The organism is Catenulispora sp. GP43 (assembly GCF_041260665.1).
GTDB lineage: Bacteria > Actinomycetota > Actinomycetes > Streptomycetales > Catenulisporaceae > Catenulispora.
Genome location: NZ_JBGCCT010000023.1, coordinates 1 through 115,343 on the forward strand (window position 1 = coordinate 1; position 115,343 = coordinate 115,343).

91 protein-coding genes and 1 pseudogene (1 of these 92 running past the window's edge) are annotated in these 115,343 nt (G+C 70.0%); 41 read left to right on the forward strand and 51 right to left on the reverse strand.

The genetic code is table 11. From position 1 onward, the window contains the following. Positions 1-149: 149 nt before the first annotated feature. Entirely contained in the window at positions 150-1,994 is a 1,845-nt protein-coding gene (locus ABH926_RS36140) for a phospholipase C (RefSeq protein WP_370370452.1), read from the reverse strand. Positions 1,995-2,144: 150 nt separating this feature from the next. Then, positions 2,145-4,499 (reverse strand): Helicase associated domain protein, encoded by a 2,355-nt coding sequence (locus tag ABH926_RS36145; protein ID WP_370370453.1) that lies wholly within the window; start codon positions 4,497-4,499, stop codon positions 2,145-2,147. Positions 4,500-4,634: 135 nt separating this feature from the next. On the opposite strand from ABH926_RS36145, the pseudogene ABH926_RS36150 reads away from it, so the two are divergent. After that, positions 4,635-4,942, forward strand: a pseudogene (locus ABH926_RS36150) (leucine zipper domain-containing protein); the annotation flags it as partial. A 277-nt stretch (positions 4,943-5,219) separates the two neighbouring features. Here the strand turns inward: ABH926_RS36150 and ABH926_RS36155 are convergent. Beyond that, positions 5,220-5,984 carry a hypothetical protein gene (locus ABH926_RS36155; protein ID WP_370370454.1) on the reverse strand — a complete coding sequence of 255 codons (765 nt, stop codon included), beginning with the start codon at positions 5,982-5,984 and terminating at the stop codon, positions 5,220-5,222. A gap of 499 nt (positions 5,985-6,483) precedes the next feature. Here ABH926_RS36155 and ABH926_RS36160 point away from each other — a divergent pair, with 499 nt between their 5' ends. The 5 genes from ABH926_RS36160 to ABH926_RS36180 all read left to right on the forward strand — a co-directional run bounded on the left by ABH926_RS36160 (position 6,484) and on the right by ABH926_RS36180 (position 13,848). Next, the gene (locus ABH926_RS36160; RefSeq protein ID WP_370370455.1) at positions 6,484-7,182 is read left to right on the forward strand and encodes a hypothetical protein; all 699 of its coding nucleotides are present in this window, start codon (positions 6,484-6,486) and stop codon (positions 7,180-7,182) included. Positions 7,183-7,645: 463 nt separating this feature from the next. Next, positions 7,646-8,908: a glycosyltransferase family 2 protein gene (locus ABH926_RS36165; protein ID WP_370370456.1), complete on the forward strand. Its 1,263-nt coding sequence runs from the start codon at positions 7,646-7,648 to the stop codon at positions 8,906-8,908. Next, a complete protein-coding gene (locus ABH926_RS36170; protein WP_370370457.1) occupies positions 8,905-11,115 on the forward strand; it encodes a right-handed parallel beta-helix repeat-containing protein in 2,211 nt (736 codons plus the stop codon). The genes ABH926_RS36165 and ABH926_RS36170 overlap by 4 nt, the downstream gene beginning before the upstream one ends. Then, entirely contained in the window at positions 11,112-12,398 is a 1,287-nt protein-coding gene (locus ABH926_RS36175; protein WP_370370458.1) for a right-handed parallel beta-helix repeat-containing protein, read from the forward strand. The genes ABH926_RS36170 and ABH926_RS36175 overlap by 4 nt, the downstream gene beginning before the upstream one ends. Positions 12,399-12,501: 103 nt before the next feature. After that, on the forward strand, positions 12,502-13,848 hold the full coding sequence (locus tag ABH926_RS36180; RefSeq protein WP_370370459.1) for a UDP-glucose/GDP-mannose dehydrogenase family protein: 1,347 nt from the start codon (positions 12,502-12,504) through the stop codon (positions 13,846-13,848). A 446-nt stretch (positions 13,849-14,294) separates the two neighbouring features. On the opposite strand, the gene ABH926_RS36185 is transcribed toward ABH926_RS36180, so the two are convergent. Both ABH926_RS36185 and ABH926_RS36190 read right to left on the reverse strand, forming a co-directional pair. Continuing rightward, positions 14,295-15,260 (reverse strand): LuxR C-terminal-related transcriptional regulator, encoded by a 966-nt coding sequence (locus ABH926_RS36185; RefSeq protein WP_370370460.1) that lies wholly within the window; start codon positions 15,258-15,260, stop codon positions 14,295-14,297. A 187-nt stretch (positions 15,261-15,447) separates the two neighbouring features. Beyond that, entirely contained in the window at positions 15,448-17,181 is a 1,734-nt protein-coding gene (locus ABH926_RS36190; protein WP_370370461.1) for an Ig domain-containing protein, read from the reverse strand. A 1,128-nt stretch (positions 17,182-18,309) separates the two neighbouring features. Here ABH926_RS36190 and ABH926_RS36195 point away from each other — a divergent pair. After that, a complete protein-coding gene (locus tag ABH926_RS36195) occupies positions 18,310-18,486 on the forward strand; it encodes a hypothetical protein (protein ID WP_370370462.1) in 177 nt (58 codons plus the stop codon). Positions 18,487-18,577: 91 nt separating this feature from the next. On the opposite strand, the gene ABH926_RS36200 is transcribed toward ABH926_RS36195, so the two are convergent. After that, positions 18,578-19,873, reverse strand: coding sequence for a M23 family metallopeptidase (locus ABH926_RS36200; RefSeq protein ID WP_370370463.1), 1,296 nt, complete (start codon positions 19,871-19,873; stop codon positions 18,578-18,580). Between the two features lie 1,038 nt (positions 19,874-20,911). Between ABH926_RS36200 and ABH926_RS36205 the strand changes: the two genes are divergently transcribed. Continuing rightward, on the forward strand, positions 20,912-21,331 hold the full coding sequence (locus tag ABH926_RS36205; protein WP_370370464.1) for a hypothetical protein: 420 nt from the start codon (positions 20,912-20,914) through the stop codon (positions 21,329-21,331). Between the two features lie 522 nt (positions 21,332-21,853). Here ABH926_RS36205 and ABH926_RS36210 read toward each other — a convergent pair. Next, positions 21,854-22,507 carry a polysaccharide lyase family 7 protein gene (locus ABH926_RS36210; RefSeq protein WP_370370465.1) on the reverse strand — a complete coding sequence of 218 codons (654 nt, stop codon included), beginning with the start codon at positions 22,505-22,507 and terminating at the stop codon, positions 21,854-21,856. A 226-nt stretch (positions 22,508-22,733) separates the two neighbouring features. Between ABH926_RS36210 and ABH926_RS36215 the strand changes: the two genes are divergently transcribed. Beyond that, complete coding sequence (locus tag ABH926_RS36215) at positions 22,734-24,383, forward strand: glycoside hydrolase family 28 protein (protein WP_370370466.1); 1,650 nt, start codon at positions 22,734-22,736, stop codon at positions 24,381-24,383. Between the two features lie 13 nt (positions 24,384-24,396). After that, a complete protein-coding gene (locus ABH926_RS36220; RefSeq protein WP_370370467.1) occupies positions 24,397-26,628 on the forward strand; it encodes a PQQ-dependent sugar dehydrogenase in 2,232 nt (743 codons plus the stop codon). A gap of 120 nt (positions 26,629-26,748) precedes the next feature. Here the strand turns inward: ABH926_RS36220 and ABH926_RS36225 are convergent, their stop codons facing one another. After that, on the reverse strand, positions 26,749-28,044 hold the full coding sequence (locus tag ABH926_RS36225) for a PP2C family protein-serine/threonine phosphatase (RefSeq protein ID WP_370370468.1): 1,296 nt from the start codon (positions 28,042-28,044) through the stop codon (positions 26,749-26,751). A gap of 259 nt (positions 28,045-28,303) precedes the next feature. Here ABH926_RS36225 and ABH926_RS36230 point away from each other — a divergent pair, with 259 nt between their 5' ends. Next, positions 28,304-29,530: a PP2C family protein-serine/threonine phosphatase gene (locus ABH926_RS36230; protein WP_370370469.1), complete on the forward strand. Its 1,227-nt coding sequence runs from the start codon at positions 28,304-28,306 to the stop codon at positions 29,528-29,530. Positions 29,531-29,599: 69 nt separating this feature from the next. Here the strand turns inward: ABH926_RS36230 and ABH926_RS36235 are convergent, their stop codons facing one another. Beyond that, positions 29,600-31,816 carry an ATP-dependent RecD-like DNA helicase gene (locus ABH926_RS36235; protein ID WP_370370470.1) on the reverse strand — a complete coding sequence of 739 codons (2,217 nt, stop codon included), beginning with the start codon at positions 31,814-31,816 and terminating at the stop codon, positions 29,600-29,602. 225 nt (positions 31,817-32,041) lie between these two features. Here ABH926_RS36235 and ABH926_RS36240 point away from each other — a divergent pair, with 225 nt between their 5' ends. Together ABH926_RS36240 and ABH926_RS36245 are read left to right on the forward strand one after the other, a co-directional pair. Beyond that, positions 32,042-34,978 carry a DEAD/DEAH box helicase gene (locus tag ABH926_RS36240; protein WP_370370607.1) on the forward strand — a complete coding sequence of 979 codons (2,937 nt, stop codon included), beginning with the start codon at positions 32,042-32,044 and terminating at the stop codon, positions 34,976-34,978. Positions 34,979-35,122: 144 nt separating this feature from the next. After that, positions 35,123-36,373: an SWIM zinc finger family protein gene (locus ABH926_RS36245; protein ID WP_370370471.1), complete on the forward strand. Its 1,251-nt coding sequence runs from the start codon at positions 35,123-35,125 to the stop codon at positions 36,371-36,373. Between the two features lie 80 nt (positions 36,374-36,453). On the opposite strand, the gene ABH926_RS36250 is transcribed toward ABH926_RS36245, so the two are convergent. Beyond that, positions 36,454-37,200 carry an STAS domain-containing protein gene (locus ABH926_RS36250; RefSeq protein WP_370370608.1) on the reverse strand — a complete coding sequence of 249 codons (747 nt, stop codon included), beginning with the start codon at positions 37,198-37,200 and terminating at the stop codon, positions 36,454-36,456. 126 nt (positions 37,201-37,326) lie between these two features. On the opposite strand from ABH926_RS36250, the gene ABH926_RS36255 reads away from it, so the two are divergent. From ABH926_RS36255 to ABH926_RS36275, 5 genes are all read left to right on the forward strand, one after another. Beyond that, on the forward strand, positions 37,327-37,527 hold the full coding sequence (locus ABH926_RS36255) for a hypothetical protein (protein WP_370370472.1): 201 nt from the start codon (positions 37,327-37,329) through the stop codon (positions 37,525-37,527). Between the two features lie 541 nt (positions 37,528-38,068). After that, the gene (locus ABH926_RS36260) at positions 38,069-38,947 is read left to right on the forward strand and encodes a universal stress protein (protein ID WP_370370473.1); all 879 of its coding nucleotides are present in this window, start codon (positions 38,069-38,071) and stop codon (positions 38,945-38,947) included. A 495-nt stretch (positions 38,948-39,442) separates the two neighbouring features. Beyond that, positions 39,443-40,159: a pyridoxamine 5'-phosphate oxidase family protein gene (locus ABH926_RS36265; RefSeq protein ID WP_370370474.1), complete on the forward strand. Its 717-nt coding sequence runs from the start codon at positions 39,443-39,445 to the stop codon at positions 40,157-40,159. Positions 40,160-40,164: 5 nt separating this feature from the next. Continuing rightward, positions 40,165-40,806, forward strand: coding sequence for an SRPBCC family protein (locus ABH926_RS36270; RefSeq protein ID WP_370370475.1), 642 nt, complete (start codon positions 40,165-40,167; stop codon positions 40,804-40,806). Positions 40,807-40,999: 193 nt separating this feature from the next. Continuing rightward, positions 41,000-41,278 carry a hypothetical protein gene (locus ABH926_RS36275; RefSeq protein WP_370370476.1) on the forward strand — a complete coding sequence of 93 codons (279 nt, stop codon included), beginning with the start codon at positions 41,000-41,002 and terminating at the stop codon, positions 41,276-41,278. Between the two features lie 584 nt (positions 41,279-41,862). On the opposite strand, the gene ABH926_RS36280 is transcribed toward ABH926_RS36275, so the two are convergent. From ABH926_RS36280 to ABH926_RS36290, 3 genes are all read right to left on the reverse strand, one after another. Next, the gene (locus tag ABH926_RS36280) at positions 41,863-44,103 is read right to left on the reverse strand and encodes an FtsX-like permease family protein (RefSeq protein WP_370370477.1); all 2,241 of its coding nucleotides are present in this window, start codon (positions 44,101-44,103) and stop codon (positions 41,863-41,865) included. Next, positions 44,100-44,960, reverse strand: coding sequence for an ABC transporter ATP-binding protein (locus ABH926_RS36285; RefSeq protein ID WP_370370478.1), 861 nt, complete (start codon positions 44,958-44,960; stop codon positions 44,100-44,102). The genes ABH926_RS36280 and ABH926_RS36285 overlap by 4 nt, the downstream gene beginning before the upstream one ends. A gap of 199 nt (positions 44,961-45,159) precedes the next feature. After that, a complete protein-coding gene (locus ABH926_RS36290; protein WP_370370479.1) occupies positions 45,160-46,266 on the reverse strand; it encodes a DegT/DnrJ/EryC1/StrS family aminotransferase in 1,107 nt (368 codons plus the stop codon). Between the two features lie 239 nt (positions 46,267-46,505). On the opposite strand from ABH926_RS36290, the gene ABH926_RS36295 reads away from it, so the two are divergent. The 9 genes from ABH926_RS36295 to ABH926_RS36335 all read left to right on the forward strand — a co-directional run bounded on the left by ABH926_RS36295 (position 46,506) and on the right by ABH926_RS36335 (position 57,742). After that, positions 46,506-47,711 carry a radical SAM/SPASM domain-containing protein gene (locus tag ABH926_RS36295; RefSeq protein WP_370370480.1) on the forward strand — a complete coding sequence of 402 codons (1,206 nt, stop codon included), beginning with the start codon at positions 46,506-46,508 and terminating at the stop codon, positions 47,709-47,711. Continuing rightward, positions 47,695-49,872 (forward strand): DegT/DnrJ/EryC1/StrS family aminotransferase, encoded by a 2,178-nt coding sequence (locus ABH926_RS36300; protein WP_370370481.1) that lies wholly within the window; start codon positions 47,695-47,697, stop codon positions 49,870-49,872. The genes ABH926_RS36295 and ABH926_RS36300 overlap by 17 nt, the downstream gene beginning before the upstream one ends. Then, complete coding sequence (locus ABH926_RS36305) at positions 49,869-51,110, forward strand: aldehyde dehydrogenase family protein (RefSeq protein ID WP_370370482.1); 1,242 nt, start codon at positions 49,869-49,871, stop codon at positions 51,108-51,110. Before ABH926_RS36300 ends, ABH926_RS36305 begins: the two co-directional genes overlap by 4 nt. Beyond that, positions 51,107-52,237, forward strand: a complete 1,131-nt coding sequence (locus ABH926_RS36310) for a hypothetical protein (RefSeq protein ID WP_370370483.1) — start codon at positions 51,107-51,109, stop codon at positions 52,235-52,237. Before ABH926_RS36305 ends, ABH926_RS36310 begins: the two co-directional genes overlap by 4 nt. A gap of 85 nt (positions 52,238-52,322) precedes the next feature. Then, positions 52,323-53,111, forward strand: coding sequence for a phytanoyl-CoA dioxygenase family protein (locus ABH926_RS36315; RefSeq protein ID WP_370370484.1), 789 nt, complete (start codon positions 52,323-52,325; stop codon positions 53,109-53,111). A gap of 113 nt (positions 53,112-53,224) precedes the next feature. Continuing rightward, a complete protein-coding gene (locus tag ABH926_RS36320; RefSeq protein ID WP_370370609.1) occupies positions 53,225-54,463 on the forward strand; it encodes a galactosyltransferase-related protein in 1,239 nt (412 codons plus the stop codon). A gap of 5 nt (positions 54,464-54,468) precedes the next feature. Continuing rightward, the gene (locus ABH926_RS36325; protein WP_370370485.1) at positions 54,469-55,983 is read left to right on the forward strand and encodes an MFS transporter; all 1,515 of its coding nucleotides are present in this window, start codon (positions 54,469-54,471) and stop codon (positions 55,981-55,983) included. Beyond that, complete coding sequence (locus ABH926_RS36330) at positions 55,980-56,969, forward strand: zinc-binding dehydrogenase (protein WP_370370486.1); 990 nt, start codon at positions 55,980-55,982, stop codon at positions 56,967-56,969. Before ABH926_RS36325 ends, ABH926_RS36330 begins: the two co-directional genes overlap by 4 nt. Further along, complete coding sequence (locus ABH926_RS36335) at positions 56,966-57,742, forward strand: PIG-L family deacetylase (RefSeq protein ID WP_370370487.1); 777 nt, start codon at positions 56,966-56,968, stop codon at positions 57,740-57,742. Before ABH926_RS36330 ends, ABH926_RS36335 begins: the two co-directional genes overlap by 4 nt. A gap of 67 nt (positions 57,743-57,809) precedes the next feature. On the opposite strand, the gene ABH926_RS36340 is transcribed toward ABH926_RS36335, so the two are convergent. Next, positions 57,810-58,769: an aldo/keto reductase gene (locus tag ABH926_RS36340; RefSeq protein WP_370370488.1), complete on the reverse strand. Its 960-nt coding sequence runs from the start codon at positions 58,767-58,769 to the stop codon at positions 57,810-57,812. A gap of 476 nt (positions 58,770-59,245) precedes the next feature. Between ABH926_RS36340 and ABH926_RS36345 the strand changes: the two genes are divergently transcribed. Further along, positions 59,246-60,964, forward strand: coding sequence for a cell wall-binding repeat-containing protein (locus ABH926_RS36345; protein WP_370370489.1), 1,719 nt, complete (start codon positions 59,246-59,248; stop codon positions 60,962-60,964). Between the two features lie 94 nt (positions 60,965-61,058). Here ABH926_RS36345 and ABH926_RS36350 read toward each other — a convergent pair whose 3' ends face one another. Together ABH926_RS36350 and ABH926_RS36355 are read right to left on the reverse strand one after the other, a co-directional pair. Then, on the reverse strand, positions 61,059-61,295 hold the full coding sequence (locus ABH926_RS36350) for a hypothetical protein (RefSeq protein WP_370370490.1): 237 nt from the start codon (positions 61,293-61,295) through the stop codon (positions 61,059-61,061). Between the two features lie 81 nt (positions 61,296-61,376). Further along, the gene (locus ABH926_RS36355) at positions 61,377-61,886 is read right to left on the reverse strand and encodes an Ig-like domain-containing protein (RefSeq protein ID WP_370370491.1); all 510 of its coding nucleotides are present in this window, start codon (positions 61,884-61,886) and stop codon (positions 61,377-61,379) included. Positions 61,887-62,260: 374 nt separating this feature from the next. Here ABH926_RS36355 and ABH926_RS36360 point away from each other — a divergent pair, with 374 nt between their 5' ends. Beyond that, entirely contained in the window at positions 62,261-63,025 is a 765-nt protein-coding gene (locus tag ABH926_RS36360) for a hypothetical protein (protein WP_370370492.1), read from the forward strand. Here the strand turns inward: ABH926_RS36360 and ABH926_RS36365 are convergent. The 3 genes from ABH926_RS36365 to ABH926_RS36375 all read right to left on the reverse strand — a co-directional run bounded on the left by ABH926_RS36365 (position 62,969) and on the right by ABH926_RS36375 (position 64,486). Continuing rightward, a complete protein-coding gene (locus ABH926_RS36365; RefSeq protein ID WP_370370610.1) occupies positions 62,969-63,691 on the reverse strand; it encodes a carbonic anhydrase in 723 nt (240 codons plus the stop codon). The genes ABH926_RS36360 and ABH926_RS36365 overlap by 57 nt on opposite strands. A gap of 26 nt (positions 63,692-63,717) precedes the next feature. Beyond that, positions 63,718-63,912, reverse strand: a complete 195-nt coding sequence (locus ABH926_RS36370; protein WP_370370493.1) for a hypothetical protein — start codon at positions 63,910-63,912, stop codon at positions 63,718-63,720. Positions 63,913-63,997: 85 nt separating this feature from the next. Next, positions 63,998-64,486, reverse strand: a complete 489-nt coding sequence (locus tag ABH926_RS36375; protein ID WP_370370494.1) for an ROK family protein — start codon at positions 64,484-64,486, stop codon at positions 63,998-64,000. 66 nt (positions 64,487-64,552) lie between these two features. Between ABH926_RS36375 and ABH926_RS36380 the strand changes: the two genes are divergently transcribed. Next, positions 64,553-65,527: a discoidin domain-containing protein gene (locus tag ABH926_RS36380; RefSeq protein ID WP_370370495.1), complete on the forward strand. Its 975-nt coding sequence runs from the start codon at positions 64,553-64,555 to the stop codon at positions 65,525-65,527. A 99-nt stretch (positions 65,528-65,626) separates the two neighbouring features. Here the strand turns inward: ABH926_RS36380 and ABH926_RS36385 are convergent, their stop codons facing one another. From ABH926_RS36385 to ABH926_RS36495, 23 genes are all read right to left on the reverse strand, one after another. Next, on the reverse strand, positions 65,627-67,609 hold the full coding sequence (locus ABH926_RS36385; RefSeq protein WP_370370496.1) for a cell wall-binding repeat-containing protein: 1,983 nt from the start codon (positions 67,607-67,609) through the stop codon (positions 65,627-65,629). Between the two features lie 491 nt (positions 67,610-68,100). Further along, the gene (locus ABH926_RS36390) at positions 68,101-68,400 is read right to left on the reverse strand and encodes a hypothetical protein (RefSeq protein WP_370370497.1); all 300 of its coding nucleotides are present in this window, start codon (positions 68,398-68,400) and stop codon (positions 68,101-68,103) included. Positions 68,401-68,582: 182 nt separating this feature from the next. Then, positions 68,583-69,329: a hypothetical protein gene (locus ABH926_RS36395; protein ID WP_370370498.1), complete on the reverse strand. Its 747-nt coding sequence runs from the start codon at positions 69,327-69,329 to the stop codon at positions 68,583-68,585. 70 nt (positions 69,330-69,399) lie between these two features. Beyond that, positions 69,400-70,203, reverse strand: a complete 804-nt coding sequence (locus ABH926_RS36400; protein WP_370370499.1) for a hypothetical protein — start codon at positions 70,201-70,203, stop codon at positions 69,400-69,402. A gap of 299 nt (positions 70,204-70,502) precedes the next feature. Further along, positions 70,503-71,294, reverse strand: coding sequence for a peptidoglycan-binding protein (locus ABH926_RS36405; RefSeq protein ID WP_370370500.1), 792 nt, complete (start codon positions 71,292-71,294; stop codon positions 70,503-70,505). A gap of 46 nt (positions 71,295-71,340) precedes the next feature. Next, entirely contained in the window at positions 71,341-72,198 is an 858-nt protein-coding gene (locus tag ABH926_RS36410) for an NlpC/P60 family protein (RefSeq protein ID WP_370370501.1), read from the reverse strand. 276 nt (positions 72,199-72,474) lie between these two features. Next, positions 72,475-74,232 (reverse strand): ricin-type beta-trefoil lectin domain protein, encoded by a 1,758-nt coding sequence (locus ABH926_RS36415; RefSeq protein ID WP_370370502.1) that lies wholly within the window; start codon positions 74,230-74,232, stop codon positions 72,475-72,477. A gap of 117 nt (positions 74,233-74,349) precedes the next feature. Next, positions 74,350-74,940: a DUF6817 domain-containing protein gene (locus ABH926_RS36420; protein ID WP_370370503.1), complete on the reverse strand. Its 591-nt coding sequence runs from the start codon at positions 74,938-74,940 to the stop codon at positions 74,350-74,352. A 135-nt stretch (positions 74,941-75,075) separates the two neighbouring features. Further along, a complete protein-coding gene (gene fxsT / locus ABH926_RS36425; RefSeq protein ID WP_370370504.1) occupies positions 75,076-78,108 on the reverse strand; it encodes an FxSxx-COOH system tetratricopeptide repeat protein in 3,033 nt (1,010 codons plus the stop codon). 127 nt (positions 78,109-78,235) lie between these two features. Then, complete coding sequence (locus ABH926_RS36430) at positions 78,236-79,402, reverse strand: FxsB family cyclophane-forming radical SAM/SPASM peptide maturase (RefSeq protein WP_370370505.1); 1,167 nt, start codon at positions 79,400-79,402, stop codon at positions 78,236-78,238. Next, positions 79,399-79,746 (reverse strand): hypothetical protein, encoded by a 348-nt coding sequence (locus ABH926_RS36435; protein ID WP_370370506.1) that lies wholly within the window; start codon positions 79,744-79,746, stop codon positions 79,399-79,401. Before ABH926_RS36435 ends, ABH926_RS36430 begins: the two co-directional genes overlap by 4 nt. A 155-nt stretch (positions 79,747-79,901) precedes the next feature. Next, positions 79,902-82,358 (reverse strand): SAV_2336 N-terminal domain-related protein, encoded by a 2,457-nt coding sequence (locus tag ABH926_RS36440; protein ID WP_370370507.1) that lies wholly within the window; start codon positions 82,356-82,358, stop codon positions 79,902-79,904. Between the two features lie 8 nt (positions 82,359-82,366). After that, complete coding sequence (locus ABH926_RS36445) at positions 82,367-83,365, reverse strand: AAA family ATPase (RefSeq protein WP_370370508.1); 999 nt, start codon at positions 83,363-83,365, stop codon at positions 82,367-82,369. A 1-nt stretch (position 83,366) separates the two neighbouring features. After that, the gene (locus tag ABH926_RS36450) at positions 83,367-85,415 is read right to left on the reverse strand and encodes a trypsin-like peptidase domain-containing protein (RefSeq protein WP_370370509.1); all 2,049 of its coding nucleotides are present in this window, start codon (positions 85,413-85,415) and stop codon (positions 83,367-83,369) included. Continuing rightward, positions 85,415-85,984 (reverse strand): CU044_2847 family protein, encoded by a 570-nt coding sequence (locus ABH926_RS36455; RefSeq protein ID WP_370370510.1) that lies wholly within the window; start codon positions 85,982-85,984, stop codon positions 85,415-85,417. The genes ABH926_RS36450 and ABH926_RS36455 overlap by 1 nt, the downstream gene beginning before the upstream one ends. 172 nt (positions 85,985-86,156) lie before the next feature. Then, the gene (locus ABH926_RS36460) at positions 86,157-87,797 is read right to left on the reverse strand and encodes a cellulose binding domain-containing protein (protein ID WP_370370511.1); all 1,641 of its coding nucleotides are present in this window, start codon (positions 87,795-87,797) and stop codon (positions 86,157-86,159) included. Further along, positions 87,791-88,867 carry a 3D domain-containing protein gene (locus ABH926_RS36465; protein WP_370370512.1) on the reverse strand — a complete coding sequence of 359 codons (1,077 nt, stop codon included), beginning with the start codon at positions 88,865-88,867 and terminating at the stop codon, positions 87,791-87,793. The genes ABH926_RS36460 and ABH926_RS36465 overlap by 7 nt, the downstream gene beginning before the upstream one ends. Before the next feature lie 175 nt (positions 88,868-89,042). Next, positions 89,043-89,711: a hypothetical protein gene (locus tag ABH926_RS36470; protein ID WP_370370513.1), complete on the reverse strand. Its 669-nt coding sequence runs from the start codon at positions 89,709-89,711 to the stop codon at positions 89,043-89,045. After that, positions 89,695-90,207: an RNA polymerase sigma factor gene (locus tag ABH926_RS36475; RefSeq protein WP_370370514.1), complete on the reverse strand. Its 513-nt coding sequence runs from the start codon at positions 90,205-90,207 to the stop codon at positions 89,695-89,697. Before ABH926_RS36475 ends, ABH926_RS36470 begins: the two co-directional genes overlap by 17 nt. Before the next feature lie 58 nt (positions 90,208-90,265). Beyond that, the gene (locus ABH926_RS36480; protein WP_370370611.1) at positions 90,266-90,907 is read right to left on the reverse strand and encodes a class F sortase; all 642 of its coding nucleotides are present in this window, start codon (positions 90,905-90,907) and stop codon (positions 90,266-90,268) included. 50 nt (positions 90,908-90,957) lie between these two features. Continuing rightward, complete coding sequence (locus tag ABH926_RS36485) at positions 90,958-91,365, reverse strand: sortase-dependent protein (protein ID WP_370370515.1); 408 nt, start codon at positions 91,363-91,365, stop codon at positions 90,958-90,960. Between the two features lie 207 nt (positions 91,366-91,572). Next, the gene (locus tag ABH926_RS36490) at positions 91,573-92,085 is read right to left on the reverse strand and encodes a pyridoxamine 5'-phosphate oxidase family protein (RefSeq protein WP_370370516.1); all 513 of its coding nucleotides are present in this window, start codon (positions 92,083-92,085) and stop codon (positions 91,573-91,575) included. Positions 92,086-92,169: 84 nt separating this feature from the next. Next, the gene (locus ABH926_RS36495; RefSeq protein ID WP_370370517.1) at positions 92,170-93,042 is read right to left on the reverse strand and encodes an alpha/beta fold hydrolase; all 873 of its coding nucleotides are present in this window, start codon (positions 93,040-93,042) and stop codon (positions 92,170-92,172) included. Positions 93,043-93,234: 192 nt separating this feature from the next. Between ABH926_RS36495 and ABH926_RS36500 the strand changes: the two genes are divergently transcribed. The 6 genes from ABH926_RS36500 (at position 93,235) to ABH926_RS36525 (ending at position 98,382) form a co-directional block, all read left to right on the forward strand. Continuing rightward, on the forward strand, positions 93,235-93,477 hold the full coding sequence (locus ABH926_RS36500; protein ID WP_370370518.1) for a hypothetical protein: 243 nt from the start codon (positions 93,235-93,237) through the stop codon (positions 93,475-93,477). A gap of 13 nt (positions 93,478-93,490) precedes the next feature. Next, the gene (locus tag ABH926_RS36505; protein WP_370370519.1) at positions 93,491-94,216 is read left to right on the forward strand and encodes a molybdopterin-dependent oxidoreductase; all 726 of its coding nucleotides are present in this window, start codon (positions 93,491-93,493) and stop codon (positions 94,214-94,216) included. Further along, positions 94,164-94,832, forward strand: coding sequence for a cytochrome b/b6 domain-containing protein (locus ABH926_RS36510; protein ID WP_370370520.1), 669 nt, complete (start codon positions 94,164-94,166; stop codon positions 94,830-94,832). Before ABH926_RS36505 ends, ABH926_RS36510 begins: the two co-directional genes overlap by 53 nt. Before the next feature lie 107 nt (positions 94,833-94,939). Next, on the forward strand, positions 94,940-96,790 hold the full coding sequence (locus ABH926_RS36515) for a serine/threonine-protein kinase (RefSeq protein ID WP_370370521.1): 1,851 nt from the start codon (positions 94,940-94,942) through the stop codon (positions 96,788-96,790). A gap of 156 nt (positions 96,791-96,946) precedes the next feature. Beyond that, complete coding sequence (locus ABH926_RS36520) at positions 96,947-97,750, forward strand: class I SAM-dependent methyltransferase (RefSeq protein ID WP_370370522.1); 804 nt, start codon at positions 96,947-96,949, stop codon at positions 97,748-97,750. A gap of 89 nt (positions 97,751-97,839) precedes the next feature. Then, entirely contained in the window at positions 97,840-98,382 is a 543-nt protein-coding gene (locus ABH926_RS36525; RefSeq protein ID WP_370370523.1) for a Rieske (2Fe-2S) protein, read from the forward strand. 54 nt (positions 98,383-98,436) lie between these two features. Here ABH926_RS36525 and ABH926_RS36530 read toward each other — a convergent pair whose 3' ends face one another. From ABH926_RS36530 to ABH926_RS36540, 3 genes are all read right to left on the reverse strand, one after another. Next, positions 98,437-99,477: a hypothetical protein gene (locus ABH926_RS36530; protein ID WP_370370524.1), complete on the reverse strand. Its 1,041-nt coding sequence runs from the start codon at positions 99,475-99,477 to the stop codon at positions 98,437-98,439. After that, positions 99,474-100,025 (reverse strand): SigE family RNA polymerase sigma factor, encoded by a 552-nt coding sequence (locus ABH926_RS36535; protein ID WP_370370525.1) that lies wholly within the window; start codon positions 100,023-100,025, stop codon positions 99,474-99,476. Before ABH926_RS36535 ends, ABH926_RS36530 begins: the two co-directional genes overlap by 4 nt. Before the next feature lie 204 nt (positions 100,026-100,229). Then, entirely contained in the window at positions 100,230-101,480 is a 1,251-nt protein-coding gene (locus ABH926_RS36540) for a peptidase S8 (RefSeq protein WP_370370526.1), read from the reverse strand. Positions 101,481-101,814: 334 nt separating this feature from the next. On the opposite strand from ABH926_RS36540, the gene ABH926_RS36545 reads away from it, so the two are divergent. Then, positions 101,815-103,599, forward strand: a complete 1,785-nt coding sequence (locus tag ABH926_RS36545) for a putative Ig domain-containing protein (RefSeq protein ID WP_370370527.1) — start codon at positions 101,815-101,817, stop codon at positions 103,597-103,599. Between the two features lie 41 nt (positions 103,600-103,640). Here ABH926_RS36545 and ABH926_RS36550 read toward each other — a convergent pair whose 3' ends face one another. Continuing rightward, the gene (locus ABH926_RS36550; RefSeq protein ID WP_370370528.1) at positions 103,641-104,642 is read right to left on the reverse strand and encodes a hypothetical protein; all 1,002 of its coding nucleotides are present in this window, start codon (positions 104,640-104,642) and stop codon (positions 103,641-103,643) included. A 23-nt stretch (positions 104,643-104,665) separates the two neighbouring features. Further along, positions 104,666-106,855 (reverse strand): DEAD/DEAH box helicase, encoded by a 2,190-nt coding sequence (locus tag ABH926_RS36555; protein WP_370370529.1) that lies wholly within the window; start codon positions 106,853-106,855, stop codon positions 104,666-104,668. A gap of 103 nt (positions 106,856-106,958) precedes the next feature. Here ABH926_RS36555 and ABH926_RS36560 point away from each other — a divergent pair, with 103 nt between their 5' ends. Beyond that, positions 106,959-107,492 carry a DinB family protein gene (locus ABH926_RS36560; protein ID WP_370370530.1) on the forward strand — a complete coding sequence of 178 codons (534 nt, stop codon included), beginning with the start codon at positions 106,959-106,961 and terminating at the stop codon, positions 107,490-107,492. Positions 107,493-107,539: 47 nt separating this feature from the next. Here the strand turns inward: ABH926_RS36560 and ABH926_RS36565 are convergent, their stop codons facing one another. Together ABH926_RS36565 and ABH926_RS36570 are read right to left on the reverse strand one after the other, a co-directional pair. Continuing rightward, positions 107,540-109,438: a hypothetical protein gene (locus ABH926_RS36565; protein ID WP_370370531.1), complete on the reverse strand. Its 1,899-nt coding sequence runs from the start codon at positions 109,436-109,438 to the stop codon at positions 107,540-107,542. Positions 109,439-109,528: 90 nt separating this feature from the next. Then, positions 109,529-110,419 (reverse strand): helix-turn-helix transcriptional regulator, encoded by an 891-nt coding sequence (locus ABH926_RS36570; RefSeq protein ID WP_370370532.1) that lies wholly within the window; start codon positions 110,417-110,419, stop codon positions 109,529-109,531. 241 nt (positions 110,420-110,660) lie between these two features. Here ABH926_RS36570 and ABH926_RS36575 point away from each other — a divergent pair, with 241 nt between their 5' ends. Then, positions 110,661-112,046 carry an MFS transporter gene (locus ABH926_RS36575; protein WP_370370612.1) on the forward strand — a complete coding sequence of 462 codons (1,386 nt, stop codon included), beginning with the start codon at positions 110,661-110,663 and terminating at the stop codon, positions 112,044-112,046. A 40-nt stretch (positions 112,047-112,086) separates the two neighbouring features. Here ABH926_RS36575 and ABH926_RS36580 read toward each other — a convergent pair whose 3' ends face one another. After that, complete coding sequence (locus ABH926_RS36580; RefSeq protein ID WP_370370533.1) at positions 112,087-112,854, reverse strand: adenylate cyclase; 768 nt, start codon at positions 112,852-112,854, stop codon at positions 112,087-112,089. Between the two features lie 146 nt (positions 112,855-113,000). On the opposite strand from ABH926_RS36580, the gene ABH926_RS36585 reads away from it, so the two are divergent. Further along, entirely contained in the window at positions 113,001-113,624 is a 624-nt protein-coding gene (locus tag ABH926_RS36585; protein WP_370370534.1) for an MgtC/SapB family protein, read from the forward strand. Between the two features lie 9 nt (positions 113,625-113,633). Then, positions 113,634-114,062, forward strand: a complete 429-nt coding sequence (locus ABH926_RS36590) for a protein phosphatase (protein ID WP_370370535.1) — start codon at positions 113,634-113,636, stop codon at positions 114,060-114,062. Between the two features lie 197 nt (positions 114,063-114,259). On the opposite strand, the gene ABH926_RS36595 is transcribed toward ABH926_RS36590, so the two are convergent. Further along, positions 114,260-115,343 carry the 3' portion of an MFS transporter gene (locus ABH926_RS36595; RefSeq protein WP_370370536.1) on the reverse strand. The gene runs 437 nt beyond the window's last position, so the window shows 1,084 of its 1,521 coding nt (coding positions 438-1,521); the start codon falls outside the window, past its right edge; it ends in the stop codon at positions 114,260-114,262.

Below are 115,343 nucleotides of genomic sequence, written 5' to 3' on the forward strand. Positions count from 1 at the left end.
TCCGCCGCCGCCCCCGGCGGGCCCCCCCCCGCCGGGCGCCCCCCCCGTCCACCCACACCCCCCCCCCCCCCCCCCCCCGGGCGGGGGGGGCGCCCCCCCCCCCCCCCCCCCCCCCCCCGCCGCCGAGAAGTGCTCAGCTCACGCCGAGGTCAGCCGCGGACTGCGGGCTGTCCCGTGATCGGGTCCAGGAAGAGCTGGTCGTTGTGGCCGTGATTGCCATGGAAGTCGAACATGCCGTTCAGGCTTCCGGCGACGGTGGCGAACGAGCCGGGGATGTTGCCGAGCTTCCAGTTGTCCTGCACGAACTTGATGACGCTGCTCTGGTCGGTCAGCGTGTGGTCCACGTAGTTGTGCTTCGCGAACGGGGAGATGACCAGTAGCGGCAGGCGCGGGCCGTAACCGCAGCGCCCGTTCTGGCCGGCCAGCGGCTTCTGCGCGCTGTTGGTGCCGCAGATGCCGGTGCCGTTCAGCCAGTCCTGCGGGCCGGGAGGCGTCGGCGCGTTGGCAGTGTTGGACGGGTTGTGCACGCCACTGTAGACGTGGTCGTAGTAGCCGTCGGAGTCGTCGTAGTTGATGACGACCGCTGTGCTGGACCAGTCGGGGGTGTGCTGCAGGGCGTTGATCTCGTTGGTGATGAACTGCTGCTCGTCGTACGGGTCGGAGTAGCCGGCGTGGCCGTCCTCGTAGCCCGGGGCCTTCAGGAAGCTGACGGCCGGCAGCTTGTCCGGGGACACGTAGCCGTGCGAGATCGCCGCGACCAGGGAGTCGAAGTCGCTGGTGTCGTACTGGTGGTTGGCGGTGTCGAACTGCGGCACGCCGTTGACGTAGTGCTGGGTGTCGGTGCCGATCGTGTTCAGCGAGGCCGGGGCCAGGTGGTGCGGGTTGGCCGTGGAGGCGTAGTACTGGAACGGCTCGTGGTGGGCGATGTAGTCGTCCTTGTTGCCGTAGTTGGTGGCGCCGGGCGTAGTGCCGCCGGTACCGCCTACCGCCGCGCCGACCGGGTGAACCGCGTTGCACAGACCCTGGTCCGAGGCCGGGGCGGTGGCGAACTTGCCCTTGAACTCGTCCGGGACGAAGGTGCTCGTCGGCTGCGGGTTGGCCTTGGTCGCGGCGGCGAAGGTGGTCGAGGGCTTGAAGCCACCCTGGAACCAGCCCCAGCTCAGGCCGGCGGCGTTGAGCTGGTCGCCGATGTTCTGACCGGTCAGGGACACCGCGTCGCGGGTGGAGCAGTCGTCGTAGTAGCCCTGCGCGTCGGAGATCAGCGAGGTGCCGCCCTTGCCGTCGGCGACGGTGTCGCCGTTGGTCGCCGCACCGTTGATCATCTTGTCGACGTTGCCGGTGTCACCGGACACCAGGTTGATCGCACCGGGGGCGGACGGGCCGAAGGTGGTCCCGAACGAGTTGTCGCTCATCGCGTACTGCTGCGCGTAGTTCCACAGCCCGGTGACCGTGTTGCCGTCGTAGTAGTTCATCACGTCGCTCGGGCTGCACGCGGCGCCGGTCCCGCTGGTGCCGCCACCATTGCCCACCGTAGTAACGAACTTGTCCATGGCCCCGCCGTCGAAGGCCTTCTGCTCGTCGTTGTAGTCGTGGTCCTGGTCGCACTGCACGACGTCGTTCAGGTTAGAGGGGTTCAGGCGGTGCGGGTTCACCTGCTTGCCCGAGGCGTCCTTGTTCGGGTTGTTGGTCAGCAGGTTCCCCTTACCGCCCGCGCCCTTGGTGTCGGCAAGGGTGTTGGCCTTGGGGGTGTTGCCCTTGGCCTTGAACTCCTGGCCGGAGGTGTTGGTCGCGTTCGGGTAGGTGCCGAAGTAGCGATCGAAGGAGACGTTCTCCTGGAAGATAACCACCAGGTGCTTGATCGGGGTGGTGGTCTTGGCACCGCTCACGTCAGGGCTGGCGGAGGCGGCGACGCTGAACGCGGCACCGGTCAGCGCGACGGCCGAGCCCAGGGCGGCCACGCCGATCGCGGTCCTGCGGATTCTGGACACGCTCATGTCCCTTCATCGGGGTGTGTGGGCGCGCCCCAGCATTCCGCTGCGCGGCGCGCAACCTATCGACGGAGCGTGAACAGGTGGCGAGCCTTTGGCAAACAGAACACGCATACGATCACCCGAATTCGGCCGTCTTGCCGCACCAAGTCGGATTCAGCGGTGTGACGGACGCGGACCCCGCGGTGGTCGCCACTGGATATCGAGCGCTTCAAGCGTGGCGATGCGTTCTGGATCGAGCGTGCCGGTGCGGTAGCGGCGCCGAAGGTTGTGCAGCCACAATCCGAGCTTGGTTCCGTCTTCGGTTTCGTATTGCACCGGAACCTGAAGGTGCCCATGTCGGTCACGAAACGCCGCCGCGGACTTCAAGCCCTGCTGCCACCAGCGGTCCCGGGCCGCTGCCAGTTCCCAGCCCATCCCGAGTGCATCCAGAGCCCTGCGCTGCTCGTCGCTCAGCTCCGAAGCCCGGTTCCGCTGAACGCTGACCCAGCGTCCCAACTGGTAACCGGCACTGTCTGCCCACGTGAGCGGAACGTCGAGGTGCCCGTGGCGGTCGTGGAAGGCCCGAGCACGACACAATCCGCGGTGCCAGTGCCGGTCCCACGGTGGGTTCCATTCCGGATCCAGCGCCTCCAACGCGTCGCGCTGCTCGTCAGAGAGCGTGATGGCGCGGGCGCGTAGGTTGTTCAGCCACACGCCGAGGCCGAAACCATCGGCGTTCCGGTAGCCGGCTTTCGGATGAAGGTGGCCGTGTTCGGCAGCGTAAGCCTGGGCAGCTCGCAACCCGGCCGCCCACTGCTCGGCGTGCGGGTCCCAGATCATCCCCAGCGCTTCCAGCGCGGCGACACGGTGTGGCGCGAGACGTCGGCGGTGGTGGCGCTGGGTGCGGATCCATGACCCGACGGCGAGCCCGTCCGGGCCGATGAAGCCTTGAGGTATGCGCAGGTGCCCGTGGGCCTGGCGGTAGGCCGCAGCCGCAGCCAGATAGCGCTGCCACTGCGCTTCCAACACCGGGCCATCCAGATCAACGGTAGCTATCGTCAGCGCTTTGACGAACCCTTCGGGCCAGTCGGCACCGTCGATCGCCAACCACGGCGGAGGCGGCGGATCCTGGCCGGTCACCAACTGTCGGCTGTGGTCATAGAGCAGGTCCAGATCGACAGCTGCGCGCTGGTCGTGGGCACGCAACGCGCGAAGGATCTCCCACACCCCTGCGTAGGCCGAACCGCTGCCGGCCAAATCGGCATCCTGGCCCGGAGCTATGAGCACCGGCACGACGATCGTCGCAGTCTTGCGCTCGTTGCCGCCGCGCCGCAGTGCACGTCCCACAGCCTGAATGGCATCCACAGTAGAGCCCCGAGGATCGGCGAACACCACTCCGTCGACCGCGGGTACGTCAATGCCCTCTGCGAGCACTTTCGCATTGGCGACCACGACCAACCGCTCATCCTCGCCGTGGAGCCGGTCAAGAACTTCAGCACGGCGAGACACCGAGTGCGATCCAGAGACGTGACCGGCCCACAGGCCGCCGGGATCCACGCCGACCGCCGACGCGGTATGAGCCAAGCCGGCTGCAAAACGGTCGGCACGGGCCACACGGTTGTGGAACGTGATCACGCGTCGAAGCCCGAACCTCCGGGCGGCGCGCAGCAGCGCCACCTGAGCAGCCAAAGTAGCCAGCTCGGAAGGAGGGACGTCACCTCCCGGACGATCGGTGGTCATCAGGTCCCGGATGTCGCTGTCGTTCACCACGGCCACCACCACCCGGTAGTCGGCCAGAAGACCCAGCTCGATCGCCTCGGCGAACCGCAGCTCGAAGCCGGCAGGCCCGTACAGCTGCCGATCGTCCATCGACGCGATCGTATGCCGGTCCGCGTCGGCGCCGGTTATCACACGAGGCGTGGCCGTCAGATACAGCCGCCGCACGCTGGGAATGCGTTGGTCGTCCAACACCGCCGACCATGGCCGCCCGGACATCCCGGCGGTGCGGTGAGCCTCGTCCACCACGATCAGATCCCACGGCGGCAGGCCCTCGTGATGCGCCTGCGCGACCGTTGTGGCCATGCTGACGTAGGTGGTGAACACCGTGCACCGCCGTTCCGTACCGCATATCCGCAACAACTCCGCAGAATCGGTCGTCACGGCTCCAGTCATGCCGCCGAACGTGATCGTCCGGCGCATGGTCGCGGACGCCTCCGAGCAAACCGCGACGATGCTGCCCAGGTCTCCGCCGCTGCGGTGCGCGTAAGCCGCGACGGTCTGCTCCAGGAGACCCAACGTCGGCACTACCACCAGGACTCGGCCGGCAGCCAGCTCGCGGGCGGCGCCGACACCGATGTCGGTCTTGCCCGTGCCGCATGCCGCGACCACCGTGAACCGGCCGCCGTCTCGGAGCCACGACGAGGCCGCATCTATCGCTTGACGTTGATGCGGCCACAGGCCGGGAATCGCTGTCCCCATCGCAGCCTCCGCACCCTTCGCGCGCTCCGCCGAACGTTCTTGGTCCTTCAACGCCGTCCAGGATGCTAGCGAGACCACTGGATACCGTAGAAGTGGCAACGGAACGAGATGGCTGGCGTCATTCTCCACCTGGGCTCACTCAAGTCATCAGGGTCCTGCGATTTCCGCAATCGACGGAGCGCCACGGTCCCCCCGGCCACGGCCAGGCGTTGGGCCGACCGCTACCGCGAACACGGAACGGCCGGATGACGGACCGGTCATCCCGGCCGCACACCAGCCCGCACCGCACCCCAACACGTACCGAACGGCCGATCATCAAAGTCAGGGTGCTGCGCCGTCTCGGCCCGGCGCGCATCGCGTTCCTGCTGCACCTGAACCCCTCAGCCGCGCACCGGATGCTGACCCGGTACAAGCCGGCCCGGCTGACGCACCTGGATCGGGCCACCGGACGGCCGATCCGCCGCTACGAGCACGACGCGCCCGGTGACCTGGTATCTCGAGGATGAGCTGGTAGACGAGTTTCACGGCCACAGTCATAGAACGAACCTGCGGGACTGCTCAACCAAACACACAAACGGGCAGGTCAATAGCTATGCGTCCGTTCTGGCACGGTGCAGGCGACCAACCGGCTCGCGGCCAGGTACACCAGCTTCAACCCCACGAACCGACATCAACCCAGCTCGCGCAGGTTGTCGGCACCCTCAGGTGCGGCCGAACGGGAAGTATCGTTTCCAGACAATCCCCACATCAGCACCCTGGTCGAGGGACCGCTTAGGTGAGGATGTTGACGGCGCGTGCCGCGACGAGTGCGATGGTCACCAGTGATACGCCGGACTGGACCATCATTGTCATCTTCGCCCATGACGACATCGGCAGGGTGTCCGTCGGTGAGAACGCTGTGGAGTTGGTGAACGAGAGGTAGGCGTAGTCGACGAAGGTCGCTTCCCAGTCCGGGGACGCCTTGGACGGGTCTGTCATCTGGGCGAAGAGGAAGTCAGGATACGGGTTGCGGGCCGCAGCGCGTGAGAACGGCCCGCCGCGGTCGAACTCCCAGTAGATCAGCGCGAAGACCACGACGTTGGTGATCCAGATCGCCAGGCCCGAGCCGAGCAACGTGACAGCGTCGACCGTCGGCTGTCCCGCCTTGTGGTTCACGATCTCGTTGATCAGCCTGGCTATCGAGGTGAGGTTCGCGACCGCGATGAAGATCGTCATGCTCAGTGACATCCACCGCACGATCGGGTGCTCGCGTTGGAAGCGGACCGGGTTTGCGGCCACGAGTCCGACCAGCAAAACGACTTCGAGTGCGGGCAGGAGCAGCTTGGGTTGCAGGGCGTAGCGATCGGGAAGCGCCACCTGCATCACGATGGCCAGTACGACGCCGATGGTCACCGGCCAGCGCCGCTCGCCGGCGGTCTCGCGCAGCCAGCCCGGCAGTTTGCCGACCTCCCAGTGCAGGCCCGGCACGTGCTGGTTGAGGTGCGGCAGATGTGCCCCACTGGCGTGCTGAGCCTGGGGATCCTGGCGATCGGTCATGCGCTGAGAGTACGCGTGGTCGCGGTGGCGCGGCCAGCGTCTGACCTGGGTAAGGAGAGTACGCGGGTGAGGCAGGCGGCTACCGACGGCTATGAGGTAAGACCCAGTCCAGTCTGGTTTGGGCGGTAGCACCACCCCGGCGGGGTCATTGCGACGGCTGTGAAGTAGTCAGGGAAGGCATTACGCACCTTGGCGTGTTCGCGCAGCAACATCGCAATTTATTCGCGGGTGCTCGTCGCTACGTAGACGTCCTCGGCAGCGGCTACGCGACGTGCTTGATCAACCAGGCGCTTGGCGTCGACCAGTCGCGGCCCCGCCCGCCTCGTCGAAACCCCGCGGCACAAGCTGGACACCGATACCCCGCGCCACCCGCGCCTGCCACAATGGGCTCCCGCCGAGGGTCGGATGACGGACGACCCCCAGGCGGCGATCATTCCCACTCAGCACCGTGCCCTGGTCCGGGCCGGTCGTGCGCGCCCATGGAAGGTCTCGATTCGAGATGTCCGCTCACCGTTCTCCGCAGCTTCGCCGTCGTTCCGTCACCCGGGCCGCCCGGCTCAGCGCCGGCCTGGCCGTCTTCTCGGCGCTGGCTTCCGCCGCCGGGTGCGCCTCGGATCCCAAGGTCCCGCAGGTCGCCTTCCCCAGCGTGAGCGCGCCGTCCGTGCGCAGCGTGCAGGTCCCGCCGGTCGCCACGTACTCCGGATACGCCCCGCCGCTCAACGCCGTGCAAGCACAGATCTCCGGGGTCGGCTCCAGTGTGCCGATGGCGTTCCGGATGGCTCCGGTCGAAATCGATGTGACCGTGACCAACAGCTCGAACTACTCCTTTCAGAATCTTGAGCCGCTAGTGGTCCTCGGGCAGTGCACGTGCGACGCCGCTAATGGCGGGACAGCCCCTCAGGGATTTCTCGACATCTGGGATGACACTGTGCGAGCGTGGCGCTCCAGCGGGTATTCGGCGATGCAGGCCGACCAGACTTTCAAGTTCTCCCGGCAGTCCGATGCGATCAGCCTCGGCCGCAAAGCGAGCGTCACCCTCCGATATCGCGTGTATTTGGGCAAGACGGCGAAGGAGACGGGGCTGGTCCGGGGTACCGGAGCCTTCGACTTCTACCTTCTGCAACTCCCCAATCACACGCGGATCAAGGTGGGCACCGGCCCCGACGCTTTTGTCCCTTTGACCTACGACGTGGGCTGATCCGACACGTCCTGCCTTGGAATTCCCCAGGGAATCAGGCCTCATATAAATGTCGGTGACAGGGTGTTGTCGTCATTTTGATGTCCTTGCCCTTTCCCTGGTCTTCGACGCGGCGTCCAATATTTCCGCGGGCTACCGGAATGTGAACAGGCTGCTTCCGCGGCGTTACATGAGCCGACGAGCTTTGACAACCAAGCTTTGGTCAAATACGCTCGGCGCGATTTCACATCGGTTCGGGTCCGATGACCCCCAGGGGGCAACGACGACGGCAGCATCGGCCATTCAAGGCTGCACCTTGGCGACACAATTCATGGTCACCGCCGGATGACGCACGGGGCGTCGTACGCCGGTATTCCCGCATTCCTGAACCGTCATGACGGCTTGTAGGGATCCCATTGGCGCACGACCGACTTCATATTCGTGCCCTTACTCAAGGGCGAGCCCAGGACGACAGGGCCAAGAAATGCCATCCTTCTTCTCCCATCCCGCGAGCGGGATCAACGAGTTCTTCACCGGCGGCTACTGGCGCCAGGTGATCCCGCTGGGTATCGCCGGCGTGCTGGTGTGGGTCCTTTGGATCTACCGCGCGGTCTCCTCCCGCTTCTACAAGCCGACCGTCAACGACTATCGCAGCACCACCTCGGTCGTGGTCCCGTCCTACCGGGAGGACCCGCAGATCCTGCTGCAGTGCCTACGGACCTGGCTGGACCAGGACCCGGACGAGGTCATCATCGTGGTCGACGTCGACGACACCGAGTGCCGGCAGGTCCTGGCCGAGGTCGAGGACCCGAGGCTGAAGGTCATCGCCTTCAAGCACCACGGCAAGCGGTCCGCGCTGGGCGTCGGGATCCGCGAGGCGCGCAACGACATCCTCGTGTTCTGCGACTCGGACACGCTGTGGCGGGCCGGCCTGCTTCAGGCCGTGCAAATGCCCTTCATCGACCCCTCGGTCGGCGGAGTCGGCACCCAGCAGAACGTCTACCAGCGCACCACGAGCGTGTGGCGCCGGATCGCCGACTGGCTCATCAACCTGCGCTACTTCGACTACGTGCCGGCGATGAGCCGGCGCGGCGGCGTCATCTGCCTGTCCGGCCGTACCGCGGCCTACCGCCGGTCGGTGATTCTGCCGGTGGTGGACAACCTCGAGAACGAGTTCTTCCTGGGGCGCCGCTGTATATCCGGCGACGACGGCCGGATGACTTGGCTGACCATCGCGCAGGGCTACAAGACGGTGCACCAGTCGAACGCGCTCGCCCTGTCGATGTTCCCCGACACCTTCCGCGCCTTCGTCAAGCAGCGGGTCCGTTGGAGCCGCAACTCCTATCGCTGCTATCTGACCGCCATCTGGAAGGGCTGGCTGTGGCGGACGCCGCTGATCTCCCGGATCACCGTGCTGCAGATCCTGCTGACCCCGGTGACGATGGGGCTCACCATCTACTTCCTGCTGTTCAACCGCCTGGACTTCACGACCCGGGGTTGGCTGCTGGCCGCCGCGTGGCTGCTGCTCGGCCGTGGCCTGCGTGGTTTCTCACACCTGCGCAGGCATCCTGGCGAGATCCTGCTGCTACCGCTGACCGCCTTGATCGTCATGTACATATCCCTGCCGATCAAGCTGTACGCGTTCTTCACGATGAACAAGCAGGGCTGGATCACCCGCACCACGGACAGCGTCGGCGGAGCCGGTCAGAGTGCCGCGACCCTTCGCGAAGACCTGGCCCAGATATGAGCGCCCCGAAGCACGCCGCCGTCAGCCGTTCGTGCCGGGCCGCCGTCGTCGCAGGGGCGGCTGTACTCGCCCTGCTCGGCACGGTCGGCTCCGCCCCGGCCGACTCGACCGCGAAGAGCCCGGACCCGTCGGCGACCCACAGCGCCTCGCAGAACAGCACCCACGGCGCCTCGCACGACTCCACGCATGGCACCCATAGCCCCGGGGCCGACACCTCCAAGGCACCGCCCAGGCGCCTGCCGTCCCCCACGGCCCCGGTGTCGACCAGCGACAGCGCGGCCGCGGCAGTCCTGCCGACCGCCACCGCGCCGGCGGAGACGCCGACCCCGCAGCCCGGCGGCGGCGCCCCGGTGGATCCGAACGAGGACACGACGGTCCCGACGCCGCCGACCATCTCCGACGACGAGGCCAGCAGCGAGGCGGCCCTGGTCGCCGCCGAGGACCGGCGGCTGATCGAGGTCCGCGCGGTCACCGCGGTCGCACCGCAGCACGGCGCCCAGTGGAAGTCGCCTTACCGGCTCGCCACCGGGAACGGCTACACGCTGATCCTCACGCCGCGCGCCGCGCCGTACACCATCGCCGACCTGCTCCAGCTGGCGCCGACGACCTTCCTGCGCACCGCGGACGGCTCGTACCTGCTGCTGGAGAACATCTACCTCAGCCGCGGGGCCCGGCTCGACCTGGACTCCACCGACGATGCGCCGCTGACCCTGAGGATGGTCAGCAATGCCAGCGGCTTCGTCAGCATCGTGTCCTACGGCGGCGACCTGCGCATCACCGGGACTGAGAAGAACCCCGTGGTGATCACCAGCTGGGATCCGCGCACTTCGCAGCCGGTCACCGACGTCAGCCACGGCCGGTCCTACATCCGGGCCATCGGCGGCAGCTTCACGATGAGCTACGCCGACGTGACCGACCTCGGCTTCTGGAGTGGACGCACCGGCGGTATCGGCCTGACCGGCACGGCCCGCGCCGCGTCCGGGGCCACCGGCGGCCCGTCGATCTACAAGAAGGGCAAGGGCAAGGGAACGAAGAACGGCGCCACCGCGGCCCAGCCCCCGGACAGCCTCGGCGACTCCACGGTCGCCTCCGGGCCGGCAGGCGCGCTGAGCGACCCGCAGTCGGAGTTCGCCGTCCCGGGCCTGTCCTACATCTCGGTGCGCGTCGACCACTCGCTGATCACCGGCAACGCCTTCGGCTTGTTCGTCTCCGGCGCCACCGGCATCCTGATCAGCGACACCCGGGTCACCGGCAGCCTGACCGCCGGCATCGTGCTGCACCGCTTCGCCACGCAGGGCGTCATCCAGCGTGTGAACTCCAGCCGCAACGACGGCGACGGGATCGTCATCGCGCGCGCCGCGCAGAACATCCAGATCGACGACTCGGTCGCCGACTACAACGCCGGCAACGGCATCACCGTCAACGGCCAGCCGATCTCTCAGGGGCCGTCGGCCTCCGGCGAGCCACTTGGCGCGTACGGCAACAACCAGGTGGACCGCTGCCTGGCCAAGGGCGACGGGCACTACGGGATCCTGGTGCTCGGCGGGCTGAACCTCACGCTGCAGGACAACGACGTCGACGGCAGCCAGATGGGCATCGTGGTCCGCAAGGGCGGCCAGAAGATCGTCATCGCCGGCAACACCCTGAAGGGCCAGTCGCGCGAGGGCATCTCGGTCCGGGACGGCGTGCAAGCCGTCACCATCTCCGACAACTCGATATCCGGCGCCGCCGCCGGCATCTACGTGCGGGCGTCCTCTGCTCAGATCACCGGCAACCACGTGACCGGCGCGACCATCCACGGGGTGACGCTGGTCGGCGATGACGCCGGGTCGGTCGTGAAGGGCAACACGCTCAGCGGCCGGGGCCCGGGCGCCATCAACAGCTCCCGGCAGACCGGGGCGATCTCCATCGGCACGAACGCGACCGGCGGCTGGTTCGACACCACCGCGCTGTGGGTGCGAGTCGAGGCTCTGATCCGCCCGCTGACGGTGATCTGGTTCTGCATCCTGACCCTGGTCGCGCTCACCTCGCTGCGCGGCCGGCGCACCATGAAGGGCAAGGCGCAGCGCCACATCCGGCGCCGCGCGCGGATGGGCATCGGTGTCCACCCGTATCAGGGCCAGGCCGCGCTGCCGGAGCACGACCTGACGGTCGTCAAGGACAACACGGCGATCCCCGCCGAGGCAGCGCTGGTGATGGGTTCATGAGTGATCCAGGGCTGGACCCCACGCACCCAGGCACCCCCACGGCTACAGCCGTCTCCCCGGCCCCGTCCGGCCCTGGCGGCCGCGGCCCCGGCTTCCGTACCGGCCTGATCGCCGGCGCGGTCGTGGTGGCCGCCGCCGGCACGGTCGCGTGGCTGGTGTTCGGCGGTGGCGGCACAGCGTCGAAGCCCGGGACGGCCGTGGCCTATCCCAGCGCGACGCTGGGCCCGGTGCAGACCGGGCCGCTGGGGACGCAGCCGACGAAGTCCAAGAAGGGCAAGCACGAGTCGGCCGTACCGCCGCAGGCCTACACGCCGAGCGGGGCGCCGAACCAGGTCGTCCCGGCGAGCCAGCTGCCCGGGGCCGCGGGCCCGGACCCCACGGTCGCCTGTCCGGCTGCGACGGTGACCGTGCACAACGCCGACGAGCTCACGCAGGCTTTGTCGGCGGCGGCGCCGGGCACCGTGATCCAGCTCGCCGACGGTTCCTACGGCGGTCGGTTCACCGGCACCGGCGCCGGGACCGCGGCTCAGCCGATCTTCGTCTGCGGAGGTCCGGGAGCGGTGCTCGACGCAGGCGGCGCGCTACAGGACGGCTATGTGTTCCACCTCCAGAACGCGTCTTATTGGCGGCTGAGCGGATTCACCGTTCAGAACGGGCAGAAGGGTGTGGTCCTGGACCACACCGATCACAGCATCGTGCAGAAGCTGGCCGCGCACTCCTTCGGGGACGAGGCGGTCCACCTGCGCGAGTTCAGCGTCGACGACCTCGTCCTGGACAACACGATCGGGGACACCGGCAAGCTCAAGGGCAAGTACGGCGAGGGCGTCTACATCGGCAGCGCGCAGAGCAACTGGTGCACCTACACCGCGTGCCAGCCCGACCGCAGCGACAACAACGTGGTGCGCGGGAACGTCTTCTCGCAGACCACGGCCGAGAACGTCGACATCAAAGAGGGCACGACCGGCGGCGCCGTCGTCGGCAACACCTTCGACGGCAGCGCCTTCACCCCGGACGGCGCCAGCGGCTGGGTCAACGCCAAGGGCAACGACTATCTGGTCGCCGGGAACACCGGGACGGCCTCGCGGCAGGACGGGTTCCAGACCCATCAGATCCTCGACGGCTGGGGCAAGGACAACGTCTTCTCGGGGAACACGGCGGTGGTGAACGGGTCCGGCTACGGATTCCACTTCACGCCCGTCAACGGAAACGTCTGGACCTGCGATAACAAGGTCCAGGGCGCGGCACACGGGGACGGCAACGTGCCCTGCTCGGCTGCCGGCTGACGATCCGATCAACGACAGCGCTTCACCGACCACCCGGGGCACCGCACGGCACGCGTCCGCGACCGCGCGCCATGCCGGGCACCCTCGATTCACTGGAGACCAGATGTCAGACTCCGCGTCCGCCGCGCCGTCGGCGCTCCGCCTCACCGTCATCGGCACCGGGTATCTCGGCGCGACCCATGCGATCTGCATGGCGATGCTCGGCTTCGACGTCCTCGGCGTCGACGTCGACCCGGACAAGATCGCCCGGCTCAACGCCGGCGAGGTGCCGTTCTTCGAGCCCGGCCTGCCGGAGCTGCTGCACAAGGCGCTGGAGTCCGGACGGCTGCGGTTCACCGCCGACTACGCCGAGGCCGGCGCGTTCGGCGACGTGCACTTCATCTGTGTCGGCACCCCGCAGAAGGCCGGATCGGACGCCGCCGACCTCACCTACGTCGAGGCCGCGGCCGGCACCCTGGCCCCGCACCTGCGTCGCAAGGCGCTGATTGTCGGCAAGTCCACGGTGCCGGTCGGCACCGCGGACCGGCTGACCGCGCTGATCCGCGAGCTGGCGCCGGCCGGCGAGCAGATCGAACTGGCCTGGAACCCCGAGTTCCTGCGCGAGGGCTTCGCGGTCGAGGACACACTGCACCCGGACCGCCTGGTGTTCGGCGTCGCCGGCGACTGGGCCTCGCAGCAGCTGCACACGGTGTTCGCCTCGGTCATCGCCGAAGGCACGCCGGTCGTGGTGACCGACCTGCCGACCGCCGAGCTGGTCAAGGTGGCCGCGAACTCGTTCCTGGCGACCAAGATCTCGTACATCAACGCCATGGCCGAGGTCTGCGAGGCCACCGGCGCCGACGTCCACCGACTCGCCGAAGCCCTGTCCCACGACGCCCGTATCGGCGGCCGCTTCCTGCGCCCCGGCCTCGGCTTCGGCGGCGGCTGCCTCCCGAAGGACATCCGCGCCTTCGCCCACCGCGCCGAGGAACTGGGCGTCGGCCAGGCGGTCGCCTTCCTCCACGAAGTCGACGCCATCAACCGCCGCCGCCGGGCCCGCACCGTGGACCTGGTCCGCGAGCTGGCCGGCGGATTCCTGCCCGGCACCCGCGTCGCAGCCCTCGGAGCCGCCTTCAAGCCCGACTCCGACGACATCCGCGACGCCCCGGCCCTGGATGTCGCAAGGATGCTGCAGGAGGCGGGAGCCATCGTCCGGGTCCACGACCCCGAGGCGATGGCGAACGCCCGCCGCTCGTACCCGGACCTGGAATACGCGGACAGCGCCCTGGAGGCCGCCCAGGACGCCGACGTCGTCGTCCTGCTGACGGAGTGGACCGTCTTCCGCGAACTCGACCCAGAAGCCCTGGGCCAAGTGGTCGCCCACCGCCGCGTCGTCGACGGACGCCACGCCCTGGACCCGGAGGCCTACCGCGCCGCCGGCTGGACATACCGCGCACTCGGTCGCCCCTAGGAGCGACGAAGCCGCTCGGCCGGGGGGACTCTCGGCCGAGCGGCTTCGTACTGTGGTTCGCGAGGCGGCGCCTCCCCGCCGGCGAGTTGGGGCGCGCATCAGCCTCGAAAATCGAAACTCGCGGTCTCCCCCGATCCGGATCGGGACTCCGGCCAGGCGGCTTAACTGCGTGGACGGAGTTCTCAGCAGACAGAGGCCCTGTGCGATTCTGCTATAGATTTGGGCTCACGGCAGCTCAGCGACAGAGTGTGTGAGCGCGATGTGAACGCATGTCGTGGTATCACGCGAAACCAAGCAGCTTCGGTTGGCACGAGTCGCGGGGTAATCGGGATGTTGTGTTGCGAAGCGACAATCAAAGGCGAAATGCCGCCTTGGTACGCAGCGGGCACCGCACCCGACATCATGATCTCGACACCCTTCGCACCCGCCGGCCTTGTCCGGAACGCTCACAGCCAGCCCCGCCGAGCCGCCTGGACCCCCGCTTGGAAGCGGGTCGTCGCGCCCAGTCGCTCCATCAGCAGGCTGGTGCGGCGGACCACCGAGCGGCGTGAGATGGCGAGCCGGCGGGCGATGACCTCGTCGGTGGCGCCCGCGGCCATCAGGGTGAGGACCGCTCGGTCGTGGTCGTCCAGTGGGACCGCCGAGCCGCGCGGTGACAGCGGTACCGCCGCGCGCCACAGTGCGTCGAATACCTTGACCAGGGCGTCGAGGAGGCCGGATGGGTTGACGAGGAGCGCGATCGGTGCGGCTGCCGATGAGTCCACTGCGACGAGTGCGCGGTCGTCGTCGCTGATGAGGAGCTTCACCGGGGGGTCGAGCAGGACTCGTGCTTTCTCGCCCCCGGAGATCGCGGTCAGGATCGCTGCGAAGCGGAGCGGGTCGGCGTAGACAGAGTCGTGGTAGATCGTCTGGTATCGGACGCCGGCTGCCATCCGGATCCGTTGGACATCGGCCTGCGATGCCTCGTCCTCGCCTTCGGAGAGGTACGGCGGGCGGTCGATGGCCTTGATCTCGCCGACTGCGTTCTCCTGAAGTTTGCGGTAGTACTGCAGGATCAGGGACCGATCACGCAGCACGTCCAGGCCCGGGTAGCTCATCCCGTCCTGGCGTGCGAGCCGGAACAGCCGGCCCAGTTCATCCCCTGCGCTGCGCAGGTCGGCGAGTTCGTGCTCTCGGCTTCGTATCTGCTCGGCGACGAGGTTCTCCGGCCGCTGCGCCTCCCAGAGGTCCTCCGCCTCGCCGTGCAGTCGGACAACGGCTCCGGAGGCGGCGAGATCCTCCAACGTCGCGGCGACCGCCGCCGAGGACAGGCCGGTACGGTGCGCCAGTGCGTCGATGGTGCTGTGCGGCGAACACACCAGTTCGCGATACAGCCGGCCCGGTTCGCCCGTCGCGTTCAAGATGTCCGCCACGGTCAGCCTCCCAGATCACTGATTCCACAGGCTCGTCGGACGCTTAGGCGCCGCCGATCCGCGCCTTCTGGATCAGGCGTCTAGCGCGCCCTGACCCTAAGTCCGCAGGTCATCGCCGTCAAGGGTTCGCGCGGGCCGGGAAGGAGCACCCCATGCTCCTCCCCGGCCCGGTGTCATGCCGCAGCCGTCAGGAGACGGTCACGTTGTCGTAGTAGGTGTAGGTCGGGTCGCCGGGGTACCCGTCGTCGACGCTGGTGAGTGTGATCGTGTAGCTGTGACCGGCGCTCAGGCTGCCGGAGGCCGTCTTCCAGCCCGCACCGAGGGTGCAGGTGGGCTGCAAGAGGGTCGCCGTGCCGCCGGTCGTGTTGTCCTTCAGTGTCACCGTGGCCCAGTCGTAGTAGACCAGGTCCGGGCAGGTGATGTTGTAGGAGACGGAGATCTTGCCCGAGCCGGACGGGGCGGTGAAGGTCTGGCTGATCGCCGAGGTGGCTGACGGGTTGGTGGAGCCGACCAGCGCACCGTAGCCGCCGGTCTGCGCGGCCGAAGCCGAGGCGGAGGCGTTACCCGTCACGGTCCACCCGGAGAGGGTGCCGGCTTCGAAGCCGCCGTTGGTGATCCCCCCGCCACCGCCGCCGGAGCCGGCGACGGTCCAGGAGATCGTCGTCGAGCCGGAGGCGCCGGTCGTGTCCTTCGCGCTGACCGTCGCCGTCCCGGTGCCGGCCGCGGTGGGAGTACCGGAGATCAGCCCGGACGAGGCGTTGATCGACAGGCCGGCGGGCAAACCGGTGGCCGAGTAGGTCAGCGTCTGCGACGTGTCGGAGTCGGTGGCCGTCACCGGCAGCGAGACCGCGGTGCCCACCGTCCAGGACTGCGCGCCCTGGCTGCCGAAGGTCACGGTGTTCCCGCCGGTGCCCCCGCCGTGCTGGACGATCGGGTGGCTGATCGCGCAGCTATTGGTGTCATTGGACCAGCTGGCCTGCTCGGCGAAGGTGCCGAAGGACCCGAAGGAGATGTTCGCCGCGCCCCCGGTGGTTCCCGGGGACAGCCACGCGCACTCGTCGGAGTTCTCCTGGCCGGGCGGGCTGCTACTGGGGTTGGTCCAGCCGCCCGCGGGGTTGGTGTCGGCCATCATCTCGTGCCACTCGTGGCCGAGGGTCATGGTGTAGCCGTCGAGGGTGCCGGGCGAGTTGACGAACCCGACGCCGCAGGTCGCGCCCTGGTCGACGTTGTACGGCTGGTTGGAGAAGGCGATGTCCCCATAGTTCGACGCCACCGCACCGCCGGTCAGCGTGGTGTCGCCGTTGTAGTCGTGCCAAGCGCAGTAGCCCTGACCTGTCAGGCCCTTGTAGTCGTCCGGATTGGTGCCGTGCGGCGACAGGATGACGTAGTAGGAGTTGCGGTTCGACGCGGCGGTGGTGTTGCCGAAGTGCGCGGCGGCGTTGACCGCCTCCACACCGAGTTGGTGTCCGGTGGCAGTGGCCGGTGAGGCCGCGGAGTTGTCGTACCAGACGCCGGCCAGCACGCCGCCGCTCTGGTACGGGATGAACGCCGAAGCCGGAGTGTTGGCGGGGCAGCTGGTCGCACCTGTGGCCACGGTCGGTCCGTCGCACCACTGCGTCAGATCCGCCGACCACAGCTCGTTGTTGGTGCCGATGCCCTTGAACATCTGCTGCGTGGCCGCGGCCGTGCCGGCGCTGTCGCCGCTGAACTTGGCGTTGCCGTTGGCGTCCGTGCTCTGAGTGCCCCACTGGGTCCCGTAAAACACGAGGTAGACCTTGTTCTTGGCGCCGGACTGCACGCCGATGCCGTCGACGCCGCCGCCGTAGGACAACGTCTGCGGACCGGTGGCCGCCGTGGTGGAGGCGTGGTGACCGGCAGCCCAGGCCTTCATCTTGGCGTTCTGCGCGATGGTGGGTATCACGCCGTGCCGGTAGGGATGCCCATTGGCCGGGTCATACGGATTCGCCTCACCCGAAGGCCTGCCCGACGCCGTGTGGGACGGCGTTGATGCGACTGCGGCCGCTGACGCGACCACGGCGAGGGTCACCCCGGCCGCGAGAGCGAACCCCACACGGCCCGCCTTACGGCGCCGCAGGGTTCTCGTTCGATGCTCCACTCTTGTCTCCTTGGACTCGCTGTGCTCTGGCAGTGGGCCGCTCACCCATCGCGAAAGACGCGTCCGTTCGGGCGCGCGGGATCGCCGCAATCGATGCGGAGGCTTCTGTTCTGGTGGAACCGCGATGAGAGAGTGCCAGGAGGGCGACCGAGGGGTTCGGTCGCATCTCACAACTCAGCAGTTGACAGCAATCTGATATCAGAGGTGCTGCCGGTGCGCCCTGTGGACGTAAAACGGGAAGCTAGCAGCGGCTGAACGGGTGGTCAACGCACCCCAGGACAGGCGGCGCACCCGGCCATGACGTCAGCCGCGGAGAGTCGCGGTAACGAGCGAAAGGGCCTGACGCCCACAACGACGGCGTCGACATCGCTCAAGATCATGATCGTGGCGGTCGTACGCTTCGCCCAGATGGAACGGCGTCAACCCACTCGTCTCCGCAGATCACGGCTGTGAATGCGCACCGAGAGGCAACGGCGTCAGATCTTCGACGCAGCCCGGTTCGGTTCCTGCCGGCCGGATACGCGAATCACAAAAGACTGTCGCAAATCGCCCCCGCTGGCGCGTGTGCGCCAGTGGCACAATTGCGCCTGCTGTCCGGCGAGGACGAACGAGGGCGAGAGCGCGGGTGACCCAGGCCGCCTCGGCCGGATCCCATGCTTGCCGAAAACCTTGTCCATGCCGGTCAGGCGGCTTCCTCGGATTCGTAAATCAAGCCGCCAGCACGGCCTCGTCGCCGGATCCGGAAGGCCGTCCTGGTCGAAAGCCCTGATACTGACCTGGCGGTTTCGGTTGAGCAAGATTCGAACCACTGACACTCTGCCTCGACCTATCGGGCAATCCGTTCAAATTCTAGGAAATCCGACTTGAGATCACTCCATCCCGAAGTGGCTGGTCAAGCAGCTGGCCGATGTACGCGTTGAGCGGGACGAGCTGGTGGAGGCTGAGCGCGTCGTGCAGCGGATCAGTGAGCAGGGCTTCGGCGAGTACTTGTCGCTCGCACCCGCGCTGCCAGAGGCGCAGGGTGGGCGGCCGGTCGGTGCTGCTGATCCCGCGGCCCGTGTCGGCGACCTCGACGCCGAGGCGCTGCCTGTGGTGGCCAGAACCGAGTAGTCGGCCACTACAGGGGCGGCGGATCTATCTCGGCAACAAAAGAGGCTCGCGCTGGATTCATGATCCGACGCGAGCCCCTAACAGCTCGGCTTTACTTCCCCTTCACCGCATGTGGCTGCACCTGCATCGGAGCACGGTGCTCAAGCCTCCATTCACGCGCCGGGGGAAAGTCCACCAGATCCGTGTACAGCGGCAGTCGGCAGTGCAGCCATTGCGGCCGGAATCCGCTCTGGAACGGCACGACGTCTCCGTCGAGTGCCGCCTCGACCGAGCTGTCTCCCTCGCCGCGGGCGGCCAGCTTGAACTGCTCGAACTCGTAGGGTAGGCCCTGGGCGTCCAGGAACGAGGGGCGGTCCATCACCTGGAAGTGCAGGTGGGGGGCGCCGGAGTTGCCCGAGTTGCCGAGGTTGCCGATCTGCTGGCCGGCGCGGACGTGTTGTCCGACGTGGACGAAGGAGCTCGGGCTGCCCGGCTTCATGTGCGCGTAGCCGGCGTAGAACGTGTGGTGTTGGTAGACGAACTTCTCGATGATGTGGTTGCCGGCGAAGTCCTTCAGGGGCAGCTGGCCCAGCGGGGGTTCCTCGGTCGGGACCTGGTTGGGGAGTCCGTCCACCACGGCGACGATCTCGCCGTCGGCTACGGCGTGGATCGGGGTGCCGTAGTAGGCGTAGCTGGACAGGGATGTCGCGGGGCCCTCGAAGACCCGGCCGTGTTCGTCCAGCCTCAGCCAGTCGATCGCGGTGCGCTCGGGGAAGTTCGTGGTGCCGTCCAGGGGGTTCACGGCGCCCCGGTGGGCTGTGACCTGCGAGCAGCAGCCGTTCGCGTCGAACCAGCGCGGGCCGGCCAGCGGGGACTCGATGACCGGGGTGGGGAGGTCGGAGACCGCGGTCCGGCCGACGTTCACCGTGACTTTGTCCGGGATGAGTCCCCCGGCCTGGGGCTGGGCGAAGGTGATCCGGACACGATGGATGATCTTCTCCGGGACCGGGCTGCCCAGGGGGACCGAGGCGTCCATCCAGACGATGGCCTGCTCGCCGGCGGCGATGACGGCCGGGCCGGTGATCGGGGTGGCGAGCTGGGAGATCTTGAAGTGCGAGGCGACCGTCGGCCCGCTGAGCGTCTGGAGCACCCGCGACGGGTGGTCGGCGTCCAACGCCTGGACCGACGCCACGGTCGCCGGGTCGGGCGCGTAGTTGACCATCAGCAGCTCGTAGACCAGGTGGATCCGGCCGTCGGTGGCCGCCACCGGCGTCGGCTCGATGGTCGGGATGACCGTGACCGCCGTGACCTGGTCGCCCGGAAGCGCCTGGCTGGCCCGCGCGACGGTGGGCACGGCCAGAAGGGTCAGCGCTCCGGCGAGGAGGCAGGAGCCGAAAATTCTCCGCATGTTGTTCCTTGACGTCGAATGGGCCTGTATCGCCGTCGCCCGCCAGCGTGGGTCGGGTGATGGTCGGAGCACGGTCCGGCGATCCGGCGATCCTATGTCCCGTGGTGTCAGAGAACGGATGATTGGTCCGACTTCGGGAGTGTCGGAACGGCCGGGGTCGGATTCCACGGTGGGCTGGTCACATCGTTCGGGCGGGTGACGGTGCGCGTGTAAGGTGCCATGTGGCTGACCTGCTGGTTCGAGAAGTTCCCGACGAGGTGATGGCGCCCCTTGACGCGCACGCCAAACAACTTGGGATATCGCGTAGCGAGTACGTGCGCCGCCGGCTGGCCGCCGACACCGGCCTACCCGGAGCACTGGTCCAGACCACCGACCTGGTGCGGTTCTCCGGGCTGTTCGCCGACCTCGGCGACCCGGAGGGCAACTGGTCACTACGGAGCGACAGGCAGAGCGCGACGGCATTAGCCAAGGGCCCTCGCGCTGACCACGCTCCACGTCCTGTGTGGGATCAGCCTGTTGCCACAGCTTCCAACAGGGTCTCGAGCCGTCGGGCCGAGCTGTGTCGCGGGTACGTACGGTGCTCTGGACGGCGATCTCCAAGGCGCGGCAGTGGCCGCGACTGCGACGATGGTCTTCTCCGCCCTGTAGTACTCCTGAAACTCGGCCACCCGTCCTGACCGCTGGCTCATGCCACGGCTTGGTACTCGTTCATCAGTTCGCCAAGGACTGGTTCGCGGCGGATCCGCCTCTGCTGGGGCCGGGAAGGGGATCACGTCCGAGTTGTCGCTGGGCGCCCGCAGTTCCATTCCGTCGCTTCGGCTTCGTCCTGATCCCCTTCATCCCGGCGTCCGGTCGATCCCGCGCTACGCGCCGGTCTACCGGCTCGTCTGGCGCGACCATCGGCTATCGCCCGAACGACCGCACGACCTCGTCGGCCGCCCACGCAACGGTACGAAGACTGTGGACCCCGCTGTGGGGCAACGGCACTTGTGCCGTTACCGTCGCGAGGCGTCGCCGCCACGATGATGTCGTGGGCAGATGATCGAAGTCAGCAGAAGGAGTGTGCGAACGGTGCGGTGGAGTGTCATCGGGGTGGCTGCGTGTGCGGTGATGGTTGCTTCGGCGGTGGGGGGCTGCGGTTCGTCGAAGCCCTCGGCCACGTGCGGCCCGGGGCTGACCAAAGCGGCGGACAAGGCCTACGACGAGTCCGGCGCTAAGGGAGCGAGCGATCTGAAAAAGCTCGGCGCACAGCTGCGGTCGGAAGCCAAGACGACGGAGGATCCGAAGCGGCAGACGCTGAACACCTTCGCCGACGACCTCGACCTCCTGGCCACCATCGACACTACTCCGGGTGACAAACTCAGCTCGTTCCAGTTCTTCATCGACGAGGACGCGGCGGAGAAGGCGTGCGGGGCGCCGCTGGATCAGCCGAGCAGTTCCTCAAGCAGCTCTTCGTAAGGGGCCGTTCGCCCTGGCTGTTCCTGGCGCCACCGATCAGCGCCGAATTCAAAGACCTGATCCTTACCGTGGCCGCCAAGTCGGTCGCGCCTTCGCACCTTCAGGTCACCGATGTCGGCGCTGCTGGTGCGCTCTGGCCCCAGCGACTGGTGCGGCCGATGACGTACAAGGCGCGGCAAGCAGTCCTGTCGCCTCCATAATGAGTCCTTGAATAAAGGCCCTGGCTACCGACCAGAAGGTTGGGGTTCGAATCCCTTCGTGCGCACAGCCTGAACAGCACTAGAGAGGCCCCGCTGGAATCGGCGGGGCCTCTAGTCTCACTTCCGGTCTCAGTTGGCCACAGCCACCCGCGCCATACGGCGCTCGTCGGGCATCTCCTCCGGCACCCCGTCGAAAGTGAGGCTAGCCACAATCGCGCGAAGACCGGGGTTACGAGCAGATCGATCAGCTTCAACCACACGGCGTGGCGTCATCCCGGCTCACGGCAGTTATCGGCGCCCTTAGCTTCTGCTCTCGGCCCGGTCAGTGCCACAGCTGGATGTTCTTGAAGTGGGTCTCCGACTTGGCGCCGGAAAGGTTGTAGACCCCGTTCTTGAAGTAGAACTGTGTGCCGGCCGGCTTGGTGTAGTGCGTGCTCAGCGCCAGGCGGTTGTTCACCCAGATCTGGACGAGATGGGTGCTCGGGTTGTACGCCGCGTCCAGATGGAACCAGGTTCCGACGATGTTGGTCGCCAGCAGGGTCCCGACGCTGTTGTACAGGTTGCCGTTCTTGGTCTGGATGTAGATCGCCTCACCCTGGCCGTTGACGTGCACCTGCATGATGCATGTCCCGGTGGTGCCCGGGTCGATCTCGACGTCGGAGGACCACAGGTGCTCGCCGCTCGACCAGTTGCTGCCCCAGCGCATCTCGGTGCGGGCGCCGGTCGTGGTGCCCGAGGAGTATCCCTTGTCGCCCTTGAGGATGAAGAGGTTGTAGACGCCGCCGGTGATCGAGAACCGGGCGGACTCCGGCAGGTTGTAAGGGTGCTGGACCTTGTAGGTGTCCGTGTACTGGGTCAGTCCGGAGGTGGGATCCGTGGGGCTTCTGGGCGTCGGCGCGGCCTGCGCGTCGCTCGCGAAGAAGCCGGCGGTGACGGCGGCGCAGGCCACCGCGGCGACGATCATCCAGCGTTTCATCGTGTCCTGACTCCTCTGCCTCGTGCGATCGAACCATCGAGGGTCATGGTAGGCGCGAGGGAGCAGATCTCATATATCAGATGCCGAAAAACTTCAAGATCTCTTCTCGCAGACCTCCGATGAATGATCGCCGGGAGCCTAACTTAGGGGTCTGGAACAGGGATTTTGCCATGAGTAAGGGGCCTTAACCTTGCCGACTCATCCGATGTGAGGTTCACTCAGGGCCGTGACAAGATATATGTTCGCCCTTCGAAGCAAGGGCACACCACGCCGCTCCTCCCGTCTCTCGGCCGCGCTGGGCGCGACCGCCGTGGCGACGCTGGCCCTGGCGGGCGTCCAGGGCACCGCCCTCGCCGCACCTGCCACGACAGCGATATCGGCCGCGCCGGGGGGCGCAGTCGCCGGGTCTCATCCCGCGTCCGCCAAGACCGCCGCAGCGGTCTTCAACGTCAAGGACTACGGGGCCACCGGCAACGGCTCCACCAACGACTCCCCCGCCATCAACAAGGCCGTCACAGCGGCGAACGCCGCCGGCGGCGGCATCGTGGAGTTCCCGTCCGGCAGCTACAAGTCAGCGAACACGATCCGCCTGAAGAGCAACGTCACGATCCAGCTCGATGCCGGGTCGAAGGTGCTCGGCTCCAGCGCCAAGACCTACGACGCCGCCGAGCCGAACCCCTACGACAAGTACCAGGACTACGGCCACAGCCACTTCCACGACGCCATGTTCTTCGGCGACAGACTCTCCAACATCGGCTTCACCGGGTCCGGCACCATCGACGGCGGCGGAAACCTGATCGCCGGCAACCCCGGCGCCGGGCAGGCCGACAAGATCCTGTCGCTGACCCGCTGCACCAACCTCACACTCAGCGGGATCACGCTGGCGCGCGGCGGCCACTTCGGGGCGCTGATCAACGGCTGCGACGGCGTGGTGTCCGACCACCTCACGATCGCCACCTCCAGCGACCGGGACGGCTGGAACATCATCTCCACCACGCACGTCACCATCACCAACGCGAACATCTCCTCCAACGACGACGCGCTGGTCTTCAAGAGCGACTACGCACTCGGGGCGTCGCTGCCCAGCGGGCACGTCACCGTCACCCGATCGACGCTGCGCGCCAAGTGCTGCAATGCCCTGATGTTCGGCTCGGAGACCTGCGGATCGTTCACCGACTACCAGTTCCAGCAGATCAGCATCCTCGGTGCCGGCAAGTCGGGCCTGGGCATGGTGAGCATGGACGGCGCCGACATCTCCGACGTGCACTACCAGGACATCACCATGACCGGTGTGCACTCGCCGATCATGCAGAAGATCGGCACCCGGCTGCGCTGCGGCGGCAAGCCGACCGTCGGCCATATCAGCAACGTGACATATGAGAACGTCACCGGTACCGGCGCCTCGAACCCGGACTACAGCCCGACGATCTGGGGCGCCGACAGCTCCCACCAGGTGACCGACGAGACCTTCGACAACGTGAACCTGACCGTGCCCGGCGGCAAGGGCACGATGTCCACCGGCGTGCCGAGCAACAACGGCGACTACAACCCGAACAGCATCGGCACCCGCCCCGCCTACGGCTGGTACCTGCACAACGTCTCCGGGATCCACTTCACCGGCAGCTCGGTCAAGATCGCGGCCGGCGACGGCCGGCCGGCGGTCATCGCCAACGCCGGGAGCGACATCACCTTCGACGGGCTGACCGCGCAGACCGGCAGCTCCAGCCCGTTCGACGTCGGGTTCCAGAACATCACCGGATACTGCCTCAGCAACAGCCACAACACCTCCGGCGGTGCGTTGCGCGTCTCGGCGAGCGGCTCCACGCAGAACTGCGGTTCTGTCGCCACCCGGTACCACTACCTCGACCTCGGCTGAACGGAGCACAGCCATGCGCAATGAGCGCCTCACAAATATCAGAGGCCTGATCATCGTGGGCTGCGCCGCCGTGCTCGCCGTGGCCGGGGTGATGACGGCGGCGGCCGCGACGCCAGACACCTCGGCGGGAAGGGCGGGAAGGGCTGGAACGACGGGGTCGACGGCAGTCGTGGCTCAGGCGGCTGCACCGGCTCAAGCACTCCCGGCGGCCCAAGCGGCCCCCGCGGCCTCGCCCGCCGACGCCCTGCTGTCGCTCAACAAGCCGGCGACGGCTTCCTCCTCCGGCAGTTGCTGCGCCGCCGCGCTCGTCGACGACGGCGTCTCCACCACCCGCTGGGCCAGCGCGGCAGGCGCCGACCCGCAATGGATCTACCTCGACCTCGGCGCCACCGCGCACGTCAGCCGGGTCCGGCTGCAATGGGACACATCCTGCGCGACCGCGTACGAGATCGACGTCTCAGCCGACCACAAAGCCTGGACGAAGATCTACAGCACGACCGCCGGCAAAGGCGGTGTGGAGGACCTGACCACGCTCGACGGCACCGGACAGTACGTGCGCATGTACGGCACCAAACGCTGCCGCAGCGACTCCAGCCACGGCTACTCCCTGCAGGAACTCGGCGTCTACGGCACGATCGGCAGCGACACCACCCCGCCGAGCCCGCCGGGCCCGCCAATGCTGGTCTCCGACACCCCGAACAGCGTCACCATCGGCTGGACCGCCTCGACCGACAACGTCGGCGTCACCGGCTACGACGTCTACCACGACGGCCAGCTGTGCGCGCAGGTGAACGGCAGCACCCTGACAGCCACCTGCTCCGCCCTCAGTCCGAACGTCGCCTACGGCTTCTACGTCAACGCCCGCGACGCCGCCGGCAACGTCAGCCAGCCCTCCGGCACGCTGCACGTCACCACCCCGCCGTCCGGCGACACCACGCCGCCGACGGTACCCGGGAACGTGCACTCCACCGGGGTGACCAGTAGCAGCGCCACCCTGGCGTGGACCGCCTCGACCGACAACGTCGCAGTGGCCGGATACCGCGTCTACAACGTGGTGAACGGCACGCGCACGCAGGTCGGCACCGCGGACGCCGACGCCACCGGCACCCAGGTCGACGGCCTCACCCCGAGCACCACCTACCACTTCCAGGTCACCGCCTACGACGGCAACGCCAACGAGAGCGCGGGCAGCACACCGCTCGTGGCCGTCACCACCTCGGCGCCGAGCACCTGCTCCCCCGCCCAGGGCGTGTGCACCGTGACCCAGGTCGGCACCGACGACGACGTGGTGTGGGGCCTGGTCACGCTGCCCGACGGCACGATCCTGTTCAACGAGCGCGACGCCCACGACATCGTGCACCTGGACCCCGAGACCGGCGCCAAGAAGAGCATCGGCACGGTGCCGAACGTGCAGAGCACCGACGGCGAGGGCGGCCTGACCGGGCTGGAGATCAACCCGGTGAGCTTCGGCTCGGACCACTGGCTCTACATCATGCACACCTCGCCGACCGACAACCGCATCGTTCGGATCAAGTACGACCCGGCCACCGAGTCGCTGCAACCCGCTACTGAGCAGATCCTGCTGACCGGCATCGAGCGCAACAAGTTCCACAACGGCGGCCGGCTCCGCTTCAGCCCGGATGGCAAGTACCTCTACGCCGGCACCGGTGACGCACAGAACGGCGCCAACGCACAGAACACCAGCAGCCTCAACGGCAAGGTGCTGCGGATCAACCCCGACGGCACCATCCCGCCCGACAACCCGTTCCACAACGCGGTCTGGAGCTACGGACACCGGAACGTGCAGGGGCTCGCCTTCGACGCCGAAGGCCGACTCTGGGAGCAGGAGTTCGGCAACAACATCATGGACGAGACCAACCTGATCGTGAAGGGCGGCGACTACGGCTGGCCCTCCTGCGAGGGCACATCGGGGACGTGCGGCACCGCCGGCTTCATCGCTCCGAAGCACACCTACCCGGTGGCCGAGGGCTCGTGCAGCGGAATCACCATCATCCGCGACTTCCTGTACGTGGCCTGCGAACGCGGCACGCGGCTGTACCGGGAGCAGATCAGCGGCAGCAGCCTGACCAACGTGCAGCAGTTCTTCGTCGGAACGTACGGCCGGCTGCGCACCGTCGAGCCGGCGCCGGACGGCGGGATGTGGATGGCCACGTCCAACGGCGGCGACAAGGACAGCATTCCGCACAACAGCGACAACCAGATCTTCCACGTGGCAGTGGCCTGATCGGCCCGGATGGAAGGACAAGGCAGGCCGGGCCGCCGAGGGGAATCCCCCACTGGCGGCCCGGTCGTACGGGCGCCAACTGTTTCATACGGATCAGGTGCCCTGGCGACGCCGACACTGCTATTCGGCGGTGGCGGTCGCGGGGCCCACGCCTGGCGGGGGGATGTGCAGGGCGATCAGCGCGACATCGTCGGGACTGGCGGTCGCCAGGCCGGCCAGCAGCTCGTCGCAGAAGAACTCCAGGGGCTCCCGGGCGAGCGCCGCGGCGTGCTGGCGCAGCCTGGCCAGGCCACGGTCCAAGCTCTCGCCGCGGCGTTCGATCAAGCCATCGGTGTACAGCACGAGCGTGGAGTTCGGCGGCAGGACCTCGGTGGCTTCTGGGCGGATACACGTGGCATCGATGCCCAGTAGCATGCTCCGGCCGCCGGTCAGGAAATGCGCGTCGCCCTCACTGGTGACCAGCACCGGGGGCGGATGGCCTGCGACGGCGTAGTTGAACTTCCATTGCTCGTGCGGGGCGTCCTTCTCCACCAGGCCGTAGATGCAGCTCAGGGTTTCGCCGTGGTAGAGGATGTGGTGGGCGGCATCCAACCGGGCGAGGATCTTCCCCGGCGGCTCCTTGCGGTCGCAGGCGACGCCGCGCAGCATGTTGCGGACCTGGCTCATCGTGACCGCGGCGCGCAGGTCATGCCCGGCGACATCCCCGATGATCACAGCGGTGGCGCCCTCGGGCAGGACGAACGCGTCATACCAGTCCCCACCGACCTCCGCCGGCTCCACAGCCGGCTGGTAGCGGGCCGCGATCTCCAGGGCCTGCACAGCGGGCAACTCCGGCAGCAGAGAACGCTGCAGCCGCTCGGCGATGCGTTGGACCTCGGTGTGCAGGAGGCCGTTGTCCACCGCCAGGGCGACCCGGTGGGCCAGGTCCTCGACCAACGGAAGATCGTCCTCTGTGAACGGCGCGGTGTCACCGCTGCGGACCAGCGTCAGCGCCCCGAAAACCTGCCGACGAGAGCGCAACGGCGCCAAGACCGCCGTGTGGGCCCCCAGGTGGGCGAACAGTTCCAACTCGACCGCGTGCAGCGGGTCGGCGGCGTGTTCCGGCTCGGGGAAATCCTTGACCAGTAGCGGGCCGGCGCCGCGCAGAGTCCGGGCCAGCGGCGCGGGCGAGTCGCCCGGAATCGGCGGCAGGGCGGCCTCGAAGAGCCCCGGGGGCAGCAGGTCGGGGTCCCGGTGCTCCACGACCTCACGGTGCAGGCAGCCGGCGTCGTCGACCAGATCGACCGCGCACCAGTCGGCCAGGCCGGGTACCAGCGTGCGGCACAGTCGGCGCAGCCCGGTCTCCAAGTTCATGGTGCTGGCCAGCGCGTCGTTGGCGTTGAGCAGCACCGTCAAGCGCCCCAGGGCGCCCTGCACAGCCTGCTCGATGTCGCCGCTCTCCGCGCCGGACGGCGCCGCGTCGCTCTTCTCGGGGTCCGTCGCAGCGTTCCCTTCTCAAAATCGATCAACCGGTGCCAACGTCAGGAGTTCCGCCGCACTCACGGTCACAACCAGCCTAGGCCACGCCCATCCCGCGGAACATTTGGCAGATCGAGCCGACCGAACACCCGTGTTCTGGGACAAATCGGCAATGACGCATATCGTCGTAGCAGGGGAAACGAATGGGGATGTGACGGTGAGCGAGCCGGTCATCGATTACCAGGCGGTGTTCCAGGCGCTGCCGGGAATGGTGGCGCTGTTGAAGCCGGACCTTGTGTATGCCGACGCGAACGAGGACTTTCTGCGCTTCTCCGGCCGTTCGCGCGAGCAGTTGATCGGCCACTACCTGTTCGAGGTGTTCCCCGACAACCCGAACGATCCCGAGGCCACCGGGGCGCGCAATCTGGAGGCGTCGCTGCGCCGGGTGCTGGCCAGCGGAGAGCGGGACACGATGGCGCTCCAGCGGTATGACGTGCAGTCGCGGGATCATCCGGGCGTGTGGGCGGAGCGGTTCTGGAGCCCGATCAACGCCCCGGTCAAGACCGAGGACGGGCGTGTGGTGCTGCTGGTGCATCGGGTGGAAGAGGTTACCGAGTTGATTCGCGCACGCAGTCGGACGGACGGGGACCGGACCCGCGTGCTGGAGGCCGAGCTGTACACCCGCGCCCGGGAACTGCAGCAGGTCAACGAGCGGCTTCGGCAGGCTCATACGCACGAACGGGAGGTCGCGCTCGCTCTGCAGGACGCGATGCTTCCGCCCCCGTTCATAGCGGATCACCATCAAGTCGCGGTGCGCTACCAACCCGCGGTCAGCGCGCTCAATGTCTGCGGGGACTGGTATGACCTGGTCGAACTTGACGGCGAGCAGATGGCGGTCGCGGTCGGAGACGTGGTCGGGAACGGCTTGGCGGCCGCGGGGGTGATGGGCCAGCTGCGCAGCGCGCTCAGCGCTGCCATGCGCGTCTCGGCCAGCCCGGCCCGGGCCTTGGAGGCGCTCGGACTGTACGCCCGGTCCGTCAAAGGCGCCGAGTCGACAACCGCGGTGTCGGTACACATCGACTGGGACTCCCTCAGCCTGACCTACAGCAGTGCCGGCCATCTTCCCCCTGCGCTGCTGCGTGGCGACGGCACGGTGGTGTTCCTGGACCAGGCGACCGACCCGCCGCTCGGGGCCCGCCTCGAACCCATGCCGCGCCCCGAGGCGAGGCAAGGCTTCACCGGCGGGGACGTACTGGTGCTGTACACAGACGGCTTGATCGAGCGACGCCGCGAGGACATCGACGTCGGCCTTGGCCGTCTCACGCGCGCCCTGATCTCACACCTCACGCTGCAACCGGAACAGCTGGCCGACGCACTCCTGCTCGACCTGCTTCCCACCGGCGGCGCCACCGATGACACCGCCCTTGTCGTCCTCCGCTTGTAGGCTCCAGGATCCTCGGCGGGCTGGTCAACCCCCGGTCAGGCCGCTCCGCGGCTGACGGGCTGTGCCGGGTCAGCCGGCCGCGCCGGCTTCCAACAGCGTCTCGAGCCGTAGGGCCAGAGCTGTGTCGCGGGCTCGTCCGGCATTGTGGACGGCGATCTCCAAAGCGCGGCGTTGCCCGACCACGACGATGGTCTTCTTCGCGCGGGTGACCATGGTGTACAGCAGGTTCCGGTGCAGCATGAGGGAGCCCGCCTCGGTGACCAGCGGGGCGACGACGTACGGGTACTCGCTGCCCTGGGATCGGTGGATGCTGACGGCGTAGGAGTGCAGCAGCTGGTCGAGCTCGTCGAAGTCGTACACGGCGATGTCGCCGTCGTCGGTGCGCAGTGTCACCAGGCGCCCCTGCGGGTCGATGCCGCTGATCACCGCGATCGTGCCGTTGAAGACGCCGGCACTGCCCTTGTCGGGGTTGTTCTTGATCGGCATCACCCGGTCGCCGACGCGGAACACCGAGGTCCCGGACCAGTACTCGGTCTTGTCCTCGGCCGCCGGGTTGAGGCGTTCCTGGATGGCTCGGCCCAGCGCCACGGTCCCGCAGTGTCCGCGCCTGGTCGGGGCCAGCACCTGGACGTCGGCCGCGGGGACGCCCTGTTTGGCGGGGATCTTGGCGCAGGCCAGCTCCACCACCTGCGCGGCGGCCTCAGCCGGGTCGTCGCAGTCCACGAACCAGAAGTCCCTGCTGTGCAGGTCCCGGTCCTCGGGCATCCGGCCGCGCCGGATCTGATGGGCGTTGGCGGTGATGGTCGAGCCGGTCTCCTGGCGGAAGACATGGGTCAGCTCGGTCCGGGCCACGCCGGGCACGGCCAGGATGTCGCGCAGCACCGCGCCCGGGCCGACCGACGGCAACTGGTCGACGTCGCCGACCAGCAGCAGATGAGTGCCGGGCACAGCGAGCTTGACCAGCCTGCGGGCCAGGAACACATCCAGCATCGAGGCCTCGTCCACGACGATCAGGTCGGCCATCATCGGCCCGTCGTCGAACAGTGCGCCAGGATCGGCCTCGGGCAGGTCGGCGACCAGGCGGTGCACGGTCATCGCGCGCATCCCGGTCAGCTCCGCCAGACGCCGCGCGGCTTTGCCGGTCGGCGCGGCGAGCGTCACCCTGCCGCCGCCGGAGCGCACGGCGGCGGCGACGGCCTTCACGGTGTGGCTCTTGCCGCAGCCCGGGCCGCCGGTGAGCACCGAGACGGTGGAGGTCAGCGCCATCGCCACCGCGGCGCGCTGGTCGGCGTGCAGGTCGGCGTGCAGGTCGGCGCCGCCGGGGGCTTCGGCCCGTTTGCGCACCGCCGGGGGCAGGTCGGAGTCGGCCGCGAGGAGTCGGGCGAGGAAGGACGCCAGCGAACGTTCGGTGGAATGCAGGGTCCGGGAGAAGACCACCGGCTCGTCGGAGTCCGGCTCACGCGGATCAGGTTCGATGACGACGGCTCTGGCGGCGACCAAGGTCTCCAACGCGGAGGTGAGCAGGTCGTGCTCCTGCCCGACCAAGCGACGGGCCGCGAGCAGAAGCCGGGCCCGCAGGACATAGCAGTGGCCCTCGCCGCGGGCGGCCTCCAGCCGGTCCAGCAGCGCGGCCCGCAAACGCTGTGGACTCTCCGCCGGGATCCCGGACGCGAGCGCGATCTTGTCGGCCGCGGCGAAGCCGATCCCGCGGACCTTCTCGATCAGCCGATACGGGTCGGTCCGGACGACGGCGAGCGACTCGGCCCCGAATTCGGTGTAGACCTTCGTGGCCAGCAGTGGTGAGATCCCGAAGCCCTGCAGGACGACCATGAGATCGCGGACCACCTTCTGCCCGATCCACGAGGCGGCGATCTTGTCGCGGCGTCCCGCGCCGATCCCATGCACCTCCAGGAGCCGGTCCGGGTCAGCGTCGATGACCTTCAACGTGTCCTCGCCGAAACGCTCGACGATCGCGCCGGCCAGCTTCGGCCCGATCCCCCGGATCAGTCCGGAGCCCAGGTACATGCGGATGCCCCGAACGTGCGAGGGCAGCACACACTCGCAGGACGCCACCGCGAACTGGTCGCCGTAGCGATGGTGTCGGGCCCAGCGACCGGACAGCTGCACCACGGCACCGGGCTGCACCCCGGCCAAGGCGGCACCTGCCGCTGTGAACTCACCGACCTCCTCGGAGGCGACCCGGGCGACGGTGTACTCGTCGGGACGCACGTGGATCAGATGCTCGACCGCACACTCGAACTGAATCAGCTGCTCGGTCGGTTCCATCCGTCTGCTGCCCTCCCGGCCGCCATCGACAGGCCATGCGCGACGACGGCACACCCTGATTGCGGAGTGTAGCCGCGTGAGGGCCAGGCATGGGCGAGCGAGCTGTCCGGCTGTGCGCTTCCGGTTCGCCACCGTACGCCGGCCGGTACCGAATCCGTGCCAAGAGATAATGCCGACTGGCGTCGGAACAGCCGGATCGGAAGTCGTGCGGCAAAGGGAGTCATGATGGCCAGGCGTGTCGTGATCGTCGACGACGATGCCGAGCCGGCGGCATCCACGCCGGAGCGGCACGTCTCCGTCGATGCGGCGCGCGCTCTGGCGTCCCGTCCTGCTGTGTTTCTTCCCGCCGACCCGCCGCGGGACGGCCGGGTGGCCTTCGTCGGCGAGGACGGCGGCGGCGAGGTGACCGTCGCGGAGTTCGTGACGACGACGAAGTCCGGTGCCCCGCGCAAGCGTCCCAAGGTCGTGCTGCGCTCGTCGCCGGCGCTGGTGCTGCCGGTCCAGACCGCGGTCCCGGTCCTGGCCCAGGCGCGCAAGCTGGCGTTGGACGATCCGTCGGCGGTGGCCGATCCGGCGTCCGTGTTCTGGGGCACCGCCGCGGTGCTCGCGTTGGGGCTGGTCGCCCGCGGCCGCCTGTTGCCGGGGGTGTCGCCATCGGGGTACGACGCCTGGCGGATCGGGCCGTTCGACGGTGAGGACGTCGAGCGGGTCCGGGACCTGGCCGCGCTCATGCCGCCGGCGGCTCGGGCCGTCCCGGTGCCCGGAGCAGTCGACGGCACGGTCTTGTTGCCTGAGACCGAGTCTTTGCTTCGGGCGTTCCTGGACGCCGTCGCCGATGTGCTGCCGCGGACGCCGGGTGCGGCGCGGATGGTGGGCGGTGGCGCCTTCGCGGCCTCCAGCGCCGAGGCGGTGCCGCATCTGCGGAGCTGGGCGGGCGAGGTCGCAGCAGGGATCGACGCCGGTGCCCGGGTGTCGTTGCGCCTGGAGATGCCCCACGACTCCGACGGCCGGTTCCGGGCGGTCACGCAGCTGCACAGCCTGGCCGACCCCACGGCGGTGCGGGATGTCGGCGCCGCGTGGACCTCGCTGGTCACCGGACCGGGCCGCGAAGCCGGGGCCCGAACGCAGATCGAAGTGCTGCTGACGGTGCGCCGGGCGGCGCGGGTGTGGCCCCCGCTGGCGCGGCTGCTGGCCACCGCGGCACCGGCGGTCCTGGAGCTTTCCGACGACGAGGTCTTCGACCTGCTCGGGGAGGCCGCGCCGAGGTTGTCGGCGGCCGGTGTCGACGTCCACCTGCCCAAGGAACTGGCCAGGAGTCTGACGGCGCGGGCGGTGCTGGACGCGCCGAAGCGGCCCGGGTCGGATCTGCGCTCGTACTTCGACACCGGTTCGCTGCTGGCCTTCCGCTGGGAGCTCGCCATAGGCGGGCAGGCGCTGACCGACGCGGAGATGGACCGGATCGCCGAGGCGGCCCGGCCGTTGGTACGGCTGCGCGATCAGTGGGTGGTGGTCGATGAGGCGCTGGCCCGCAAGGCCCGGCAGCGCGACCTGGCGCCGGTCGGCGCGATCGACGCTCTCGGGATCGCGCTGACCGGGACGGCCGAAGCGGACGGCCAGACCGTGCCGGTCCAGCTGAACGGCTGGCTGGCCGACCTCAAGGCACGGATCGCCGAGCCCGACGGCGGACAGGGTGAGATCGGACACGGTGAGATCGGGCAGGGCGCGATCGGGCAGCCTGAGGCGCTGCAGGCGACCCTGCGCGACTACCAGCTCCGCGGCCTGGACTGGCTGGACCGGATGACCACGCTCGGCCTGGGCGGCTGCCTGGCCGACGACATGGGCCTGGGCAAGACGATCACCTTGATCGCGCTGCATCTGCGGCGACAGCAGAACCCGGCGACCGCGCGGCCGACCCTGGTGGTCTGCCCGACGTCGTTGTTGGGCAACTGGGAGCGGGAGATCGAGCGTTTCGCCCCGGGCACACCGGTTCGCCGCTTCCACGGCGCCGACCGCGACGTGCAAGCGGTGCAGGGCGGCGAATTCGTCCTGACCACCTATGGCACTGCCCGTATCGACGCCGAACGGCTCGGCGGCGTGGACTGGGGCCTGCTCGCCGCCGACGAGGCACAGCATGTGAAGAACCCGTATTCGCACACGGCCAAAGCCTTGCGCACCATCGGTTCCGAGGCCCGCGTCGCCTTGACCGGCACGCCGGTGGAGAACAACTTGTCGGAGCTGTGGGCCCTGTTGGACTGGACCACCCCGGGCCTGCTCGGCCCCTTGCGGACATTCCGCTCCCGCTACGCCAAGGCAGTCGAGGCCGACCACGACCCGCAGACCACCGCGCGCCTGGCCGCGCTGGTGAAGCCGTTTCTGCTGCGCCGGCGCAAATCCGATCCGGGTATCGCCCCGGAGCTGCCGCCCAAGACCGAGACCGACCACCCGGTGGCGCTGACCCGCGAGCAGACGGCGCTCTACGAGGCGTTCGTGCGCGAGATGATGGAGCAGATCGCGGGCAGTTCCGGCATCGACCGGCGAGGCCTGATCCTCAAGCTGCTGACGGCACTCAAACAGATCTGCAACCACCCCGCGCAGTATTTGAAGGAAGACCCGGGCAAAACGGCGTTGCCGGGCCGCTCCGGCAAACTGGAGCTGTTGGACGAGCTGGTCGAAACGATCGTCGCCGAAGACGGTGCGGTGCTGGTGTTCTCGCAGTATGTGGCGATGAACCGGCTCATCGAGCGTCACCTGGACGACCGTGGGATCGCCCATCAGTTCCTCCACGGCCAGACGCCCGTCCGCAGCCGGGAGGACATGGTGCGCCGCTTCCAGGACGGCGAGGTCCCCGTCTTCCTGCTGTCGCTGAAGGCCGCCGGCGTCGGGCTCAACCTCACCCGGGCCGGACACGTGATCCATTACGACCGGTGGTGGAACCCCGCGGTGGAGGAACAGGCCACCGACCGCGCGTACCGCATCGGCCAGACCCAGCCGGTCCAGGTCCACCGCCTGATCGCCGAAGGCACCGTGGAGGACCGGATCGCCAAGGCCCTGAAGGAAAAGCGCGACCTGGCCGAAGCCGTGCTCACCGGAGGCGAGGCGGCGTTCACCGAACTGAGCGACGCCGAACTCGCCGACCTGGTCACGCTCAGGAGGGGGCGGTAGATGGCGCCGCGGAAGAAGGCAGCCAGCCCCGATGACGACCGCACACGGTCTTTTCCGGCCTTCCCACCGGCGGTGGGCTCCCGTACCGCGTTCGCCGGTTCATGGTGGGGACAGGCCTGGGTGGACGCGCTGGAGACGACGTCCATGGATGCCGCACGCCTGACCCGCGGCCGCACCTACGCCCGGCGCGGCGCGGTCGAGGACATCACCGTCACCCCCGGCCTGGCCAAGGCGAAAGTTCAGGGAAGCCGGCCACGTCCCTACACCTCGACGGTGGCGGTGAAGCAGCTCAGCGACGCGGACTGGGATCGTCTCCTGGACGCCGTCGCCTCGCGGGCCGCGCACATCGCCGCACTGCTCGACAAGGACATGCCGCCGGAGCTGCTCGACGACGCGAAAGCCGCCGGAGTGCGGCTGCTGCCCGCCGCCGGCGACCTCTCGCCCGACTGCTCCTGCCCTGACTGGGGCTGGCCGTGCAAACACGCATCCGCGCTGTGCTACCAGATCGCCCGGTTGCTGGACACCGATCCGTTCGTCCTGCTGTTGTTGCGCGGACGCGGCGAGCAGGAGCTGATGGAGGAGCTGCGAACCCGCAACGCCGCAGCCGCAGCCGCAGCCCATGACAGCGGCCCCGGCCGGCTCGGCACAGAAACCCCGAGGGTGGTGGGGGTCAGCGCCGTCGAGGCCTTCCACGCGGCACCGGGCGACCCCGCTGTATTCCTTGCGGGCATCACCGCGTTCGAAATCCCCGCCGTCCCCAGCGTTCCCGGACCGCCCCCGGTGCTGGCCGCGGCGACCGGCGAAGCCGTCGACGCCATCGCCCTGGAACGCCTCGCCGCCGACACCGCCGGCCGGGCCCACACACTGCGCACCTTGTACACCGGGTCCGACGAGCCCGCCGCGACGCCGCTGATGCCTCAGCTGACCGCCTGGCAAGACGCCGTACGCATGGCGGCGGAGGAAGACGAGGCAGCCTCCGAAGAGGTCTACGAACGCGTCCTTTCCGCCTACGATCTCGGCGACGTCCAGATGAGCATGTCGATCCTCGCCTGGCGCCAAGGCGGCCCCGCCGGGCTTTCCACGCTGGAGACCGCCTGGACGCCGGCCACGGCCGACAAGGCACGCGCCCGCCGATCATTCGAGGACTGGACTGCCGACGGCGACCCGCCCACACTGCGTGTCTGGCGCAACCGCTGGACCGCCGAAGCCGAGGGAGTCCAAATCCGCCTCGGGACCGACCACCGCTGGTATCCGTACCGCCGCGACCCCGCCGACGGTACTTGGTGGCCGCACGGCACCCCCGAACGCGACCCCGTATCCGCCCTGGCCACACTGCTCACCGACGCTGGCAAGCCAACCGAAGCGCGGCGTGTCGGGCGTTCCCTGTCCCGGTGAGGCGGATGTCGCGTGGTTGCGGGGACTTGAGCAGGGACGGCTGGGAAAGTCCGGCTATGAGCAGCCGCGCTGCGGCGTCCTCACCCGCGGTCCGTCCAATGGCCGCCCTCGGCGGCGATCGCCGAGGGCACCGGCACAGCAGGACCCGCCGGATCCGCCACAGCTGTCGCCCCGGCCTGGACCGGCACAATCCCCGGCAGGTCGGCGAAGGCCTGGGTGACGCCGGGATAACACAGCAGCACCTGCGAAAGCCCGGTGATCGACAGCACCTTGTGGGTCACCGCACCGACCGCGCACAAGCGGAGCCAGCCGCCGGACTCGACCGCACGGTGGTGGATCCGCAGCAACGCCGCCAATCCCGCACAGTCGCAGAATCCGAGCCCGGACAAGTCGGCGACCAGGTACGCCGGGCACGACGCGCCGAGGCGCCCGACATGGTCGGTCAACACCGGGGCAGAGGCTATGTCCAGCTCCCCGACGAGGACGAGGACCCGACCGGGGCCGTCGGCATGACTGCTGACCCGCAGCAGCCCGCTCGGCGCGCTATGACGTGCAGCCGACCGTGGATGACGATCATGCGGTGCGCGGGGTCCGACGAGGAAATCGTCCATGATCGACTCCGGAGACTGGCACAGAGCGGTTTCACGTCTCCGGGGTCTGGGGGGACCGGCCCAGATCGCCGGGCTCACAGCCAGGATAGAACAACCGGGCGAACAAAGCTCGCCCAAGCGGTAATACGCCACCCCGTCCATGAATGATGCGGCCGTGTTTCTCCGAGATGCCCTCCAGAAGCAGCTCTCCGCCCCGTCCAAAGCATACGCCGGCATCGCCGGCAAACCTATGAATGAGAATTCAGTGCGAGTAGGCTGCAACTAGCGGATCCACCTCCCCGGACCTTGGCGGCCGACCCCGCGCGTCATCCATGAGACGACGATCCTTGGGGAGCGATGGACATGGCCTTCACCGTGTTGCACGGCGACGACGCCGAGAGCATGATCATCCAACGACTTTTCAGCACGAGCATGGACATACATTCAACGCTCCAACTCGTCCAAGACGCCTCGACCACAAAGCTGCTCCACGAGGCGATCGACCGGCTGGACCATGCGATCAGCCAGGTCCGTATTCATGCGTTCGACGAACAGCGGGCATAGCGGCCGCAGCTTCCCGGGTTCGACGGCTCAGGGCGTGATCCAGAGACGAGATCGAGTCAAGGAGCGGGTCAGCGGGTCGCGGCTGGCGCGCGAGAGTGAAATCCGAGGAAGGGCCAGTCCATCCTGCGCAAAAATGCAAAATCTGATCCCCGGCTCGCGGACCCCGCGCAGCCGGTCCAGCCGGAACACCACGCGGCGCTGATACTGCCGCACAATAGCGATTCCGAGATTCGGTACAACGATCGCCTCCTGAACGCTTCAATCGTCAGCGTCAGTGTTAGCCTGGCGCGCTTTCAGTGGACCATCGACGGGGTGTGGCGGACAGGGCCGCAAGGCCCGGTCGGTCAGTCCGATGGCCCCTTTTCGAGGGATACGGCGACACAGCGGCCCCCCGGATGACGGTCCGGCCGGCCGCCCGGGGCTTCGCGGGCGTCGCCCGGCGAATGTCCCGGAACGCCCGGGCCGTTCGGCCCTGACCGTCTCCTGCCCGGCGACCGAGTCTGGAAGAAGCCTGATTCACGCACTGGAGAGGAGCACGACCATGACCGGACCCGTGGTCGTCGGCGTCGACGACTTCGAACACGGCGACCGCCTGATCGCCGTGGCCGTCCGGGAGGCGGAGCTGCGCGGCGTTGCGCTGTGGCTGGCCCACGCCTACCACGGCTACGCCCCGGTGACCCAGGGCGTCCCGCCGGGCTTCACACCCGAGCAGATACTGCGCGACGCAGCCGAGGAACAGTTGAGCGTGATCGCGGCGAAGGTCCGCGCGGAGCACCCTGACCTGCATGTGGAGATCGCTGCCATGTCCGGCCCGGCAGCTCCGGCCCTGGCACAGCTGGCGAACCTGGCCTCGCTGTTGGTCGTCGGCGGCCGGGGCCGCGGTGGCCTGACCGGGCAGCTGCTGGGATCGGTGTCGCTGGGCGTGCTCGCCCACGCCCACGGCCCGGTGCTGGTGGCACGCGGCTCCTGCGAGCGGGCCACGCAACGCGTCATGCTCGGCATCGACGTCGCCCAGGATCCGCGCACGGGCCCGGAAGTCCTGGAGTTCGCGTTCAAGGAGGCCGCCCGCCGCTCCGCCATCCTGTATGCCTTCTACGCCTGGGAGGACCCTGCGGATCTCTACGCCTACGGCGCGAAGATCTTCACGCACGCCCAGCACGCCGCGGCGCTGAAGCACGGCCGGGAAAGGCTGGAGACGGCGCTGGCGCCCTGGAAGCAGATGTTCCCCCGGGTACAGGTGACCGCCGATGTTGTGGCCGGGCTGCCGGCCAAGCTGCTCGTGGAAGCCACCGGCCTGGCCGACCTGGTGGTCATCGGTGGCCGCGCGCACGAGGGCAGGGACGGAATGCGAGTCGGCGCGATCGCCCACACGGTGCTGCACCACGCGGACTGCCCGGTCGCGATCATTCCCGAGAACTGACCCGTGCGAGCGCCCCGTAGCGGCCGGAAGGGCCGGTACGGGGCGCTTCCCTCGCCTTCACGCCGACCAGCACCGGGCAGCAGGCCTCGGACAGGGCGCGCATGGAGGTGGAGCCGATGGATCCGCCCGTCCGGCTCGACATCCGGGGTGCGGTCCGGACCGCGCTCGCGCCGTACACGTTCCTCGCACCCGCCAAGGACGTGATCTTCCTGTGGCGCAGGGCAGCCTGATCCCTCGGCTCGAACGAGAAGGGTCTTTCGGCCCGTCGCCCACAGGCAACTCGGCATTACCGTCGCCTCAGGACATCGATGCGTGCCACGGGAGGCTGGGCAGTGGCTGCCGCACCACTGAGACGAGCGCGACGGCGGGCCCGCACCGGCAGTGCCGTGCTCACTTTCGGCCGGCAGCGGTCAAGCGGAGACACCGAGCAGATTCTTGGAAAGTAGGGCCCAAAGACCCTTCTGCCCGCATCCGGGCCGCGGTGACGATCGAGTCATGACCGTGGGACAGCGCATGGAGCGCTTCACAGAGGCCGAGGCCTTGGACCTCGCCGCGACTGTACCGGTCGGCCGGATCGTCTACAGCCGCTACGCGCTGCCGGCTGTCTTCATCGTCAACTTCCGGCTGGACGGCCGCGACCCGGTGTTCCGGACCCGCAAGGGCTCGATGTTCGGCGCCGGCGTGGCCGAGACCGTCGTCGCCTTCGAAGTCGACCGGATCGACGAGGCGGCACACGAGGGCTGGTATGTGACCTTCCTGGGCCGCGCCAAGCTGATCACCAGCCCGGCTGAGCAGACCCGGCTGGCCGGGCTGGGCGTCGATCCGTGGGCGCCGGGCGAGCGGGAGCGCTACATCAAGATCGCGACCGAGAAGGTCGTCGCGCGGCGATCCCGCACCACCCCGACGACGAGCACGACGGGTGAGAGCCGGTGGCGGGAGTCCTGGGCGGCCCGGCACGGCACGCTCCTGGGACCGATGAGCCAAACACGGCGGCACGCAGTGCCCTGTCACGTGATAGCGGGGTCTGACGGACCGCGCCGGGAGAGGGTTCCGACGTTGCCGCATGTCCACATACAAACTCTCGGACACCATCACCGACGAGGCCGCCGTACTGCTGGCGGACATCCTGCCCACCGCCTACGAAGTCGGCACCTCAACGGCCGGGTACAGCCCGGCGACACCGCCGGAACTGATCAGGGACAGAGAGGATGATGGCCATGTATCGGAAGTGGCCGGCGGCACTGCTCGCCGGCGGCCTGCTCGGCTTCGCCGCCGCGGCCTACCCGGCCCTGTGGCGGGACCGCTGCTTGAACTGGGGCGCCCGGGACGACGAGGTCTCCCGGGAGATGCCCGGCGACAAGCTCCTGCCCGAGGCCCCGGTGGTGACCACCAGGGCGATCGGCGTCGCCGCGCCCGCCTCGGCGATCTGGCCGTGGCTGGTGCAGATGGGGCCCGGACGCGGCGGCGCCTACACCTACGACTGGATCGAAAACCTTCTCGGCCTGAACATGCACAGCGCGGACGAGATCGTCCCCGGACTCCAAACCCTCGCCGCCGGCGACGAGATCCCGCTCGGTGACAAGCTGCGAATGCGCGTCGAAGTCCTCGAACCCGAACACGCGATGGTGATGCGCTCCGATGACGGCACATGGGTATGGGCATTCGGGCTCTACCCCGAGGCCCCGTCGGCGCCGGGCGCCGGCCTGACCCGTCTGGTCAGCCGCAACCGGATCCAGGACCCGAGGACCGGCATGGTGGCCAGCGCGTTGTCCATGTACCTCATGGAGCCGGGCAGCCTGGTCATGGAGCGGAAGATGCTGCACGGGATCAAGGAACGGGCCGAGCGTCTTGCTTCCTGAGAAGGACCGTACGCCAGCCGGAACTCCTCCGAGCGATGTACACGGTCCAGAACCGGGTGAGGCTCACGACGGAATCCGGGCCCTTCGGCCTTGCCGCACAGGGGACAACGGCCGTTCCGTGGGACGCGGCGGCCGAGGCAGGCTGATATCAGGACCCGTCCCGGCGGTCGCGTCGGCCCTGCGAGGAGAAGCAATGACACACGTGTGGATAAGCACTTCGGAAGGCGACCTCCTGCGCGCCGACCAGGTTCGGCAGATCAACCTCGTCGAGGGCCTGCGCGTCGTGACCACCAGCGGCAGCCAGTTCCTGCTCGCCGAAGTCCAGGGACACGAGGCCACCTTGGCCGCCGCCCGCGCCCTGGCGACCGCGATGGCCGACGCGGCGGCGTCGTCCCACGCGGCCGAGATCGACATCTCGCGCGAGGGGGTCGGCTGGAAGGTGCACCTGACAGCCATGGCGGAGCAATCATGATGATGTGTCACGGCAGCGGCCGCGGCTGGATTCTCGGCTGGAACTAGATCCTGACGGCCGCCTGGTCGGCATAGTCACGCCGTCCGAACTCAGCCGGGCGCTGCGCTGGGCGCAGGTGAACCGGCCCTGAAACGGGGGCCTCGGGGTGGGTCCCCGGCGCCGACGTCCACCGCACGGCAAAACGGCCCGTACAGTACGGGCCGTTTTGAATCTGACAGCAAAGGAACCTGCAAGGTGGGCTCCCTTCGCCGGAACCCTCCGGCTCAGGTGGTGGAGGTCGCCTTCCAGCCTCGTCAGCCTTCCAGCTTCTCAGCCCGTCTGGTCACGCGATCCCGTTCCTTTCAAGATCGCATTCCGTGTCAGGCTCCCTCGCTCGCCCTGCAGGTCCACTCCTGACGTTAGTCCTTATCCGCGGCTCCACCAGGGCCGAAAGACCTGTTTCCAGACAGTCGGAGACCATCTGCCCCGGCCACGCCCGATCCGCACGTTCGAACCGGACCCGTTGATCGCCTGACCGCGCCGCTACGAGAAACGGACCAGCCCTCCCCACCTGCACGGACGACATTCTCGGCACCGACAGGGTTCTAGCCGCGAACCAGCCTGCGGAACGTCGCCATGATCGGCACGACGGCCAGGGCGGCGACGCCCACCGCGATCAGGACGGCGTTCCCGGCCGGGACGTGCGGCGCCGGGCTGCCGGTGAACGCGCGGTCCACGGCTGCCAGGGTCCCCGCGCACACGACGGCACCCACGGCGATACCGCCCAGGGCCACGAACCCAGCCTGCCAGGCGAACATCGCTCTGAGCTGCCGCCGCTCGGCCCCGATGCGGCCCAGCATGTGCACCTGCCGGCGGCGCTCCAGGGTGGACACCACCAGGGTGTTGATCATCGTGGCCGCGGCGAGCACGGCGATCACCGCGAGGATGAGGTTGTCACCGAAGTTGTTCATCGCGTTGTCTTTCTGCACCCGCGCGTCGGCGCCCTGCTTGTCGACCACCTGTACCCCGGGCAGTGTCGCCGCTACGGACTTGAGCTGTCCGGCGTCGCCGCCGTCCACCAGGATCCGGTTGTAGGCCGCGGCGGTGCCGGTGTGGCCGGTCGCGGCCGCCTCCGGGAGGAGGACGTCGCCGAGGGCGAGCGAGCGTGCGTAGATCGCGCTGACCGTTCCGGAGTAGGGCGTGCCGTCCGGGAGGTACACCTTGACCTTCGATCCGACGCGCACCTTCATGGCGTCCGGGGAGGCCTCCAGCGCGCTCAGGGCGATCTGGCCGGGCTTGAGCTCGGCGAGGCTGCCGGCGGTGACGCCGAGGTCGAGCAGGCCGCCGACCGGGCCGGCGGACAGGACCGCGCCGCCCGCGGACCGCAGATCCGGGTCTGACACCACCAGGTCCGTCGTCTCGACGCCGGCGACCGCCGTCACGCCCGGCAGCGCCCGGATCCGGTCGGCGGCCACGGCGTCCAGGCCGGGGCCTTCGAGGAGGTGCTCGGCGGTGACGGAGCGCGCGGCCTGGGTCGTCGTCGCGTGCGCGATCGTGGTGTCGGAGAACTGCACCGCGCCGGTCATGGCCACCGCCATGGCGACCGGGACGATCGCGGACGACGTCCGGCGCGGCAGAGCCCTTATACCGGCCAGGGCGAGCCGGGCCGACGGGCCGCTGCGGACGAGGGGACGCAGCACCGCGACGGACAGCCGGACGAGGACCGGGCCGAGCAGCGCGGCCGCGGTCATGCCGAGCAGCAGCATCGGCATCGCCAGGGAGAGCTGGCCGCCCGCACCGTTCTGGTTCATGGTGGCGAAGTCCAGGACGACGACGCCAGCCGCCACGCCCAGCCCGAGCAGCGTGCGGATCACGCCGGGCCGCCGCGACTCCGTCTGCCCCTCCCGCACCGCCTGCGCCGGGCTGACGCGGGACGCGCGGCGGGCCGCGGCCATTCCGCTGAGCACACAGACCGGCAGCAGGATCGCCAGCACGATCGGGATGACTCGGAGCTCGACCGAGGCCGTGGCGCCGGGTGGGAGGATCCCGTGGCCGGCCAGGATGTCGACGGCGGCGAAGCCCAGAAGCGTGCCCGGCAGGAAGCCGAGCAGGGTGCCGGCCAGCGCGATCAACGCCTGCTCTAGCAGGATCGCGGTGCGTATCTGCCCGCGTTTGGCGCCGATCGCGCGCAACAGGGCGAAGCGGCCACGGCGCATGTTCACCGACAGCGCGGTGGTACCGGCGAGTGCGAACAGGGCGGAGCCGATCAGCAGCGGGAACACGGCTGACGCGAACTCGTTGCCGGTGCTGCGGTCGATGGCGACCGTCGGGTCGGCGAGGTCGCCGCGGTCCGCGCCGGTGGCGATCGTGTAACCGGCGCCGCCGGGCAGGGCGGTTTTGATCCGGGCGGCGAGCGTGCCGGGACCGACACCCGGCGCGGCCTTCACCGCGACGAGGTCGACGACGCCCGGGCGGTGCGTTCCGGAGGGGAAGCCGGTCTCGCCGGTCGCCGCGGCGACGCCGGGCACCCGGGCCAGGTCGGCGGCCAGCGTCTCGGGAACGCCGCGATAGGCCGGGAGCGGCACGCTGATGTCGGCGCTGCGCACCTTGGTGTCGCCCGCCACGACGACGTCAGCGCTTGCCAGCCGGCCGGGCGACGCTGGGGTATGCGACCACAGGACGGACAAGGCGGCGATGATGAGGACGGCGGTGAGGGTGGCGGCTATCAGGGTTCCGACGACGGGGCCGGGGCGACGGCGCAGGCCTGCAAGGCGCCAGCTGCCGGTTTTCCAGCCGCCGGTCTTCCAGCCGCCGGTGGTCCAGTCGTTCGTCCCGGTCGCGCTCATCGGTCGCCGCCTTCAGCCGCAACCGCAGCCGCAGCCGCGCTGACGCCGGCTTTGCGCGCGCCATACGCCGCGCGGGCGTCCGCCCGGGCCCCGTACTCGTACAGCCGCGCGGCCACCATCGCGGGATCGGGCGCGGTCACCACCGCCTCGATCCGGCCGCCGTCCACGAAGACCGCCTGATCGCAGAAGCGCACGACCTGCGGGTCGTGGGTGACGATCACGACTGTCGCGCCGTCGGCGGTCTCCCGCAGCAGGCTCAGCACGTTGTGCGCGGTATAGGGGTCGAGCGCGCCGGTCGGCTCGTCGGCGAAGATCACCTCCGGCCGCGAGACCAGCGCCCGCGCGATCGCCGCCCTCTGCTGCTGCCCGCCCGACAGCTCCGACGGCAGCCGCCGCAGATGCCCGGCGGTCAGTCCGACGCGCGCCGCCGCGTCCGCGATCCCGTCCCGCTCCACCCGCCGGTGGCCCAGCCGCAGTGGCAACGCGATGTTCTCGGCGATCGTCAGTTCCGGGACCAAGTTCAGCCCCTGGAACACGAACCCGATCCGCTGCCGCCGCAACACCGTCTGTCGCCGATCGGACAGCGCCTCGAGGTCCTTGCCACACAGGTGCACCGAACCCGAGCTCGGCTTCTCCAGTCCCGCGGCGCACTGCAGCAGCGTCGACTTCCCGGATCCGGACGCCCCCAGCACGGCGGTGAACGACCCGGCCGCGAACGCGAGCGACACCCCGTCCAGCGCGGTCACCCGCCCGCGGCCCCGTCCGTAGTACTTGGTCACGCCGTCCAGACGGACCGGGGCGACGGGGTGTTCGTATTCGTATCCTGCGAAAGGCGCGCCAGTTGTGGTTGCGGTCATGGACTCCAGCATGATCGTCAAGCGTCGCCGAACCCACCGGGTACGCCACCGAATCCGGGGTGGGGTTAACCGGGGGGCCGGGGCAGGGGCGGCCGCAGCATCGGCCCGTGACGCGAGCGGCGCGCTCTACGAGTACCGATCAGCCACTCGGCCGGCACGGACGAGGTTCTCGGCAAGGACACCGCCATGCTCGTGGCGCTCAGGAATGCTCTTTGACGTAGCCCAGAATCAGTTCACTGATACCGTCTATCTCGTCGTCGGTCAGCTCGGGGAACACCGGCAGCGCCAGCACCGAGCCGGTGAGCGCGGCCGCGTTCGGGGCCGGCTCGGCGCGGTGCGGGTGGTGGTCGAACGCGCCGTGCTCGTGTAGCAGGTACGGGTAGCAGGCCATGGTGGTGACGCCGCGCTCCAGCAGGTGCGCGTGTAGACCGTCGCGGTCTGCGACCCGGATCGTGTACTTGTGGTGGGCGTGCCGGCCCGGTGCGTGGCTGAACGGGACGCCCACCGGTGAGCCGTCGAAGTTGCGGTCGTAGCGCGCCGCCAAGGCCGCGCGGCGGTCGATCCAGCCGTCCAGGTGCGGCAGCTTCACATCGAGGATCAGGGCCTCGAAGGGGTTGATCCTGCTGTTGAGGCCGAGCCAGTCGTGCCGGAAGCCGCCCGTCGAGCCGTAGGAGCGTAGGGCCAGGGCCATCTCGGCCAGTTGTGCGTCGTTCGTCAGGACCGCGCCGGCGTTGGACTGGCTGCCCAGGTGCTTGGTCCAGTTGAAGCTCACGGCCGATGCCGCGCCGACCGTGCCCACCGGGCGGTCGCCGTCGCGGGCGCCCAAGGCCTGGGCGCAGTCCTCGATCAGTGCGATGCCGTGCTCGCGGGCCAGGTCCGCCAGCGGGGTCAGCGGCAGTGCCTCGCCGAACAGGTGGACCGCGACGATCGCCACGGTCTGCGGTGTGATCGCCTCGGCGACGCGCGCGGGGTCCATCAGGTACGAGTCGGGGGCGGTATCGACGAAGACCGGCTGGAAACCGGCGCGGACGATGGCGGCGGCTGTGGCGTAGAAGCCGAAGTCGCACGTGATCACCTCGCCGCCGGGCGGCAGGCTGAAGCAGTTGAGCGCGATGGTCACCGCATCGGTGCCCGAGGCCACTCCCACCGCGTGACCGACGCCGGCGTAGCTCGCCAGCGATGTCTCGAACGCCGCCATGGCCCGGGCCGCTGCGTCGTCGTCGGCGAGGTCGAAGCCGCGCAGGGCTCGTTCGAACTCGGGGGCCAGAGCGGCGTGCTGACGACTGTTGGAATGGAACGCGATCAAGGTTTCGTCCCCCCGTGGCCTTGATAAAGGGCCTTAGTAAAGCCCTCTTACACGAGGGGGAGAGTACCTCAGAACACGAACATGGTCTAGACCTTGACCGGGCATCGGGCCCGTGGCAGCGTTTCTGTTCGAACCACCAGGGCACGGGGGGATTTTCAGCCAACTGATTCAGGCGACGCATGGCTTCGGCCTGCGCGCAAGGCTCCCCTGCGCCGACGACGTCGACCGAGGGGTCAGTCTTGACATCGCCCGACGAACTCAAGCTCTACGACATCGCCCGGCCCGGCAACCGAGCCGACCTGCCGGTCGTCGCACTCGACGAGGCGCACGCCCCGAACAAGATGCTCGCCCATCCCGACCTGGTGCGGAAGTTCGTCGCCGGCGAGGACTTCCGGCCGATCCACATGCGGATCGGCATCATGGGCGCCTGCAACATGCGCTGCAACTTCTGCAACTTCCACTCGCCGAACGAAGAGAACTTCTACGACCTGTTCTCCTTCAAGGACTCCATCCCCACCGCCAAGGCCTCCGGCCTGATGCGCGAGTTCGCCGCCACCGGCGGCCGCGCGGTGACCTTCTGCGGCAGCGGCGAGTGCACCATCCACCCCGGGTACACCGAGATCTGCCAGGCCGCGCACGATGCCGGCTTGCGGATCGGCCTGATCACCAACGGCTCCCGGCTCGGCGTGGACAAGGTCGCGGACTGTGTCGCCGCCACCCACACCTGGGTCCGCATCGGCATGAATGCGGGCAGCGAGGAGAACTTCAACCGGATCACCCGGGACCACGACCAGACCTACGCGACCTTCGGCGACACGCCCCGCCGCCTGCGCGACGCGGCCGTGGACCCCGAGTTCCGGGTGGGGTTCAACTTCGTGATCACGGCGGAGAACTACCACGAGATCCGGCCGGCCGCCGAGCTCGCGGCCCGCTCCGGCGCGCACTACATCCGGTTCGAGCCGGAGTTCTACTCGGCGCTCGGCCACCAGACGGTCGAGGACATCATGGCGGAGGTCTCCGAGGCGCTCAACGAGGTCGCGGGACTGAGCACCGAGGAGTTCGAGGTCTCCATCCCGAAGCTGGACCGCGGCCCGATGGACCAGGTGGAGGAGGTCGAGGGAGACTTCGAGCACTGCCACTACAGCCGGTTCGTCACGGCGGTCGGCGCCGACGGCAACCTCTACCCGTGTCCCCAGGTGCACCTGAACAGCCGATACCTCATCGGCAACGTCCTGGAGGACGGCTACCTCCAGGTCCTCGAAGGCGGTAAGCGCGCGGAGTGGGAGGAGAGCAATCCGCGCCGTACCGACCTGTGCAAGTCGTGCTTCTACCGCCCGCAGAACGAGCTTCTCGAATGGGTGAAGCGGGGCAACGTGCACCTCGACGAGGTCCTGGACACCTACGCCATCGAGATTCCGCGGACACTGCATGCCGACTTCGTCTGACGGCTTCGCGGCCTCGGCCTCGGCTCCGGCGCAGGCCGACGCGGGCGCGCTCGGGTCGCCGCTGCCGCCGGTGCCGCCGGTGCCGAGGCTGCATCCGCGGCCCGACCGCGGCGGGTTCGAGCCCTGGCGCCGACGCGTCCGCGCCGCCGTCGCCCGGCTCGCAGCGGCACCCGCCGACCTCACTGGAGCGCTTCAGGCCGAGCTGCTGGCGACGTCGACGGCAGCGGGCCTGGCGCATGAGACGTACCGGATCCAGGCGGCCGACATCGGATTCACCGCGGTTCTCACGCGGTCGCAGGAGCGGCCCGGACCCCTGCCCGGCGTCGTCGTGTGTCCCGGCCGCAACGCCGTGGCCGGCCAGGTCGCGGGAGCGGAGGCGCCGGACTTCCCGGACCGCGCGGTCGCGGCGCGGCTCGCCGAAGCCGGATTCCTGACGCTGACCCTCGACTACGGCTTCGCCGGCAGCCTGGATCCGGACCGGCTGGCCGGCCGCGACGAGGCCGCCGTCCTGGCTCATCAGTACGCTGCGATCGGTCGGCCGCTGCTGGGCATCCTGGCCCGCAACGCCGCGATCGCACTGCGCTGGCTGGAGGGCGACGGTGGCGCGCAGCCGGGTCGCGTCGGCCTGTTCGGGCACAGCCTCGGCGGCGCCGTCGCGCTGCACGCGGCGCTTTCGCTCGACCGCCCGGTGCCGGTCTGCACCGCGAGCCACCTGGGCGGGTACCGGATCCTCGGCTACGGGCATCCGGCCCTGCTGCTGCCCGGCATCGCGCGGCACGCGGACCTGGCCGACCTGTACGGTGCGCTGGCGCCGGCTCCTGTGCAGCTGCAATACGGGACGCTCGACCCCGAGCTCGACCCGGCCGACAGCGCGGCGGCCGGCGCGGCGGTCGCCGGGATCTACGCGGCGGCCGGTGCCGGCGACCTCGTCGAACTGCGCGAGCTGCGCATGGGGCACGGCACGTCGGTCGCGGACGCTGTCGGGTTCTTCGAACGCACGCTGGGCACCGACGACGCTGCCGGCACACAGAAGCGGCCGACTCCGATCGCCGGCGTCCGCATCCATTTCGACACCGCGATGCGCGAGGAAGTCACCGACGCGGTCGACGAGATCCTCGATTCCGGCATGCTGACGCTCGGGGCGAAGGTCGCCGAGTTCGAGAGGGAACTCGAAGCGTGGACCGGCGGGCCCACGGTGGCGGTCGACTCCGGCTCGGCTGCGCTGGAAATGGCGATGCGCCGGATCGACGTGGCCGGCCGCGTCGTCCTGACCCCGGTCAACACGTTCTACGCCACCGCCGCGGCCGCGCTGCGAGCCGGCGCCGACGTCGACTTCGTGGACCTCGAACCTGAGGGCCTGGGCATGGACCCGGACGCGCTGGCCGAACGGCTGAGCGTCTACGGATCGCGGGTCGCGGCCGTCGTCACAGTGCACATCGGCGGCTTCGTCTCCCCGGCGCTGCCCCGGATCATCGAGCTCTGCCACGCCCGCGGCATTCCGGTGATCGAGGACGTCGCGCACGCCTTCGGCAGCGCACTGGACGGCCGGCGGGCCGGGTCGATCGCCGACCACGGCGCCTTCTCCTTCTACCCGACGAAGGTCCTGACCTCCGCCGAAGGCGGTGCCGTCACGGCGTCCGACCCGGAAGCGCTGGACGTCATGCGCAGGCTGCGCGACCACGGTCGCACCAAGCCCGGCGCGACCACCCACGACTGCCTGGGCAGCAACTGGCGGATGAGCGAAGTCCACGCCGCAGTCGGCCTGGCCCAGCTCCGGGTGTTCGGTGAGCGGGTCGCTCAGCGCGCCGCCATCGCAGAGCGCTACGACGCGTGGCTGGCACAGGTCGGCGGGCTGCGAATCGTCCCGCCTCCGCCCGGCTGCTCGACCACTTGGTACAAGTACATCGCCGAGTTGCCCGAGGACGTGGACCGTGCGGCGCTGAAGGCGAGACTGCGCTCGCAGCACGGTGTGGCGCTGGCCGGTGAGGTCTACGACCTGCTGCTCACTGATCAGCCGATCTTCTCCGCGCTGCGTGCACCGGGCCGGTTCCCGCAGGCCGAGCGGTTCGCCGCGCGCCACATCTGCCTGCCGATCTACGCCGGCCTGTCCGTCGGGGACCAGGAACGGATCGTCGCGGCGTTGCTCAAGGAACTGACATGAGCGGCAGTCTGGCGGGCTCGTCGGTTCCGCTCGTGCGCCTGGGAGAGTGGTACAGCTCGCTCGACACCGCACCGGCGCCGGCGCCCGGCCTGCCCGAGCTGTCCATGGCGCCCGAGATCCTGGTCCGCAGCGACGCCAGACGGCTGCGGTCCCGAGCCGCGGTACCGGTCCCGGACCGGGCTTCGCGGGTCGAGATCCTGTCCCGGGCCTTGGAGCTGTACTTGCGGGGCGACGTCGAGGTCGGTGCCGAGGTCGGTGCCGAGGTCCAGTCGCCCGAGGATTTCAAAACCCTGATGTGGCAGGCGGCGGGGCTGTCGGAGGTGCTGGTCGACCGCTGGAGCGGCATGCTCGTCGACGAGCTGGCCGGACTGCACCAGCAAGCCGCGTCACAGGAGCCTGATGCCGCGGACGGTGTCCGGATCGGCCTTGTGTGGCTGCCCGGCAACACCTTCACGTGCCTGATCGCGGTGTTGGAGACGGCGTTGTCCGGAGCCGCCGTGTGGGTACGCCCCAGCACGCGCGAACCGTACTCCGCACTGCGCCTGGTCTCGGCGATGCTTCAGGCGGGGTGGCCCCGCGAGCTGGTCGGCTTCTATCCCTGCGCGCAGTCCGTGCTCCGGCCGCTCATCGCGGTGACGGATCGCCAGATCGTCTACGGGGGCGCCGATGTCTGTGCCGCCCTGCGCGACGTGCCGAGCGCCGTACTCCGGGGGCCGCTGCGGGTGTGCGCCGTCGTGCCGCAGAACGCCGATGCCGAATCGGCGGCGGCGTGGCTGGCTCCGCTGATCGCCTCGGACTCCGGCCGTTTCTGCACCGCCGTCCGCGCGGTCTTGTGCCTCGGCGAGCCCGACACGATCGCCAAGGCGCTGGCCTCCCGTCTCGACGCGATCCCGTTCGCGCCTTCCGACCCCGACCTTCCGTTGGCTGCTTTCCCTCGCCGGGACCGTGCGGCCGCGCTCGCCGCGTCGGTCGAGGGGATGCTCGGCGCGGGCGACATCCGCCTCACCGCGCGGCCGGTGCTCGGCAGCCACGACGGAACCGCGTTCCTCGCGCCGACGCTCTTCCTTCTCGAAGGCCGCGAAGACGCCGCGTGGGATGATCCTGCGCTCATGGGATACGAAGCTCCGTTCCCCGTGGCCTCCGTGCTGGCGGTGACGTCGCAGCAGGCTGAAACCCTGACCGCCGGCGCGGACGTCGTCCACCGGATGCCGGCGGCGGACTCGTGGAGCGTGCGATGACTACGACCACGACCACGACCTCATCGAGCTTCGAACTCGCGGACGCCGCGTCCATGGCCGACGAGCTACGGCGCGCCGTGCCGGAACTCGCCGTCGACCTGGACGAGTGGACCCGCCGGATGATGCGCTGGCACTTCTCCGAGGACACCGGTGCGCCGCTGTGGCTGGATCGGCGCGACCAGCTCGGCTTCGATCCGCTGAGCGACGTGACGTGCTTCGAGGACCTACGCCGGTTCGGCGTGTTCGACAAGGGACGGCTGCGCGGCGCCGCCGTGCGCGACCTCCTGCCGCGCGGCTACGCGGGCCGGCCGTTCCGGGTCTTCGAGACCGGCGGCAGCAGCGGCCGCCCCTGCCGCATCGTCAGTGTCACGCACACGGCCGACGACGTCCGCGCGTACGCGGCGATGCTGCGCGTGCGGGGTGTCGCAGGGCACGACATCATCGCCATGACCCCGAGCGGACCGCACGACTACGGGCACTTCGTCCAGGCGCTCGGGGACAGCTGGCACGGCGCCGTGTGCGCGGTGGACTTCGACCCTCGCTGGGTCAAGGAAGAACTGCGCGACGGCGCCGACCCGGACGGATACGTCGCCCATCTGGTGGCCCAGACCGAACAGCTGCTGCGGCGCCGGGAGGCCGGGCTGCTGTTCGCGACCACCAAACTGCTGCTGGCACTGGCGGCGCGGCTGGAGCACCCGCTGGCGGACTACGGCGTCCGCGCGGCCTGTACCGGCGGGACGTCGGGCACGCTGGAAGAGGAACGCTTCCTGCGCGAGGAGTTCCTCGGCGGCGTCCAGTGGATCGACACCTATGGCAACACCCTGGTGGGCCACGCTCTCCAGGCCGATCCGGGGCCGGACGGCCGCCCGCGCGGCTATCACCTCCCGCCGCCCCTCGGAGTGATCCGGGTCGCCGACCCGGACGACTGGACGTCCGACGTCGCCTACGGCGGGCGCGGCCGCGTCGTCACCACGACGCTGCTGCGGGATCTGTTCATCCCGAACCTGATCGAGCGCGACAGCGCGGTGCGGATGCCGCCGCACCCCTGGTTCCCCTGGGACGGGGTCAGCCAGGTCGCCCCCTTCGGCCGCGGCGATGTCGCCGAAGCCGTCGAAGGCGTGTATTGAACCGCCGGTTTTTGGAAGGGATGTGATTGCGCTGTACAGCTCAAACGGGGTCCCCGTCGAGTTCGACAGCCGGTACTTCGCGCCCATGCGGGACAGTACCGAGCTGCTCGGCCGTCCGCGGGAGCTGCGTGACCGCTACCAGCAGGACGGGTATGTGTTGTTGCGCGGCATCCTCGACCCGGTCGAGGTGATGCGGATCCGCGGCGCCTACTTCTCGCTGTTCCCCGAGGGCTATCTCAGGCCGGGGACGGCGCCCGCCGCCGGCGTCTACTCGGGACAGACCGCGCCCGCCATGCCGCACGGCGTGGCCGGACACCCGGCCCACACCTTCGTCCGCAGCGCCGAGTACGCCCGGTTCGCCGAGGCACCGCGCCTCGCCGAGCTCGCCGAGGTGCTGCTCGACGGTCCGGTGGCGTTGCTGCCGCGCAAAGTGCTGCGGCACTTCGACCGGGAGAGCAAGCAGGCGTCGCGGGCCCACGTGGACCGGGCCTACCCGAGCGGCGGGGATATGGTGACCGCGTGGATCACGCTGGGCGACTGCCCGATCGACCGCGGCGGGGTGATCTACCTGTCCGATTCGCAACGCCTGCCGGCCGAGGCCGGGGACCTCGAACGGAGCGTCACCGACCGGCCGTACGACCCGCGCCCGATCAGCCACGACCTGGCCTGGACCGCGCGCACGGTCGGCGGGCGCTGGCTGTGGACGGACTTCCGGGTCGGCGACGTCGCGCTGCACTGCCCTGACCTCATCCACGCGTCGCTGGACAACACCACAGACATCGCGCGGCTGTCCACGGACCTGCGGTTCCAGCGCGCGGAAGAGCCGGTGGACCCGCGCTGGGCCGTGCCGTGGGCCGCGGACGACGGGGCATAGACCTTCGGGTCTGGCCTTCGCCGGGCCCGGCACACCACCACACCGCCCACGTGCGCAGCCCATCGCGGCGCACCTGACGACGTAACGTTCCTTGGAGACACCCCTTGCCCTTCGTGGAAGCACCCGGCGGCCGACCCGGGCTCGCCCGGCGGCTCGCCGCCCATGTCTACCTCGACACCTCGCCGGACGTGGCGTTGAGCGCCGCCGACTACTTCGAGCTGAGCCACACGGCGTACCAGCGGGTCCACGCGTGGATCAGAGACCTGGCTTCGACGCGGGACGTGCTCCGGGCCGCGCTGCACGCAGCGGAGCAGGACCCGGACGACGTGCCGGCGCACCGCGCCCTGGCCGCCGAGCTGCTGGCCCTGCTCGAGGCCGCCCCCGATCTCGAAGCGCAGGCCCTCGAGCTGGTCGCGGACGCCGACGCGCAGATCTGGATCGACTACTGGCTCGGCGAGGAGCACCGAGGATCCGGCGCGGTGCCGAGCTACGACACGTCGACGCTCAACACCCTTCCTTGGCCGTCGCGGTCTGAGAGCGCCTCGCCGAGGACGCAGGTGATCATCCCGTTCCGCGATGCCGGGCTCGGCCCCCGGACCCGCAACCTGCTGGCCTGCCTGCGCACGCTGTACGACCAGGACGACTCGGCCGGCGCGATCCGGATCGTCGTCGTCGAGACCGACCGCTCGCCGCACGCCCGGGACCTGTTGCCGCCGTTGGTCGACGACTACGTCTTCGCCCCCAAGGCCGGGCTGTTCAACAAGTCGTGGGCGGTGAACGTCGGCCTGCGCCACGGCGGGCTGCCCGGCGTGAACGGCACTGCGCCGATCACCTGCGTCCTCGACGCGGACATCCTCATCGCGCGGGACTACGTCGCCACGAACGTCGAGCGCCTCGCGAGCGACGGGCACGAGGCGCACCTGACCTACCGCCGCATGTTCTCCATGGACGCGCCCTCCACGGACCTCGCCATCCACACGCGCCTGGCCGAGGGCGCCGCGACCGCCGAGATGAGCGCGCTGCGAGGTCTGCTGCTGCGCGACACGCCGGGTGGTTCCCTGTGGGCCACCACCGAGGCGCTGCACCGCATCGGCGGCTTCGACGAACGGTACGAAGGCTGGGGCGGAGAGGACGACGACGTGATCGCCCGGTTGTCGCAGCGGGCGGCGTTCACCATCTACGACGATCCGCTGCTCCACCTGAACCACCCGCGGCCGCCGATGACCAAAGAGGACGGACAAGCCCTCAACGGGCACCTGCTCGAGACCCACCGGGGCGACGATGCCTGGACCGGTGCCGATGGCTACGGCGATCCGAGGCGGTTCGCCGCCGGGGTCGAGTCGCCGGAGTGACGGGGGTGGGTGCGCCAGGGCAGTTCTCGGAGGCGGAGTCGGCAGCGAACCAGGCAGGCTCGGCAGGCTCGGCGATCCAGGCAGGCTCGGCAGGCTCGGCAGGCTCGGCGGGCTCGGCGGGCTCGGCGGGCTCGGCGGGCTCGGCGGGCTCGGCGATCCAGGCAGGCCCGACGGGCTCGGCAGGCCCGACGGCTCGAGGCGGGCCGGCGGAAGGGCCGGAGCCGACCGGCCTCACCGACCTCACCGACCTCACCGGCCGCGTCGGCCGCGCACGCCTGGCGGTGCTCGGCGTCTTCTTCTCCGTCGGCTTGCTGCTCGCGTCCTGGTTCACACAGATCCCGCAGTTCAAGACCGGGCTCCGGCTCAGCGACGCCGGGCTCGGCGCGGCTCTGCTGTGCCCGGCTGCGGGCGCGCTCATCTCGATGCAGGCCGCCGGACGGCTGGCGCGCCGGCACGGCAGCGCCGGGCTGATCCGGGTGTCGGCCCTCGTGCTGCCGACGGCCATGGCGCTGATCGGCACGTCCAACGGACTGGCGACGCTCGCGGTCACCCTGTTCGTGCTCGGACTCGTCGACGGCGTTCTTGACGTGTCGATGAACGCGCACGCCGTCGCCGTGGAGCGGGCGCTGGGACGCCCGGTGCTGCACAGTACGCACGCGGCGTTCAGCCTCGGAACGATCGCCGGAGCCGTCGGCGGCGGCATCGCCGTCTGGGACCACGTCTCCCGGCTCGGCTTCCTCTGCGGGGCGGCGCTCGTCGCGACGGCGGTCGCGGCCTGGGCGTCGACCGGTCTGCTCCCCGCGGCTGTGGACCGGCAGGACCCGGCGACCGCCGACTCGGCAGAGGCGGGACGACCGAGGCGCCGCGCCCTGCCGCTCGTGGGCTGGGGCCGCTTCGTCATCGTCCTCGGTCTGCTCGGCGCCGGCTGCCTGCTCGCCGAAGGCGCCACTGAGAGCTGGGGCTCGGTCTTCCTGCGCGATCAGCGGCACGCGGCTCCCGCCCTGGCCGCCAGCGCGTACCTCGTCTTCACCGCGGTGCAGTTCGGCGGCCGGCTGATGGGGGACCGGCTGCACCTGCGCTGGGGCTCGGTGGCGCTGGTGCGCCGGGGCGCCGCGACGGCCGCCGCCGGACTGTGTCTCCAGCTTCTGGCGCCCTGGGCCCCGCTCGCGCTCGTCGGCATCTCGTTCTACAGCCTCGGCCTGTCGGTGCTCGTGCCGATCGTGTTCGGCGCTGTCGGCCACCGCAGCGAGACCGAACACGGAGCGTCGGCCACCACCGAGGCGGTGGCGCGATTCACGACCCTGAGTTACGCGGGCTACCTGCTGGGGCCGGCCGCCCTCGGCTGGATCGCTCAGCTCACCGGCCTCACCTGGGCCCTGTCGACCATCCTGCTCATCCTCGGCGCGGTCTTCGCTCTGGCGCACTGGACCGAAGGCGCGCTGCCGACCGCGACGGCGGACGGGTCCGACTCCGTGACGACGACCGCACCCCTGGCACCGGTAAAGGAACCTGTCTCATGAGGCGCTACGAACTCGTCGGCCGCCGCGACCTCGCACTGCGGGACGTCCCGGTGCCGCAGCCGGGTCCCGGCGAGGTCCTGATCCGGGTCGGCGCCTGCACCATCTGCAACCGCAGCGACCTGGTGTACTACCACTACCTCGGAGAGCGGGACCACTGTGCCCAGGGCTTCTTCGGGCACGAAGTCTCCGGCACGGTCGAAGCCGTCGGCGCCGGAGTGACCAGGACCGAACCCGGCGCGAGGGTCTTCGCCCGCGCGCCGCTGAGCGGCGGCTACGCGGACTTCGCGCTGGTCCGTGAGATCAGCGTCGGACACCTGCCCGACCAGATCCCGTTCGAGCAGGGCGCGATCCTGCAACTGCTGCCGCTGGCCGTCCACGCCACGCGCGGCGTGCGGCTCGGCGACCGCGTCGCCGTCATCGGCCAGGGCCCGGTCGGCCTGATGACGCTCCAGGTGCTGGCCAGGCGCGGGGCCAGCGACATCGTGGTGGCCGACCTCGACCCGTGGCGCCTGGAACGCTCCCGGGCGCTCGGTGCGCATCGGACGGTGCAGACCGACGACGCGGCGCGCGAGGACTGGAGCGCGCTCGGCGGCGAGTTCGACGTGGCCATCGACGCGGTCGGGACCCCGTACACCGCGAACGCGTGCGTGGGGCTCGTGCGGCACAACGGACTGGTCGTCCTGCTGGGCACCCACCACGTCGACACCCACGTCACGTTCGACCTGGTCGCCTGGGAGAAGAAGGGGCTGCGCATCCACACCTCCGCCGAGCCGACGGACCCCGATCGGGCGGCGGCGATGAAGGTGGCCGAGCGTCTGGCTCCGGGCATCGAACTCGCGCCGCTGCTCAGCCAGGCGTATCCGCTGGAGCGACTGCCCGAGGCCATCGAGCGGCTGTCCGCGAGCAGCGTGCTCGACCCCGCGGAATCGCCGCGTGCACAGGCCGGACCTCCGCCCAGGACGTTGAAGCTGGCGATCGTCCCATGACCGGGATGGACCGCGACGGCGGCCGGCTCACCCGAGTGCCCGCCGTCCTCACCTCCCCGCACCTCGACGACGCGGCGCTCTCCGCCTGCGCCGAGATCGCCAAGGGCGGCGCGCTGGTCGTCACCGTGTTCACCGCGGTCCCGCCGCCGGACTGGCCGCCCACCTGGTGGGACCGGCTGACCGGCGAGTCGGCCGACTCCCGCGCGCGGCAGCTGGCGCGCCGTGCCGAGGACGCGGAGGCGATGCGCTTGCTCGGCGCCCGCAACACCTACCTCGACCAGCCCGAACAACTGCACCGGGACGGCGATCCGGACCGCGAGGCCATCGTCAAGGCTCTGGCTTCGTGCTACGCCGACGCCGACGAGGTGTGGCTGCCGGCCGGCATCGGCGCCCATCCCGACCACATCATCGCCCGCGACGCCGGCCTGGAGGCGGCGGCGCTGGCCGGCCACACAGAGGTGGTCCTGTACGCGGACTTCCCCTACGTCATCCTGTACGGCTGGCCGGCGTCCGTGAGGGGCACCGGCGACCGCCTGATCGACGCGGACTTCTGGCTCACCGACCAGCTCCAGTCGACAGGACTCGATCCGGCGGCGCTCGAACCGCGCGCGCTCCGCCTCAGCCCGGCGCAGCGCGTCCTCAAGCGGCAGATCATCGAGGCCTACCAGACCCAGGCGCCGGCGTTGGGCCTCGGCGGACCCGCCCTCGCGGCGGATCCGACGAAGCTCGACTACGAACTCTCGTGGCGGATGGCGGTGCCGGAGCCGCGCTGAGCTCTTCGTTCGGCGGCCGACGCAATCCGGTGCAGGTGCGCAACGGTGGAGGTGCGCAGCCGTAGGACTACCAGCGATCGTGAATCTGAGGCCTGATCAGCTCGTCGTAGACCTCCCGCACGACCGCGTGCGCGTGCGCGGACAGCGGTTCGAGGTCGGCCGCGGCCGCGTTCGCCGCGGCCTGCTCCGGGTTCCGGGCCCCGGGGATGACCACCGTGACCTCCGGCTGGTCCAGCAGCCAGCGCAGCGCGAACTGCGCCATGGTCGCGGAGGCCGGCAGCAGCGGCGCGAACCGGCGCACCGCTTCGAGCCCGGCCTCGAAGTCGACCCCTGAGAAGGTCTCGCCGATGTCGAACGCCTCGCCGTGCCGGTTGTAGGCACGATGGTCCGAGGGATCGAACTCGGTCGAGGCGTCGTACTTGCCCGAGAGAAGTCCACTGGCCAGCGGCAGCCGCACGATCACCCCGACGCCGGCCTGCCGGGCCGCGGGCAGCGCCTTCTCCAGCGGCTTGAGCCGCAGCGCGTTGACGATGATCTGGATCGCCGCCACCCCCGGCCGCGCGACGGCGGCCAGCGCCTGGTCGCAGGTCTCCACACTGGCCCCGTACGCGGCGACGCCGCCTTCGGCCACCAGCGCGTCCAGGGCGTCGAACACGGCGTCGGAGTGGAAGACCGCCTCGGGCGGAGTGTGCAACTGCACGAGGTCGAGAACGTCGACACCGAGGTACGACCGGGACCGGTCGGTCCACTTGCGGAAGTTCTCCAGCGTGAAGTTGTCGGGGTGCGGGGGTATCCGCCGGCCCATCTTCGTGGCGACGGTGATCCCCTCGTCCCGGCGCGCGCCGAGCACCTTCCCGATCAGCTGCTCGCTGCGGCCGTCGCCGTACATGTCGGCCGTGTCGATGAAGGTGACCCCGGCGTCCAGAGCCGCGTGCAGCGTCGCCTCGGCCTGTGCGTCGTCGATGTGGCCCCAGTCCGATCCCAGCTGCCACGCTCCGAGGCCGATGACGCCGGCCTCGCGGTTCATCCTTCTCAATATTCTGCTTTCCACCATCGGAAGATATGCCCGCCGCTGGTGACGGGCAAGGCCCCCTCGGCCGGCCGCCGCGTGCTCCGCGTAGTGCAGATGCGCTGATTACCCGATGCGAGTGGGGATCGCCTTCAGCGAAGCTGTAACGTTCCCGTCCATTGGCTCAGCTCAGGGTCAGCGACGAATACGCGTTCCTCTCGTCATCGCAACAGGAGATTCGAGTGCCCGAGTTCCGCAAGTCTTTGACGACGATAGCCGTCGCCGCCGGATCGTTGTCCGCCGTGCTTGGCATGTCGTCGGCTGCTCAGGCCGATTCCCATTCCGCCGCCGCGGTGTCGGCGGTCGCGCCGCTGCCAGGTGTAGGTCAGCCTGCTGTTTCGAATGGCCCGTTCTACACTCTGAGCCCGTCCGGGACCGGCCTCACCCCGGTCGGTGGCGGCAACCCGGTCATTTGCAACGCCGCCACTTACGCTATGGCTTGGTCGCCGGACGGCAGCCGGATCGCGTGTCTGGAGGCTTTCAGCGCCGGCGTGCTCCGGATCCGGAGCGCGGACGACAGCAAAGTCGTGTCCGCGGGCTCCGTGACCGACTTCGCGAAGCCCGGTAGCCCGCTGGCCAATATCAGCGGCCTCACGTGGTTCAACCACGGTACGGAGGTCGTGCTGATCCAGAACGGCAGCCTGATCTCGGTACGCGTCGACGGCTCCCAGCCTCGGAACGCGGACAACAGCTACGCTCCCACGCCGATGCTGCCGGGACAGACCGGCATCACTGCGGTCACCTCGAACGCCGCGGGCACCGTGCTGGCGTTCACACAGAACACCGCGACCGGCACCAGCGTCACTGTCTACGACACCACGAAGCCCGCGGCCTCCGCTCTGCAACCTCTTGCGCAGGTCGACCACGCTACGCAGCCGGCGCTCTCCCCGGATGGGCGCTACCTCGCCTACGTGCCGTACAACCCGGGCCAGAATGTGGCGTCACAGGTCTGGCTCTACGACCTGAAGAGCCCTGCCTCCGCCAGCAACCCGCGACAGGTGACGTCCGACCCCGCGGTGTCGGCCACCAATCCGACGTGGGCTCCTGACGGGACCCGTATCGCGTTCACAGCAGCGGCCACCACATCATCGGCGCTCTCCGTGAAGTCGTTCCCGGTCACGGACCCGTCCTCGCAGAGGGTCGAGGTCCCGACACTCGGCTTCAAGTCGTTCTTCTGGCGCCCCCTCACCCACAAGCCGGTGGAACGACTCGCGGGCGGCGATCGGGTGGGGACCGCCGTCGCCGCCTCGCAGTCGGCGTGGGAGAACTTCGGCGGTGCGGGCACCGGCCGCCGTACCGCCAAGTCCGTCACGCTGAGCCGCTCCGACCTGTTCGCCGACGCTCTCGGCGGTGCCGGATTCGCCGCGCATCAGCAGGGGCCCCTGCTGCTCACCGATCCCAAGCACCTGGATCAGGCCACGATGGCTGAGCTGCGGCGCGTCCTCGGTCCCGGTGGCGGTGCGAACGGGCCGACCGTGTACCTGCTCGGCGGTGACAGCGCGCTCTCGCCCGACGTGCAGAAGGCGCTCGTAGCCGCGAACTACCACGTCGACCGCATCGGTGGCGCCAACCGGTTCGACACCGCGGTCAAGATCGCGCAGCAGGACAGCGGCACCAAGCCGAGCAAAGTCCTCGTCGCCACCGGCATCGACTACCCGGACGCCCTCGCCGCGGGTGCGGCGGCGGGTGCGAACGCCAACGCCGTCGTGGTGCTGACGAACGACAAGAAGATGCCCCCGGAGACGGCTGCCTATTTGAACAGCATCGCCGGCGCGACCGTCTACGGCGTGGGCGGCCAGGCGGTGGCCGCGCTGGGTGGCCGGCCGCAGATACCGCTCAAGGGCGCCGACCGCGTCGCCACCTCTTTGCTGGTGGCCCGGAACCTGTTCGACGCGCCCGGCTCGGTCGGATTCGCGACGAGCATGAACTGGCCGGACTCGCTGGCCGGCGGTGCGCTGCAGGGCACGGTCGGAGGTCCGCTGATCCTGGTCTCCCCGACGACCGGCCTTTCCGCGGACGAGCAACTGTGGCTGACCCAGTCCGCGACCGCGATCAGCTCGGTCCAGATCTACGGTGGGCCGGCGGCTGTGCCCTCGATCGAGACCGAGGTCGGGACCGACATCGGGGGCGTCGGAGGCTTCGTCATCAAGTAATCAGCGCGCAAGCGGGTGGGCGGTGCCTTACGGGGCCACCCACCCGCGGCATGGCCGGCTGGTAGCGACCGGGGGCAACCAGATGGGCCCTCGCTCACCCCACAAGACCACCGGCAAGCCAGACGGCCGGCCGCTCGCCGACATAGATGAAGACGATGCACGCCGGGTACTCCTCGTCGGGGTCGCCGGTCGGCACGTAGGTGTAGATCCAACCGTCGACCTCGCGCTCGATCCCGTCCCGCAACGCCTTCACGGTGAGAATCTCGCCGTCGAGCGGGCCGCCCCGCAGAACGGCATTCGGCTGGTTGCTTTCCCGCTGATCAGACGCCATAAGCCAAGTGTCGCCGAGCTGGCACGGCTCCGCATGACAGGACTGCCTACGCCGACTACCAGATGGCGGACAGGCGAGCCCTCAGTGCTTGTGGGGACCGCCGCTTTCGCCGCCGCCATTGCGGACATTGTAGGTGTTGTGGATGTCGTAGATGTTATAGGTGTTGTGGATATTGTAGGTGTAATTGTCCTCGACATTGACGCTGACCAGACTGCCGCACACCAGGAGGCACAGGCCGGGCGGCGTGGGTGTGGGCGCCGGCGTGGACGTGACGTCGACCGTCGTCGTGCTGTTCGACGCGTCGCAGTTGTCGTTGCCGTTGTACGCGGCCGTGATCGTGTGGGTGCCGGTCGTGGTGAAGCTGGTCGCGTAGGTCGCGGTGCCGTCGGCCGCCACGGGAACGGTGGTCAGCAGGGTCCCGCCGTCGAAGAAGGTCATGCCCAGGCCGCCGCTGGGATCGCCGGCGCAGGTCACCGTCGCGTTCAGGTCCACCGCCTGGCCCGTGGCCGCCGACGAGGGCACGGCTACGACCGAGGTCGACGACGTCACCTGGGCGACAGCCGGTGAGGCGAAGGCCACCAAGGCCGACACGGTGAGGGCCAGGGTCCTCCATACACTGCGCCTTTGCCAACTCTGCACCGTACAAGCTCCTCGGGCTCAGGGGATCTCCGCGTAACCAGCGCGCTTCGATGGACGACTCAACGTTGTCGATCCCGGTAGGCCGGTGGTGCACACCGCGCTCGGGCCCGCCGCAGAAATCACTCGATCGGCCTTAGGAGAGCCGTATGGGGGAAATCGGAGGGTCCGTCGGCGTGTGCGGCACGGCGAAGCACCACATGTCCTGTCTCCTGTTAGGGAATCTGTGGGCTGGCCCGATTCGGCCTTCCAAAACCGAGCCCGCGTGACGTCTGGCGAGTTCGGAACCTGCGCCACCACGGCGCCCCGTCTGATAGTCGAGGGAGAGCATGGGCTGGAGACTCACACGTCGGGCCGCATTGTCGGCGGCTGTCGCCGCAGCGGTCGCCGGGGTCATGACGACGCTGCCGTCGGCCTACGCGACAAGCCGGGCCGGGGTCACGCGATCGGTCGGCGTCGTTGGGACCGAACAGTCTGACTCGCCCGCGCCGCAGCCCCCTCAGCTTCCCCGGGACTTCCGCGGAAAGGGCACGTGGGTCGTTCGAGACCTGGGTATCACGGTCCCGTTCACCTGGGAGGGGCGAGATGGTGACAGCCAGATGGTCGCGGGAGGCCCGCAGTATCCGATCTGGTTCACCAACCTGATCTACCGCGGGTCGATCTACACGCTGACCTACAAGTGGCCCGGACTGACCCAGCATCCGTGCTCACGGATCCCCGGGTTCACCGTCGACCAATTGAACCGGTTCTTCCAGGGTGCACGGTTCGTCGGGCGGGAAGTCCTACAGGGAAGCCCGGACCGGTACGTGAACCACTGGCGGGTGGGCGTCGTGGTGCCGACCCTTCCGCCTGGGAACTTTTTGCGGTTTCCCCTTGCACTGGGCGATTTCTACGTCGATCAGAGCGATCCGGGTACGTTCTGGCGGGTGCTGCAGTTCGGAGTGCAGAATCTCTACGACCCCGAACTGGACGAGTGGCTCGTGATGAACACGTTCGAGCACAAGCCGGGGACGGTCACGCTTCCCCGCCGGTGCTCGCTACTGCCAGGCGACCTTTCCGGTATCGAGGGAGTAGTAGGCGCCTTGAATCAGTAGCCGGCCCGCGCTGATCAGCGGCTGCAGCCGCGGGTCCGCCTCCAGCGCCCGGACGGTGAGGACAGTCTGCTCGCGGGTCGTCGCCTCGACCAGTTCGTGCTCCGGCACACCTGACGCCTTCGCGGCGTCGTAGGCGGGTTTGAGCGCGGCGACGATCCGGTTCAGGTACGGGCCCAGGTCTGTGCCGTGTTCCAGCGACTCCACCGCGGCTTCGACGGCGCCGCAGCCCTGGTGGCCCATCACGACGGTCAGCGGGGTGCCGTATTCCAGCGGACCGAACTCGACGCTGCCCTGGACGAGCTCGTCGAGAGTCTGGGCACCGGTGCGGATGACGAACAGGTCGCCGAGTCCCTGGTCGAACACGATCTCCGGCGGCAAACGGGAATCGATGCACGAGAAGACCTGGGCGAACGGTTGCTGCCCCGTGGCCACCTCGAGCCGCCGCTCGACGTCCTGGCGCGGGTGGATCATCTCGCCCCTGACGAAACGGCAGTTGCCTTCGGCGAGCCGCCTCAGCGCTTTGCGAGCCGTGATGGGTTCGCGCGGAGCGAGTCGGCTCGGTGCCACGCCGTCGGCGGCAGTGGCGGCCGCCGCCGGTACGGCCGGTCCCCACGCCGCGCCGACGGCCAGCAGGCCGAGACTGCGCAGCAATGTCCGCCGGTGCAGCGGCTCAGGAGTGGTCTGGAGTTCGTTCACGTGATCAGCTTCGGCCGAAGAGGCGCCGACGAGGCCGTGACACGCCACGCACCTCGCCCAACCGAGCCATTGATGTGACCGGCGGGGATCTCGGTGAGGATCGGGCTGTCGGCCGCCGGGTCGTTGTCGCCGACCAGCCACACGTCGCGGGCGCCGTCGGCGGACAGGGCGTTGATCCGGCTGTTCGCCATGTCGGCGGGGGTGGCGATCGTCCTGCTGCCGGCGGCCGACCGCCTGCGCCGTGCCGACGGCCGCGGCGGTGAAGGCCGCGGCGCTTCAGGCGATCGCCCCGCCCAGCCGGGCCTCGACGGAGTCCAGCGCGGTCCGCACCGCCCCGAGCGCGACCGACTCATCGCCCAGCGTCGAGGCGGCCACGCGGGGGGGCCGGACGCAGAGGGTCGCCAGTCGTTCCTCCAGGGGGCCGACGATGAGGTCCGCGGAGCGGGATGTCCCGCCGCCGACGACGATCAGTTCGGGATCGACGGCCAGGGCCATCGCGGCGGTGCCCAGCGCGATGCCGTCGACGAAGGCGGCCACCCGTTCGTGGGCCCAGGGTTCGCCGGCGCGCGCTGCCGCGTAGACCTCGGCGACGGTGGTCTCCATGCCGGCCGCCGTCGCGGTGCCGACCAGGCGCGCCGGGGCGTCCTGCCAGCCCAGGACGCCCAGGGCGCCGATCTCGCCGGCCGCGCCGGAGTGGCCGCGGTGGACTGTTCCGCCGGACAGGACGCCGGCGCCCATGCGCAGGCCGGCCAGGACGTAGACCACGTCGCCGATGCCGCGGGCCGCGCAAAGCTCGCGAACCCCGGCGCTGCGGTCCCGCCGACCGGTGTCGTGACCACCGCGCAGCTGCGGCAGATCCTGGCCGGCTATGCGACGCAGAGCTCGTCCCCGGCGCGCAACGCCGGCGTCTCCGCCCCGACCGCACCGAAGACGGACCTGTTCGGGACCGCGATCCCGGCGGGGGCCGTGGACCTCGGGGCGTCGCAGCATGCGGTCCCGGTCACCGCGTCGACGTCGTTCGCCACCGGCCAGGGGACGATCGCGAACGTCGCCGACGGTGACCCGGGCACGTCCTGGGCCTCGACGGCCTCACCGTCGTTCCCCGGCACCGTGACGCTGACCTACGGCGAGGCGCGGACGATCGACGCCGTCACCCTCGTCGCGGCCTTCGGCCAGGGCCAGGGCCCGACCGCGGTCGACGTGCAGACGTGGAACGGTTCCGCGTGGGTGACCCAGGTGTCGGGCGCGACGCCGGCCTGGAAGCAGAACACCGCGTCCCCGGAGTACCTGCGGATCGCGCTGCCGTCGGCGGTGACCACGACCGGGGTGCAGCTCGTCGTGAAGGCGGCGAACCAGGCGTGGGGCGACGTCGCCCTGAACGAGGTCCTCCCGACCTTCGGCGCCTCGGCCTCGTCCGGCCTCGGGGTCCGGAGCGGGCTGTCCTCGGCGTGGCTGGTCGGCGGCACGATGCAGCAGACGTGGGCGTCGCAGAGCTCGCCGACACTGCCCAACGCGGTGCAGATCGATCCGGGCGCGACGCAGACCGTCTCCTCGGTGACCCTCTCCGCCTGGTACGGCCAGGGCCAGGGGCCGACGTCGGTGAGCGTCGAGGCGAACCCCGGCGGCGTCTGGCAGCAGGTGCTGGCTCCCACGGCGATCACCTGGAACAGCAACAACGGAACGGTCGAGAACAGGACCCTGACTCTGCCGGCCGCGGTGACCGCGACCCAGTTCCGGATCGTGATCCGGGCGGCGAATCTGTCGTGGGGCGCGGTGGCGCTGAACAAGGTGGCGCTGAACTCCTGACTCCTGAAAAGCCGAAGCCCGGCTCGCTCCCGAAGGAGCAAGCCGGGCTCTGCTTTGTGCTTTGTGCTTTGTACTTCGTTCAGCTCAATCCTTTGGAGCTCAGCCCCGCGCGACGTGCGGCGTCGACAGGTGCGAAGCCGCCGGGTGGCCGGCGCTCTCCCCGGTCCCCGAGGCGGTGGCGACGTCCGCCGCCAGCTGCTGGTCGACGCGCAGCGGCAGGGCCTTGGTCCCGCCGAACACGAAGGCCCAGTTCGCGGCGCCGCGGTTGGCGTCGATCAGGGCGTTGTCGGCCGGGCTCAGGCCGACCGCCGGGTTCACCAGCAGCAGCGGGCCCTGGCGGTCGCCCATCAGCGCGCCGCCGGACAGCGAGTCCGGCCAGTCGGCGCCGGTGGCGACACCGACCGCGCCGAAGGCGCCGAAGATCCGGTGGGCGACCAGGTACGAGGTCGCGTACCGGTCGCTGCCGACCATGGTGGCGTCGTAGCCGGACCACTTGGCGGCCTTGAGGGCGTTGTTCGCCGCCCCGCCGACGGCGGCCAGGTAGTGGAGCTGGCCGCTGGTGGCCTTGGCCTCCAGGTAGGCCTCCGTCGAGGCCGGCATGGCGTTGCCGTTGGTCAGGACCACGGTCATGCCGCTGTAGGAACCGGCCGCCGCGCCCGCGGACAGCGCGTCCGGGAACTTGATGCCGGTGGCGACCAGAACGTCCGAGGCGTTGGGGTCGACCGCGTTCGCGATCTTGACCGCGGTCTCGAACCGGTCCTGGCCGGCGATGCGGCTGACGTTGTAGCCCAGCTTGGTCAGCGTGGCCTGGACCGCCGGCGAGATCGCCGCGTTGCCGCCGAGGACGTAGACCGTGCCGTGGGCCGGCAGGACCCGCTTGATCTCGTTCAGCGTCTCGGTGTTCAGCGTCGCGGTGGGGGTGAGCAGCAGCGGGCCGCCCTTGTGCGCGGCCAGCGACGAGCCGCCGAGGGCGTCGGCGAAGTCGTCGGAGCGGCTCAGCACGACCGCCCCGGCCTGCCGGCGGGTGTCGCTCGCGCCCGCGCCGACCGTCCGCCAGGTCTCGTGCGAGGTCAGGACGGCGGTGTCGATGCGGTCCGAGCCGGCGAACCGGAAGACGTGGCCCGGGTTGTCGGTGCGCACGGCCAGGCCGCCGGCCTGCCCCACGCTGGTCTCCAGCTGCGGCGACGGGGTCGCGGCGGCCAGGGCCTGCGTCACGTTCACCGCGTAGGTGCCGGTGGTCGCGGCGCCGGTGCGGGCCGTGTACTCGAAGGCGACGGTCTGGTCCGAGATGGCCTGGGCGTCGGTCTGCGTGGCGGCCTCGAAGATCGGCGTGGCGTGCGCGCCGGTGTTCCAGGTGATCTGCTTCGGCGCGGACCAGGCGTTGTTCTGCAGGGACGTCGCGAACAGCTGCGCGTCGCCGTTGGCGTCGGTGCGGACGAAGACGATGGTCTTGCCGTCGGCCGAGATCGTGGGCTGCGAGCCGCCCTTGGTGGCGACGTCCGGGGCCACGACCGCGGCGAAGCTCTGCTGGCCGGCGGAGTTGTAGGTCGCCAGACCGATGCCGGTGTTGCCGCTGCCGTCGGTGGTCTGCACCACGGTGCTGCCGGCCTGGTCGCCGGCCACGTCGGCGTTGCTCAGGCCCAGACCCGCCGGCGCCGACGAGACCAGGTTCCAGGTCGGACGCTCGGAGCCCAGCGAGTTGCCGTTGGCGAGCGCGCCGACGACCTTGGCGCCCGCACCGGTGCCCTCGGTCCAGTACACGGCCTCGCTGCTGACGTCCCACACGGTGTGCGACGGCGCGGTGCCCTGAGCGATCTTGATGACGTTGGCGCCGTTGAAGTCGGCGGTGTAGATGCCGTTGTCGGCACCGATGTACGCGAAGCGGCCGCCCTGGCCCGCCCACGAGACGTCGTGCGCGCCGGCCGGCAGCGCGACCGTTCCGCCGCCGACGACGTGGATCGCCCCGCCGGCGGTGATCGTCACCGGGTTCGTCCCGGCGCCACCGTAGGTGGTGGCGTGCGCCGCGCCCCCCGCGGCCAGGACGGTGCCGATGGAGGAAGCGACGAGAGCGGCGACAGCCACTGGCTTCCGATTGAACTTGCTGGACAAAAGACCCTCCCCGGAAATGGATGCCGACACTGCGTTCGACACCAGAGAGCCGCAGAATACAACCTCGGCGGGAGAGGTGCGCACCCGGATATACCGCATGACACAAGCCGCCCGTAATAGCCCGAGAACCTCCGGCCACATGGCGTTGACCTCGGCGTCCCGGAGCCCTCTATAACAAAGCTTTGATATAAAACGCTCTATAAACAGGAAGGGACTTTTCGGCACTTCGGGTGCCGATCATGCCATTCCGCATGATGTTAATTCACCCATCTGTCCAATCGCCTCGGTCTGTTCACACGACGCATACTCAGCCGCGGGGTTGCGTTTGCCAGGGCCGGAGAAGTCAGGTCCCTGATTCCTCGGCGTTCTCCAGCGACATCGCGGCGCGGCGGTGCGCGGCACGCCGTTCGGAGGCCGGCGCGCGGGTGTAGACCGAGGTGCTGGCCACGGTTGTGCGCTAGCCGCTAGCCGAGGACGGTGAGGCGGCCGGGCGCGGTCATCATCATCGGGGTCCAGTACTCCATCGAGACGGTCTGGCCGTCGGTGGTGTCCACAGTCAGGCCCGCCTCGCAGCAGCGCGCCTTGGCGATGTACTTGAAGTAGACCTTCACCTCATGCCGCCCGGGCGCGACCGAGATGGTGCGGTCGCCCCAAGAACCCCGCTGCGGCGTGCCATCGACTTCGATGGTGAGCTTGGTCAGGTAGAGCAGCCACGCCATCGGGCTGTGCCGTCCGTTGACTCGGATGGTGGTCCGTTGTGCCATCTTGACTCCGTGAAGATCGACGCGTGTTCATATGCGGCTGCATAACCGCCCCGAGTTTCGCGTCCTCTCCACCTGCCCACATCGGCGAAAACACGTAGCCCGCCACGCAATCACCGTGTGGAGACGGCGAAACGGGGCGGCGAGCCGCGCTCGACCCACCGCCCCGCACGGTCGACTCGCTGCTAGAAGATGCTGCTCAGCCCGCTGCAAGAGGGGATGCCGAACCACGGGACGGTGAAGGTGGCGCTGCCGTCGCCGGCCGTGCAGACCTTCAGCAGCCCGTTGCCGAGGCCGAGGGCGCCGGCGACGATGCCGGCTATCGGGCCGCCGAGGGGGACCTGGGCGGCGGTGAGGATGGCGCCGACGAGGGTGGCCACGTTCTGGCCGAAGCCGACCACGCTCTCGACTTCGATGACGGCCTGCTTGGTCATGTTCAGCTGGACGCCGGTGGTGCCGATGGTGAGGGTGATCCCGGGCAGGACCGTGATGGTCGTGTTCTGGGCGGCGGCCGGGACGGCCGCGGCGAAGCCGACGGTGGTGCCGTGGGCGCCGGCGGCGGGGGCCGCCGCGTGGCCGGGGAGTTTGTTCAGGCTGGCCACGAAGGCGTCGGCGGTGTTCAGGGACTGGGGGTCGACGCCGGCCTTGCGGGCGTCCTGGGTGTCGAGGGTGAAGTGTCCGTCGCTGAGGTGGATGTAGTGCGTCGCGGCCACCAGGGACGCGACGGCTGCGGCGTTCTGGCCGGCGGCGAGTGCGCCCGGCGCGGACTGCGCGGGCTGCGCGGGCTGGACGGCGGCGTTCGCGGTGCCGGCGGCGGCCGCGATCAGTGAGGCGCTGAGCGCTGCGGACGTGACGAGGGGCAGGGCGCGCCGGAGGCGCTTGGGGCCCTCGCTGGCGTGCTTCGGACGGGTGCGCAGTGTGGAATTGCTCATGGCGGTGAGCGTATGAGAACCCTGAGAGGACCGGTCCTAACGATCTGTCGGGTCTTCCCTAAGGACCATGTCAGAGGCCTGCTTCCGAACAAGATGGCACGCCCGCGGGAACGCTGACGTAGTGATCGGGGACCCACCACAGCCGGTCCTCGTAGTAGATCTGGAACCACCCGGTGGAGTTCTCGCGCTTGGTGTCCAGCCGCTCGTGGATCATCCTGCCGTGCGCGGCGTGGCACACGACCTCGACGATGTCGCCGTCGTGCCGCGGTCCGTTGGATCCATTGAGGGCGAAGGGCGTCGGGAACACCAGGACGCCGATCGAGCCGCCGCGCCCGTTGTTCGCATCCTGATTCCAGGTGCGCACGATCTTGCCCAGGACGGTCCTCGGCGGCGAGGCCGTCACCAGCACGGCGGTCGGCTGACGGGTCGTGTGCGGAGCGGTTGCGGCCGCGGCCGGCGGCCGGGAAGGCGATGACCCGCCGATCAGGGCGAAGGCGCTGACGGCCACGACCACGGCCCCGGAGCCCACGATCGACGCCAGCACCGGCAGCGAGCGGTGCCGCCGCGCCGGCATGGGCCGTACCGCGGCCTGCGACGCGAAGCCGGAATCCGCCCGGGGGTCCAGGTCCAGGTCCACCTCCACGACCGACGCCACCACCGCGGACCCGACCGAGACCGGTTGAAGCACGGCCGACAACTCGCCCCGCGCCCTGGCCTGCCATTCCTCCTGCGCGGCCTGCCATTGCGGCTGAACCGGAGCCGGATCGACGTCCAAGGCGTACAGCAGACCCTCGTAGTACGACCACGCCGGCAGGCTCTGATCCTTCGCGGCGGGATCGGGCGTGAGAATGCGAGACAGCGTCGCCTTCGCCAATGTCCCCCGACCCGCGCGCGCATTCCGACTGTCCAGAAGGGTGAAGGACGGCGAGCCAGCACTCTGGTGCGCCGCCCTGATCATCAATGTCAACGCCCGGGTCAGGGGGGGCACAGCATCATCGAGATCTTTCAAAGCGCGCGCGGCCATGTCACCCGTCCCGTATCAACAGTGCGCGTCGGCCCCCCGGCCGCCAGTCACACTAAGGCTCCGGACGTTTGCGTAGCGCCATGTTGGCGGAACAGTTTACGAACTCTTTGGATGGCACAGATGTGTCAACCAGCCGCGCGCGCCGGCGGCTACCAGTCCTGCGACGGAGCCGCGACGGTCGGCACGTGGCCGCGGTAGAACCCGGAGCCCCAGCCGTAGTGGGAGGCGGCCCACGGCGAGCTCCAGATCGCCTTCTCGGTCACCGCCGGCGAGGCGGACGCCCGCAGGTCGGCGGTGATGTGGCCGTAGTCGCCGGGGCCGCCGTTCAGGTTCGCGGCCACATAGTGCGCGGCCACGACCAGGTTCGGATACGCGCCGAGGCCAGCACCTCCGCCGGAGCCCAGGCCGTTGTTCAGCGGGTTGTCGCGGTCCCACCAGTGCGACGGCGGCTCTTCGCTGGCCATCCACTGCACCATCGTGGTGATGTTGTTCGTGCTCTGCGGCCAGCCGCCGTCGGCCAGGACCAGGCGCGCGAAGTCGTAGTTGGTCGAGCGGCCGTGAGTCGGCGGGGGCGGAGTGCTGCCGCCGTCCAGGGACGCCTTGGTCGCGGGGCCGACGATGCCGTCCACCGCCAGGCCGTGACTCGACTGGTAGCTCTTGACCGCCGCCAGCGTGGCAGGACCGAAGTCGCCGTCCACGGCGAGGTGTGCGCCGTGCTTGTTCAGCAGTTCCTGCAGTTCGGTGACGCAGCCCGAGTGCTGACCGTAGGAGATGTCGGCCGGGCAGGCCGAGGATGTGAGGCTGATGGGCGCCGGAGCGCTCGCGGCATTCGCGGCGTTCGCGGCGTTCGCGGTGCCGGCGGCGAGGCCGACTCCCACGACCGCCGCGACCGTGGCGGCGACGGCGAGTCTGATGCGGGGTATGCGGTTGCCCGGGTGCATGTCAGGACCTTTCGTTAGTGGAAGACAGGGAGCTGATGGGCCCACATCAGAAGCGGTAGTAACCGATGAGGTGGCCGCCGGCGGAGACCGGGTCGGTCTCGATGTAGCGGCCGGTCTCCAGGGCGTCGATCATCTTGCCGCCGCCGATGTAGATGCCGACGTGGTCCGGGTTGCTCGCGCCGCTGCCGAAGAAGACCAGGTCGCCGGGCACGGGGCTGGACACGGCGTGGGTCTCGCGGATCTGGCCGTAGGTGGCGTCGGAGCCGAGGACGTCGCGGCCGTAGGCCAGGGAGTACACCCAGCGCACGAAGCCCGAGCAGTCCACCGAGATCTGGCCGTTGTGGCCGAGGGTGTGGTTGGCGGTCGCGGTCCAGCAGGCCGGGTCGCCGCCGGCGGCGCCGCAGTCCGCCGGGCTCGGGCCCGGGGTCGAGGTGTGGCCTCCGGCCCAGCCGTAGGGCACGCGGCCGCCGGCCCAGCCCTTCTCGGCCTTGCCGGCCTCGATGGCCTGCGCGAAGGAGACGATCTTCGCCTGGCCGCCACCGGTCGGCGGGGGCGGAGTGCTGCCGCCGCCGTCGAGGGAGGCCTTGGTCTGGGGACCGACGATGCCGTCCACCGACAGACCGTGACTCGACTGGTAGTTCTTCACCGCGGCCAGCGTGGCCGGACCGAAGTCACCGTCGACGGCCAGGCCGGCGCCGTGCTTGTTCAACAGCTGCTGGAGCTCGGTGACGCAGCCGGAGTGCTGGCCATAGGAGATGTCGGCCGGGCAGGCCGACGACGTGAGCTTGATGGGGGCGGGCACGCTCGCGGCGTTCGCGGTGCCGGCGGCGAGGGCGACCCCCGCGACCGCCACGGCCGACACGGCGGCGATCTCGATGCGGGTTATCCGGTGACGCAGATTCACAGCATGGCCCTTCGTGTGGGGACGATGGTTCCGGCGAACCGGCGGGCCACATCCTCACGGGGAGCCAGATCCCGGCACAACGCTTCGGCCTGGCCGAACGGCGACTCGGAACGTTCCCTTGTTCCGACCTCGCACAACAGTGCGCGGCACACCGCACACCGCACGTCGCGTACTGCGCACCGCGCACCGGAGAGCCCCGGATCGGTAAGCCGATCCGGGGCCCTAAGCGATCTCGAGCTCTCGTTGATGCCAGAGGACTGTTTTGACGTCAGAGGGCTACTTGGTGTTCAGCGCCGTGTCGTCTAGCACGAAGCTCGTGGTTCCCCCCTTCGTGTCCGTCTCCTTGCCGGTGAAGCGCAGGGTCACGGTCTGGCCGGCGTAGGCCGAGACGTCGCTGGTGTGCTGGGTGTAGCCGCTGACCTTGTCCAGGTTGCTGAAGGTGGCCAGCGTCGTCAGCACGCTGCCGGAGGAGCCGATCAGCTGGACGGTGAACGTGTCCGGCGTGGCGGTCGTCGTGCTCTCCGTCGTGTCGACGTGCAGCCAGTACGACAGGGTGGCGGTGCAGCCGGCGGGGATGGTCACCGACTGCGAGACGGTGTCCGTGTCGGCGCTGCCGTTGCCGTTGAGCCAGGCCTCCCAGGAACCGCCGTGCGGGGGTTCGCCGCTCGTGCTGTTGGTGATCGGGTTGAAGCCCAGGGTGGAGGTGCCGGTCCAGCCGGTGCTCGCGCCGCTCTCGAAGCCGGGATTGACCAGGAGTTGGGCCGCGGTGCAGCCGCCACCGCCGGAGGCCGGGTTCACCGTCAGCGTGTAGGTGGCGGTGTGGGTGCCCGACGCGGCGGTGCCGGTGACGGTGATGGTGTAGGTCCCGGCGGCGGTGGTGGAGTTCGTCGCGACACTCAGCGTAGAGGTGCCGCCGGAGGTGACCGACGCCGGCGTGAAGGCGACCGTGGAGCCGGCCGGACCGCCGGAGGCGCTCAGGGCGACGGACTCGGCGCTGCCCGCGGTGACCGCCGTGGAGATGGTGGCGGTCGCGGTGCCGCCGGCGGTGACGGAGGCCGTCGCCGGGCTCGCCGCCACCGAGAAGTCGTTCGCCGTCGTCGAGGCCGGGATGAACGTCCAGGTCTTCGTGGTGCTGGAGCTGCTGCCCGCCTTCACCTTGCCCGACGAGTCGTTGATGTACTTCTTGCCGGACTGGATGTCGGTGAACGTCAGGTCGGTGTTGTACGACCACTGCTGGCTCGGTCCCGCCGTGCATTTCTGCATCGAGATCTGCGACGTCGAGTAGTCCGCGCACAGATTGTTGATCTGCAGGAAGGTGCCGTCGAAGGTGAAGCGCTGGCCGGCCGCCGAGCTGTCACAGGCGGCCGTCACCAACAGGGCTCCGGCGCTCGAGCTGTCGTTGGGGTCGGCCATGCACTTGCCGGTCGAGACGTTCTTGTACTGCCCGACGGTGATCGTCGGCTTCGCGCCGCCGTAGCACGCGCCGGTGCTGGTGTTGAAGATCGGCTCGGAGGTCACCGTCTCGTTCGACGGCGGGTTGACGATCACCGGCTCCATCGACGGCGTGCCGTCGGTGTTGTAGTTGGTCAGCGCGTCCTCGCACTCGATGGCCGAGAAGGCGCTGCCGCCCTGGCCGCCGAGCCACAGGTCCAGGTGCCGCAGGTTGGGACCGCCGTTGGGGCCGTGGCCGGTCCAGTCCGCGCTGCACTCCTCGCAGCTGTCCTCCATGATGAAGTACTTGCCGACGCGCGGGACGTAGACGATCGTCCCGGGCGGCTGCTCGCCGGAGTCGGTGGCGAAGGTGATCGGGTCGGAGTAGGTGCCGGTGCCGCCGGCGGTCTGGTGGATCTGCGGGTAGGAGATGTTGCCGCCGGGCGGGGTGTTGTCCCACCAGCCGTAGAACGTGAGGAAGGTCTGCTCGGTGGTGGCCGACGCCGCCGCCTGGGCCGGGGCGGCGACCAGGCCGAGGGCCGCGCCGATGCCCAGGCACAGGGCCGCGAGCGCCGTGATCAGGCGTCGCGAGGACATCTTCATTGCTGGTTCCCCTTTCATCTGGTGCGGCAGCTTTTCGTTAGTAACCTTTCCTAACTTGATTCGGGAGCGTAAGCGGCACCGGCAGGGGCGTCAAGAGGCGCCGGAGAGCGGGGCGTATCAGACCTCGAAGGGAGTCCCGAGATCGCGTCGCACCGCTTCCCACGCGGCGTCGGACAGCAGCGAATGAACGGGCTCCAGCAGCCGGTACATCGCCGGGCCGTAGCGAGTGGCCAGATCCGCGTTGTGCTGGAACACGTCCAGCTCGTTCGCCGTGGTGATCTCCAGGAAGGCGCGCAGATCCGTGGCGGGCGGCTGGAAGTCGGCCTCTGTGAACCGGTCGCGGAAGACCGGATACTCATCGCCGCGAAGACGCGGATAGGTGGCTGCCCGGTCGCAACTGGCGTACAGGTAGACCAACGCCTCGGTCCGCTCGCCGACCAGCTCGACCAGGACTGCGCGGTCGGCCAGATCCAGCAATGACGGGGCGAAGCCGTCGGTGCCGTACGTCGCATGGCAGAGGCCTGCGATCTGGACCCCGGGCTGGGCACCCCATTCCGCGAGCCGGCGGCTGACGCGGATCAGGTGCTCCAGCAACGTGCCGCCGGGGTGCTCCATCGCCGCGGCACCGCGGTCCCGCAGAAACTCCTCGATCTCGGAACGGTTCTCGGAACGGTTCTCGGATGCGGGTTCGTTCAGAATCTCGCTCACCCCACGCGTTCTACCCGTGAGGTACAGGCGGACGCAACGCTGGAGGACGCGCGTTAAGCCGTCGCCGGCAGTATCACGCCGGTCGGCGGGGCAACCGTTCCGGCACGAATCCTGATTCGCGCCCGCCCACCCGCACTACACCGCGGGCGCGTCCAGCGCGATGTGGATCCGGCGCCGCCGCTCCTCGGCGATGCGGACGTCGGGGTGGTCGCGGGACAGCACCCGCTGGTACGCGGCGATGGTGCGGCGCCAACGGGTGTTGTTGATCGTGAGCCGGGTCGTGTCGTCGCCGGCCAGGGCGTCGAAGGTGGTGACCCGGTTCGAGGAGACGGCCAGGGTGGTCGGGTGGGTCTCGCCGAGGGCCTGGACGAACTTCGGCTCCAGCTTCTTCTCCACGTCCTCCGCCTTGGCGAACTCCCCGCGCTCCCACAGGGCGGTGGCGAGGTTGGCCTGGACGACGAGCTGATGCAGGTGGTCGGTCGGCAGTGCGGCGAACACCTGAGCCGCCTCGTTCAACAGGGTCTCGGCTTCGAACGAGTCGTGCTGCACCAGGTGCACCAGGGCGAGGTTGTTCCGGCAGATGGCGGTGAAGGGGTGGTCCGTCCCGCAGACGTCCATCGCGAGCGTCAACGCCTGACGGCCCAGCTCGGCGGCTTCCATCCGCCGGTCGGAGCGGACCAGGCAGCTGGCCAGCTCGGTCATCGCCAGCACCGTTTCCGGGTGCCGCTCGCCGATCAGCTGCTGCAGGTCGCTCACCGTCGTCTGGGCGATCCTGCGGGCCTCCTCGTACTGCCCGTTCTTGCGCAGACAGCTGGCCAGCGTGCCCTTCGCCCTCAATGTCGCCGAGTCGTTCGGCCCGAACACCCGCTCGCAGCGGTACGTGTTGTGTTCCTGCAACTCCACCGCACTGCGGTACTGGCCCAGATCCCGGTGCGCGCGGGCGATGCGGGTCCGGCTGTTGAACGCCGACCGGTCGCTGTCACCCCGGAGCCGCACCTGGTCGCGGATCAGTTCCTCGTCGTTCTTCAGGGCGTTCGCCGGTTCGCCGATCAGGAGGTAGGACACTGACACGTTGCCGCGGGCCATGAGGGCGAGCCGGTCCTGCGGGCCGAACTCGTCGACCGCGCGGTCCCGGGTCTGGGCGTCGACCGCCCGGGCGTCCGCGAACCGGCCCAGGCGGCGCAGGTCGCCGCCCCGGTTCAGGCCGATCCGGATGGCGATCGCCGGGCGCACGTCGGGCACCTCGGCGACGTCGCGGGCCAGCCCTTCGTCGAGCTCGAGCGCCTCGGCGGCCCGGCCCATGTTGCGCAGCGCGTTCGCCCGCTCAAGCGTCGCCTCACGGACGTCGGTGTGGTGCGGGCCCAGCGCCGGCCGCCAGGACGCGATGGCGCGGGCGGCGGCCGCCTCGCACTGCCTCGACTCGCTCCAGATCATCAGAGCCCTGATGACGTGCAGCATCATCTGCCGGCAGGAGATGTCCGCCGCGCACAGCTCGCACTCCCACCCCGAGGAGGACTCCAGGTTGCGCCAGATCTCCAGCATCACCAGCCACTGCGCCGAGGTCCGGGTGGCACCGATGTCGCGGGCCCGCAGCATCAGGTGGACCGCGTGCCGGTAGTGCCTCGCCCGGTCGGCGGGGATGTCGGCGACGATGACCCGCTGGGGGACCCGGTGCATGGCGATGACCGACTCCTCGCCCTGCAGGGCGATGGTCGCCAGCGAGTGCTTGCGGATCTCGTCGAGCATCCTCAACAGCGCCGAGGAGTCTCCGAAGCCGCTGGAGACCTGGGCCAGGTCGGCCAGCTCCGGAAGGCCGCTGTCCGGACTCAGCGAGCCGAACAGCGAGATCGGGATCGGGGCGCTGGCCATGAAGGACAACAGCCGCAACAGCTCCCCGGCGGCGGGCACCTCGCGGCTCACGCTGTCCAGGGCCGTCAGATAGGTCTGCGCGACGGTCTTCTCGTGCCGGCCGAGCTTGACCTCGTACTGGTCGACGCCGCGTTCGGAGGCCGACTGCAGGAAGGCCCGCACGGACTGCGCCGTCCCGCGCACCTGCGCGGCGGCCAGGTCCATGGCGATCGGCAGGCCGTCGCAGTAGCCGACCAGGGCGTGCAGATCGTCCTCGGCGGTCTCCGGAAGCCGGGAGCGCAGATAGCGGAAGCTCTCCTCCGGGGACATCGGCGAGATCTGCAGTTCGGAGGCGACGTCGATCCAGTTCTCGTCCGTCGAGGTGATGATGACGTGGCCGAGCTGGCCGGGGAAGGTGGGCAGCAGGTCCTTCACCGCGACGGCGGAGCGGGCGTCGTCGACCACGACCAGCCAGCGCCGCGACCGCGCGTCGTCCCGGAGCGCGCGCAGGGCGCCGTCGATGCCGGCCTGCAGGTCGTCCGCGCCGGGGGTGCCGAGCTCCGCACCGACGTTGACCACGTCCTGCCGGGCGATGGCGGTACGGGTCGCGCGCACGAACCACACCGCGTCGTACTCGCTCTGGTAGCGGTACATGTACTCGACCGCGATCTGCGACTTGCCGACCCCGCCGAGCCCGGTGATCGCCACCCGGGCCTGGCCGCGCGGCGCGTCCCACAGCCGGCTGTGCAGGACCTTGAGTTCCTTGTCCCGGCCCACGAAGGAGAAGTTCCGGCTCGGGGTCCACGGACACCAGATGGCCGGATCGCTGGCCGGGAACCGGGTCCTGACCTTCCCGTCGCGGGTGCGCACCGGGACCCTGCCCACCGGCGGCTCGCCGGAGACCGCCTGGATCAGGCGCTCGCGGGCCGCCTGCTCGCCGACGTCCGAGATGTCGATGATCTGCTGGCGGACCTCCAGCGGCAGCTCGGCGGGCAGCTGTGCGCGGTCCACGACCACCGGGAACAGCCGGTCGAGCAGGTCGGCGCTGTCCCGCAGGGCCGTCCGCCACTGCCGGGGCGAGTAGTCGGCGGCGGCCAGGAACGCCTCGCTGAGCACCACCACGCAGCAGCTCACACCGCCGCCGAGGACGTCCCCTATGGTCCGGCCGAGGTCCTCGCCGTCGGCCGACCAGGACAGCCGGTGGGTCTGGAACCCGTGGTCGGCGAGCGCCTCGTCGATCCACGACACCCAGGTCTCGTCGGCATCGCAGTGGACGACGAGGGCGTCACGGACGCCGGGGATCGCGCTGTGCAGCACCACTACTACCCCTCATGGGACCTGAATACGAACCCTACGATGCCAGCCTATACTCGTACTCTGCCTTTCCGGCGAAGATGCAGAATCGGGCCGACGCGGTGTTGTTGCGGCCCTTGCCCGCGGGCGCCCCTCACGAGCGCCGGCCCGACAGATCACTGGCGATCGTGTCTTTGATATGGCTGATGACAGCCATTAGGTCATGACAATAAGCCGACGGGTTGGCGAAGCCGTGACCGGGGCGAAAGCGGTGGGGATAGGTGCCGCCGCCACAAACTCCGACAATCGGGCACTCGCGGCACTCACGGCACAGCGCGTCGATTCCGCTTCGTCGATCGATTAATGCCGGTGCCGCCATATAGTCGTCGAAACTGTGGCCGGCGAGCGTCAGCCCGGTCGCGGGCGCCCCGGGATAGGCGATCTTCAGGATGTCGTCGGCCTCCAGGGACCCGTCGGTCTCCACGGTGACGTGCTGGACCGGCCCCGCGCCGATCGCCGTGGTGCCGGTGCGGGCACCCAGCAGGACCGCGATGATCTCGTCGAACATCCGGATGCCGGTACCGCTGCCCGAGCGGTACCACCGGTCGAAGACCTGGGTGAGCCAGGCGGCGTAGCGGGCGCCGGGCGGGGGCGGATCGGCCCAGGTCCGATGCGGCAGCAGCAGGTCCACCAGGGGCGGATCCCACTCGGTGAGCGCCTCGTAGACGGCCAGCGGATCGGACTCCAGGTCCACCACGCCGAGGATGCCAACGAACAAGTGGCGGAAGCGGTCCGAGGCGACCGCCCGCAGTCCGGCCGAGACCGCTTCGTGGCTGCCGCGGCCGTCCCGGAAGCGGCGCCGGCGGTCGTTGTCCGAGGCGGTCCCGTCGATGCTGACGGCCACCAGGATGTCCAGCGCCTCCAGTCCTTCGAGCATCTGCTCGGTCAGCAGCAGCCCGTTCGTCTGCACGATGAGGCGGACGGCGGTGTCCCCGACGGCCCCGCGGATCGCCTCGGCGACCCGGCGAAGCGTCGGCAGACCGGCCAGGAGCGGCTCGCCGCCGTGCAGCACCACCTCGATCCACGGCGGACGGTGGGCTTCGACGTGTTCGGCGATCCTCGAGGCGGCGAGGTCGATCGTGGCCGGGCTCATCGTGGCCGGCTTGTCCCGCCAGCTCTGGTCGGGGCCCTCGTAGATGTAGCAGTAGGTGCAGGCGAGATTGCAGCGGGAGTGCAGCTTGAGAACGAACTGGCGCAGCCCCGTCGCCGTCCAGGCCGGTCGCGCGGGCCCGGGCGGGAGCCCGCCGGCGTCGAGGCTCAAGGCACCAGGTCCGGCGGCGGAGGCAGCAGGCAGGAACTCCAGCCGACGACCCACTCGGTCTGCTGCACGTGCTCGGCCAGCAACCGCCGCATCGCCCGGGCCAGCGGCGACGGGTACTCGCCCGGTTCCGGTCGCGCCTCGGCTTCGGGTCGCGCCTCGGCTTCGGATCCCGCCTCGGCTTCGGGTCCCGACGCGGCTTCGGGTCCCGACGCGGCTTCCCGTCCCGCCCCCTGGAGCGGCCCCGGTTCGATCCATGCCAGGTCATGGCTGGTGAGCGCACCGGATATGACGATGCCCGCGGCCGACCCGCCTGTTCCGAGAGCCGCGGCAGTTGTGCGTTCCAATCGGGATCCCCTCCCTGTGGCGGCCCCCCGACCGGCCGGCCGCAGAGGTCGCGGCTCGTCCGTGAGCGCCTGCTTGTGCAATCCCGCGTAACCAGGTACCCGTCGCAGCGGCAATTAATTCAGGGCTCTGACCAACTCTCGACAGGTGGGCTGCCTCAGCCGGCCGGCGCCTGCTCCCGCGGCCGGCCCCACAGCGGTCCCAGCCGATCCTGCGCCTCGTCGAACGCGTCCTTTAGGGCGCGCGCCTTCTCGGCGCGCCCCGAACTGCGGTGGAACCCGATCCGGGCCTCGATCGCCGACCGGGTGAGGACGGCCTGCGCCTCGGACAGAGCGCCGAGATCGGGCATGAGCGCGAGCCACACCGCGTCGGCGGCCTCGATGTCGTCCTCGGCGCGCGTCGACCGGCTCATCACGTCCAGGCCGCGGGCCAGGATCGCGGTCGCGGCCACCCGGACGTCCTCGGCGGGACCGTGCCGGCGCAGTTCGCTCATCAGGTCGGTGGCCTCGTAGGCGGACAGGGAGGCCCCGGTGAGCCGGTGATGCTCCAGCAGGGTGTCGGCCAGGAGCACCGACTGCTGCTGGGAGGCGTTCTCGGCTTCGGCGAGCCGGCGGCGCACCCGGATGGCGTCGTCGAGGTCGTCCGGCGACTCGGTGCTCTGATACCGCGCCAGCAGGACGTCGGCGAGCCGCTCCAGACCTTCCTGGCGGTGCGGATCGTCGTCCGGCACCCGGTCGACGTACTCGCGCAGGACGATGACCGCCTCTTCGGTGTCGAGCGCGGAGCCCTCGCTGCGGCCGCGATGCTCCAGCAGCTCGGCCAGAGCCGCGGTCAGGGGCCAGTCCCGGCTGGCGGCCTCGCTCACCGCCAGCCTCGCCGCCTCGATGGCCTCGTCGATTTCCGCACTCCGTCCAGTGTCTCGGGCCGTTCGGGCCAGAGCCAGGGCGCGCGTTATCCGTTGTGCTTCCGAAGCGCCACCCACCGTGTCGGCCACCGTATCGGCGACGCCGGGATGGTCGAGCGCACGGCGGACCGTGTCGGGCAGAATCCGCGCGAACGGGCTACCGAACCGCCCCTCGCGGCCGGCGGGCACCGCGGGCGTGCCCATGATCGCGATGAAGCCGCGGGAGTCGGGCCGGAATCCGAGCTCCGCGTCCAGATAGCCGGACAGCGCGGCGCGCACCTTCTCGGCCTGGCGGTCGTCCATCTCCCGGCGCAGTTCCTCCCCGACGCCGGGCAGCCACCGGAAGGCCGGCGGCCCTCCGCCCTCCGGGACGGTGGGATCGCGCTGCATCAGGCCGCCGGTGATCACCTCGGCCAGGTGGGCCCGGCTCCGGTCCGGGAAGCACGTGGCGAGCACCATTTGCATGATGGGCAGACTGAGCGGCACGACGGACAGCGCGGCGGCGAGCTCCCGGGCCCCCTGGCTGGCGGCGGCGCGGAAGCGGCGGACGACCGGCACCGCGGTGAGTTCGCCGGCCGGCCGTCCGGACTCCTGGACACCGCCGGCCGTCGAGGACTGGGCATACCCCGCGGCCGGCCGGGCTCCGAGCACCGCGAAGCGGGCGGTGGCCAGCCGGCCGGAGGCCAGCGCGGCCCACGTCGCGAGCCAGGTCTCGTGCGCCTCGATGATGGGGACGGCCGGCACCGCGTCCTCGGACGCGACGCGGGTCAGGTGCAGGGCTTCGGGGCCGCGCGCGGCGCCGGTCACGGTGGTGAGCCTCGGACGCAGCCCGGTCCGCCGCCATAGGCGGTTCGGCAGAGGCTGGACGAGCGCGACGGGGCCGCGGGCGGCCAGCCGGGCGACCGCGTCCAGGACCGCGCCCTCGTACCAGAGCTTTGCGACGCCGTCCGACAGGATGAGGACCGCGCCGTCTCCGGACCCGTCGGCCAGCCGCGCCAGCGGGCCTTCATACCCGACCTCGACCCCGCCGCGGCGTTCGGACACCACAGCGGTCTCAGCGCGAAGCCGCAACGACCACGTCTCGACCCTGCGGAAGACCCGCGAGAGCGACAAGCCGCTGACGATGTCGTCCTCAAGGCCTTCCCAGACCTGCATGGACACCGACGTGTCGACGACGACCTTCGCGACGCCGCGGCGCGGGCGCTGCCGCTTGTAGACCGGCCAGATCAGCCCGGTCTCCGCGGCGAATCGCGCGGTCTCCTCCTCGTCCACGACGGCGCCGGCGTCGGCGGCGTCCGCGGGGCGGCGCACCGGCAGCGGCCGCATGCGCCGCAGCGACCGGGCGAACCGGACAGCTTCGGAACCGCTCGGCGAGGGGACGCGGATCAGGGCCGATCCCATGAGCCGGGGCGGAGAGGGCGCGCGACCCTGCTGGTCCGGTTCGGAACCGGCGACGTCGGTCGGCACACTTGATCGGGGGGACGGCTGGCGTCCGGCGGACGTCCTCGGGATCGACACAGGGATGCGGTGCGGGGGCGACACCTCCGGCCCGGGGTCCTGCTGCCGTTCGGAGGAGCCGGCCGCCGCACCCGCGGAACGGTCGATCCACTCCGCCAGCCAGAGCGCCTCGGCGATCTCCTCCGCTGACAGGTCTGCCGGCGCGATCGCCTCGATGAACTCCGCGAGCGCCGCCCGGTCGTCGTCTGGCACGGCCCGGATCACCCCACCTGGTCGAGCGGGGCCATGATCCGGTCGGCCAGCTCGGTGCGGTCCGTACCGCCGAGCTTGGCCGCGATCGCGAGATAGACGGCGCCGAGCAACTGGTCGGTCGCGACCGTTCCGGCGCGGCGCTTCACGAGGAAGTCGTCGATGAGCGTCCCTCCCGCCCGGACTCCTTCTTCGCCCAGATGCGCCTCGACGATGCTCACCAGACGGTCGCGGTCCGGGTCGGCGAGTTTGAGCCGCACGCAGCGCCTCAGGAACGCGGCGGAGAAGTCCCTCTCCCCGTTGTCGGTGAGCACGACGATGGGGAACGCGTTGCACCGGATCCGGCCCTCGTGCACCGCGACCGGGGCCGTCTGCCCGGTGACGCCGACCTCGACCGAGCCGACGCCGCGCTGCCTGACCACTTCCTCGATCTCGAACTCGCCGTTCTCGAAGACGTGCAGCAGGTCGTTCGGAAGATCGAGGTCGCTTTTGTCCAGTTCGTCGATCAAGAGGACGCGCGGATATTCCTGAGGGAGCAAGGCCGTTCCAAGAGGGCCGAGACGTATATAGTCCCCAAGATCGGGAGCGGTATCAGAGCCCATAATCCGGCGCAGATTCGTCTCTTCCAGGCGACCCAGCGCGTCATAGCCGTAGAGGCCCTCTTTGACGCCGGTCCGGCTGGTGATCGACCAGTGCAGAACCGGACCCAAAGAAAGCTCGCGGGCGATCGCATAGGCGAGCGAGGACTTGCCGCTACCGGGCTTTCCCGTAACAAGCAATGGGCGGCGCCACAGGATGGCCGCATTAATCAGGTCGAGATCGCCTTCGGACAATAGGAGACGTTGCTCGGCCTCTGAACGTCCCAGCCGGCCGACCGCCGCCCGGTCTTCCTCCAGGGAGAGCTCGACCAGCGGCGCGCCGCCGAAGGTCCGGCTGGCCATAGGCGGCGGCAACTGCTCGATGCGACGATGGGGGACCCCTTCACCTTTGAAGATCCACCAGTCCTTCATATTATGAGTCCTCTGGATAGCAGGGTTCTGTCAGCAGATTCTCTTCGTGGCCCAGTCCCGGGTTGTCCCAGAACAGGACCACGGCGTCTAATTCCTCGGCCCCGGCCTGGCTGCGCTTGGCGAACAGCCGGTGGGGCACGTCTTCCAGAACGACGTCACGCAGCGCTTCCTCGGCTATTCCCTGGAAGTACGGCCCGGCGCACAGCTGCGCCGCGGACTGCGGATCGGCATGGTCCACCCCGCAGTCGGACGCCGACCAGACCAGCAGCGGCACGCCGCCGTCGACCGCCTCGTCGAGCAGGCGCCGGGATCGCCGGTGCCGGCTGGTGGGCGGGTTCACCAGGCCCAGCCCGGTGTGGTCGCCGGCCCGGACGATGTTCTCAGGATCCTCGCACATGACCCACTGCAGCGAGACAGTGCCCTTAGACGAGTGGTCCCAGATCTCCCGCAGCCTCATCCCCGGCGCGTCATCGTGATCCCGGTAGCGTTCGACGGCGCGGACCGCGACCGGGAGCATGTGACCGATCTGCTTGGAGCCGAACGCCTCCCATCGGTGCACGGGTTCGGCCACGAGGTCCATCGGGAGGACGAGGTCGATCAGGCAGGCGCTGTCCAGACCGGCCGCGGCGCGCACCGCCGTGGGCAGGACGTCGCGCAGATACGCCAGAACACTCGCGCTGGCGATGGTCTCCTCCGGGGACTGCTCGGCCCCGACCCCGGTGCCGTGGTACATCCGGATGCTGACATGGAAGCCGCCGGCCGGATCGAACGCCGGATCGACGAGGACCCGCAGCGAGCTGCGGCCGGCCTCACTGGCCTCGGCGGCACGGCGCAGAGCCGAGGTCTGGGTGCGCAGGGCACGCAGGCGGGACGTCTGGTTGAGCTCCGCCGCGAGATCATCGGCCCATCTGCGGGCGTCGGCCAGCCATTTGAGGCTGGCCCGGCGCTCGAGCCGGGCGGTCAGACCGTCCATGAAGCGCAGGAGGCTGTGGACGTCGGTGGAGCTCCAGGTCATGGTGGCGGCCAGGCCGAGGGCGACGTCCCGCAGACTGGCGTCGGCCCGCAGATCGAGGCCGCTGTGGCTCTGGGTGATCTCGAAGAGCTCCGAGTCGGTGACGACATGGCGGATCGGCGCCAGCAGGCCGAGCAGCGCGGCTTCGCGCAGGGGCCGCTTGGCGGCGTCGGCACGCGCCGCGCCCCCGAAGCCGGCAGCCGGCTGGGGGCCGGTGAAGTAGGACTCGCACATGGCGGGCCAGTCCACGACCCGCGCGTGGAACCCGTCATGGGCCGCCAGGATGTCCTTCGCCCGGCGCGGATCCAGCCGCCGGGCCAGCACCCGCGGAAGGACCCCGATCAGCGGTACGGCGTAGCCGCCGGCCCCGTCGTTGTCGGCGCGGGCGGCCTTGACGATGCCGGTCACCCGGCCGGTCGCGAGGTCGATGACCATGCTGCCGGACCGGTATTTGGGAACGGTGTCCCCGGCGAGTTCGACGTACTTGAAGCTCGGCAGGCCCGGAGCCGCCGACGCCCCGCGGGTCCCGCCGGCGTCGTACAGCCGGCTGGCCAGCTCCGGCATCCCGCCGGGGCCGCGCTCGTCGTAGCCCAGGCTGAGGTAGCCGGCGCTGCTGAGGAAGGACGCGCTGGGCGCCAGATCCAGCCAGACCGGATACCGGTCGCCCTCGTGCCCCGGCGCGGCCGGCGCGACGCGGAGCAGCGCCAAGTCCGGCACCGGCCACGAACCCCGGCCGTCGTACTCCGGGTCGATCAGCTCGACCGCCTCGACCCGCAGGATCTCGGAGCCGTTCAGCACGGCGAGCTCGGGCTCGTCGCCGACGACGTGGGCGCAGGTCAGGACGAGGTCGGTGGTGACGAAGAAGCCCGAGCCGATCAGGCACAGGGCGGGGTCGGCACCGCGCTCGGCACCAGGGTCGACATGAGACTCGGTACCGGGCTCCGGAGGGTCCTCGGGCGCGAGGATCGCGACCGTCGACTTCTCCGCCTGGGCGATGAGGTCTGCGCCGCCGGGATTGGGCAGTTGGGCACGGGCCATCAAGGCACCTGGCGCGGGCCGGTTCCGGGGTCGGCGGCGGTTTCGGTTTTGGCTTCGGCGGCGGCTTCCGCTTCGGCTTCGGCGGCTTCGGCGGCTTCGGCTTCCGCTTCCGCGCCTTCTGCGGCTTCCTTGGCTTCCGCTTCGGCGGCTTCAGCATCGCCAGCGGCGCCGCCGGCGAGACCGTCCTGATGCTCCCAGGCCAGCTTCACCTTGATGGACGCCTTGGCATGCCCGGTCGCCACCATGCTGATGATCTTCCCGGTGGAACCGTCGATCTCCAGCCCGAACTCGACCTCGACCCGGTCCGGCCGCACGGCCGACAGACTCTTCCGCACACTGTGCGCGATACCGCCGACGGTCTCGGTGAAACCGACAAGCTTGCTGATCTGCCCGTCGTCACCCGACTCCGCCGAATCCCGCCGACTACTGCGACGGCCACCCACATCGGGCGCCGTGCCCTCGGGACCGCGCTCATCCGACCGTGGCTCCGGTACCTGCACCCGCACCCAGATGAGCTCCCCGGTCGGTAGTTCGACTCTCCGTGGCACTCCGTCGGCATCCATCGTCATTGGTTCCCCCCCAACGCCCGGCTAAAAGCCTTCCAAAACACCATAGTTGGCAGGGGCATCGTCAGGGAACTGATGCGAGGCCGCATCGTGGAGAGTGCCTAGGGCGATCTTCTGCGAGGGGCGGCGCGCACCACTTCTCAGCGCGCACGCACCACCCGCCCGCTCACACCGGTCAGCCCTGATAAGGCGCGATCATCTTCGAGAACTCATACGGCGTCTGCGTGATGTCCGTGCACTTCGACAGCGAGCCGGTACAGGCGTTGCCGTCGCGCGTGACGTCCCAGAACGCCAGCTCGCCCAGGTGCTGCTGTTGGGCGAAGGTGAGCAGTTGCTGCATGTCGGCGGGGTAGAAGACCTCGGAGGAGTCGTCGTTCTGGCCGATCATCGGGGTGACGCCGATCATGTTCCAGACCTGGGCCGCGGTGAGGGTCGGGTACAGGGGCGTCAGTTGGTTGAAGAGGGACTTCGCCGAGTCGATCGCGTAGGTGCCCATCTGGCCGCCGGGGTTGGGGGCCTCGATGTCGCCGAAGTCCATGGCCATGCCGTTCACCATGGTGATCTCGGCTCCGTACTTCACGGCCGACTGGACCGCGTAGAGGCCGTCGGAGGTGAGGCCGGAGGGGAGGATCGGGAGGGTCAGGGTGACGGTGAGGGGCTTGCCGGCTGCCGCCGCCGTCCTCTGCAGGGCGGCGATGGCCTGCGAACGGCGGTCGATGGACGCCGGGTCGGCGACCGCGGAGCCCTCGATGTCGAAGTCGATCTGGGTGAGGTTGTAGGCGGTGATCGCCGATTGGTAGGCGGCGGTCAGGGAGGGTACGTCGGTGCAGGACTGCGCCAGCTCGGTGCCCGCCTCGCCGCCGAAGGAGGGCTTCACGTCGCCGCCGATGCCGCGCAGGCCCGCTATGTCCGACTGCTCGAAGCCGGCGTTCATCGCGTAGGCGTTGAACCAGCTGGGGGTGCAGGTGGCGGTGCCGTTGACGATGAAGCCGAGGGAGAACTGACGCAGGCCCGTCGTCTCGGCGATCTGCGTCAGGTTCGGGGTGGGCCAGGCGCCGATGTCGACGAACGGGGCCGCGACCCCGGGCAGGTGCCCGCCGCCGGTGTTCGCCAGGGTGGTCGCGCTGACGGCCGCGCTCGGCGCCGACAGGTTCCCGGCCTCGTCGTAGGCGCGCACGGTGAACGAGTAGGACGTCGAGGGCGCGAGTCCCGTAACGGTCGCCGCGGTGCCCTGGGAGGTGGCGACGATCGTCGAGCCCGAATACACGTTGTAGCCGGCGACCGTGACGTTGTCGGTGGAGCCGGTCCAGGACAGGGACGCCGCGCTCGAGGTGGTGCTCAGCGCGGTCAGGCCGGTCGGCGCGGTCGGGGCCTGGACGTCCGCGCTGCCGTCACAGGGATCGGAGTTCAGCTGGCAGGTGGACGGGTCGGTGTACGTCCCCGAGTAGCTCGCGTCGAAACCGATCGTGATCGAGGCCCCGGCGGCGATCGTGGTGTCGTAGGACTGCGCGACGACGCTGTGCGTGGTGCCGCTCGCGGTGTCGGTGCCGCCCCACATGCTGGTGATCTTCTCGGTCGCCGGCAGGTTGAACTGGAGCGACCAGGTGTTCAGCGGGACGGCCATCGGGTTCGTGATCACGTACTGCCCCTGGAAGCCGCTGCCCCAGTCGGAGATCTTGGTGTAGGCCGCGGTGGGCAACGGAATCGAGGTGGCCGACGCGGCCGAAGCAGTCGGCGGGGGCAGCGCCAGACCGCCGGCCAGCAGAGCGCCGCCGGCAACGGCGCTGATCAGACTTCTTCGTATGGTCTTCAGCATGATCCGTCATCCGTCCAGACATTCTGGGAGTTGGCGCCGGGCACGTCGCCCTGGGTCCACCACTTGGCGGTCCAGGTGTGGCCGCCGTAACTGACGGTCGCGCCGCCGCTGTAGGCCGTCGCGGAGTTCCACGCCGCGGCGGTGCACCCGGCGGCAGAAGAGCTCGGAGGGGAGCTCGGCGGGGAACTTGGAGGCGAACTCGGCGGCGAACTGGACGGCGGCGGGGTCGGCCCGCTGAACGGGTTGGCGATGATGGTGACCGTGCGGTGCTGCACGCCCCAGCCGTTCGCCTGCGAACCGGGCAGCCAGACGTCGACCGTGTCGTTCTGGATCCAGGTCCCGATGTCGGCGGCGTAGCACGTGCCGTACCCGGGCACCGTGAAGTAGGTGCCCCACGGGATCACCCGCGGATCGACCGCGCACACGCCGAGCTGCGCGTTGTACCCCGAAGCCGTACCCCCGCCGTCGTTGTACGACGTCACCATCATGGTCATGGTGCTGCCGACCGGCGTCTGCCACGGCACCACCGCGCCGTCGGAGTCCAGCTGGTAGGGCGCCGACATCTGGCCCAGCGAGGAGTCGGCCCCGCTCTGGTCGGTCATCGCCTCGAAGGAGTAGTAAGCGTTCTGACACGGCGCGGTGTCGACCGCGGTGAGGGCCGGCTGGCCCCAGTCGGACACCCAGGCGACAGCCTGGCCGTTGCGCCACACCCGGTAGGCCTGGGCTCCGGGCACGCGGTTGAACGTGATGTCGACCTGGCCGCCGGTCAGGGTGCCGGTGACGCCGCCGGGAGCGGCAAGCCGCGCGGAGAAGTCGACGGGCTGTGCGGTCTGCGACGGCGGGACCCACGGGGTGTCCGACCGCGGCGGCGGCGTGACGTTGGCCCAGAACGGACAGGTCGGCAGCGAGGAGGTGCCGTCGGCGCGGGCCTGCTGCGCGGCCACCACCCCGACGGCGCCGAACGCCGTGAGGGTCAGCGCCACGGCGCCCAGCAGCGCGCGCAGACGGGGACCCCGCCAGCGGCTCGGGGCATGCTCGGGTATTCGTCGCCTGATGGGGAACAGGCTCATGGTGTGCTCCCAATGACGTCGGAACGGGGGTGGCTCCGGAGCCGCAGGGCACATAATTGGACTAGACCACAGGCCTGTCAAGGGAATCAGGGCCCTACCGGCCTCACAAGGGTCGGGCAAGGGAGCTGGGCCGCGCCGTCGGGAATTAGGCAGGCGAACGCGCTGCGTTGCCGCCTCAGCGCCCGAGAGAACTGGGTGTCGCGCCGGTCGCGGCCCGGGTGGTCGGCGCGCCCGACGGCACATTCGTCTGCGCATTCGTCGGCGCACTCGACGCGCTCAAGGGCACGTCCGGCGGCCCGCCCGACGGCGCGGTGCTCTGCAGCGGCCTTCTCGCGCTCGTAGTAGGGGCCGAACGCTCGGAGGTCCTGGAAGCACCGGGGGTACTGGGATCTGCGGAGGTACTGGGGAGCGGGTACTGGGGGTTGGGCGGTGTCGTGACCGGGTTGGGAATGGGAGTCGGCACCGGGGTGGCAGGCGTGCTGCTCGTTAGCGGAGGCGGGCCGAGCGGCTGCACCGGTGCGGGGCCGAGCGCGGGACCGGACGGCCACAGGGCCAGCGTGATCGCGACGGCCGCCATCACCGCCCCGGCCCCCGCGCCCGCGGTCGCCGCGGCACGGACCAGGCGCCGGCGTGCCGCGCGACGGCGGACCCGCTGGAACGCACCCGGGGGCGGTGCGAGCAGCGAGACCCCGGGCCGCAGCAGCACGACCAGCTCGTCGTCGGCCAGGGCGTCGGTCATGACTTCGGTGATGTCATCGGCGGTTTCATCGAGGATGCCTGCGCCTTCGCCGTCGTGGGCACGGTCGTCGCCGTCGTCGTCCGCGGGCTCAATGAGTGTGATCAAGACGTCCTCCGAGTCCGGCGCGCAGGAGTTCCCGTGCCGCGTGTAGATCGGATTTGACCGTTCCTTCTTTCCGCCTGGTCAGCTGGGCGATCTCCCGGATCGGTAGATCGGCGTAGTAGTACAGCAGAACAGGCGTGCGCAGCCGCTCCGGGAGCGACCGCACCAGCATCCGTACCGAGACCGAGGCGTCGGCGCCCTCCGTCGGCCGCGCCAGCTCCGCCTCGGTCGTGGCCTGCCGCAGCGCCCGGCGTTCGCGGTCCAGCTTGCGCCAGTGGTCGCGGACCAGGTTGGCCGCGGTCACGTAGAGGAAACCGCGTGGCTCCCGCACCGCGGTCCAGTGTCCCCACAGGCGCGTGAACGCCTCGGAGGCGATGTCGTGGGCGGTGCCGTCATCGTCGACGAGACGACGGCACCAGCCGGCGAGACCGGGATAGAGATCGGTGAACAAGTCGGACGCCGCCCGACTCTTCTCTCCGGAATCCTTGGACCGGCTCAACTCTCTCCAGATGCTCGGAACGCGGGGAACGCTCGAAACGCGACGGGACCCACCGGCCCTATCCGGCGGTACTGGCCAGCGACGCGAACACCAAGACATTGTCGAGGTAGCCGTCGCTGGTCTTCGCTCCCCCACACGTGATGAGACGCAGTTCCGGCCGGTCCACGTTCCCGTAGACCTCCTGGGTGGGGAACTGGTCCTTGGCGACCGTCCGCACGCTGTCGACGGTGAAGACCGCCGAGGCGCCGTCCTGAAGCGTGACCACCACCCGCGCGCCGGGCCGCAGCCGGGACAGCTGGAGGAAGACGCCGTTCCCGTACTTGCCGACCGTCACGTGGCCGAGGATCACCGACGGCCCGGTCTGCCCGGGGGTCGGCGAGTTGCGATACCAGCCGGCCGGGCTGTCCGCCTTGACCGGAGGGACCTCGACCGTGCCATCGGCGGCCAGCCCGAGCGACATCACCGGAGTGTCGACGCCGATGTCGGGGATCTGCAGCCGTACCGGGACGGAGCGGGCGATCGCGCCGGGGGCCACGGGGCTCCCGGACGTGCCCGCCGACGGAGCGCCGCCGGTCGAGCCGCCCGCTGCCGCGCCGGCCGTGGAGGAGGACGTCGTGGGAATGGTCGTGGTACCGCCGGCAGACCTCCCAGTACCGCCGGCAGACGTTCCCGACGACGCGCCACAGCCGGAAGCCAGCATCAGGACGGCCAGCAGCGCCGGCCATCCGCGCGTCCAGGACGGCCGCAAGATCAGCCCCGGGCCTTGTTCCGGCGACGCAGCATCACGCCGCCCGCGCCGCCCAGGAGCAGGGCCAGCCCGGCGCCGGCCGCCTCGGCCTGCCCGGGGCCGTGCGAGGTGTCCGACGGCACGCCGGTGTTCGGCGCGCCCGACGGCACCGCCCCGACCTGGTTGCCGCCCCGGCTCGGCGCGGGCGGCGTCGTCGGCACGGCGCCGGCCGAGGGGCGGGCGCTCGGCATGGTCGTCGGCGCGGCGCTGGGCGCCGAGGAAGCCGCGGGGATGGGCACCTGCGAGGGTGACGCCGCGGTGGAGGGCGCAGTGGTGGGCTGGCTGGAGGTGTCGCTGGCGAACGCCGTTCCCGCGCCGGTGCCGGCCAGCACCATGGTGCAGGCCACGGTGGTGAACAACCGAGTACGCATGAGGTCTCTCCTCGATCGATCCCCGGGGGTCCCGGGGATCAGTGGGTCTGCGACGGATCCGGTGGATCCGTTGGGCGAATCACGCGGAGAGACGACCGGGACCGGGGTTCGGTTGTAAAGCGTTGGTAAAGGAATCGGGGCGGGGGTTCGGCGGGCATCGAGAATGAGGAGCGATCGCCCGCCGTATGCAGCACGGCGGGCGATCTGCTATCCGGCGGCGGCGAACGTGAAGAGCTTCTGGGCGTCGATGCGTACCCCGACTCCGTCCTTAAGCCCGTCCAGCCATTCCTTGAACGCGGGCCCCTGTTTCGGGACGTAGTGGTCGAGCATCGCCTGTCGCAACGGTACGCACTCCGGTCCCTGCAACCCGAACAGCTCGGCGCGGCCGTGGACCGTCACCGACATCTCCTCCCCCGGCAGGTAGGTCGCGCTGACCGCCGGACGCGCCCGCAGATGCCGGATCCGCACAGACTGCGGCCCGGAGCTGAACCACCACGAGCCGTGCAGGAAGTAGCCGTCGAAGGGCCCGGTCAGCGGGCGTCCGTCGGCGGTCACGCTGGCCACGGTGATCAGGCACATGCCCCGGAGGCGCTCGGTCAGTCCGGCGGCGTCCAGGCGGCGCTCGGAGGTGATGATGTCGCGCATGTGCGGGCCGGCGGTGGCGGCGCTGTCGTCGAGGAGGGTCTGCAGGGCGGCCAGTTCTTCGGTGGTCTCGAGCATGGGGCAAATATTTCAGACGCTACCGACAAAACAGGCCTTTGCCACACCTTGGCGGGCGGGCGAAGGCGCGCGAAGTCTCGCGGATCAGGCCAGGCGCGCGGCGAGGTCGGCGAAGATGTCGTCGATCCGGTCGACCACCAGCGACAGGTGCCCTTCGTCCGGCAGCAGCCGGACGGCCGCGCCCGGGACCCGGCTCGCGAGCCAGCGGCCGTGGCCCGGCGGGACCATCCGGTCCTGGTCGCCCTGCCAGACGGAGACCGGGGTCTGGATCTCGGTGGGCTTGAAGCCCCAGTCGGTGATGAAGGCCAGGTCGTCGTCGCGCCAGCCGGCGATGCCGGTGGACACCGCCTGGCGGAACGCCGCAGCCGTGTACTCGGCGAAGTCGTCGGTCAGAGCCCTGCGATCCACCTCGGAGACCAGGTCGCCCAGCGCGCCCGCGATCTGGTCGCCCCGCACCGCCGCCAGCGCGTCGGCCTGCGCGCCCAGGTAGGCGGAGAGCGGCTCGACGCCGGCCGTGGCCGCGCCGAACTCCTCGACGTTCTCCGCGCCCATGTCCTCCAGCCAGTCCAGGCCCTCGGCCGAGTACGGGGCGGCACCGGCGATGGTCGCCGCCGCCACGCAGCGCCCCGGCAGCAGCGCGGCGCAGGCCAGGGCGTGCGGGCCGCCGCCGGACCAGCCGACGGTCAGGAACCGGTCGGCGTCCAACTCGGCCAGCAGGGCGGCGACGTCCTCGGCCACTGAAGCGATAGTCCGGCCGGGCTGCGGCGAAGAGCCGGCGTAGCCGGGACGGCTGTGGATGACGAACCGCAGGCCGTGCCGCGCGGCGGCCTCGACCATCGGGTCGAACAGCACGGCCGCGAACGGCGTGCCGTGGTGGAACACGAGCGGCGTCCCGCTCTCCGGGCCGGCCACCAGGTACTCCAGGATCCGGCCGTCTGCGAGGCGAAGGCTGCTCATGGGGAGGAAGCTACCGGCTGCGGGCCCCGGCGACTACCGGGGATCGCACCGACCCCGGCCCCGTGCCAGTACCACCCGGGGCGACACCAGGGGATCCGGGCCCGGGCGACCAGGGCCCGGTACGGGCGCGACACACCGCCACCACGGGGGAGTCTGGCTCAGTCAGATGATCCGCGTGAGAGGAAGTCCGCCATGGCCGTCACCTACACCGCCACCGTCGAAGTCACCGGCGAGGGCCGCAACGGCGGGACCGCCCGCTCGTCCGACGGTCTGCTCGAGCACCGCCTGGCCATCCCCAAGGAACTGGGCGGCACGAGCGACGCCACCAACCCCGAGCAGCTCTTCGCCGCCGGCTGGGCCGCCCACGGGTTCTGCCCGTATTCCAAGGCGACGCGCGGCAACATCCCGGTCACCATCGACGCCTCCGCCGTTTGAGCCGGGTGCCGAAATGTCGGAGAAGGAGGCCGAGAACACGCCTGAGGGCGCCCCCATGGCCCGCAGGACGCTGCTGGGCGTGCTCGGCGCGGGGGCGCTGGGGCTGATCGCGGCGCCCACCCTGCAGGCCGGGTGGGAGAAGGTGCTCGCCAAGGCGTCCGAGGACGACCCGACCGGCCTGACCGGTCTGCTGCCGAACCCCGGCGGGTTCCGGTACTACAGCGTCGTGGGATCGGTCCCACACAAAGGCGAGAGCGACTACGAGTTGCGGATCGACGGCCTGGTCGATCGGGCGCGGACCTACACGCTCGCCGATCTGCGCGCGCTGCCGCAGACCCGGGTCGTCCACGACGTCCAGTGCACCGACGGCTGGCGGGTCGAGAAGACGCCGTTCGAAGGCGTGCGGCTGTCCGACCTGCTCGACGACGCGGGGGTCGCCGCGAACGGCAAAGCCCTGCGATTCACGTGCTTCGACGGCGCTTACACCGAGAGCCTCACGCTCGACCAGGCTCGCCGCTCCGACGTGCTCATCGCCCTGCGGATGCAGGACGCGCCGATCACGCACGACCACGGCGGCCCCGTCCGGCTGTACGTGGCGCCGATGTACTTCTACAAGTCCGCCAAATGGCTGTCGGGCATATCGGTCACCGACCGGGTGGTCCCCGGCTACTGGGAGGAGCGCGGCTATGACGTCGACGGCTGGCTCGACGGCGCCGACAAGCAGGACGGCACGGCCTGAGAACGGCAGGGTCCGGCGGTTCACCGCCGCCGAGCGGATGGTCCACCGCGGCACCGGCGCGCTGATGCTGCTCTGCGTGGTGACCGCGGCCTGCCTCTACATCGGTCCGCTGGCCCAGGCCGTGGGCCGCCGGCACCTCATGGTCACCGTGCACGAGTGGTCGGGCATCCTGCTGCCGGCGCCGTTCCTTCTGGGACTGCTTTCCCCCGCCTTCCGCGCGGACCTGCGCAGGCTGAACCGGTTCGCCTCCTACGACCGGCGCTGGCTCCACGCGGTCCGCCGGCGCCTCGACGAACCCGCGGACCGTCCCGCCGGGAAGTTCAACGCCGGCCAGAAGCTCTACGCGGGCTGGATCGCCGGCGCGGTATTGGTGATGATGTTCACCGGACTGTTGATGTGGATCACGCACTTCCTGCCGGGTATCTCCCGGACCAGTGCCATCCTTGTGCACGACATCCTGGCCTGGGCGATCGCCGTCGTACTCGTCGGGCATATACGGAAGGCATATCAGGACCCAGAGGCACGCCGCGGTATGCGGACCGGATACGTCGATCCGGTCTGGGCGCGGCGAGAACATTCCGAGTGGCTCCGGCCGGAACTACGGGAAAAACCCTAACCAGAGCGCTCGACACCCCCCTCGACATCCGGTCGGCATCCCGGTACAGGGCCGATTGCCGGGAACCTCGCCAAGGTGTTCTATTCCCCCTGGTACGCTGCGCGTAAATGGCAGCCGCGAGGCAACAAACAGGGGGAAAAGCGTTGTCTGGCTGGAGTGTTCCGGGCTACACGGAAACCAAGAACCTCGGCGCGGGTGCGACCGGGCGAGTAGTGGCGGCCGTCCAAGACGGGACCGGCACCGAAGTAGCGATTAAATACCTGAGTCCACGCTTTGTGAACAACCCGGACTTCGTCGAGCGCTTCCGCACCGAAGCGGCGCTGCTGGCCGAGATCCGGCATCCGAACGTGGTCCAGCTCTTCGACTACGTCGAGTCCGAGTCCGACTCCGAGTCCGGGGCCGGCTCGGCGATGGTGATGGAGCTGGTCGCCGGGCCGACCCTGCACCGTGTGCTGCACGAGAACGGCCGGATGGCGCCGGAGGCGGCGCTGTCGGTGATGCGCGGCTCGCTGCTGGGCCTGGGCGCGGCGCACCAGCTGGGCATCGTGCACCGCGACTACAAGCCGTCGAACGTGCTGCTCAACGCCTACGGGGTCAGCAAGCTCGCGGACTTCGGCGTCGCCGAGCGCGCCGCGCCGATCGTCGAGACCGACCCGGACGCCACCATGCCCGGCGGCGTCGGCACCCCGGCGTACATGGCGCCGGAGCAGTGGGACGGCTCGCCGGCCCAGCCGGTGACGGACATCTACGCGGTGACCGCGTCGTTCTTCGAGTGCCTGACCGGCAAGGTGCCCTACTCGGCGGAAACGGTCTACGAGCTCGAGGAGAAGCACCGCACCGCGCCGATCCCGCTGGCCGAGGTGCCGGAGGACGTGCAGCAGCTGATCGCCCACGGCCTGGCGAAGGACCCCGCCGAGCGGCCGCAGGACGTCTCGGCGTTCGTCGCGGAGGTCGAGCGCGTCGCGACGGAGAACTACGGCGTCGAGTGGGAGGAGCGCGGCCGCCAGGAGATCGCCGTGCTGCTGCCGCTGTTCGGGTTCGTCGGCCCGGGCGGCGCCGCCGGGGGCGGCGTGGACACGCTGGCGCTGGGCCCGCAGGCTCCGGACGGCCCCGAGGACCTTGAGGCGCCGAACGGCGGGGGCAACGGGCCCGCCGGCGGTGACGGGGCCAGCCGATCATCGCTGCGCCGCATACCCGGCAAGGCCAAACTGGCCGCCGCGGTGGCGATCGTGGCCGCTGTCATCCTCACCGTCACGGCCGTGGCCGTAGCCGGCAACAGCAAGCCCATCCACCAGGCCAACCCGCCCAGCCCGACCTCGCAGGTGTCCACGCCGACGGCTGGCAGTCCCACCGGCACGCCGACGGACAGCGATTCCGGCGCCGCGCCGACGATCTCCGGTTCCAGTTCGACGAGCTCTTCGTCGGGCTCGTCGAGTTCGTCCAGTTCATCGAGCTCGTCGAGTTCGAGCTCGAGTTCGTCTGCGGCCGGCTCACAGTTCAGCTCGTCCTCCTCCTCGCCGTCGAGCCGGCCGTCCTCCAAGTCCTCGTCGCCGACCTCGGTGGGGCCGACGTCCCACAGTCCGTCTTCGCCGCCGAGCACCTCGGTCCCGACCACGCCGCCGACGAGTTCCTCCTCCTCGACCCCGCAAACCTCCATCGACGCGTCGGTCTCGGTGACAAGCGACCCAGTAGCGCAGTGCATAGCCAGTTACAGCGTGACGTTCAGGACCGGCTACCTTCCAGGCGGTTCCGCAACCATCGACTACACATGGCATCTGTCGAGTGGTCGCACTGTCGCCGGGCAACCGGAAACTTTGAAGGCGAACGGTTCCCAGAGTTTCGGGACCACAGAAAGACCAGGTAGCAGCACGAATGGCAACGTTTATGTGACCTGGTCTGCCGCTGGGACCAGTGGGAGCTCCACCCCGGTACCGGTGAAGATCGTCTGTCTCACCTAGCCGCTCCGGACAACCTCAACATCGACCCCTGAAACGCGCGCAGATCGCACGAACTCTCGCCCTTCTCAGCCCGCGGCGACCGCTTGTTCGACGCCAATCAACCCTCTTACGATCTCGCCTTGCCAGTACCCGAACTTCGCGGCATGGAGGGGAATTATGGGGGATCAAGCCACGCTGGCCTCCGACTACGCGACCGGCGTCCTGAGCAAGGACATCCCCACCGAGTTCGAGCGGATCCGGCTGCTCCAGGACTGGATCGACCCCGAGACCCGCGCCGTGATCTCGCAGATCGGCCTCGATCCGCGGTGGCGCTGCCTGGAGATCGGGGCCGGGGCGGGGTCGGTCGCGACCTGGCTCGCCGACCAGTGCGATCTGGGCTCGGTCACGGCCGTGGACATCGACACCCGTTTCCTGAACGGCATGGAGCGCCCCAACCTGCGGGTGATGCAGGGTGATATCAGTGCCCTGGATTACGAGCCGTGCTCGTTCGACCTGATCCACGCGCGCCTGACCTTCTGCCACCTGCCGAGCCGCAACGAGGTGCTCGCGAAGGCCGTGCGGTGGCTGGCGCCCGGCGGGTGGCTGGTGATCGGCGACCTGTTCAGCCTGCCCGAGGACTTCTCGACGTACGAGCTCAGGCGGCGCTTCCTCGGCGGCATGGCGAAGCTCTACCTCGCTCAGGGCGCGGACATGGCGTGGGCGCCGACGATCCCGGCCCGGATGGGACAGGCCGGGCTGCGGGACATCGGCACGCGTGCGCTGGCCAACAGCGTCGGCGACGGCGGGGCCTACGACCGCTTCTCCGTCGTGAACACACGGCAGCACTGCGCGTATCTCGTCGAACGGGGACTGCTCACCGCCGACGAGATGCAGGAGTTGCTGGTCCAGTTGGAGGATCCGGCCTTCGTGGAGCTCCGGACGATCACGGTCTACGCGTGGGGCCGGCGCGAACCGCGGTGAACCGATCGGCTCCGCGGGACGTGTAGCTACAGCACTTGCCAAAGCCGCACACCAACCGCACACCAACCGCACAGGAGACGGACCAGACGATGACAACCGTTGATCTCGCCGCCACCCAGACCGCCGACGACCAATCCTGTCCCGCGCACCCCGACGGCACCCGACGGCGCACCGCCCTGCTCGGCATCGCGGTGGCGGCCGGCGCCGTCTGCGCGGGCTGCTCGTCCTCGAAAAGCAGCGGCGCCTCTGCTGCGCCGTCGACCGCTGCCGGCGCCGGAACCTCGTCCGCAGCATCCTCAAGCTCCGACTCCGGGTCCACCGCGCCGTCCACGTCCTCCGGCGCGTCCGCACCCCTCGCGGCCACCTCGGCCGTCCCGGTCGGCGGCGGCACCGTCCTGACCGACCAGAAGATCGTCCTGACCCAGCCCACGGCCGGCACGTTCAAGGCGTTCACCGCGATCTGCACGCACATGGGCTGCGTCGTCGGCACGGTGCAGAACGGCCTGATCGTCTGTCCCTGCCACGGCAGCAGCTACCACATCGCCGACGGCTCGGTGGCCAACGGCCCCGCGCCCAAGCCGCTGGCGGAGATCGCGATCAAGGTCGCGGGCGGCGAGATCACGCAGGCGTGAAGTGCCGTGTCCTGCCGCTCCCGTCCGGGGGCGGCAGGACGCCGTCGGCAGCCTCTACGTGGGAGCTGGGTAATCGGACAGCGGGTTCGCACCGATGGTGTTCACCAGCTTCCCCAGGCCCTGTGCCTTGATCAGGTCGCGGACCTGGGTCACGGTGTAGGGGTTCGGGAGGTTCTTGTTCTCCGGGCTGAATCCGACCGTGACATAGCCGTCCGGAAAGACCCCGTGTCCCACCCCGTCGCTGTGCGGGTTGGATCCCGTTGTCACGCCGTCCGAGCCGTAGACCTCGCCGACACCGCCGATGCCCAGCTCGTACCAGACTCCGGCCGCGGTCACCCCGGACACCTCGATTTGGCCGAGGACGTTCTGGGTGAGGTGTCCGAACGTACCGTCGCCGAGGGGGATGTCACCGCCCGGCTGCGGCTTGCTCTTCACCCCCGGGGGCGTGGTGTCGAAGTAGGCGGTGCCCTCGCCGTTCGCGTTCCGGAAAGCGAAACCCGTCGCGAGGTAGACCGTCTTCGACCCGTCCGTGACAGCCTGCTGATAAGCGTGCGCGAAACCGGGGAGTGTGCTGCCCTCGGGCGCCTTCCCCAACGGCGCACTCCAGGCCAGCTGGTCGAAGTCGACGTTCGGGTTCAGGACCACGACGGCATCCGGCATCAGCGCGCGCATCTGGGTCAGGGCCCCGATGCACCAGGAGCGCGCCTCCGGCGACGACAACTTCTGCTTGGAGTCCAGGACCGGCCCGTTCACCTTGGCGCACTCTTCCTGGGGCGTCCCGGGGTTGTCGAACAGGCCGGGAATGCCAAGGGTGCTCTTGTGGCCCAGCGCCGCGGGCTTCGACGCCGAACTGCTGCCACTGGTCGGCGCCAGGGCCCCGGTTCCGACGCTTCCGTCGCGGTTCCCGCCGGCCAGCCCGTAGGCGCCGACCGTCACCGCCACCACGGCCACCGCGGCGCCACCGGCCATCAGGCGGCTGCGCCGCTGGTTCCGTTCGGCTCCGCTGACCGCGTCGGGGACCAGATCCACCAGTGGCGGCTCGCCGGTCAGGGTGTCGTCCAGCAGTGCCCTGATACGACCGGAGTTCTCAGTCATGCTCGGCCATCCATTCCCACGCCGGACACAGCCGGGCGTGCACCTTCGTCCCCGTCGAACAACGAGTCGCCGAGGATCGTGCGCAGCTTGACCAGCGCCCGCGAGGCCTGGCTCTTGACGGTGCCGGTCGAGCACCCGAGGGCCTCGGCCGTCGCCTCGACGCTCAGGTCCTCCCAGAAGCGCAGGACCACGACCGCGCGGCTGCGCGGCGGAAGCTGGGCCAGGGCGGCGAGCAGCGCCAGCCGCAGCTCGGGATGCCCCGCCTCGTCGGAGGAGCCCGGCACCCGTTCCGAGGCGCGCGCGTACTCCACGGCCCGCGTCTGCTGCCGCAACACCTTCTTACGCTGGCTGAGATAGGCGCGGACGACGACGCGATGCGCGTAGGCGTCGATCGAGTCCGCCCGCCGCGCGCGGTTCCACGCGCGGCACAGGTTCATCAGCGCGATCTGCGTGACGTCCTGCGCGTCATGCCAGTTGCCGCACAGCAGGAACGCCATCCGGCGCATGTGCGCTTGGCGCGCCTGCGCGAACTCGGTGAACTCCGGCACACGATCTCCCCTTCCGTGTCTTGCATTCGAGAGGGTATGAGGGAGCCGCTGCGGGATGGGTTGCATGTGGGTGCGTGGGTTTTACTGCGGGAACGCAAAAACGGTTCGCCACAGCGCGCCCAGGCCGCGCCGCCACGAACCGCTTTGCATCATCCGTCAGAGCGCGGGGCCGGACTCCCCTGAAGCCCGGCCCCGCGTCAGGCGTCAGCCGGTGAAGGCGGTCAGCCCGTTCGGGGTGCCCCAACCGGTCGGGCCGTCATAGCCGGTCCCGGCCGTGCACAGGTAGCTCGGGGTGCACGTCGTGGTGGCGCCGGTGGTGACGTCGTTGAGCGCCGAGGTGTGGCTGTAGATGTTCGCGGCCGGGATGGCCGCCTTCGGGGTGCCGGCGTCGGCGTAGACCGCGGCGATCAGCGGGGAGGCGACGGAGGTGCCGCCGTACACGGCCCAGCCGGAGCCGCCGTAGGTCTGGTAGACGGCGACACCGGTGGCCGGGTCGGCGACCGCGGAGACGTCGGCGACCGTCCGCTTGCTGCAGCCGGTGTCCTTCTGCCAGCTGGGCTTCGGCTCGTACGCCGAGCAGCCGGACCCGGCGCCCTCGGTGGCGCTGGTGGACCAGACCGACTCGGTCCAGCCGCGGGTGTTCGAGGCCTTCTTCAGCGCGGTGCCGCCGACGGCCGTGACGTTCGGCGAGGCCGCCGGGTACTCCACGCCGTAGCCGCCGTCGCCGGAGGAGGCGGTGATGGCCACGCCCGGGTGGTTGAAGTACTTGGTGTCGTAGCCGGTGTCCGCGCTGGACTCGCCGCCGCCGTAGCTGTTCGAGACGAACTTGGCGCCGAGCTTCACCGCCTCGTTCACCGCGGTGCCGAGATTGGCCATCGAGGCGGTCTTGGCCTCGACCAGGATGATGTGCGCGTTCGGCGCGATCGCCGAGACCATGTCCAGGTCCAGGGAGATCTCGCCGGCCCAGCCGGTGTTGTTCGCCGGCAGGGTGCTGGTGCCGGTCTGGCCGACCTGCTTGAAGCAGCCGGCGGCCACGGTGCAGGCGGGCAGGCCGTACTGGCTCCGGTAGGTGGCCATGTCGGCCGCGGCGTTCGGGTCGTTGTAGGCGTCCACGATCGCCACGGTCTGGCCGGCGCCGCCGTTGGCCGGCAGGTTGTAGGCCGACCGCAGGTCCGCCGGCCCGAAGCCGGACGGCGTGGCGTTGGGGGTCACACCCATCGCTCGGATGTGCTCGGGGACGTTGTTCACGTGCAGCGCGTCGCAGGCGGCCATGCCGGGGGCCGGCGTGTCGCAGGCCCGGGTCCAGGCGGGGCCGGCGGGCTTGGCGGGCTTGGCGGTGGGGGCGCCGGTCGCGTTCGCCGAGGTGGCCACGGCTGCCGCGGTGATGCCGAGGACCGCGACGGCGGCCAGGGATATCGCGGCGCGACGGCCGGTCGGGCGCAGGTGGGATCGCAAGCTTCTGCCTCCTGAACGAGGAGTGTGGGGGCTCGAGGGTGGCGCCGCCCCGCGGTGGCAGCGCGATTGAAACTAGTGAGCACTTAAGACGCTGACAAGGGCACCAGGGAAACTTTGCCGATCCATGACTGTGAACATGCCGGGACTCTAGGTAACGCGGAGTCAGCGGGTTCGGAAGCCCGATATTTTCAAGTTCAATTCAAGGTTTTGAAACAGGCCGCGAGAGCCACTGTGAAGCGGCCTATCGGCGTTACCCCGCCGTTCACCACACTCCCACTCGGCCCCCGGAATCAGGCTGCGGACAGCGTGGCCGCGGGGCGCGAGAGGAGAACACATGAGGCGGATACTCATGGCCGGCGCGATCGCGTCGGCCGTATCCACCATCGCCGCGCTGGCGGCCTTGGCCCCATCCGCGCAGGCGGCTTCGGTGCCCCAGGTCGTCCCCGCCGGCTGCGCCGCCACCGCAGCCGCCGGGCACGCCCACTGCGACGCCCTTCAACTGGTGCGCGGCGGGGCGAGTCCCGCGGCCCCGACCGGTTTCGGCCCCAGCGACATCCAGTCCGCCTACAACCTGGGCAGCAACCCGGGCAGCGGACAGACGGTCGCCATCGTCGACGCCTACGACGATCCCAACGCCGAGAGCGACCTGGCGACCTACCGCTCGCAGTGGGGCCTGTCGGCGTGCACCACGTCGAGCGGCTGCTTCTCGAAGGTGGACCAGAACGGCGGCACCACCTATCCCAGCGGCGACTCCGGATGGGGTGTGGAGATCACGCTGGACCTGGACGCGGTGAGCGCGGCGTGTCCCGGGTGCCACATCATGCTGGTGGAGGCGAACACCAACAACGACACCGACCTGGGCGCCGCCGTCGACGAGGCGGTGAAGCTCGGCGCGAAGTTCGTGTCCAACAGCTACTCCGACGCCGAGAGCAACTTCAGCACCGGGCTGGACACGCACTACAACCACCCCGGCGTGATGATCGCGGCGGCGACCGGCGACAACGGCACCCAGTCCGGCTCCAACGCCCAGTTCCCGGCGACCTTCCCGAGCGTGGTCGCGGTCGGCGGCACCTCGCTGAGCCAGGCCTCGAACTCGCGTGGCTGGTCGGAGACGGTGTGGAACAGCGGCGGCTCCGGCTGCTCCTCGCTGTTCGCCAAGCCCGCCTACCAGCAGAACGTCACCACCGACTGCTCGAACCGGGCCAGCGCCGACGTCTCGGCCGACGCCAACCCGAACACCGGCCTGGCCGTCTACGACAGCTACGGCCAGTCCGGCTGGCTGGAGTACGGCGGAACCTCGCTGGCCACCCCGCTGATCTCGGCGATGTGGGCCCAGGCCGGCGCCCCGGCGTCCGGTGACGACGGCGTGTCCTACCTCTACGCCAACGAGGCCGAGTTCAACGACGTCACCAGCGGCAGCAACGGCTCCTGCGGCACCGTGATCTGCAACGCGGGCACCGGCTGGGACGGCCCGACCGGCGTCGGCACGCCCAACGGCGTCTCCGGCTTCGCCTCCGGCACGACTCCGCCGCCGCCCGGCAACGACTTCTCGGTGTCGCTGAGCCCGGCGTCCGGCTCGGTGAACCCCGGGTCCTCGGCCACGAGCACCGTCGGCACCAAGATCACCTCCGGTTCGGCGGTGACGGTGCGGCTGTCCGCCTCCGGTCTGCCCTCCGGCGCCTCGGCGAGCTTCAGCCCGGCCTCGGTCAGCGCCGGCAGCAGCTCGACGCTGACGATCAGCACCGCGGCGTCCACGCCGCCCGGGACGTACTCGGTGACCGTCACCGGGACCGCGGGGAGCACGTCCCACACGGCGGCGTACTCGCTCACCGTCAACGGCACCACCGGCGGCGGGACCGTCACGGTGACGAACCCGGGCAACCAGATCTGGTTCGTCGGCTTCCAGTCCCAGGGGCTCCAGATCCAGGCCTCGGACAGCAAGAACCTGCCGCTCACCTTCCGCGCCACCGGTCTGCCTCCGGGCCTGACCATCAGCTCGTCCGGTGTCATCTCCGGGACGCCGACCACGGCGGGCACCTACCAGGTGACCGTCACGGCCACGGACTCCGGCGGCGGCACGGGCAAGGCCGCTTTCAGCTACCAGATATACGGATTCTGATAACTATGTACGGATACGGATACGGGTTCTGAGCCCGGCTCTCACTGATCGGGCGGGTCTCCACGGCGTATCGACGGTGCGCCGTGGAGGCCCGCCCCCCAGTCCCAGCGCAGCCCGACCACTCCGGGCGGGACGTCCGTGGCCATCACATGGGCCTGGCCGGTCGCCCCCACCCACACCTCGCGAACCCCTTGGTCCGGCGCGGTTTCCGTGCGCCGCTCGTAGCGGACGCAGCGCGCCGGGACGGTCGCCGGGTCGAACTGGACGCTGAGGACGTAGAGCGCCGTCGCGTAGGGAAAGAAGCGCTGATAGAAGTCAGTCTCCGTCGGAGGGGACGGCGACAGGCCGGTCAGCTCGTAGTCCACGACAGCCGTCTCCCCGCGACGCAGCACCCGGTCGAAGAGCAGCTCCGCGGCCACGAAGCCACTGTCTTTGGCGATGCGCACCCGCCCGACGCGGCAACCGTGCAGCGCGGTCAGGACCGGCGCGGGCGACGGCGGATCGTAGGTGCGGTAGAGCACGGTCATCCGGCTCAGGTCGTCGGCCTCGGCCCGGAGGACCTGGCTCGTCGCCAGTGACACCTCACGCCGGTCCGCTCCGAGGCTGTAGCGGTCTTGGGTGGACACCCGCGTGATCTCCAGACGCCCGGCGGGATCCAGCCCCTGGAGCAGTCCCTCGTATTCGTGGCGGGCATCCCACGCGTCGACGACGTCCAGCCCCGACTCCCGGCGCACAGCCGTACGCCCCCGAGGCCGGCGCGGCCCCAACTGGCCGCTCAACGCCCCGGTCGACAACCCGAGGATCTCCTCCAGCAGCGACACCGCGTGCAACGACTCCGGCCGCTCCGGCCGGCTCAGCCCCCGACGCCAGTAACTCAAGGTCGCCATCGACACGAAGGCGCCGCGGGCAGCCAGTTCCAGCCGGACCTGGTCGAGCGTCAGGCCGCTGGCCTCGATCGCCAGGTGCAGCGTCGCGGAGAACGGGCCCATGCGGACGGCATGGGCCAGGTCGCGACGTAACGGTCCCAACCGAGCGGGCTCCATGGGTAGCAGTATGGCCCGAAGGGCTAACGCGGTGTAGGGGCGTTCTCCAACCCGAGCCGCTCCCGCTCCGCGTCGATGACATGCTTGCGCACCGCCGCGTCCGACAAGTCCTTGGCCTCCGGCATCGTCTCGGCCGTCTCGCTGCGCCGGGCGTAGGCGTCGAAGAGTCCTGACTTCGCGTCCAGGATCTCCAGCATCCGCTGGTCGACGCTGTCGGCGACCAGCAGCCGGTGCACCTGGACCCGGCGGATCTGGCCCATGCGGTGCGCGCGGGCGATCGCCTGGGTCTCCAGGGTGGGCTTGACCTGCGGTTCGCAGAGGATGACCACGGATGCCGCCTGCATGTTCAGGCCCACGCCGCCGGCCTGGATCTGGCTGACGAGCACGCCGGGCTTCTTCGCGGCTGTGAAGGTGTCGACCAGTTCCTGGCGCTGCTGCGGGGGCATGGAGCCGGTGAGGGGGCCGATGGCGCGTTCGCCGAGGGTGCGGCAGACCGTTTCCAGGACGTCGCGGAAGTAGGAGAAGACGACGACCTTGCGGCCGTTGGCCTCGGCCTCGTCGACGATCTCGACCAGGCGGCGGAGTTTCGCCGAGGTGGCCGGGTCGCCGGAGGCGTAGGCCGCGCGGCGCATCGCCATGAAGTTGCGGGCGGCGACCGCGTCGCGATAGGTGGCCTCCTCTTCGCCGCCGAACTCCTCCCACTCCTCGATCTGCACCATCTCGGGCAGTTCGGAGAGCACGTCCTCCTGGTTGCGGCGCAGGTAGGCCGGCGCCACGGCCTTGCGGAACGCCTCCGAGCCGGCGACCGCGTCGATCTCGCCGACCGAGTCGACCAGGTCCGGCTGGAGGTAGTCGACCAGGTTGCGGAACTCCTCGACGCGGTTCTCCATCGGGGTGCCGGTCAGGAACATGACGCGCTCCACCCGGTCGGTCCAGGCGCGCACGGCCTTGGAGCGCAGGGTCCCGGGGTTCTTCACGTAGTGCGCCTCGTCGACGACGAGCATCGCGATGTCCGTGCGGGGCGGGAGGTCCAGGTTCGGGAGCGCTTCGAAGGTGGTGATGCCGACGCCGCCGCCGGAGAGCCAGGCCCGCCGGGCCGCCTCCCCCTCCGGGCCGTGGAGCCGGTACGGCCGCAGGGCGCTGTGCGCGCGCACTTCGCGAAGCCAGTTGATCAGGACGCTGGCCGGCACGACGACCAGGAAGTGCTTGGCCCCCTCGGCCCGCAGATGCGCCAGCGTGGCTATCGCCTCGACGGTCTTGCCGCAGCCCATCTCGTCGCCGATGACGACCCGCTTCTGGGCCAGCGCGAACCGGACCCCGAACGCCTGGTAGGCCCGTAAGGAGACGCGCAGATGGGTCTGGTCCAGGTCCTGCACCGCGATGCGGTCGGCCAGGCTGGTCGGCAGGAATCCGCGCGCCGCCTCGCCGTTCGCCCGCGCGCCGGCGATGCGGCTCAGGGTGCTGAAGTAGTCGGCGGAGCGCTTCTCGAAGTCGGTGCGGACGGTGCTGCGCCGGGGCGGCTTCACCCCGCGCAGCTTCTCGTTCGCCGCCTTGATCCGGTCCAGGTCCCGGGCCGTCTCCGGGTCGGTGAGCAAGCCCTCAAGCCGGTCGACGGCGTCCTGCGCCTCTTCGCGGCGGGTGCGGCCGATGAGCGCGCGCCGCATCCGGCTGCTCAAGGGCTTGGCGGCGCCGGCCAGAGTCGTCAGCGCTCCGCCGATCCGCTTGGCCGGCTCGCGGACCTTCAGCAGCACCCGGTCCGCGGTCTGGACCCGGTAGAGGGCGGCGAGCAGCGCGGCGGCGTCGTCGACCCGCAGGTCCATGTCGGCGGTGACGTGGGTGCCGGCGGTGGCCGCGTCGGCGATGTGGCGCGCCGCCTCCACGGTGCGCTCGGCGCCCTTGGCCCCGATCCCGGGCACCTGCCGCAGCTGCTCCGGCGTCGCCTCCAGCAGGTCGGCGATGGACTTGTAGCCGGCCTCCTCCAGCTTCGTGACCGGCAGCCGCGCGCCGGTCACGTCCCTGAGACGCTCGATCGAGATGGCCCGGAGCCGGCCCACGACGGCCACCGCGTGAGAGGCTTGATAGGCGTCGCGCACGGCCTGATGGCGGCGCTCATCGCCGGCGTGCATCTCGCCGATCGCCGCCTCGGCGTCGGCGGCCGCGTGGAGTACGGCTTTCACACCGGACGAGTTGGTGAACGTCTGCCGTCTGGGCATGGGAACCGCCCCCTCTCGGCTGTCGCGACAGCGGCGCCAGCGTAGCGGCAAGGGGTGTCAGAAGTCCGGCCGGGCCGGACCGCAGTTACCGACAGGTGGAGTCATGCACGAGCTCAAAGCCCTGCTCACCGAATACGACCGCGCCCGCGCCCACACCGACGAGCTCTGGCGGGACCTCACCGCCGACGAGGTCACCTGGCGCCCGCACGAGGACTCCAGCGCCATCGGCTGGCATCTGGGCCATCAGGCGCACGTCGCGCACTTCATGATCCGCAATCTCACCGCGGCCGAGCCCAGCCCCGACCCGGAGCTGGACGGGATCATGGACTCGGCGAACCCGGAGAAGTTCCGCGGGGCGCTGCCGACCGTCGAGCGGCTGTCCGCGTTCCGGGGCACGGTCGCCGAACGGGTCCACGCCCGGATCGGCGCCATCGCCGCCGGCGAGGTCGGCGCGCCCGGCCAGATGGCCGTGGTCGGCGGCCATCTGCTGGTCGCGCTGATCAACCACGAGTACCAGCACGACCAGTGGATCGGCGAGGTCCGCGCCGAGAACCTGGGGCACGCGCTCCCGCCGGATCCGGTCTCCGATCGGCTCAGCCGCATCGACGGATATCTCGTCCTCAACCCCTTCGGCTGAGCGGATCGGAGCAGGAGCAGAGCGGGAGCGGGAGCGGTCCGCGTGGATCAGGAATCGAAGACCATAGAGGTCACCGTCGACCCGTCCTTCTTGTTCCAGATCGGGTAGAGCGTGGTCGCGGTCCCCTGATGGGTCGCGCCGGAGCTGTCCTGGACCGTGAACGTGACGTCCTCGCCGTACTCGCTGACCTGGCGGCTCAGGATCTTGACGGTGTCCGGCTTCACGGTCGAGTCCAGCGACAGACCGCGGCCGTAGGCCTCCATCAGGTCCCGGCCCGCGGATATCGCGTTGGGGTTGATCACGGCCGTGCCGTCCTTGTCGCGGGTCGCCCAGCCCGGCTGGTCCGAGGCGGTGGGCCGGTAGCGCATCGCGTGCGTCCAGTCGAGCGAGTCCTGCAGGTCGGTGCTGTCGTGGGCCAGGCCGATCGCCTGGTGGAAGAAGATCTTCAAGGTCTGCTCGGCCGACTGCGTGGCCAGCGGCGTGACCGCGTAGCCGGAGCCGCCCTGGGCCGCGGCGTAGGACGGCGAGGTCGGGGCCGGGGCCGCGGAGGACCAGGAGCCGTGGAGCGCGACGCCCATGACGGCCGCCAGGGCCAGCGAGTTGAGGACCAGCTGCGGCTTCCAGCGGTCCCGGCTCGGCAGGTCCAGGCCCAGGAGGCGGCCCGGCTTGGTGAGCGCCGCGGCGGCGCGGCGGTCGGAGAACCAGCCGCGGAGCCGGGTCGGCGCCGGCTCGAGGACCTCCGGGTCCCCGGCCGGGTGCCGCAGATGGTCGCCGAGCGCGAGCTGGACCAGCTGTCCGGCGGCGACCGCGGCGGCCGGGAACATGACCATCTCGTAGCGCATGAGGCTGGAGAAGCCGACGCTCGCGGTGAGCACGTACGTGGAGGCGACGGCGCCGACGAAGACGGCGGTGGCGTCGGAGCCGAACCGGGCCAGGACCGAGATACCGGCCGCGATCAGCAGCGCGTACAGCATCCGGTCGTTGTGCCACATGAAGGTCGTCGCCTGCTCGGTGACGACCTTCATGTAGTGGACGAACTGCCGGAGGATGCCCCAGTAGCCGGTCTGGCCGTGCCCGATGACACCGGCGGTGTTCGCGTTCGCCAGCGTCATCGCCAGGGCCTGGATCACGAACGTGGTCGCGGCCGTCACGACCAGCGACCCCAGCCAGCGGTTGCGCCAGTTGCGTTCCCGCACCAGGAGCCACAGCCATCCGGCCCCGGCCATCGCCGGGGCGAGCACGCCGACCTGCCGGGTCATGGCGATGAACACCGACGCCGCACCGAGCCACACCAGATTCGCCTTGCCGATCCGGCGCTCGATCGGCAGGTTCAAGACGATGACCCCGGCCAGCCCCATCGCGAGCGTGTCGGTTCCCGCCCAGGTGAACACGTTGACAGGGGTCGTGAGGCTGAAGCCGCCGGCGACGATGACCGCGATCGCCGGACCGTAGAGCCGCTGGAGCACCCGGGCGATCGCCCAGATGAACAGCACCGTGCCGAGCACCGGGACCGCCAGCGAGCCGCCGGACAGACCCCACAGCCAGATGAAGGGCAGCGACAGCACCGGGTACAGCACGCGGACGCGCACCATCTGCCAGGTCGGGTCGTTGTCCGCGAAGTACCACGGCGACAGGTGGTTGGCCGGCGCGACCCGCAGTTCGGCGTGGACCGCCTGGCCCCAGGAGTAGCCCATGTCGCGCGCCATCATCGTCAGGTAATAGCGGCTGTCCGGCGGATGGTTCCAATACTGGCGGCTGGTTATCTGCATTCCCAATCCGGCCAGGATCACCGGGAAAATCAGCAACAGGACACCGAGGCGTACGCCGAATACGTCCCGCTTCAGCAGGGACGAGACCCCGTCCGGAACCCTGCGGCGCGCCCCGTGGCCGGGATTAAGCGCCGTGTCCTTCTCCTGCGCGTCGGGTATTGCCGTGCCCGCGCTCATGTCAAGCCCACACCCCTGCCCCGTCAATCCTCGGTGAGGCGCGGCGGCGATTCGCCGTCCTCTCTGTGGTTTGACAGTGCGGAAATGCTCTTAGGTTGTGTGAGGCTGTGGGGAAAACCCGCCAGCGAACGACGCAACCGATTCCATGTCCAGCAGCACCATGGCGTCGTAGTCCGGGGTGCCGGGTTCGGCGCTGTAGACGACGATGCGGCCGCCGCCGGTGTGGTTGATCTCCATCACCTCGTGGCTGAGCGTCATCGTGCCGACGGCCGGGTGCAGGAAGGTCTTCTGGCCGTTGCCGACGCGGCGGACGTCGTAGCGCTCCCACATGCGGCTGAACTCCGGGCTCTTGACCGCGAGCTCGCCGACGATGGCGGCCAGTTCCGGGTCGTCCGGGTCGGTGCCGGCCACCGCGCGCAGGTGCGCGACGCAGGCGCGGGCCTTGGTCTCCCAGTCCGGCCACAGTGAGCGGGCCTGCGGGTGCAGGAAGGTATAGCGGATGGTGTTGCGCTTCTTCTCGGGCCAGTCCGCCATGCCGGGAGTCAGGTGCAAGCCGCTCGGGTTCGCCGCGAGGATGTCGTTGGTACGGCTCAGGACGTAGGCCGGGCAGGGGCGCACGGTCTCGAGTAGCCGCCGCAGCGTCGGGCGCACATTGCGCGACACCGCGGGACGCTGCGGGGACGGCGCGCCGCCGCGTGCCGCCTGCGCGGCCAGTTCCCGCAGGTAAGCGACTTCCTCGGCGTCCAGGCGCAGCGCGCGCCCGAGCGCCTCGACGACGGCGGGGCTCGGCCGGGTCTCCTTGCCGCGCTCCAGCCGGATGTAGTAGTCGATGCTGACGCCGGCCAGCGCCGCGAGTTCCTCGCGGCGCAGTCCCGGCGTGCGGCGTGGGCCGGCACCCAGGGGCAGGCCGAGGTCGGTCGGGGCGACGCCGGCCCTTCTGGCCCGCAGGAATCTGCCGAGTTCGGGCTGCTGCTCGGTCATGATCCCGAGTCTGCCAAAGCGGTCCCGGCGGGCGGAAGGCGCGAGGGGGGCCCTGTCGCACCCCCCGCTGCCACACCCCCGAACACCACGGTCTGCCTGCGGTGGGCGGGCTCTGCGACGGTGGATACAGCGGCCGTCAGACCGGCGGGCCGCGAAGGAGGGGACCACAGTGTCTATCGCCACCAACGCACCGATCGGCGGGCAGCAGGAGGCCGCTCGCGAAGCCCGGCACCCCGAGAACATCGGTACCGTCGCCGCGGCACCCGGGCCCGCACCGAGCCACACCACCGGCTCGCCGAAGCTCACACTCTTCGCCGCGCTGCTGGGCTTCGTCATGATCGCCCTGGACGCCTCGGCGGTGAACGTGGCGCTCCCGGCGGTCGGCCGCGGCCTCGGCGGTTCCACGGCCGGACTGCAGTGGATCGTCGATGCCTACACCCTGATGTTCGCCGCGCTGCTGCTGTCGGCCGGCGCCTTCTCCGACCGGCTCGGCGCCAGCCGCCTGTACGCGGGCGGAGCCGCCGCCTTCACGCTGGCCTCGGTCGCCTGCGGGCTGGCACCCTCGCTCGGCTTCCTGATCGGGGCGCGGCTGGTGCAGGGCAGCGCGGCCGCGCTGATGCTGCCGTCGTCGCTGGCGTTGGTGCGCCAGGCGTTCCCGGACTCGCGGGCCCGGGCCGCGGCGATCGCGCAGTGGACGATGGCCGGCGCCGCGTCCACGGCGGTCGGCCCGGTGTTGGGCGGCGCGCTCACCAGCTCGGTGAGCTGGCGCTCGATCTTCTTCCTGAACCTGCCGGTGGGCCTGATCGTCCTGGCCGCGCTGCGCCGTACCGAGCGCTCGGCGCGGCGTCCGGCGCCGCTGGATCTGCCGGGCCAGCTCACTGCGATCGTCGGCCTTTCCGCCCTGACCTACGGCGTCATATCCGGCGGCGCCTCCGGCTTCGGCCGGCCGCAGGCCTGGGGAAGCGTGCTGCTGGCGCTGGTGTCGTTCGGCGTGTTCGGCGCGGTCGAGCACCGGACGAAGGAGCCGATGCTGCCGTTGGGGCTGCTGCGCGACCGGGTCGTCGCGGTCTGCCTGGCGGTCGGCTTCGTCATCAACGCGGCGTACTACGGCCTGATCTTCGTCTTCGGCCTGTTCGCGCAGGACGTTCTGGGCCGCTCCGCGGTCGGCGCGGGGCTGGTGTTCATGCCGACCGCCGTGCTGTGCACGATCACGAACCTGCTCTCGGCCCGCGCCGCCGCCCGCTGGGGCGCCCGCACGCCGGTGCTCGTCGGGCAGCTCGCGTGCGCCGCCGGATTGCTGGTCCTGCTGCTGGTGAACGGGCACACGAGCGCCCCGGGGCTGGCGCTGTTGCTGCTGCCGCTGGCCGGCGGGCTCGGCTTCGCGGTGCCCTCGCTGACCGCGATGATGCTCGGCGGCATCGCGCCGGAGCGGGCCGGGCTGGCCGGAGGCGTGCTGAACTCCTTCCGGCAGACCGGCGGGGCGCTGGCGGTGGCCGGCTTCGGCGCGCTGGTCGCGCAGCACGGCGGGTTCGTGACCGGGCTGCATGTCAGCCTGCTGATCTCGGTGGCGCTGCTGGCCGCCACCACGGTGGCGACGCTGGCGCTGCCGAAGGCCGGGCGCTCCTGACCCCGAAGGTCAGGTGATGCGACGATCGGTGATCGTCGCATCACTGTCGGGTGAAGTAGTCCAACGTCGTGTCGGCCTTGGTCGGGCACGGGCCCGCCTGCCTGATGCCGTGCTGGTCCAGCAGCGCCTTCGCCCGCACCGCCGTCTGGAGCAGATCCGCGGCGGTGCAGCGGGTCGACACCTCCAGCAGCTGCGAGCCGTCGGGGTACGTCCACTCCTGCAGTTCCAGCCCGCAGCCCGGTTCGCCGTCGCGGGGCCGGGTGCGGTGCACCTCGACGGGACCGAGCGCGTCGAGGTCGTCGACGGCCGGCAGACCGTGCCGGCGGCTGTCGAGCAGGGCGATCTGCTCGTCGGAGAACAGCGTGCGCAGGGGGGTGCGGCCGCGGACCGCGCGGTCGACGGCGGTGCGGCTCAGGCGCTGCTTGAGCGCGCCGGAGCAGATGAAGCTGTCAGGCGTGACGTCCACCTCGACGGTGAAGTCGTCGCAGCGGCGCATGGCAGCCGGCACCCGGTCGGGGTTTATGGGCCGCAGCTTGACCACGGAATCGTTGGGCCGCTCCCCGCCGCGCACCCGGACCAGCACGCCATGCCGCCGCAGGGTCAGGTCCGGGGTGTCCAGGTAGTACACGTTCCGGACCCGCTCGGCGCCCAGGCCGAGCAGCTCGCGCACGGCCTCGAACGAGGCGTCGGCGACGGTGAACTTCAGTTCCACCTGCCCGACTTCCCGGACCAGCGTGAACATCCGGTCCAGGTCAGCGCCGGGCATCCGCCAGGCCTGCTTGGCAGCGTGGCGCTCCGGTTTCTTCAAGGCCTTCAGTTTTGCCACACCTCCCCGTGGCCCGACCGCCGCCGGCATGCGGCGACGCACAAAGAGTCCATTATGCAGCACACCGCTCCACTATTCGAGGACTGACGCTCTCTTGTGAGCCGGATAACACCGGGCATGATGACGGGATGAGTACATCGATCTTGTGGGAGGAGCCGACGGGACAGGGCTGGGCGCAGGTCGGAGAGCTGGCGGTGGCCTTCGTGCTGTCCTCGGCGATCGGGCTGGAGCGGGAGATCCGGCAGAAGGCCGCGGGCCTGCGCACCTATACGATCGTCGGCCTGGGGGCGGCGCTGTTCGTGCTGGTCAGCAAGTACGGCTTCACGGACGTGCTCCGTCCGGACCTGGTCGTTCTGGACCCCTCGCGAGTGGCCGCGCAGATCGTGTCCGGCCTGGGCTTCATCGGCGCCGGGGTGATCTTCATGCGCCGCGACAGCGTCCGCGGCCTGACCACGGCGGCCGCCCTGTGGCTGACCGCCGGCGTCGGCGCCGCCGCGGGCGCCGGGCTGGGCCTGCTCCGCACAGTGCTCGACGTCTGCACCGGCGCGGGCTTCTTCGTGGCGTCGTTCAGCGGCGGAGGTCATGAAGACCGGCGCGAGAGACACGAAGCCGGCGAGCAGCTGCACACCGTGGAGGTCCCCCTCACGCTGACCGGACGCGGGGACGCGAACGCCCTGACCGAGCACCTGGTCGCGACACCGGGAATCGTCACCGTCGCGTACGACCGCGCCAACGACGACGAGTACTCCTAGCATCACCGTATGGGACACCTGTGGGATCCGACGGCAGACGACGTGCTCCGCCTCCCCTCCGGCCGGCTGCTGCGCGGCCGAGGCCTGAGGAATCCGATGCCCGAGGGCCCGGAGCCGGCTTTCGCCTTGTACCTGCTGGGCAAGGAGCCGCCGGCGGTGCCGTGGGAGAGCCGTTGGATCCGCTGGCCCGACTTCCGGCTCCCGGCGGACAAGCCGGCGGCGCGCGAAGGCTTCGCGGAAGCCTGGCGACGCTGCGAGACCGAACGGGTCGAGGTCGCCTGCGGCGGGGGTCGCGGACGGACCGGGACGGCGCTGGCCTGTATCGCAGTGCTCGATGGTGTTCCGCCGGAATCGGCGGTCGCCTACGTACGGGAGCACTACTCTCCACAGGCTGTGGAAACCCCGTGGCAGCGGCGGTTCGTGGCCGCGTTCGGCTGATCATGGTGCGGGTGGCCGACCCGGCGACGGTAGGAGCGATTACGTTCCCGCTGCTGTCGGTCATGTCGATGGCCTGGCCGCCGGCTTCGCTTGGCCGTTACCGGTCTGGCACGGAACGGCCGGACCGGGCCGCCACACAGCACTGACCCCGGCGCGATCACGCGCCGGGGTCGGTGTCAGAACTCAGCTATAAGCGATCAGGCGTGGATCGCCGGAGCCGCGTCCGGGTCCGCCGGGTCGGGCTTGCCCGCCTTCAGGATCAGGCCGCAGATGATGGCGCCGACCCCGAAGATCGCGGCGGCCCACCAGAACGCGACCACGTAGCTGTGGATCGCGGCGTTGGCCTGCACCACCGGGTTGGCGGGGTTCTTGCCGACCAGGTACTTGGTCAGCGCGGTGGCGGCCAGCGAGTTCAGCAGCGCGGTGCCGATCGAGCCGCCGATCTGCTGGGCGGTGTTCACGGTCGCCGAGGCGACGCCGGCGTCGTGGGCCTCCACGCCGGAGGTGGCCGCGTTCATCGCCGGGGCGAAGATGGCGCCCATGCCGACGCCGATGGCCAGCAGCGGGCCGAGGATGTTCGCGGCATAGCTGGACGTGAGGCTGATGCCGGTGAGCCAGACCATGCCCCCGCCGGCCATCAGCATGCCGACGAAGACCAGGATCTTCGCGCCGATCCGCGGGTAGAGCTGGGTGGTGCTGATCGTCGCGGTCACCATCAGGGCGGCGACCATCGGCAGGAAGGCCACGCCGGTCCGGACCGGCGAGTAGCGCAGGATCTCCTGCAGGTAGTAGTTCAGGAACAGGAACACGCCGAACATGCCGATGCCGGTGAGGAACATCGCCAGGTAGGAGCCGCCGCGGTTGCGCTCCAGGATGACGCGCAGCGGGAGCAGCGGGTGCGCGGTGCGGGTCTGCCACCAGGTGAACGCCGCCAGCAGCACCACGCCCGCGAGCAGGAAGCCCCAGGTGCCCGGCGCGCTCCAGGGGTGGGACTCGGCGTTGGCGAAGCCGTAGACGATGCCGAACAGGCCGGCCGAGACCAGGACCGTGCCCGGGATGTCGAGCGAGGGCCGATCCGCGCTGCGCGGGTGTCGCGGGATGAGGATGAAGGCGCCGGCGACGGCGATCACGCTGATGCCCACGTTGACGAACAGCGTCCAGCGCCAGTTCATGTACTCCGTCAGCACACCGCCGAGCAGCATGCCGATCGCCGCGCCGGAACCGGCGATGCCGCCGAACACGGCGAACGCGGTGGCGCGCTCCTTGGCCTCGGTGAAGGTC

Excerpts from the sequence above, each read along its gene's own strand:
- ABH926_RS36280 (WP_370370477.1), bottom strand. The coding sequence starts at position 44,103 with ATGAGCGCGACCGGGACGAACGACTGGACCACCGGCGGCTGGAAGACC.
- ABH926_RS36545 (WP_370370527.1), top strand. The coding sequence starts at position 101,815 with ATGAGGCGGATACTCATGGCCGGCGCGATCGCGTCGGCCGTATCCACC.
- ABH926_RS36505 (WP_370370519.1), top strand. The coding sequence starts at position 93,491 with ATGTCGGAGAAGGAGGCCGAGAACACGCCTGAGGGCGCCCCCATGGCC.
- ABH926_RS36570 (WP_370370532.1), bottom strand. The coding sequence starts at position 110,419 with ATGACCGAGCAGCAGCCCGAACTCGGCAGATTCCTGCGGGCCAGAAGG.
- ABH926_RS36300 (WP_370370481.1), top strand. The coding sequence starts at position 47,695 with ATGCCGACTTCGTCTGACGGCTTCGCGGCCTCGGCCTCGGCTCCGGCG.
- ABH926_RS36360 (WP_370370492.1), top strand. The coding sequence starts at position 62,261 with ATGGGCTGGAGACTCACACGTCGGGCCGCATTGTCGGCGGCTGTCGCC.
- ABH926_RS36560 (WP_370370530.1), top strand. The coding sequence starts at position 106,959 with ATGCACGAGCTCAAAGCCCTGCTCACCGAATACGACCGCGCCCGCGCC.
- ABH926_RS36310 (WP_370370483.1), top strand. The coding sequence starts at position 51,107 with ATGACTACGACCACGACCACGACCTCATCGAGCTTCGAACTCGCGGAC.
- ABH926_RS36495 (WP_370370517.1), bottom strand. The coding sequence starts at position 93,042 with ATGAGCAGCCTTCGCCTCGCAGACGGCCGGATCCTGGAGTACCTGGTG.
- ABH926_RS36205 (WP_370370464.1), top strand. The coding sequence starts at position 20,912 with ATGATCGAAGTCAGCAGAAGGAGTGTGCGAACGGTGCGGTGGAGTGTC.
- ABH926_RS36460 (WP_370370511.1), bottom strand. The coding sequence starts at position 87,797 with ATGCTGAAGACCATACGAAGAAGTCTGATCAGCGCCGTTGCCGGCGGC.
- ABH926_RS36200 (WP_370370463.1), bottom strand. The coding sequence starts at position 19,873 with ATGCGGAGAATTTTCGGCTCCTGCCTCCTCGCCGGAGCGCTGACCCTT.
- ABH926_RS36255 (WP_370370472.1), top strand. The coding sequence starts at position 37,327 with ATGGCCTTCACCGTGTTGCACGGCGACGACGCCGAGAGCATGATCATC.
- ABH926_RS36550 (WP_370370528.1), bottom strand. The coding sequence starts at position 104,642 with ATGGAGCCCGCTCGGTTGGGACCGTTACGTCGCGACCTGGCCCATGCC.
- ABH926_RS36405 (WP_370370500.1), bottom strand. The coding sequence starts at position 71,294 with ATGCACCCGGGCAACCGCATACCCCGCATCAGACTCGCCGTCGCCGCC.
- ABH926_RS36585 (WP_370370534.1), top strand. The coding sequence starts at position 113,001 with ATGAGTACATCGATCTTGTGGGAGGAGCCGACGGGACAGGGCTGGGCG.
- ABH926_RS36180 (WP_370370459.1), top strand. The coding sequence starts at position 12,502 with ATGTCAGACTCCGCGTCCGCCGCGCCGTCGGCGCTCCGCCTCACCGTC.
- ABH926_RS36395 (WP_370370498.1), bottom strand. The coding sequence starts at position 69,329 with ATGAGCAATTCCACACTGCGCACCCGTCCGAAGCACGCCAGCGAGGGC.
- ABH926_RS36315 (WP_370370484.1), top strand. The coding sequence starts at position 52,323 with ATGCGGGACAGTACCGAGCTGCTCGGCCGTCCGCGGGAGCTGCGTGAC.
- ABH926_RS36370 (WP_370370493.1), bottom strand. The coding sequence starts at position 63,912 with ATGGCGAACAGCCGGATCAACGCCCTGTCCGCCGACGGCGCCCGCGAC.
- ABH926_RS36390 (WP_370370497.1), bottom strand. The coding sequence starts at position 68,400 with ATGGCACAACGGACCACCATCCGAGTCAACGGACGGCACAGCCCGATG.
- ABH926_RS36350 (WP_370370490.1), bottom strand. The coding sequence starts at position 61,295 with ATGGCGTCTGATCAGCGGGAAAGCAACCAGCCGAATGCCGTTCTGCGG.
- ABH926_RS36140 (WP_370370452.1), bottom strand. The coding sequence starts at position 1,994 with ATGAGCGTGTCCAGAATCCGCAGGACCGCGATCGGCGTGGCCGCCCTG.
- ABH926_RS36520 (WP_370370522.1), top strand. The coding sequence starts at position 96,947 with ATGGGGGATCAAGCCACGCTGGCCTCCGACTACGCGACCGGCGTCCTG.
- ABH926_RS36490 (WP_370370516.1), bottom strand. The coding sequence starts at position 92,085 with ATGCTCGAGACCACCGAAGAACTGGCCGCCCTGCAGACCCTCCTCGAC.
- ABH926_RS36170 (WP_370370457.1), top strand. The coding sequence starts at position 8,905 with ATGAGCGCCCCGAAGCACGCCGCCGTCAGCCGTTCGTGCCGGGCCGCC.
- ABH926_RS36590 (WP_370370535.1), top strand. The coding sequence starts at position 113,634 with ATGGGACACCTGTGGGATCCGACGGCAGACGACGTGCTCCGCCTCCCC.
- ABH926_RS36555 (WP_370370529.1), bottom strand. The coding sequence starts at position 106,855 with ATGCCCAGACGGCAGACGTTCACCAACTCGTCCGGTGTGAAAGCCGTA.
- ABH926_RS36525 (WP_370370523.1), top strand. The coding sequence starts at position 97,840 with ATGACAACCGTTGATCTCGCCGCCACCCAGACCGCCGACGACCAATCC.
- ABH926_RS36240 (WP_370370607.1), top strand. The coding sequence starts at position 32,042 with ATGGCCAGGCGTGTCGTGATCGTCGACGACGATGCCGAGCCGGCGGCA.
- ABH926_RS36515 (WP_370370521.1), top strand. The coding sequence starts at position 94,940 with ATGGCAGCCGCGAGGCAACAAACAGGGGGAAAAGCGTTGTCTGGCTGG.
- ABH926_RS36155 (WP_370370454.1), bottom strand. The coding sequence starts at position 5,984 with ATGACCGATCGCCAGGATCCCCAGGCTCAGCACGCCAGTGGGGCACAT.
- ABH926_RS36285 (WP_370370478.1), bottom strand. The coding sequence starts at position 44,960 with ATGACCGCAACCACAACTGGCGCGCCTTTCGCAGGATACGAATACGAA.
- ABH926_RS36500 (WP_370370518.1), top strand. The coding sequence starts at position 93,235 with ATGGCCGTCACCTACACCGCCACCGTCGAAGTCACCGGCGAGGGCCGC.
- ABH926_RS36340 (WP_370370488.1), bottom strand. The coding sequence starts at position 58,769 with ATGAACCGCGAGGCCGGCGTCATCGGCCTCGGAGCGTGGCAGCTGGGA.
- ABH926_RS36510 (WP_370370520.1), top strand. The coding sequence starts at position 94,164 with ATGACGTCGACGGCTGGCTCGACGGCGCCGACAAGCAGGACGGCACGG.
- ABH926_RS36260 (WP_370370473.1), top strand. The coding sequence starts at position 38,069 with ATGACCGGACCCGTGGTCGTCGGCGTCGACGACTTCGAACACGGCGAC.
- ABH926_RS36455 (WP_370370510.1), bottom strand. The coding sequence starts at position 85,984 with ATGACGATGGATGCCGACGGAGTGCCACGGAGAGTCGAACTACCGACC.
- ABH926_RS36160 (WP_370370455.1), top strand. The coding sequence starts at position 6,484 with ATGTCCGCTCACCGTTCTCCGCAGCTTCGCCGTCGTTCCGTCACCCGG.
- ABH926_RS36415 (WP_370370502.1), bottom strand. The coding sequence starts at position 74,232 with ATGAAGATGTCCTCGCGACGCCTGATCACGGCGCTCGCGGCCCTGTGC.
- ABH926_RS36480 (WP_370370611.1), bottom strand. The coding sequence starts at position 90,907 with ATGCTGGCTTCCGGCTGTGGCGCGTCGTCGGGAACGTCTGCCGGCGGT.
- ABH926_RS36210 (WP_370370465.1), bottom strand. The coding sequence starts at position 22,507 with ATGAAACGCTGGATGATCGTCGCCGCGGTGGCCTGCGCCGCCGTCACC.
- ABH926_RS36235 (WP_370370470.1), bottom strand. The coding sequence starts at position 31,816 with ATGGAACCGACCGAGCAGCTGATTCAGTTCGAGTGTGCGGTCGAGCAT.
- ABH926_RS36245 (WP_370370471.1), top strand. The coding sequence starts at position 35,123 with ATGGATGCCGCACGCCTGACCCGCGGCCGCACCTACGCCCGGCGCGGC.
- ABH926_RS36265 (WP_370370474.1), top strand. The coding sequence starts at position 39,443 with ATGACCGTGGGACAGCGCATGGAGCGCTTCACAGAGGCCGAGGCCTTG.
- ABH926_RS36165 (WP_370370456.1), top strand. The coding sequence starts at position 7,646 with ATGCCATCCTTCTTCTCCCATCCCGCGAGCGGGATCAACGAGTTCTTC.
- ABH926_RS36330 (WP_370370486.1), top strand. The coding sequence starts at position 55,980 with ATGAGGCGCTACGAACTCGTCGGCCGCCGCGACCTCGCACTGCGGGAC.
- ABH926_RS36565 (WP_370370531.1), bottom strand. The coding sequence starts at position 109,438 with ATGAGCGCGGGCACGGCAATACCCGACGCGCAGGAGAAGGACACGGCG.
- ABH926_RS36445 (WP_370370508.1), bottom strand. The coding sequence starts at position 83,365 with ATGAAGGACTGGTGGATCTTCAAAGGTGAAGGGGTCCCCCATCGTCGC.
- ABH926_RS36305 (WP_370370482.1), top strand. The coding sequence starts at position 49,869 with ATGAGCGGCAGTCTGGCGGGCTCGTCGGTTCCGCTCGTGCGCCTGGGA.
- ABH926_RS36465 (WP_370370512.1), bottom strand. The coding sequence starts at position 88,867 with ATGAGCCTGTTCCCCATCAGGCGACGAATACCCGAGCATGCCCCGAGC.
- ABH926_RS36250 (WP_370370608.1), bottom strand. The coding sequence starts at position 37,200 with ATGCCGGCGTATGCTTTGGACGGGGCGGAGAGCTGCTTCTGGAGGGCA.
- ABH926_RS36175 (WP_370370458.1), top strand. The coding sequence starts at position 11,112 with ATGAGTGATCCAGGGCTGGACCCCACGCACCCAGGCACCCCCACGGCT.
- ABH926_RS36275 (WP_370370476.1), top strand. The coding sequence starts at position 41,000 with ATGACACACGTGTGGATAAGCACTTCGGAAGGCGACCTCCTGCGCGCC.
- ABH926_RS36345 (WP_370370489.1), top strand. The coding sequence starts at position 59,246 with ATGGCTTGGTCGCCGGACGGCAGCCGGATCGCGTGTCTGGAGGCTTTC.
- ABH926_RS36220 (WP_370370467.1), top strand. The coding sequence starts at position 24,397 with ATGCGCAATGAGCGCCTCACAAATATCAGAGGCCTGATCATCGTGGGC.
- ABH926_RS36485 (WP_370370515.1), bottom strand. The coding sequence starts at position 91,365 with ATGCGTACTCGGTTGTTCACCACCGTGGCCTGCACCATGGTGCTGGCC.
- ABH926_RS36530 (WP_370370524.1), bottom strand. The coding sequence starts at position 99,477 with ATGACTGAGAACTCCGGTCGTATCAGGGCACTGCTGGACGACACCCTG.
- ABH926_RS36270 (WP_370370475.1), top strand. The coding sequence starts at position 40,165 with ATGTATCGGAAGTGGCCGGCGGCACTGCTCGCCGGCGGCCTGCTCGGC.
- ABH926_RS36450 (WP_370370509.1), bottom strand. The coding sequence starts at position 85,415 with ATGGCCCGTGCCCAACTGCCCAATCCCGGCGGCGCAGACCTCATCGCC.
- ABH926_RS36335 (WP_370370487.1), top strand. The coding sequence starts at position 56,966 with ATGACCGGGATGGACCGCGACGGCGGCCGGCTCACCCGAGTGCCCGCC.